Here is an 81303-nt window from a genome sequence, read left to right on the forward strand (position 1 = left end):
AGGACGTCATCGTGACGCCGTGCGCCGCGATGGTCGCGGCGAGATAGGCGCTGTCGCGGTGTCCCTCGTGCGCGGCGACCACCAGGCGCGCGCCGCTCGTCAACGGCGCGAACAGTTCCCAGACCGAGACGTCGAAGGTCGCGGGAGTCTTGAACAGCACGACGTCGGCGGGGCCGACGCCGTATTCGCCGACGATCCAGCGCACCTGGTTCGCCACCGAGTCATGCTGCACCGCAACGCCTTTCGGGCGGCCGGTCGACCCGGAGGTGAAGATCACGTACGCGGTGTTGGCGGCGCGCAGCGGGCGCAGGCGTTCCTCGTCGAGCACTGCGGCGTCCGCGTAGCCCGACAGATCGAGCGCGTCCACCTCGAGGACCGGCGGCGCGCCCTCCGACGTCACCGCCCATCCGTCGGAGGACCGGGTGAGCACGCACACCGCACGGGCGGAGGACAGCACGTGGGCGAGCCGCGACGCGGGCTGATCCGGATCGACGGGAACGTATCCGCCGCCTGCTGTCAGCGCCGCGTAGGCGGCGAGCACGAAGTCGGCGCTGCGCCGCATCCCGAGCACCACCAGCGTCTCCGGGCCGACACCGGCATCGATGAGACGCCGAGCCAGCCGATGCACCCCCGCCGCGAATGCCGCGTAGGTCAGCGTGTGGTCGCCGTCGATCACCGCGACGGCATCGGGGGTGCGGCGGACCTGCGCTTCGAACGCCGCGAGCACGGTGCCCGCCGCGACCGGCTCCCCCGCTGCGGCCGACTCTCCCGCCGAGCCCGGCTCGATCGCCCGGCCCAGCTCCACCGCCCAACCCAGTTCGGCGGTGTCCAGCAGCGGCAGATCGCCGACCGCCGTGTCCGTGTCGCTCGTCAGCGCCTCGAGCACGCGCAGATACCAGCGCGCGAAGTCGGCGACGGTGGCCTCGTCGAAGAGATCTGTGGTGTAGGTGAATTCGGCCGGGACCCCCGCCGGTGCCGAACCTTCCCCGAGTCCGGCACCGGCGAAGCCTGCGGTGACCGTGAGCTGGAGATCGAACTTGGTCACCCCGGTGTCCAGGGTACCGGTGCGAACCGACATACCGGGGAGTTCGAATCGGATGTCGGCGGCGTTGTCGACCGAGAGCAACACCTGGAAGAGCGGATGCCTGGCCTGCGAGCGCGGCGGGTTCAGCGCGTCGACCACCTGCTCGAACGGAACCTGCGCGTGCCCGAAGGCGGCGAGGTCCGTCGCGCGCACCGCGGCGAGCAGTTCCGCGCCGGTCGCCGCGGCGTCGATCCGGGTGCGCAGCACCAGGGTGTTGACGAACATGCCGATCATGTCGTCGAGTTCGCGTTCGCCGCGCCCGGCGACCGGCGTGCCGACCACGATGTCGTCGCCGCCGGTCAGTCGTGCGAGCAGCAGCGCGAGCGCGGCGTGCAGGACCATGAACTCGGAGAGCCCGGTGGCCCGCGCGGTCGCGGTGACGCGCGCGACCACCGCGGTGGGCACCTCGAAGCGGTACGCCGCGCCGCGTCCGGTAGCGATCGCGGGGCGCGGCCGATCGGCGGGCAGCTCCAGCAGATCCGGTGCGCCTGCCAGCGTCTCGGTCCAATAGGCCAGTTGACGGGCCAGCGGCGCGTCCGGGTCGGATGCCGCGCCGAGCGCCTCCCGCTGCCACAGGCCGTAGTCGGCGTACTGCACCGCGAGCGGAGACCAGTCCGGCGTCCCGCCCGCCCGGCGAGCGGCATAGGCCGTCATCACGTCGCGGGCCAACACGCGCAGCGAAAGCCCGTCCGCCGCGATGTGATGCAGCACGAGGGCCAGGGCGTAGCCGTCGGAGTCGACGGCGAACAGCCGCGCGCGCAACGGGATCTCGCACTCCAGGTCGAAGCCGGTGGCGGCGAATCCGGCCAGCGCCGCGTCCAGCTCGGCCGCGCCGATCGGCTCGGTTGCGCCGAGCACCGCGACCTCGTCGGCGGACAACACGATCTGCTGCGCAGGGACATCGTGGTCCGGCTCGTCGAGCACGGCGGGGAACACGGTGCGCAGCACCTCGTGCCGCGCCACCACGTCGCCGATCGCCCGCCGCAGCGCGGTCACGTCCACCTCGCCGCGCAGCCGCGCCACGAACGGCATGTTGTAGTCGGCGGAGCGTTCGAAGCGGTTCAGGAACCAGATCCGCTGCTGCGCGGGAGAAAGCGGAACCAGCGGCGGCCGCGGTACCACCCGCAGCCTGCGGGGCGCGGACGCGCCGCCGGTTCCGCCCGCCCGCTCGATCAGTTCCGCGAGATCGGACACCGTGGTGGCGGTGAACAATTCGCGGACTCCGAGCGGGCAGCCCAGGTCGGCGGCCAGCCGGGCGGTCACCTGCGTGGCCACCAGGCTGTTGCCGCCGAGTGCGAAGAAGTCGTCGTCGCGGCCGACCGACGCGCGGCCGAGCACCTCGCCGAACACGCGGGCGACCGCCTGCTCGACTTCGGTGACCGGCGCGTGGTATTCGGCGCTGCGCCGCGGCGGCGCGGGCAGGGCCGCGCGGTCCAATTTGCCCGACGCGTTGACCGGGAGGGCGTCGAGAACCACGTAGGCCGCGGGCACCATGTAGCCGGGCAGCGATCCCGCCGCCGCGGCCCGCAGCTGTTCGGGCCGCACGGTGCCGGGCTCGGACTCCACCGCGTACGCCACCAGCTGTTCGCCGGCGCCCGCGGCGTCGCGCACCACGACGACGGCGCGCACCACCGAGTCGACCGTGCCTAGCACCGCCTCGATCTCGCCGAGCTCGATGCGCAGGCCGCGCAGCTTCACCTGGAAATCGGTGCGACCCAGGTATTCCAGTTCGCCGTTGGTGGTCCAGCGCACCAGGTCACCGGTGCGATACATCCGGTCGCCCGGCGCCGCGGGCCCGTCCTGGCCCGCGAACGGGTCGGCGAGGAAACGCGCGGCCGTCAGGCCGGGCCTGGCGACATAACCCCGGGCGAGCTGTACCCCCGACAGATACAGCTCACCCGGAGCCCCGACCGGCACCGGCCGCAGCCGGGAATCGAGCACATAGAGCCGAGTGTTGAACACCGGCGCTCCGATCGGCACCGAGAGGGTATCGGTATCGGTCACCTCGTGAAAGGTGACGTCCACCGCAGCCTCGGTGGGACCGTACAGGTTGTGCAGCCGGGCGCCGGTCAGCACCCGCATCCGCTGGGCCAGCGCGGCGGGCAGCGCCTCACCGGAAGCGAAGACCGAGCGAAGCGTGGAATCGCGCGCGATGTCCTGATGCGCCAGAAAGGCTTCCAGCATCGACGGCACGAAATGCGCGGTGGTGACGCCATATTCGGCGATGACTTCGCGCAGGTAGGCCGGGTCGCGATGGCCGTCGGGCTGCGCGAGCACCAATGTGGCACCGATCTGCAAGGGCCAGAAGAACTCCCACACCGACACGTCGAACGTCGCGGGGGTCTTTTGCAGCACCACGTCGGCCGCGGTCAGCCGATAGGTCTCCTGCATCCACACCAATCGGTTCACGATGGCCTCGTGGGTCACCACCACGCCCTTGGGCTTGCCGGTGGAACCGGAGGTGAAGATCACATACGCGGGGTGGTCCTGCCGCAGCGCGGCGGTGCGCTCGCGCTCCCAGACCGGACCGTCCGGATATCCGCGCTGCTCCAGGCGATCCAGCCGCACCACCGGCACGTCGACCGCGAGGTCCTCGGCGGTGAGGACACAGGCGGGCCGGGCGGTGGCCAGGATGTGCGCGGTGCGATCGGCCGGGTGGTCCGGGTCCAGCGGCACGTAGGCCGCGCCCGCCGTGAGTACCGCGTACATGGCGACGACCAGCTCGGGCGACCTGCGCAGGTGCAGGGCGACCAGGGTCTCCGGTCCGACACCGCGCTCGATCAGACACCTGGCCAGCCGGTTCACCTCGGCGGCCAGTTGGCGGTAGGTCAGCGTGGCGTCCGGTGCGTCGGCCCCGCGCAGCGCAACGTCCCCGCGCAGCGCAACGTCCCCGCGCAGCGCAACGTCCCAGCGCAGCGCGACCGCGTCCGGGGTTCGGGCCGTCTGCGCCTCGAACATCGCCACCAGCGTCGCGGCGGAGTGCGCGCCCGGCGCACGGGTGGCGACAAGCGCCTCGACATCGCAGCCGGTGGCGTTCCATATTCGGGTGCTGACCTCGATCTCCAGCTCGGTCGCCACATCGATCGCGGCCATCGGCGCGTCCAGGTCCGCGGCGACCAGCCGCTCCAGGTACTGCACGAAACGGGCGTGATGGCGGGCCAGGTCGTCGGCCGCGTAGAGGTTCGGGTTCGCCTCGAAATCGACGTGCACGCGGTCGCGTTCGCCGTAGTAGACGTTCAGGCTCAGGTCCTCCACCGGTCCGGTGGACAGCACGTGGTACCGGCCCGTCGTGGTGCCGAGCGTCAGGTCGCTGCGGAACAGCATGATGTTGGCCAGCGGGCCGAACAACGCGCGCCGGGCCGGGCGGCCGTCGTGGTCGGCGTCGCGGCGAATGTCCTCGTGCCGGTACCGCTGGTGCCGCAGCGCCCCGGCGACCTCGACGCGGGTGGCGCGCAACAGGTCACCCCAGGTAGCCGCGCCCAGCGACATCCGCAGCGGCACGATGTTGGAGAGCATGCCCGCCGAGCGCCGCATCACGGCGGTGGTGCGCGCGGTGACCGGCAGACTCAGCACCACGTCGTCGCGGTCGGTCAGGCGGCCGAGGTATCCGGCGAAGGCCGCGAGAAGCACCACCGCGATCGTCGAATCCTGGCTCTCGGCAACGGTGTTCATTCGATCGACCAGCTCGTCGGGCAGGCCGCGTCCGACGATCAGGTTGCTCGCCGCGCGCGGGGCGGTGCGCGGGTCCAGGCTGGTCACGCCGTCGAGCCCGGCCACCCGCTCGGCCCAGTGGGCGCGGTCGGTCGCGTAGCGCCCGCTCTCGCGGTAGGCGATCTCGCCCTCGACGAGCGTCTCCAGGCTGCCCGGCCGGATGGCTTCCGGCTCCGCGCCGAGCACCCGCGCGGTGTACCGCTCGGCCACCCGTATGGTGTTGGTCAGCGCGCCGTAGCCGTCGAGCACGATGTGGTGGGCGCGCAGGTACCAGAAGTAGCGTCGATCGGCGATGCGCAGCACCGCGCCCGCGAACAGCCTGTCGCGCACCAGATCCACCGGGGCGCAGGCATCGGCGCGCATCCACTCCGTGGCGGCGGCCACCGGGTCGGCGTGCGAGCGAAAGTCGATCAGTGGGATGTCGATGGACAGTTCGGTGTCGACGCACTGATACGGCGTGCCGCCCTCCTCGCCGAGCCGCACCAGCGTGGACCCGTAGTCGAGCGCCGCCGCGCGCGAAACCTCCTGCAGCAGTGCCGCATCCAGCTCGCCCTGCACGTCGACGTACTGCGCGACATTGATCGGGACCTGGGGCTCGAGCAGCTGCGCGTACCAGAGGCCGAGCTGCGCGGGAGCGAGCGGAAACGATGTGAGGGACGGTGTATGGCTCGCCGCGTTCCCGTTCGGCCGCGCGCTGAACCCACCCAACTCCGTACCGTGCACCAGAGCCTCCTCGTTAAGCGAAAGAACAGCTGGCCGAAGGCTTTTGGGCAGCACGAAGAAACCCCCGGCGGGTGGGTCCTCCGACCCGACGCCTGGCATCGGCGCCACTACAGGCGATTCGGCGAGAGCGCGACGGTGACGACGTCACCCGCGCGAGATCCAACAAATTGGTGAGACGAGATCGGCGGCCGGAGCCGCCGTGCCTAACTCTTGATCGTTCCTCCAACTCCACTGCCGGGGGACTCGGTCCACGCCCCCGGTGGTGTTTCCTACGTCACACGGATGTCACCGCGCATTGCGAACATTAGGCGGTCGGGAAATAAAAAGGAACAAGTTCCGATAAAAAACCTGGACGGTTGTCCATCTCGCTCGCGGACGACAGCTAACTCCGAGCAGAATTGTGCGCGCGACCACAATCCGTGTCGCTTTGTGAGCTACCGCACTTTCAGATGTGCAGACTATGAGCCGGAACGTTGCATCCGCGTTGCATCGGCGCCGAGGCGGCGATCGAGTACCCGAATCTTGGCCTCGATCTGCGCATACAGCGGAGAATCGCGATCTACGGCCGCGCGGTATACGGCCCATGCCGCGGCGTCGTCGCGACCTTCCGCGCCGGCGGTCCAGCGCCGCAACACCGCGGCATCACGCGAACCGAGCACCGCGGTACGCAACCGCACGCGCAGTTCGTCTCGAATATCGATAATTCCCGGTGCGGTGGAACGCGGCAGCACCGGACCGGCATAGAGACGTAATGCGGAATCGACATCACCGGAGTCGAGTGCCGCCCGCAGCGCCTCCACATCGGTTGCGACATGGACGCGCAACTTGTATGGGCGCGAACCGAACACGGTCGGACCGACCACCGACCGCAGCCGGGACATGGCGGCGCGGATCGTGCCGTTGTCCAGATCGGTGTCGTCGAGCAGCAGTGCGAGGTGGTCGGCGCCGAGCCCCTCGGGATGCTCGGCCAGCAGCAGCAGGATCTCGGCGTGCCGCTGCGACAACGGAACCCGATCGCCCGCGATGGTCAGTTGCGGCTGCCCGAGACCGAGCACGTCGAGGCCGAGACCGCGCGACTCGGCGGCCGCCACGGGTTCCGGCCGTTCCCGCCCATGCAGGCCGTGCCGACCCGAGCGCATCGCACTGAGCACCAGATCCATCTCCGCGGCGGTGGCCGTCGCCTTCACCAGCGCGAGGATCTCGGGCTTCGCCACCCGCACACCCCCAGCTATCACCAGGACACCCACCAGCCTGCCGTCCGGGTCGTGCACCGGCGCTGCGGCGCCGGTGATCTGGTGCATGCGGTGCAAAAAGTGCTCTGGCCCATGGATCCAGGCGGCGCGGCCGGTGCGGACGACCAAACCCACCGCATTGGTGCCGACCCGGCGCTCGCTCAGATCATCGCCCGCGCGCAGTCCGATCTCCGCTGCGGCCGCGACTTGTTCGGGTTTGCCGTGCACCGAAAGTACTCGCCCGAATTGATCGGCGATCGCGACTATCAGACCCGTACGAGCCGCGTCTTCGACGAGCAATTTATCGATCAGCGGCATCAGGCCCGCCATCGGATGAGCATCCCGATAACGTTGCAAATCGGCTCCGCGCAAGCCGCGTTCGCTCAGCACGTCCATCGGATCGACGCCGGTACGCAGGCTGCGCAACCAGGATTCCAACACGAGCGGACGCAGCAAACCGGCTAGCTGCGCGAGCTGCTCGCCACCCGCGCTAAGATATCCATGTGCTTGTGCGGCATAGGCTTCCAGTGCGCCGAGTTGCGTGCCAGGTTCGACGCCGTGCCGTGGGGACCGCCCACCTGCAAGATTGCTGACCATTTGCCTTTCTTTCCGCCCCAAACTGTACCGGCGCGTATTCACAAGGAAGGGCGGATGTTCTGGTTTGTCCGCCAGGTCACATCCGGGACGAACCTCCTCATTTTGTGACCCATCCGTCTTTCACTTCACGATGTGAGCCAGCCCGCAGCATGTTCGGCGAGCATCACCGTCGTGGCCTGCGGTCCCCGGCTCAGCGGCACCGGAACGACGGACAGATCCACCACGGACAATCCGCTCACCCCGTGCACCGCGCACCGCGTGTCGACCACCGCATGCTCGGCAGCGCCCATCCGGCAGGTGCCCGAGAGATGTTGCGAGGTGGAAAGATTCGCGCGCAGCCAGGCATCGTGACCGGACGCGGGCGGCGAGTGACACGGGTAGGCGCCCGGTATCCGGTGCAGCACCTCGACCGCCAGCGCGACGGCGTCCCGCAGCCGCGCTCGATCGGCGGCGCCCGCCAGATAGCGGTGCTCGATCCGGGGCGCGGCGAGCGGATCGGCGCCGCGCAGCCGCAGCAAGCCCGCGGACTCGGGACGCATCAGCGCGACGCCGAGCCGGTGCCGATCCAAGGCGAACGGCACTGTGTACGGCCGGATTTCGATGTCGTCCAGGGTCAGCACGTACTCCAGCGGCACCGCCGCGGGAGTCGGCACGTCGAGCAGATATTCGAGGCCGATCTCGGGGTGGTCGTCGAACCCGGCGCCCACGGGCGCGGGACGCACCACCGGTATGCCGAGCGCCGCCAGCTCGTCCGGCGGCCCGATCCCCGAGCGCAGCAGCAGCGCCGCCGACTCCACCGCGCCCGCGCACAGCACGATCCGATCGGCCCGGATCGTGCCGCTCGTCTCGCCGCGCCGGTAGTCGACGCCGATCGCGCGATCACCGTGGAAACGGATGCGCGACACCAGGACTCCGCCTTGCACGGATAAGTTCGGGCGCGCCAGGGCGGGCAGCAGATAGGCCGACGCCGTGCCCACGCGCGCACCGCCGTCGACGTTGCACGGCACCGGTCCCACGCCCTCCGCGGGGCCCGCGTCCGGCAGCGCGTTGAGATCGGGCAGCGTGTTGAGATCTGGCACCTCGGCGAAACCCGCGTCGCGCGCGGCCGTGGCGAACGCGCGGCTCACCGGTGTCGGATCGGTCGTGCGGCGCACCGGGATCGGGCCGCCTCGGCCGTGTCCGGGCCGGTCGCCGTAGTCGCGGTCGTCCTCGAGCCTGCGGTAGGCGGGCAGCACCGACTCGAAGGACCAGTCGCGCGCGCCGCCGAGCGCCGCGCTCCAGGCCGCGAAGTCGGCGGCGGGTGCGCGCACGAAATAGCTGCCGTTGACCGTGCTGGAGCCGCCGATCACCCTGCCGCGTACCAAGTTCCCCTCGACCGCGCGGTCGTCGTCCGAACTCGCCGCGAGCGTCGCGGGATACCGCCACAACCATCGCGCTTCCGGCCCGATCGGCAGCCGCGTGGCATCGCGCAGCGCCGCGGGCATTTCGGCCGCGGTGGACCACACCGTGCCCGCCTCCAGCAGGCGTACGGTGTGATCGGGCGCTTCGCTCAACCTCGCCGCGAGCACGCACCCCGCGGTGCCGCCACCGACGATCAGGGTGTCGACCATAGGAACCAGCTCATCCGACGGGCGGGCCGTCGGCCCGGCAAACAACGATCAGCGCGGTGGCGCGGTGGATTTCACCGCGCTGGCGCCGTGGGTTTGAGCGCCTCGACGCTGCGCGCCCGAAAGGCGCCGAGCCAGAGCCCGGTGCCGTAGGCGATGTCGTCGAGACGCTTGTAGGCCAGGTAGCGGAACGGGTCGAGCCCGCCCGCGTCGCGGTGGGTGAACCAGTCGGCGAGGCCGTCGGCCACCGCCATGGTCACCGCGATCCGCCGGATGCGCCGCGAGGCCAGCATCGCGAGCAGCGTCACCGGCCAGTAGTGCCTGCACATCGCCGACGCCAACCGCCACAGCCCGGAGAAGAAACCGCGGGCGAGGTAGATGGACGCGATGCGCGTGGGGTTGTCCAGTGCGGTGAACACTCGCCGCAGCCGGGCCAGCGCCGTGACGAGGGTGACGATGCCGCCGAGCAGTCCCCACTTCGACATCGTCGCGAACAGCACCGCTGCCACCACCGTCCAGGACGGCACCGACAGCGGCGAGACCATGCCCTTGCCGTGCCGCTCGCCGAGCGGCGCGGCGCCCGTGCCGTAGAACAGCTTTCGCCCGAACCAGGACGGGAACGAGACACGGTGATCGTGCGCCACGTGCGCGGCGGGCTCGTAGCGCAGCCGCCAGCCCGCCTGCTCCAGCCGCCAGCACAGGTCGACGTCCTCGGCGACCCGCATGGATTCGTCGAAGCCGCCCTCGGCGAGCAGCGCCTGCCGCCGCACCAGCAGCGCGGCGCTCGGCACGTACGAGACCAGGCCGCGCGATTGCACGGCCGCCTCCCTCCTACCCAGGTCGAGCGAGGAGCGGGTGTGCTCGTAGCGGGCCAGCGCGTTGGTCTCCGGATCCAGCGCGACGATGCGGGGCGCAACGAGCGCGACCTTCGGATCGCTGAAATGCCCGAGCATGACCTCGAGCCAGCCGCTGCGCGGCACCACGTCGGAATCCAGAAACGCGACGAATTCACTTGTCGCCGCCCGCAGGCCGGCATTGCGGGCAGCCGACGGGCCCTGCCGCTCGTCGTGGCGCAACACGGTGACCCGGCAGCGAGTGCCACGGGACTCCGGGATCCGCACCGGTTGGTCGGAACCGTCGTCGACGACGATCACCGTGTGCCCGCGCAGCGCCGCCAACAGCCGGGCGAGGCCGTCGGCGTTGTTGTGCAGCGGCACGATGACGGTCACGTCGTCGGGCGAGGGCAGCAGTTGCGGCCGCGGATTGGCGACTCCGGAATCGAGCAGCCGTCTGGCAACAACCGCCGACTTGGGGTCGGTGACCTCGAGGTACCCGTCGCCGATCATCTCGGCGGCCTCCGGGGCAAGTCGTAGCAACCTGGCGGGTGAGCCCCCGATCAGGATGCGTCCGCCGGAGTATGCGCGTACCCGTGGATCGATACGTACCCCGAAGCCGTCGGGCAATCGATCATGGCGCATTCCTGGCATGCTAGGCGGATATTCGTGCGCGGGCATCATCGGTCCCGAAAAAAGAACGGAATTCCGCACGAATAGGCCCGTGACCGTGTGCGACTCGAACCACGGCGTGTTGCGGAGGGGTTGCGGACAATTCGATAGCGAGTTCCGGCAACGCAGTAGCTATTCATCGCTGCCCCATCGATAACCTGCGCTCGCCGGCTGGCAGCGCACGGCTGGCAACCGGCGGGTGGTCATGCCAGCGGACTCTCGTCGCAGGCGCGCGATGGCCGTCGCGCCGATAACGTCAGCGGGATCGGCCCGGACTTGCGCGCCGCGCCACTCCGCGGTGCGGCGCGGCGCGAGTGGTCCACCGAAGAGCGCGGTATGGTCCGTCCCGCGTCGGCCAGCGCGGCCTCGCCGTAACCCTGCACGCACTCCGGGTCGGGCCCGTCGGCGGGCAGTCCGGTGAAGAACTTCGCCGCCATGCAACCGCCCCGGCAGGCATCGTAATGCGCGCATCCCGAGCAGGCGCCACCGCCGCTGGGTTCGCGCAGCTCGGAGAACAGCTGCGATGTCTGCCAGACATTGCGAAAACCGTCGTCGGACAACACGTTTCCGGCCAGGAAGCGATCGTGGATGGCGAACGGGCAGGCGTATACATCGCCCACCGGGTCGACCAGGCAGACCACGCGACCCGCGCCGCACATGTTCAGGCCGGGCAGCGCCTGCCCGAAGGCCGAGAGGTGGAAGAACGAGTCGCCGGTCAGCACGCCCTCGCCGTTGCGCAGCAGCCAGTCGTAGAGCACCCGCTGCTGATCAGGGGTGGGATGCAGCTCGTCCCACACGTCCGCACCGCGGCCGGAGGGCCGCAGCCGGGTGAGTCGCAATGTCGCGCCGTACCTTTCGGCGATGGCGCGGAACTCGTCGAGCTGCGCGATGTTGTGCCTGGTCGCCACCACCGAGAGCTTCGCGTCGCGAAAACCGGCGGCCGCCAGGTTCTCCAGCGCGCGGATCGCCATGTCGTAGGAGCCGGGTCCGCGCACCGCGTCGTTGACCGCCGCGTCCGCGCCGTCCAGCGAAACCTGTACGTCCACATAGTCGCTCGCGGCCAGCCGCGCGGCGACGTCCGGGGTGATGCGAACGCCGTTGGTGGAGAACTTGACTCCCACATGGTGCGCGGTCGCGTAATCGACCAGCTCCCAGAAGTCCGGGCGCACAGTGGGTTCGCCGCCGCCGATGTTCACGTAGAACACCTGCATGCGCTCGAACTCGTCGATCAGCGCCTTGCACTGCTCGGTGCTGAGCTCGCGCGGATCGCGGCGGCCCGACGACGAAAGACAGTGCACGCAGGACAGATTGCAGGCGTAGGTGAGTTCCCAGGTGAGACAGATCGGCGCGGCGAGGCCGGACTCGAAACGGTCGACCAGGCGCACCGCGCGATCGGCCTGTGGCGCACCGGATTCCGATACGCCGGCGACGGTGGTGGACGCAGCGGTAGTGACCGCAGCGCCGCCCGACCGCGGGACCACCCCCGCATCCGGCCGGACGGCCTGCGCCAGCGCGGGCTTGGCTCCCGCGGCGCCGGATGCGATATCCGGCGCGCCGATGATCATGTCACCTTCGGCCAGTTGCGCGAGCGCCCGCACGTACGGCGCGGCGCCTTCGTCGGCGACACCGGCCGCGCGCAGCGCCGAGCGCACCGACGCGTGTTCCGGCAGCGATCGCACGATCTCGACGATGCGCCTGCTCTTCAGGAACGAGAGCTTGCGCGTGCCGAAGTGGTAGAGCAACGCGCCGAAGGGCTCGGGGCGCAGCGCCACCCTCGGATGCAGTTGCCATCGGGTATCGAGATCGAGCATGCCGTTCTCGCCCGTCAGTAGACGCCGCACATGCCGTCGATGGACACCTCTTCGATGAGGGTCTCCTCGACGAGCTCGGCTTCGTCGGTGTCGCTCGGCGCGATGAACTTGTGCGGCATGAGAACCTCCGAGTTTGACGACGGGACGCGACCACCTGTGTAGTCCCTGTCACACCTTAGCGACAACCCCCGCAAAAGTGAAACACGTTCCAATCGACGGGACCCCTCCTTCCCTCGCCGCCGGGCTCCACCGCATCACCACGCCGCACCGCCGCGGTACGCGACCACCGCCCGCGCCGCCACCCGCCCCTACCGTGGCGCTCTAGACTTCGGGTGTAGCACAGCTGAACAGAACGTGACGGGCGGCACATGCCCGCGGCAGTAGAGGTGGCATGGGAGTCGGACGAATGCAGGCGAACGGGGGCGGAAACACTCTGTCGGAGTCCGAGATCGTGGAGGCCGCGCTGCGGGTGGTTCGCGCGGATGGCGTGGAAAAGCTGTCCATGCGGCGACTTTCCCGCGAACTCGGCGTCTCCCCCATGGCGCCGTACTACTACGTGGCCGACAAACGCGAGCTGCTCGACCTCGTCGCCAGCGCCGCGCTCGCCGGCGTGCGCAAGCCACCGCCGGAATCCGGGCCGTGGCAGCAGCGCCTGCGCGATCTCATCGATCAGATCGATGAGAAACTGCGCAAGCACCCCGGGCTCGGCGATGTGCTCATCGAGCAGATGCTGGGCAAACAGCTCGACCTGATCGCCGCCATCATGGAGATCCTGTTCGAGGCCGGGTTCTCCGACCGCAATGTGCTCGCCGCCTACGCGACGATCCACACCTACCTGTTCGGCCGCAGCCGGGTGAACCCGCGCGACCGGGCTCCGCTGTCGGAGGTCACGCTGCCCGAGTCGGTGGAGCGGGCCACCAAGTACATCGCAGACCTGCGCGGCAAGTACGCCTACGACTTCGGCATGGAGGTGCTGATCGCCGGTCTCGAGGCCCAGCTTGTCCACCAGCCGGACCGCGACGTACGATGAAACTGAAACACGTTCTAGTTTTGTCGCCGGCCGCTGTTCGCACGGTCGCCGACGATGCCGGATTCGAGAGGACGTCATGACAACCGTCGAAGTTCCCCACGGCTCGCGCTCGGTCGTGCTGCGGGTTGCCGCCGTCATCACCGAGACGGCCGACACCAGCTCGCTGGTCTTCGACGTCCCGGAAGAGCTGCGGGAGAAGTTCGAGTACAAGCCGGGCCAGTTCCTCACGCTGCGTATCCCCAGCGACCGCACCGGCTCGGTGGCTCGCTGCTATTCGCTGGCGAGCTCGCCGCACACCGACGACCAGCCCAAGGTCACCGTGAAGCGCACCGAGGGCGGCTACGGCTCGAACTGGGTGTGCGACAACGTGAAAGCGGGCGATCAGCTCGAGGTGCTGCCGCCCTCCGGCGTCTTCACCCCGAAGAACCTCGACGAGAACCTGCTGCTGTTCGGCGCGGGCAGCGGCATCACACCGGTGATGTCCATCCTCAAATCCGCGCTGGCCCGTGGCAACGGCAAGATCGTGCTCGTCTACGCCAACCGCGACGCGGAGAACGTGATCTTCGCGAGCGAGCTGCGCGAACTCGTGGACAAGCACCAGCAGCGGCTCGTCGTGATCCACTGGCTGGAACCGCTGCTCGGCCTGCCGACCGCCGACACGCTGGCCACTCTGGTCGCGCCCTACACCGGCTACGAGGCATTCATGTGCGGCCCGAAGCCGTTCATGGACCGGGTGCACGACGCGCTCGGCCAGCTCGGCGTCTCGCGTTCGCGCACGCACGCCGAGGTGTTCAATTCCCTTGCCGGCGACCCGTTCGCCGACCAGGCGCCGGTCGAGGTCAGCGACGAGGAGGCCGCCGACGCGGCGACCGTCGAGGTGGAACTCGACGGCGAGGTGCACGAGCTGAGCTGGCCGCGCAAGCAGACGCTGGTCGACATCATGCTCGCCAAGGGACTCGACGTGCCCTACTCCTGCCAGGAGGGCGAGTGCGGCTCCTGCGCCTGCACGGTGCTGGAGGGCAAGGTCGAGATGGAGAACTCCGAGATCCTCGATCCGGAGGACATCGAGAACGGGTACATCCTGGGCTGCCAGGCCCGGCCGGTCACCGATCGGTTGCGCATCCAGTTCTGAGTCGGGCTCAGCACGCGGGCCTGGTCGACGCTCCGAGCGCTGACCGTGCGCGGCCTTTGGCCCGGTCTCAGCGCCGACCGTGCATACCGGGTCCGGCCTGGGCTCAGCGCGCCGATCGCGCATACGGTGTTCGATCTGCGCTCCGCAGCGCTGACCACGGCGGCGTCCGGGTCTGCGGCCTGCGCGCTGATCCGGGTGTGCGCTCAGCACGCCGATCGTCTGTGCGGTGTTCGGCCTGGGCTCAGCGCGCCGATCGTGCGTGCGGTGTCCGATCTGCGCTCCGAGCGCCGACCGTGGCGGCGTCCGGGTCCGCGGCCTGCGCGCTGATCCGGGTGTGCGCTCAGCACGCCGATCGTCTGTGCGGTGTTCGGCCTGGGCTCAGCGCGCCGACCGTGCGTGCGGTGTCCGATCTGCGCTCCGAGCGCCGACCGTGACGGCGTCCGGGTCTTCGGCCTGCGCGCTGAGTGTGCGCTCAGCGCGCCGAACGGTAGGCGCTGCGCTCGGCGGCGTCGAGGTGTTCGGTGGCGTAGCTGAGCGCGGTGCGGCCCATCCGTGCCGCGTGTTCGTCCAGGAAGCCGGTCAGCAGGGCGCGGTCGATTCGCTTGCCGACTTCGCGCAGCATCCAGCCGACCGCCTTCTGGATGAGGTCGCGGCGGTCGGCCAGGAGTTGTTCGCAGAGCTGGAACGTTGTGCTCGCATCACCCGCCTTGATGAACGCGAAGGTGGTCAGCAGGGCGACGCGGCGCTCCCACAGCGAGTCCGCGGCGGCCAGCTCGAAGAGCAGATCACGCGGCCGGTCGAGTAGCCACGGGCCGAGGACGTTCTCGGCGGAGGCGTCGACCAGGTCCCAGTTGTTCACCCGGCCGCGGTGCACGGCGTCCAAGTACAGACGCACCATCTTCTCTTGCTCCGCCACGTCGAGCGTGCGCGGCTTGGCCGCCTTCGCGAAGCGGGCGTTCAGGATGACCAGACCGGCAAGGCGCTCCTCGTGCACGGCGCTGTCGAGCAGGTCGTCGATCTCGGTGAGGTCGAGAGCGGCAAAGCGTTTGGCGATCGTGCGCGTCGTCGGGACACGCACCCCGATGAACACGTCGCCCTCGCCGTACTCCCCGGGCCCGGTCTTGAAGAAGCGCTGAAGATGGATCGCATCCGCGGGGTCGGCCGCCTCCGCGAGTGCCTGCCGGACATCAGCCGCGGTCGGCGCCGTTGCGATCATCGACTGCTCCCATCCCTCGGCACAGCGCCGTCGACCGACGCACGCCCATTCAACACGAGCGACCTACGACCGGACATCTGCCGAGGCCGAGGCTTCGCCACCGCGCTCGCCTCACCATCGGAGCGCTCGCCGTCGCGGGCGCGTGCTCCAGTCCGGCCGGATGCCGCTTCCGGCTCGTGCACGGGCAACCCGATCGGAAGATCACCACAGCCCGTTCAACGAGCGGGCGCTTGCGGCCGGGGAGACGCCGGCGACGATCAGACCTGTGCGCCGAGAATGCGTCCCGACTCGAAAGCCGCGGCGCTGGCGGGCAGTGCACCGGGCCGTCCGCTGTTCAACACCCGCACCACGCCGTTGCCGGTGGTCGGCCTGCCGAGCGCGTCCATCCGCCGAATGGTCTGCGCGGCAACGGCTTGCGCGCTGTCGAAGAGGCGAACACCGATCGGCAGCGCCGCCACGATGGCATCGATGACCAGCGGATAGTGCGTACAGCCGAGCACCACGCCTTCAACGTCGTCGGGCGTCTGCTCGGCGGCGCGGGCGATGGAGTCGCGGGCGGCGACCAGGTCGCCGCGGTCGATCGCGTCGGCGAGTCCGTGGCAGGCCACGCCGACCACCTTCGCGTCGCCCCCGAACGCCGCGATGAGGTCGGCCTGGTACTTGCTCGCGGTCGTCGCCGCCGTGGCCCACACCGCGACCGAGCGGCAGGCCGCGGCCGCGGGCTTGATGGCGGGCACGGTGCCGATCACCGGCACGGTGGGGCCGACGTCCGCGCGCACCTGTTCGAGCGCGGTCACGCTGGCCGTGTTGCAGGGCAGCACGATCACCTCGGCGCCCGACTCGATGGACGTGCGGGCCGCGCCGACCACCCGATCGACGGTCCAGCGCTCGGGTTTGGGGCCCCACGGAGCGCCGTCCGGATCGAGCTGCAGCAGCAGGTCCACGTCCGGCCGCAGCTTGCGCAGCCATGCGGCCGTTGGCAGCAATCCCAGCCCCGAGTCGATGAGCGCGACGATCACATCGACCACCGTATTACAGGAGTACCTCCCGGCCCGAACGGCTCCGCACGGTCTCAGGTGGCGGCGAGCAGGTCGGCGACCGGCGCCGCCGCGGCGATCTTCGCACGGGCCTTCATGACCTGCGCCGTCATTCCCGCGCCGACGACGCCGGTCAGGACGCCGTCCTTGGCGTAGTAGGCGAGGAATTTGCGGCCGTCGTCGGCGACGACGGTGACCTCGTCGGCGGCGCTCGGGGTGCCGAGTGCCTGGATCTTCACGTCGTACTGGTCGCTCCAGAAGTACGGGACCCGCGCCGCGGTCGGCGGTTCCGCGCCGAGCAGCGCGCAGGCCAGCAACTTGGCCTGCTCGCCCGCGTTGGTCCAGTGTTCGACCCGCTTGCGCTCGCCGGTCTCGTGCCGCCACGCGGCCACGTCGCCGACCGCCCACACCCGGTCGGCGGAGGTCCGGCCCACCTCGTCGGCGAGCACGCCGCCGCCATCGGCGGGTTCGGCGAGCGCGATGCCGGAGTCGGTCAGCCATTCGGTGACCGGGCGCGAGCCGATGCCGACCACCACGAGATCGGCGAGCACCTCCGCGCCGTCGGACAGCAGGGCGCCGCGCACCCGGCCCGCCTCGTCACCGAGGAAGGTGTCCAGCCCAGTGTGGCAGCGCAGGTCGACGCCCTCGGCGCGGTGCATGCGGGCGACCAGCGCGCCGACCTGCTCGCCGAGCACCGAGGCCAGCGGAGTCGGCTGCGGTTCGACCAGCACCACCTCGACGCCGCACGCGCGGAAACTGGCCGCGAGCTCACAGCCGATGAAACCCGCGCCGACCACGAGCGCCCTGGTGGCGCCGCGCAATTCGGCGCGCAGCGCGGCGGCGTCCGCGTGCCCGCGCAACACGTGCACGCCCTTCAGTTCGGGTAGGCCGGGCAGCAGGCGCGGACGCAGACCCGTCGCGATGACGAGGTGGTCGTAGTCGAGGGCGCCGCCGTCGGCCAGGGTGATGCGGCGGGCGGCGGTGTCCACCGCTGTCGCCGTGGTGGACAGGCGCAGATCGATCTGCTTCTCGTCGAAGAATTCCGCGGGGCGCAGCGTGGTGTCGTCGGTCTCGCCGCGGACGAATTGCTTGGACAGCGGCGGGCGATCGTACGGCAGGCGCGACTCGTCGCCGATCAGCACCAGACCGCCGGTGTATCCGGCGCGACGCAGTTCCTCGGCGGTGCGCAGCCCGGCGAGTCCGGCCCCGACGATCACGATCGGCGCGGTCATGCGACAACCCCTTCCTCCGTTGACACGACCCTCACCCTAGCGTCTGCTTGGTCAAGTTTTGCTGTGGCGGCAGTCACTTTCGCCAGGTCGATGATTGCCGCGCAATCGTGTCCGTTCAGCTATTGATCGGGCGGTCAATCAGGACTATACCGAGGTCAGGGCATATTTCGAGCCGAGGAGGCACACCATGTTCACCGAGAGTCGCGCGCAGGACCTGCTCGCCGTCATACTCGGAATCTTCACCGCACTGTCCCCCTTGTGGGTGGACACGAACGACAGGGCCATGTGGACGCTGATCGTCCTCGGCGTCCTGATCGCGCTCACCGGCCTGGCCCAGATGGCCCGGCCCGCCATGGCGATGGCCGACTACGCGATGGGCCTGTTCGGTGCGCTGCTGTTCATCTCGCCGTGGGCGATGGACTTCACCGAGTACAGCGGTGCATCCTGGACCGCATGGATCGTCGGCGTGGTCACGGTGGTCGTCGCGGTCGCGGCGCTGCCCGTGGTCACGGCGCGCATGCACCGGACCACCGGAGGAATGGCTCCGCACCACTGATGCATGACGGGCGAATCCCGCACCGCGATCCCGCCCGCGGCCGGACGGCAACGAGGACGCACCCCTGATGCAGATGCCGACACCCGGTCGTCGCGCGGCTCGACGACCGGGCTCGACCAAGACCGGGCGCCGCCGCAGCGCCAAGATCGACGGCGACGCCCGGCAACTCATCCTGGACGCCGCCGAAAGTCTCTTCGCGGCACAAGGATTCGACGCCACTGCGACGGCGGCCATCGCCGCGGACGCGGGCGTGCCGAAAGGTCTGGTCTTCTACTACTTCCCCACCAAGGACTCGATCCTCTCCGCGCTCATGACCGAGCGCATGCCCGCGCATCCGATCGCTGACATCGGCGCCGTGGTCGCCCCCGGCGATCCGGCCGCCAGCCTGGTCAACCTCGACGCCGCGCTGAATCTGCGCGACCACCATTCCTCGGTGCTGCGCGTGATCATGTGGCGCGAGGCCGACACCCATCCCGACGTGCGCCGCCAGCTCCGCCACCTGCGTAGCCAACTCCTCGACGTGACCGTCCGCGTCCTCCAGGCCAGCGCGCCGACTCCGGTCCGCCCCGGCACCCTCCGCGCCTGCGCCGCCGCCTGGGTCTCGGCCATGTTCGCCATCGCCAGCACCGACCGCCTGCACGCCCTCGACGGCATCCCCCTCCCCACCGCCGACGAAATCCTCAACGTCGCCCAGGTCGTCGCCGCGGGCATGACCCACCTCGGTTAGTGAGATCCACTTGCACTCCGGCCGTCCGTGCGCCGCAGTCGACAGCACAACGGCCGGTCGAACGCGGCACCTGCCGGAGCATAGAACCGTGACCGCCGCGCGCGACTACTCCGAGCTTCACGCGCTCATCGACCAGCTGAATCCCAGCCAGGCCGACGAGGTGCGCCGCCACGTGCTACGACTGGTCCACCCCCGCCCCGAGCGGTTCTCGGTGCTACGGACATTCGACGGTCCGTGGACAGACCTCGGCGCACGCGCCAAGGATGCGCTGTGGCGATCGCGGCAGGTGATCTGACGCAGATCGACATCACAGACGCCGATCTGCATCGGATGGCCGAATTGATGACGCAGTACCGGGGATTGCCCCTCGGCGTAGCCGATGCCTCGGTCATCGCCGTGGCCGAGCGCCTCGACACGGTCGAGATCGCATCGCTGGATCACCGTCACTTCCATGCTGTGACGCCCCGGCACACGCCAGGCTTCAAGCTCCTCCCCTGATCGGTGTGCTCCACTTCGAGCCGGCCCCGACGGAGCTATTCGGTCGGGGCCGAGAGGAATTCGAGGAGGTCGGGGGCGAAGCGGGGGTGTTTGACAGTGCCCATGTGGGAGGCGCCGGGGTAGATGATCAGGCGGGAATCGGGGATGCCGTCGGCGGTGCGCCGGAAGGTTGCCGTGGAGTAGAACTCGTCGTGTTCGCCGCCGACGACGAGTGTCGGGGCGGTGATTTCGCTGAGGCGGGCCGAGAGGTCGAAGGCGTCCTCGGCGCGGACGAAGGCGAGGGTGTCGGACGGGTTCTTCGGGCGCGCGAGCGGATCGAACAGCCACATGACGCCTTTGGTGAGGTGAGCGGTGATGGAGGTCGGCGCGGGAATCATGTAGTGCAACGCCCTGCGGCCCTCGGCGGCGGCCTCGGCGTAGTTCAGCTGCGCGACGCGCGCCTTCTCCTCCAGACGAAAGCCCGAGGCCCCCACGACCAGCTTCCGGACGACATCGGGATGGTCGGCGGCCAATTGCAATGCCAGCGATCCGCCGGAGGAAATACCGAGAATGTCCACGGGCGTATCGAATTCGGCGCGCAGTGCGTCGGCGTGCTGGGCCGCGATATCGGCCATCGTGGTGCCTTCGCTCATGCCGGGCGCCCTGTTCACCGCGTACACCCGCGCCTGCCTCGCCAGCGGCATGAGCGTCTTGATCTCGGACTCGCGCATCCACCCCGTCGGATTGGCATGGTCGGGGGTGAACCAGCGCAGGAACACCAGCGGACGGCCGGAACCCAAAGCGATATAGGGCATTCCGTGCTCCAACGCACCCTCGACGATATCGAGATCGATGTGTGCGGACTTGCTCATGCTTCCCTCCATTGGGCTGCGACGGCTCGATGCGGCGACGGCTCGACATGTCGACCGTATCGGTCCGCTCCGACAGAAGCGCGAACATCCAGCTCGCGTCGGCAGGGCCAGGCGTATCCGACGGGCGGTCGTCTCTCCGTTCAGGACGACCGCGGCATATCTCGGCGCGGTCGTCCGAAAAGCAGATACAGCTCGCGCAGCGCCCCTTCCGGATCGATCCACACGTGCGCACAGGACCGGCAGACCCAGTTCGGATCGTCGTCGGTGACGACGCAACCGCCGAGCCGGAGCAGCCCCACGGCCGCCAGGACGCGGGCATGGGGCGAGGGTAGGCCGTAGAGGATAGGGATTCCGTGACGTCCACACTCGGTGCATCGGTCGTTGCTCATCGGTAACCGCATCCTCTCCTCGGCGACTCCGGGTCGATAGTCGATGCATCGCGCGAACCGAATCCATCGTTGCGACACACCCTTACGACACGTGAACGGCGCCGTTCCTCGGAACGGCGCCGTTCACCAGTTACCGGCCTCGGCCCGCGATGACCCCGTTCGCGACCGAAGCGGGCGCCTCGGCGTAGGAATCCAGGACCATGGCGTAGTTCGCCCGGCCCTGCGTCCTCGACCGCAGATCACCGATGTAGCCGAACATCTCCGTCAACGGAGCCAGCGCCCGCACCACCCGCGCGCCGCCGCGCTGCGCCACGTCCTGGATCCGCCCGCGTCGCGCGTTCAGATCACCGATGACCTCGCCGAGGTATTCGTCCGGGGTGACGACCTCGACCGCCATGACCGGCTCGAGCAACGCGGGCCTCGCTCGCACCAGCGCCTCCCGCACCGCCTGTGCGGCGGCGACGCGGAACGCGTGCTCGGACGAATCCTGCACGTGCGCCGCACCATCGAGCAGCACCACGCGCACGCCGAACACCGGGTACCCGGCCAGCACGCCGTTGCGCAGCGCGTCCTGCGCACCGGCGTCCACCGCGGGCAGGTACTCCTTCGGCACCCGCCCGCCGCTCACCCGGCTCTCGAATTCGTAGCTCGCGCCGTCGTCGGCCGTGAACGGCTCCAACGCCAGCACCACCTTGGCGAACTGGCCGCGTCCGCCCACCTGTTTGCGGTGGGTGCACTCGAGCCGGTCCACCGCGGCGGTGACGGTTTCGCGGTAGGCGACTTGTGGCGCACCGATATTCGCCGCGACCCCGAACTCGCGCCGCATCCGGTCGAGCAGAATCTCCAGGTGCAGCTCGCCCATGCCGCCGATGACGGTCTGCCCGGTCTCGGCATCGACCCGCACCGCGAACGTCGGATCCTCCTCCGCCAAACGCTGAATCGCCTCGCTCAGCTTGTCCTGGTCAGCCCTGGTTCGCGGCTCGATCGAGACCTGAAGCACCGGATCGGGAAACGTCATCGACTCCAGCACGATCTGGTCGTGCGGGTCGCACAGGGTGTCGCCGGTCGCGGTGTCCTTCAGTCCGATCACCGCGCAGATGTGACCGGCCGACGCCGCCGCGATCGGGCGCTCGATGTTCGAGTGCATCTGGAAGAGCTTGCCGAGCCGCTCCTTTCCTCCGTTCGTCGAATTCAGCACGACGGCACCGGTTTCGGCGCGTCCCGAGTACACCCGCAGATAGGTGAGCTTGCCGAAGTACGGGTGCGCCGCGACCTTGAACGCCAGCGCCGCGAAGGGCGCGTCTTCGCTTGCCTCGCGGTGCACGACGGCAGCCTCGTCGCCGGGCAGGTGACCGTCGACGCCGCCGCCGTCCAGGGGCGAGGGCAGATAGTCGACGATCGCGTCCAGCATCGGCTGCACGCCCTTGTTCTTGAAGGCCGAACCGCACAGCACCGGATAGAGTTTCGAGCCGACCGTCGACCGCCGGATGGCGGCCTTGATCTCCGCGGCCGTCGGTGAACCGGCGAGATACCGCTCGAGCAGTTCCTCGTCGGTGTCGGCGAGGGCTTCGAGCATTGTCTCGCGGGCGCTTTCGGCTCGCTCGCGCAGCTCGGCCGGGATGTCGGTGACGGTGTAGCGCGCACCGAGATCCGTATCGTCCTGCCACACGATCGCTTGCCACTCGACCAGGTCGACGACGCCCGCGAAGGCGTCCTCCGCGCCGATAGGCAGCTGAACGACGAGCGGCCGCGCACCGAGACGCTCCGCGATGGTCCGCACGGTGAATGCGAAATCCGCACCGAGCTTGTCCATCTTGTTGACGAAGCAGATCCGCGGCACGTCGTACTTGTCGGCCTGACGCCACACCTGCTCGGACTGCGGCTCGACGCCCTCGTTGGCATCGAACACCGCAACGGCGCCGTCGAGCACGCGCAGCGAACGCTCCACCTCGACCGTGAAGTCGACGTGGCCGGGCGTGTCGATGATGTTGATCTGGTGCTGTCGCCAGAAACAGGTCGTCGCCGCCGCGGCGATCGTGATGCCGTGCTCGCGCTCCTGCACCATGCGGTCCATCGCCGCGTTGCCGTCGTGCACCTCGCCGATCTTGCGAGTCACGCCGGTGTAGAACAGGATTCGCTCGGTGGTCGTCGTCTTGCCCGCATCGATGTGCGCCATGATGCCGATATTGCGTACCCGGCCGAGATCGGTCTGTATCCCACGCGTCATGGGAATCCCCCAGTCCATCAACTAGTTTCGTCGAAAGTTCGACGCTCGCCTAGTTGTTGCGCTCCGGTGACGGCACGAGCATCGTGTCGCGCGGCGCCGCCCGGCGCCCAAGACACGCCGCCGACCTACCCCCGCGCTCGCGGACCCGAAGTAACCATGCCCCTTGTCTACCGCCCCACCCACCCCACCGTCCATCGAATTACCCCCGAAACGCCGAACGGCGCCGCTCCTTGCGGAGCGGCGCCGTTGGGAGATCGGTGATTCAGGGAATCACTTGATGATCTTGGTGACGCGGCCGGCGCCGACGGTGCGGCCACCCTCGCGGATCGCGAAGCGCAGGCCCTCTTCCATGGCGACCGGCTGGATGAGCTTGACGCTCATCTCGGTGTTGTCGCCCGGCATGACCATCTCGGTGCCCTCGGGGAGGGTCACGACGCCGGTCACGTCGGTGGTACGGAAGTAGAACTGCGGGCGGTAGTTGTTGAAGAACGGGGTGTGGCGGCCACCCTCGTCCTTCGACAGGATGTACGCCTGGCCCTCGAAATCGGTGTGCGGGGTGGTGGTGCCCGGCTTCACGATGACCTGGCCGCGCTCGACATCCTCGCGCTTGATACCACGAACCAGCAGACCGACGTTGTCGCCCGCCTGGCCCTGGTCGAGCAGCTTGCGGAACATCTCGATACCGGTGACCGTGGTCTTGGTCTTCTCCGGACGGATGCCGACGATCTCGACTTCCTCGTTCACGTTGATCACGCCACGCTCGACGCGACCGGTGACGACGGTGCCACGACCGGTGATGGTGAACACGTCCTCGACCGGCATCAGGAACGGCTTGTCGGTCTCACGGACCGGCTCCGGGATCGACTCGTCGACCGCGTCCATAAGATCCTCGACGGCCTTGACCCACTTCGGGTCACCCTCGAGCGCCTTCAGGCCGGAGACACGCACGACCGGCGCGTCCTCGTCGAACTCCTGGGCGGCCAGCAGCTCGCGGACCTCCATCTCGACGAGCTCGAGGATCTCCTCGTCGTCGACCATGTCCGACTTGTTCAGCGCGACCAGGATGTAGGGCACGCCGACCTGACGGGCGAGCAGCACGTGCTCACGGGTCTGCGGCATCGGGCCGTCGGTGGCGGCGACCACCAGGATGGCGCCGTCCATCTGCGCCGCACCGGTGATCATGTTCTTGATGTAGTCGGCGTGACCCGGGGCGTCGACGTGCGCGTAGTGGCGCTTGTCCGTCTGGTACTCGACGTGGGAGATGTTGATCGTGATACCACGAGCCTTCTCCTCCGGCGCCTTGTCGATCTGGTCGAACGCGAACGCCGCGTTCAGATCCGGGAACTTGTCAGCCAGCACCTTGGTGATCGCCGCGGTCAGCGTGGTCTTGCCGTGGTCGACGTGACCGATGGTGCCGATGTTGACGTGCGGCTTCGTCCGCTCGAACTTCGCCTTCGCCACTGTGGTGTCCTCCTGGACTTGTTGGTGCGTGCAGTTGCAGCAGTGCGGGTTTTTACTTACAGGGTCGTGCTGACGCCCGGTTGACCGGGGCGCGGCTCACACCACGCCCCGATTCGATTACTCGCCGGTCGCCTTGGCGATGATCTCCTTCGACACGTTGGCCGGAACCTCCGCGTACGAATCGAACACCATGGAGTAGTTCGCCCGGCCCTGGGTCTTCGACCGCAGGTCACCGATGTAACCGAACATCTCCGAGAGCGGAACCAGCGCCTTGACGACACGGGCACCACTGCGTTCCTCCATGGCCTGGATCTGGCCACGGCGGGAGTTCAGGTCGCCGATCACGTCGCCCATGTAATCCTCGGGCGTGGTGACCTCGACAGCCATCATCGGCTCGAGGATCACCGGACCGGCCTTACGGGCCGCTTCCTTCAGAGCCTGCGCGCCGGCGATCTTGAATGCCATTTCCGACGAGTCGACGTCGTGGTAGGCACCGTCGAGCAGGGTGACCTTCAGGTTGACCAGCGGGTAGCCAGCGAGCACACCGTACTGCATGGCGTCCTGGGCACCGGCGTCGACCGAAGGGATGTATTCCCTCGGCACGCGGCCACCGGTGACCTTGTTCTCGAACTCGTAGTGCGCACCGTCCTCGCCCACGAACGGCTCGAGGCCGATGATCACCTTCGCGAACTGGCCGGAACCACCGGTCTGCTTCTTGTGCGTGAACTCGAGCTTCTCGACCTTCTTGGTGATGGTCTCGCGGTAGGCCACCTGCGGCTTGCCGACGTTCGCCTCGACCTTGAACTCGCGCTTCATGCGGTCAACGAGGATGTCGAGGTGGAGCTCGCCCATGCCGCCGATGACGGTCTGGCCGGTCTCCTGGTCCAGCTTGACCGAGAAGGTCGGGTCCTCTTCCGAGAGACGCTGGATCGCGGTGCCCAGCTTCTCCTGGTCGGACTTGGTCTTCGGCTCGATGGAGACCTCGATGACCGGGTCCGGGAAGGTCATGGACTCCAGCACGATCTGGTTCTGCGGATCGCACAGGGTGTCACCGGTGGTGGTGTCCTTGAGGCCGATGACCGCGTAGATGTGGCCGGCGGAGGCCGCACCGACCGGGTTCTCCTTGTTGGAGTGCATCTGGAACAGCTTGCCCAGACGCTCCTTCTTGCCCTTGGTCGAGTTGATGACCTGGGCGCCGGAGTCGACCTTGCCGGAGTACACGCGGACGTAGGTCAGCTTGCCGAAGAAGGGGTGCACCGCGATCTTGAACGCCAGCGCCGCGAACGGCTCGTCGGCGCTCGGCTTGCGGGTCAGCAGCTCCTCTTCCTTGCCGGGCACGTGGCCGGTGGTGGCCTCCACGTCCAGCGGCGAGGGCAGGTAGTCGATGACCGCATCGAGCATGGGCTGCACGCCCTTGTTCTTGAACGCGGAACCACAGAGCACCGGGTAGAGCTCGGAGTTCACCGTCATCTTGCGGATGGCGCCCTTGATCTCCTCGATCGTGAGCTCCTCGCCGCCGAAGAACTTCTCCAGCAGCGCCTCGTCCGACTCGGCGACGGTCTCGAGCAGCTCCTGGCGGTACTGCTCGGCCTGCTCCTTCAGGTCGTCCGGGATCTCGGTGACCTCGTACTGCTCGCCGAGCTTGGTCTCACCGCGCCACACTTTGGCGTTGTTCTCGACCAGGTCGACGATGCCCTCGAAGGTGTCCTCCGCGCCGATCGGCAGCTGGATGACCAGGGGCTTGGCGCCGAGGCGCTCCTTGATGGTGCGCACGGTGAAGTAGAAGTCCGCACCGAGCTTGTCCATCTTGTTGACGAAGCAGATCCGCGGCACGTCGTACTTGTCGGCCTGACGCCACACCTGCTCGGACTGCGGCTCGACGCCCTCTTTACCGTCGAACACCGCGACGGCGCCGTCGAGCACGCGCAGCGAACGCTCCACCTCGACGGTGAAGTCGACGTGCCCGGGGGTGTCGATGATGTTGATCTGGTTGTCGTTCCAGAAGCACGTGGTAGCCGCGGAGGTGATGGTGATACCACGCTCCTGCTCCTGCTCCATCCAGTCCATGGTGGCCGCGCCGTCGTGGACCTCACCGATCTTGTAGGTGATACCGGTGTAGAAGAGGATGCGTTCGGTAGTGGTGGTCTTACCGGCATCGATGTGGGCCATGATGCCGATGTTTCGGACCTTGTTCAGGTCGGTGAGCACGTCCTGTGCCACGGAAATCTTCCCCGCTCGTAGCTAGTTGGGATCTTCGGGTTCCAGACCCTGTCGGGTCTCACTATGTCAACGCCGGAAGGGGCACCGAAGTGCCACCCTCGCGACTGTGAGCCTTCCGGCGCCGACACGAGCGACGGGCCGGCCGACAATCACCAGCGGTAGTGCGCGAACGCCCGGTTCGACTCGGCCATCTTGTGGGTGTCCTCGCGACGCTTCACCGAAGCGCCCAGACCATTGCTGGCGTCCAGCAGCTCGTTGGCCAGACGCTCGACCATGGTCTTCTCACGACGCGCGCGGGCGAAGTTGACCAGCCAGCGCAGCGCAAGGGTGTTGGCACGGCCGGGACGAACCTCGACCGGAACCTGGTAGGTGGCGCCACCGACGCGGCGGGGCTTCACCTCGAGCGACGGCTTGACGTTGTCGAGGGCGCGCTTGAGGGTGACGACCGGGTCGGTGCCGGTCTTGTCGCGCGCCTGCTCGAGCGCGCCGTACACGATGCGCTCTGCGGTCGACTTCTTGCCGTCCAGCAGGATCTTGTTGACCAGCTGGGTGACCAGCGGCGACCCGTAGACCGGGTCGTTGATCAACGGACGCTTGGGAGCGGGGCCCTTGCGCGGCATATCAGCTCTTCTCCTTCTTGGCGCCGTAGCGGCTGCGGGCCTGCTTGCGGTTCTTCACACCCTGGGTGTCCAGCGAGCCACGGATGATCTTGTAGCGGACACCGGGGAGGTCCTTCACACGACCGCCACGGACGAGCACCATCGAGTGCTCCTGGAGGTTGTGGCCCTCGCCGGGGATGTAAGCCGTGACCTCGACCGCGCTGGTCAGGCGAACACGCGCGACCTTACGCAGCGCGGAGTTCGGCTTCTTCGGGGTCGTGGTGTACACGCGGGTGCACACGCCACGACGCTGCGGGCTCCCCTTGAGGGCCGCGGTCTTGGTCTTGGCGACCTTGTCACGGCGACCCTTGCGGACCAGCTGGTTGATGGTTGGCATAGACCGGCTTTCCTTGTTGTCTAACGCGGTTGTCTGGACTTCGTGTCTGTGTTCAATTGGCGGGGCGTGCACGTCGGCCCCTACGCGGTCACGCAGGCCTTCGGCCTCCGGTTCCGACGCTCGCACCGCCGTTCATCGAGCATTCACTCGCACGTCCAACCACGTTTCTCGCGTCCCGAGGTCGGGCGTGTCGCGCGCGGGAAAGAACCCATATTCCGGGCATGCCGGGAAGGTCGGCCGCTCTCGCTGGCCTACGTCCTACGCACGAACTTGCCCGCATGCTTCCGGGCACAGCGATCCACGATACTCGTGAGATTCGTGCAGGGTCAAAGTGGGGTCGGTATGGATACCGTTTTACCTGGCCAGATTCAAAGTCAGCTCCAGCAAAGCCTTGGCCGCCGCGCACGGATCCGGATGTGCGGAACCGGGTCGGTAGTTGATCCACCAACCCACCACGCCGCTGTCGGCCGCGCTCGCGCTGACACCGCACGAGTGCGGGTCGTTGGGCCGCCTCGTCTGCAACGCGCGACTGCTCTGCACCATCACGCTCTCCGAGAGATACCCCAGCTTGTCGTTGGTGATCTTCTCGTTGTTCAGCGTGCCGAGCTCGTACCAGTTGAGCGTCACCATGGCCATTCCGCCCGGTGCGTCGTGAATGTCCCACATGCACACTGCGCCGAGGAAGGAGCCTTCGACGATCTGAGCCTTGCCGACGATCTCACCGATCTTGGCGGCGTCGACGACCTCGCACTCGCGCAGCAGTTTGTCGAAATTGGTGTTCGCGGGCTCGCTCGCGCCGACCGGCTCGGGCACGCCGGGGATCGTCTGCCCGCAGCCCGCCGCGGCGACGACCGTCATGGCCAGCGCCGCGGTCACGCCCGCGACGCGGCGGCGCCACCCGGCCATCATCCCAACCTCTGCAGGGTCAGGCCGGCCAGTTGCCGCATCCGGTCGCAGGGGTTGCCGCTCACCTCGGAGAAACTTCCGACGAATGTCGACCACTCGAAGAAATCGTCGTCCAGTTGCACGGCGAGGTCACACACGCGCCCGCTCGGATCCAACGCCTGGAAGCCACGCCTGCCGCCCACTTCGATCACCTCCGGTCCACGCCCCTGCAGCGAAACCCACGCCCGCTCGCGGTCGATGGGACTGCCGCGGTACGACGCGAACGTCACGCTCGGCGAACTGGCCCCGGCGGACTGCCAATTGCAGCCGACCGAGTTACGGAACACTTGCGAGATCCGGCCGAGCCCCCCGAGGTCACGCACCTCGTCGTCGGTGACGTGACCGCACTCGCCGACGAACGGGCCGAGGGCCGCGACCTTGGGCGGCGGGCGCAGCGGCGCGTTGTCCGAATCCCCTCCGTCACCGGCCCCGCACGCGGACAGAAGCATCGAAGCGATCGCCACCGCCGAAACGCGAACCTTCCAGGAAGGGATCACGACACCTCTTTCGACAGCGAAACCCGGAAAACCACCGGCGCCCGGGTGCCCGCGCGATGGCGATCCAGCCGGACCACGCTTCGTGAACACACCATGCTGACGACTCTACCGAGGGGCCGTCGCGAAGGCATGGCCCCGAGGGACCGGCGGCGCATCGTTGCCGCCGACCGCCGTACCCGGGTATGCTCGCGGTCGTCGAAATGCGTCGAATCAGAACGCTTTTCGGCACTACTGATCATGCCGGGGGGCATCCGACGAAGACAGGCCGGTCGCGTGGCCGTCCACTGCCACAGCCGAAAGGCGTCTTCTGCCGAATGAAATCCGCCCGGGAGGGTCGGAGAGACAAGCCGGGTCACGCAGCCGCGAGACCCGGTGCGAACACACATCAACGGGGGGTTCTCACATGAAGTTCATTGCGTACTCGGCGCTCGCACTGCTGACGACGGGCGCTGTCGTCGCCGGGTCGACCGGAACGGCGGCGGCGGTCGGTGGAATTCGTGGCATCTACGACGACGCGAGCACCTGCGTGCGGGAGGGACGGCAGAAGGGATACACCGATTCCCACGGTGATCGCTTCTTCTGCAAGCAGCTTCCGGACGGCAGGTGGGCGCTTCTGTTCCCTGCCGAGCCCTGATCCTCTCGGCTCGCAGGGGCCCTCGGTGCGACTGAGCTCCTCGTGAGCACAGCCCACCAGAGCTCGGCGTGAACACAGCGTGGCCGCGTCCGGCACCAACAGTGCCGACGCGGCCACGAAGTTCGAACGAATTCACCGGCCGTTCGCCGGTCTCGACCGCGCCGTTCGTGTCGCTAGACCTAGAGATTCCCCCGCGCCGCCTGTTCGCGCTCGATCGCCTGGAACAGCGCCTTGAAGTTGCCCTTGCCGAAGCCGAGGGAGCCGTGCCGTTCGATGATTTCGAAGAAGACGGTGGGGCGGTCGGTCAGCGGCCTGGTGAAGATCTGGAGCAAGTAGCCGTCCTCGTCGCGGTCGACGAGGATGCCCCGGCGCTGCAGCTCGGCCACCGGCACCCGCACCCGGCCGATGCGCGCGCGCAACTCCGGGTCCTCGTAGTAGGTGTCGGGGGTTTCCAGGAATTCCACGCCCTCACGGCGCAGGTTGTCGACGCAGGTGAGGATGTCGCTGGTGGCCAGCGCGATGTGCTGGACGCCCGGCCCGCGATAGAAGTCCAGGTACTCGTCGATCTGGGAGCGCTTCTTGCCGACGGCCGGCTCGTTCAGCGGGAACTTCACCCGGTGGTTGCCGTTGGCCACCACCTTGCTCATCAACGCCGAGTACTCGGTGGCGATGTCGTCGCCGACGAATTCGGCCATGTTCGTGAAACCCATGACGCGGCGGTAGAACTCGACCCAGTGGTCCATCATGCCGAGCTCCACGTTGCCGACCACGTGGTCGATGGCCTGGAACAGCCGGGTCGGCGCGCCCGGGCGCGGCTGGTAGCCGGAGCGGCGAGCCACATAACCCGGCCGATACGGACCGTAATAGTTGGAACGGTCGATGAGGGTGTGCCTGGTCTCGCCGTAGGCGGCCAGCGCCGCGGTGCGGATCGTGCCGCAGTCGTCGGTCTCGTCGTGCGGCTCGACCAGGACGGTGGCGCCGTGGGTGCGCGCCCACTCGATGCAGCGGTCCACGTCGGGCACCTCGAGCGCGATGTCGACCACGCCGTCGCCGTGCCGATCGTGGTGGCCGATCAACGGGCTGTCCGGATGCACCGCGCCGGTGACGACGAAGCGGGCGGCGCCACTGCGCAGCACATACGCCTTGTGGTCGCGGTTGCCGGTCTCCGGGCCGCAGTACGCCTCCAGCCGCATCCCGAACGCGGATTGCAGGAAGTGCGCGGTCTGCGTCGCGTTGCCGACTACCCAGACCAGGGCGTCCCAGCCGATCACAGGAAAGGGGTCGATGCTGTCGTCGTGGTCGACCAGTCCGACGAGCCCGCGCAGCTCGCCGTCGGTCGGCAGGTGCTCGATGGTCATGAATCAAGCAAATATCCGCCGCCGACCGGTAGGCAACTGCCCTGATTTTCGGTAGACACAGTGGCGGATTCGGCTAGCGCATCCCGCGGAATGCTGGACAATTTGAATAGTACGAATCGAACGGTCATGCTGCCACGTTCGCGCCCCCACAGGAGGTCGCCATGTCACGCACCCCGGCGAAGCTGGACGAACTCGACCTCGCCATCCTGACCGCGATGCACGAGCACCAGAAGGCGGGAATCCTCGAGCTCTCCCGGCGCACCCGGGTGGCGCGAGCCACCGTGCAGTCGCGCATCGGGCGCATGGAGGAAGCCGGTGTGATCGCCTCCTACGATCCGCAGATCGACGTCACCGCAGCGGGTTTCGACGTCCAGGCCTTCGTCACACTGGAGATCGCGCAAGGCGCGCTGGACACGGTGGCCGCCGAGCTGGCGGCCATCCCCGGCGTGCTGGAGGCGTACGCGACGACCGGTTCGGGCGACGTGCTGTGCCGTATCGGCGCCGACTCGCACGCCGGGCTGCAATCGGTACTGCTCAGCATCGACCGGACCGGTTCGGTAGATCGTTCGCACAGCGTCATCGTGCTGTCCACGGTGGTGCCGCGGCGCACGCTGCCGCTGCTGCGCACGCTGACGCCGACCGGAAGCAGCAAGGCCCCCGCGTACCGGGAATCCCACGAACGCTGAAGCGCCCGTTTCACGGCCGCAGATCTGCGCCTACCTCAAGAATCTCCACGCTCGGCCGCTTGTCGCCCTCCAGGAAGGCAAGCAGCGCAAGGGCTTCGGCCTCCACCTCGGCTCGCTCGGCGGCCGACCACGCGCGGCTCGGGCTGACCCGCAGCCGCGCGACGCCGGACTGCGGAAAGATCTTGTACAACCCCGCGACGAAGCCGTCGAGCAGCACCGGAGACACCGCCGTCGCGAAAGCGCGCAGCGTCGGGGTCGCACCATCCGGGACGATCCGGCTTCGATCCTGGTGCGAGAGAACGGCGTTGTCGTACCAGCCGAGCAGCCGGACCGGTGCGGGCAGCTCCGGGTCGGCCAATTCGGCGTCGGCGAGGTCGTAGAGGGTGCGGCCACGCTCGTCGGTGTGGGTGCGCAGCCGCTCGCCCAGCGCGTCGACGGCCTTCTTCAGCCCGGTCAGCTTGGACCATGCCTGCATGTCCATGGTCGTCGCGGGGCCGAACGCGCGCAGATACCGGACGAGCAACTCCGCGAGCGGGTAGCTCGGATCGAGCGGCGCACCCAGCCACGGCTGGACCCGCGACCACACCGGACGGCTGTTGTCCTTCCACTTCCCGCGCGGCGGCGTCTGCAGGACCGGCAGCTGATACAGCCAGGTCTGCACCACCGCGCCGGGATCCCGGTCCGGCCACAGCGCCGCGGCGCGGGCGCGCAGTTCCGCGGCGGGCATCGGCTCGTCACCGAGCGTCTCCTCACCGCGGGCCCGCACCTCGTCCGGGTCGAGGCCGATCATCGCGCCGTAGTTGAAGCCCTTGCGGAACGGGACCTTCTCCAGCTCCGGCTGGATGTGCGGCGCGATGCCCAGCGCGTCCGGCGGGGTGACCAGGTGAATGGTGCCGCGCATCAACGTGATCCGGACCAGCGAGCGGTCCTCCAGTCCCGCCGACACCACCTCCGGGTCGAAATCCGCCAGGCGGCTCCACAATCCGATGAACGGCGGCGGCACGTCCTGCGCCTGCAGGCCGACCAGGTGATCGCACATCTGCGGCACGGTCAGCGACGAACGCGCCAGCAGGTGCTGGCGCTGCAACAAGGTCCGGTTCAACACCCGGTGAGAAAGCGTCATGGGATGACAGCGACCGCCGCGCTCAGCGCAGGGTGACGACGACCTTTCCGGTTGCGGTGCGGTTGTCCAGCGAGGCGACGGCCTCGGCGGCCCGGTCCAGCGGGTAGAGCACCGGATGCGGCGGCGCGATCTCGCCGGAGGCCAGCAGCGGCTCCACCTCGGCCCACTGTTCGGCCAGGTAGCCCGGGTGGGTCATGACCCACTCGCCCCACGCCGCGCCCGCCACCTCGACGTTCTTGAGCAGCAGGCGGTTCACCTTCACCGTCGGGATCTCACCGGCGGTGAAGCCGACCACCAGCAGCCTGCCTGCCGAGGCCAGCGAGCGAATGCTGTCGGTGAAGCGGTCGCCGCCCACCGGGTCCAGCACGATGTCGACGCCGCGTCCGCCGGTCAGCTCCTTCACCGCGGCCAGCCAGCCGTCGGCGAGCACCACGTCGGTGGCGCCGTTGGCCTTGGCCACCTCGGCCTTCTCCGGCGTGCTCACCACGGCGATCACCCGGCCCGCGCCCAGCGCCGCCGCCATGCGCAGCGTCGAGGTGCCGATGCCGCCCGCGGCGCCGTGCACGAGCACCGTCTCGCCCTTGGCCAGCCTGCCGCGGTTGCGCAGGCAGAAGTGCACCGTCAGGTCGTTGAACAGGATGCCGGCGCCCGCCTCCAGCGAAATGTTGTCCGGCAGCTTGAACACCATCTGCGCGGGGGCCACCGCGACCTCGGCCATGGCGTTGCCGAGCAGCGTCAGCGCGACCACCCGGTCACCGGGCCGCACGTGCGCGTCGGCGGGCGCCTCGCGCACCACGCCCGCGACCTCGCCGCCCACCACGAACGGCAGCTCCGGTTTCATCTGGTACAGCCCGCGGGTCATCAGCACGTCGGGGAAGGCGACGCCCGCCGCGTGCACGTCGATGACCACGCCGCCCGGATACGACGCGGGCTCCGGAATCTCGACGATCTCGACCGCTTCCGGTCCCTCCAGCTTGCTGACCTGGGCTGCGCGCATGTGCCGACCTCTCTGTCCGTTCGACGACATCGGTCGTCATCGATGACACCGTGACCAACATAACGATTTTGCTATGCTGGCCGCGACTTTCAGGTCGGGGAGAAGGGGGTTTTCCATGGTCGACGGACCGCAGTCCGCGCCGCAGCTACAGGTGAATCCGCAAGCGCTGCAAACGTTCGCGAACAACCTCGGCGGCGAGGCAGGCCTGATTCGCGGGCTCAACATCGGCAACGGGTTCAATCCCGCCGTCTCGGCGCTGCAGGGCACGAGCTTCGGCAACTCGGCGGGCCGCGCCACCGACCTGACCAATCAGTGCCTGCACCGCATCGCCGACCGCCTCGACAAGGTCGCGCAGAGCACCCGCACCGCGGCGGGCGCCTACGAGGTCGCCGAGGAGGATTTCGCGACCCGCCTCCGCACGATCGCGCTGCCATGACACTCACGATCGGGAACGTCGCCGCCTGGGAGCCCGCCCAGGTCGGTACCGCGGGCGCGAACGCGCGCACACTCTCCGAAAAGCTCGACGCGGCGGTGCGCAAGGGCTCCGACGACACCGCCCGGCTCGGCACCGACAAGGTGTGGTCCGGCGCCGCCGCCGACGCCGCCAACGAGCGGATGGACACCGAGAAGATCCGCTCGGGTGCGGTGAGCGCGGCGCTGCTCGAGCTCGCCACCGCCTTCGAAGCCGAGGTCGGCAACCTGACCGAAGCCAAATCCAACGTCCTGCGCCTGCGCGATCAGGCCGCCAGCGCCGGTCCCGTCCCCGCCGAGGGCATGGGCCTCATCGCGGGCTTCACGGTGAACGACAACGGCACCGTCGACGCCACCGCGCGCACCGACGAACTGCTCCGCGACCTCACCGGCCAAGCCGCCGACGATCTGCGCCTTCGCATCCGCGCCGACGCCGCGACCTGGGAAACCCAGATCACCACGGCCCTGCAGACCGCCGAGTCCGTGGCCACCGAGGCGCAACGCAAGGTCGACACCGCCGTCACCAAGCTCCGATCGGCCCTCGACGGCCTCGCCGACACCGAACTCGTCCCCGCGCCTGCACCGACCACCCCGGCCGCCACCACCCCGCCCACCACGCAACGCCCGAGCAAGCCGCAGTATGTGATGTCGTCGGGTTCCGGCGGGAACGGCACACCGTCGGGCAGCACGAGTTCAGGCGGCCCGGTCGGGCCCATGCCGACCGGCGACAAAGCCCAGTGGATCCAGGAAGCGCTGAAGATTCTGCGTGAAATGGGCTACGACACCAGCGATCCCAATCTGGTCGCCGATATCTCGGAAATCATTCGACGGGAGTCGGGCGACAATCCACACGCATTCAACGGCTGGGATTCGAATGCGGCGGCGGGAATTCCGTCCAAGGGCGTGATGCAAACAATCGACCCGACTTTCAACTCCTACAAAGCTCCTGGTCACGACGATATCTGGAACCCGGTCGACAATATCGTGGCAGGAGTCCGATATGCGGTCGACCGCTACGGATCCGTGCACAACGTGCCAGGCCTGGTATCACTGCGCGCGGGTGGCGCATACCAGGGTTATTGAGTTCATCGGTTTATCGGCCGCCGGAATTCGCCAGCAAGGCGAACTGCGCGGCGGCCCGTTGCTTGGTTTCCCACAGTCGAGTGCCGAGAAGCAGCGCACCGTAGCGTCCGTAGGCGACAAAACACCGGAATCGTTGCGGGGCAATGGTGAATAGGTCCTCGACGCACGACGCGCCCGGCACATCCTCCGGTGGATCGACGACGCGACGCTCGGCGGGATCGCCCAGTTCGGCGGATTCTCGCACCCACCGCTTCGCCGCGTCGACGTCTCGGGTCCGGAACAAGAAAGTCATGGGAGCGACGGCGACCCGGTCCACTCCGGCATCGCGCAACGCCCTCGACCTGCCCACCTGATCGAGGACGAAATTGAGGTAGCCCCGCGTCGTGTACACCACTTCGCTGTTGCCGTCCGGCCGCCCGACCACGCCACCATCATGCAGTGAGCGTGCAAGCATGCCGTCAGGATCCTGACGCAGTCTGCGCAATTCCGTGATCGGAGTCGGTTCGAAGGTGTCCAGCATCGCGATCTCGGCCTCGAGGTATTTCTCGGTCATCCCGATCAACAAGTTCAGATCCGTGTTGCGGGTCACCGCGTAAACGCTGATCACGAAAGGGCCGTGGGGCGTCGTACTGCCGAGCGTCGGAAAGGTGGGCCGCCAGTGGGCCGCCGCTCGCGGGTACTTCGGGAGTCTCACCGGGACGTTGTTCGGATCGGCCACCGAGTCGACCGCGTCGAGTTCGACCGCCGCCGCCGTGGCCGACCCCTCGTCCGGGAACCGGGTCACGGTCACGGTCAGTCCCTCACGCCGTTGACCGGCTGTATCGTGCAACGCCTTCTCCGGCGGCACTTGGGTATCCGCCGAAGCAGTCGAGAACCCGAGGACCATCCCGTGTTTCCGCAATACCGGAACGGTGGAATCGAACAAGTACCGGACCACCGAATCAGGACGCGTGTGCGCACTCGCGGTGGCGCCGAGCGCGTATTTCGGGTCGACTTCGAAAGGACTGAGCACCGCGTCGGCCATTCGCGCCGCCTCGATTCCGAGGTAATCGGGCTGGACAAGAGCGGCGGAGAGGGTCGGCGTCGTGGTCGGGAAGCGGCCGGTGTCCAAGGTTCGTACGTCGATCTCACCCGGCACTCCCGCGCCCGGCACGGTCGAGGAGCACCCGGTCAGCAGGACGAGCGCCGCTAGCGCGACAAACCAGATCGATCGATGCGCAGATCGGGTCATCGGCTCACCTTCGGGGGCAGGTTGGCGTAGACATGGTCCACAATGTCTACCGCGGCAAGGCATTTACCCTCAGGACGGACATCGGACGGATTGATCATCCGGACCCGAACCACCTCGGCGGTGTCGGCATCCACCACCCGGTATATGGCCCGCCTGGTGCATTCCGTACCGCTCAGCTCGTTCTCGTCGACATAGACGACCCGGCCGCCGCCCGCCTCGACCGCTATCGGTTTCGTGGGGTCCACGAACGGTTCGGTGCGTTCGAGGGTCAACGTCAGCGAATTGACGCCGAACCAGGTGCAGGAATGGGCAGTATCCGGAGTGCCGGGCACCTTTGGGCCGACCGATAGCTTGATCTCGCTCGGTCGCACCAGGGAGCACGGATCGAGTCGAGCAAGGGAGTTTCGGATGTCCGGCAGCAGGGGTAGCCCGTTCTCGGCGCGATCCGCAACCGCCGCGGCTGCCTTCTCCGCGACATCGCAGGGCTTGTCGCCAGGCTGTTCGCCCTGCACCCGCACGGTGATTCCGAATTGCGGCTCCATGGGCGCGGGAACCAAGGCCCTCGCACAACCTTCCTTCTCCGCGGCCACATCCTCGAGAAGTGGAACACCCGAGACTCGGTCACCGTTGTCCCGGTAGCCCTCCAGGCGCGCCACGCGCAGCTCGAATCGTTGTCTACCGGCCGTGCCGGTGCACGAGCCCCACTCCGCCGACTCGGGTTTCGTCGTCCACTCGCCGAGCGACGGGACGAGGGGCTCCTTCATCACCGCGCACCAGTCGGTGGAGCGGAGCTTGGTGAGATCGACCTTCGCGAGTGGATTCACCATGTCCGCCGCCGCGCCATCGCTTTTCGTCAGTACGACACCGACCGCGACGGCGGCGACCAGAGTCGCGCTACCGGCCAGCGCGGCGATCATTGGCCTCCGGCGCCCCCGAGGCGTTGATTCACTGTCCGCCAACCTCCGCAACCGCTCGTCGAAACTGGTCGCCGGGTCGAGGAACGTCGATTCGTCCGCGCCGATGATCCGAGTGCCCTCCGGGTCGGCGAGCAGGGCGGAGAGCTCGGCGGATTGGCGGATGACCTCGTGGACGGCGGTCGGCCAGGGGTAGGGCTGGGATGTGAGGGGGCCTAGGTAGTCGAGAATTTGGGCGGAAGTGGGGCGGGACTGCGGGTCCTTGCGCAGGCAGGGTTCGATGAGCTGGCGGAGTTCGGGTGGCAGGGCGGCCAGGTCGGCATCGGTACCCCAGCGGTTTCAACCGTGCCCCTCCCCTCGGCCCTGCACCGGATAGTACCGATACCCGCGCTGGGCGGCACCGTACTCGGCGATCGACGGCGGCCGCCGCTCTCCGCCTGGGACAATGGCTGGGGCAGGCATGGTTGCGGGGTGTTGCCAGGTATTCGCCTACCAATGAGTACAGGCGGCTCGACGCGAGGGTGTGACGTACGCCCCGTAAAGTCGTCTCACAACAGCACCGCAAGAAGACGCGGCACAACGTGCAGCGCGAGGAGCACCAGTGTCACTCGATCAGCCACTCGCCCCGCTGAGCCAGGAGGGCATGGGCTATGCCTCGGCGTGGCCGGTACGGGCTGGCGATGTGGATCCGTACGACCGATTGAGGTTCGACGCCGTCGCCAGATACCTGCAGGATATCGCTTGGGAACAGCTACATCACACGTTCCTGCACCGGTCTGATCCGAGCTGGATCGTGCGCCGCACCGTCATCGACGTCATCCGGCCGATCGTGTGGCCGGACACGGTGCATCTGCTGCGCTGGTGTTCGAGCATGTCGACCCGGTGGTCGAACATGCGAGTGCGAATCACCAGCGACAACGGCGGGCTCATCGAGACAGAGGGCTTCTGGATCAACATCAACGAATCGACCAACCGGCCGACCCGGATCAGCGACGACGGCCTGTCCTACCTGGCGAAGACCGCGAGCGAGCACCGGCTGCGGTGGCGGCCCTATCTGCTCGACCCGACTCCCCCCGAGTCGGACACCGATCTGCCTTTTCCGGTGCGGGCCACCGATATCGACCAGTACAACCACGTGAACAACGCCTGTTACTGGCAGGCGGTGGAGCAATTCCTGGTGGACTATCCGAAGCTGGTCGCGGGGCCGCACCGCGCGGTGATCGAGTACGTCGCCCCGGTGCTCGCGCGCCAGCACATCAGCGTGCGCAGCCGCTACGAACCCGGTGACCGCACCGGACATCCGGTGCTGCGGCTGTGGTTCGTGGTCGGCGGGACGACCACGACTGTCGTCCGCATCATGCCGCTGCCCGCTTGACCGGCCGGCCGGGACCGCATGGGCCCCGACCGGCTCCGTGACTCAGCCGCGGGCGGCCTTGAGCAGATCCTCCCGGGTGGTGAACTTGACCCGCGGACGTCCGGCGGACTTGCCCGCCGACTTCTCCGCCTGATCGATGGACTTCCAGCCCGAGCGATCGACGAGGTCGGCCTGCCGCTGCGCGACGAGCGCCTTCAGCGCGTCCCGATCGCCCTGCGGCACAGCGAGTTTGCCCGCGATGAAATCGTTGACGAGCTGCTCGACGGTCTCCTCGGAGTCGATGCGGTTCGTGCCGATGACCCCGCGCGGTCCGCGCTTGATCCAGCCGCTGACGTACACGCCGGGCAGCGGGACGCCGTCCTCGCCGAGCACCCGGCCGTGCTCGTTGGGCACCACGGCGCGGCGCTCGTCGAACGGTAGGCCCGCGACCGGCTGGCCGCGGTAACCGATGGAGCGCAGCACCAGCGACGCGTCCAGCCGGTCGGTCCGGTCGGTCGCGCGCGCCACCAGCTGGCCGCCCTCCTCGACCAGTTCGTTGGCCACGAATTCGATGCCCTCGACACGCTCGTCGCCGGTGAGCGCGGTCGGCGAGGCCAGGTAGCGGAAGACGATCCGCTTGTTGGCCGGGTCGCGGCGGCCCGCGGCGTATTCCTCGGCGAGGGTGTACTTCAGCTGCAGCGAGGGCTCCACGTCCGGATCGTCCAGCAGCGCGCGGCTGGCCGGGTCGAGCTCGAGCTCGGCCTGGTCGACGACCACGTCCACGCCCTTCAGGTGGGTGAGCGCGAGGAACTCCGGCGAGGTGTAGGCCGCTTGCAGCGGGCCGCGCCTGCCGAGCACGACGACCTCGCGGATGTTGCTGCGGCGCAAGGCATCCAGCGCGTGGTCGGCGATATCGGTCTTGGCGAGTTCGTCCGGGTCGACGGTGAGCACCCGCGCCACGTCCAGCGCGACGTTGCCGTTGCCGACGATCACCGCGCGCTCACCGGACAGGTCGAAGTGCCGGTCGGCGTAATCGGGGTGGCCGTTGTACCAGGCGACGAACTCGGTGGCCGAGTGGCTGCCCGGCAGATCCTCGCCGGGGATGTTCATGTGACGGTCGCTGGCCGCGCCGACCGCGTAGATCACCGCGTGGTGGTGCTGGAGCAGCTCTTCGTGCGAGATGTGCGTGCCCACCTCGACGTTCAGGTAGTACTGCAGCGCCTCGCGGCGGAACGCGGACTCGAACATGCCCGAGACCGTCTTGGTGACGGGATGGTCGGGGGCGACGCCGGCGCGCACCAGACCCCACGGCGTCGGCAGCCGGTCGAACATCTCGACCTCGACGTCGCAGCGGCGCATGAGCTCGTCGGCGGCGTAGCAGGCCGCGGGCCCGGCGCCGACGATCGCCACGCGCAATCTGCCGAGTTCCTTCGGCGGACGCTGCGGCGCCACGATCGGGTCGAAGTTGGATTCGAGCGGGTGCCGTTCGAAATAGTCGGCATTGATGTCGCGGAACCGTGCGAGCGAGGCCGTCAGGTCGTCCTCGGGGTAGATGGCCTCGACCGGGCACGCGTCCACACAGGCGCCGCAGTCGATGCAGGTGTCCGGGTCGATGTAGAGCATTTCGGTCGTCGCGAACTCCGGCTGGTCCGGCGTGGGACGAATGCAGTCGACCGGGCACTCGGAGACGCAGCTGGCGTCGTTGCAACAACGCTGCGTGATTACGTAGGCCATATTGTGCAGATCCTCGAAGATGTACGTGGGCTGGTGCCACCAACGGGTTGAGGTGGTCCGCGGTGTCACAGGGCGGATAGCGAGATGTGACGCCGCTTTCAGTGTGCCTCGAGAGTGGCGTACGCCTCTCTTCGGACCACCTACGTGCCTATCACACCGAGGTAACGGGCGGAGGCTTACGGTATTGCCATGGTGCGGACCCTGATCCTGATGCGGCACGGCAAGTCCAGCTATCCGGACGGCGTCGGCGATCACGAGCGCCCGCTCGCACCGCGCGGGCAGCGGGAGGCCGGGCTGGCGGGCGAATGGCTGCGCGAAACCCAGCCACCGATCGACGCGGTGCGCTGTTCGACGGCGGTGCGGACCCGCGAAACCCTGGCCGCGACGGGCATCACCGCGCCGGTCGTCTACGAGCGCGGCATCTACGAGGCCTCGCCGCGGACCCTGATCGAACTGATCCAGCTCAGCGACGACGACGTCGAGACCCTGCTGCTGATCGGTCACGCGCCCGGGATGCCGTGGACCGCATGGGAACTGGCAGCCAATCGCACGTCCAACCAGGCCGTCGAGCTGAGCAGGAAGTTCCCCACCTCGGCCATGGCGGTGCTCGAATTCGATCGCCCCTGGTCCGATATCGACCCGGGCACCGGCGAACTCGTGCGCTTCCACATTCCCCGCTGAGGCGAGCTCGCGCTCACCGCAGCAGTTTGCCGCCGACGACGAGGCCGACGCCGAGCAGGATCAGTAGCAGGAACGCGACGAATCCGTTTGTCAGCCACCAGACAACACCGAGCACGACGACGAACGGCGCCACCGCGATCGCGGTGATCACAGGACTCTCTTTGACCGTGGCCCAGGCCGAGCGGGCCCGGATCCGGTCGATTTCCTTTCCAGGCATGCCACCAGGGTAGGCGCGTTTGCGCCCGGCGACCCGTGACCCGCGATATCGGTCCCCGTGTCGGTGAGCGGTGGGATGCTGACGCGATGGATTGGAAAATCGAACTCGTCGCCATCCCGGTCACCGACATCGATCGGGCCAAGGACTTCTACACCAGCATCGGTTTCCACGCCGATCACGACCATTCGCCCAGCGAGGACATTCGCTTCGTGCAGCTGACGCCGCCGGGATCGGGCTGTTCGATCTGTATCGGGCGTGGCATCACCGAGGCGGCGCCCGGCAGCGTCGAGGGCATGCAGATGGTGGTCTCCAGCGCCGAGAAGGCCTACCAGCAGTTGGTCGAGGCGGGTGTGGACGCCACGCCGGTCCAGGACATGGGCTGGGGCCTGTTCACCTTCTTCAGCGACCCCGACGGCAACAAGTGGGCCGTCCAGGAGTTGCCGAAGTACAACTGAGCCCTTCGTAAGCCTGTCGCCACGTGCGGTCGGCGGCGGCTCCGATGCCGACCACTCGCGCGGTTGGCAGAATCGGTCTTGCTTGGAGTGCACTCCAGGTGACTAGCGTCGTCCGTGTTCGACGAGAGGGGCGAGACCGGTGGCCATGACGGCACGTCACGAGGGTGACAACGAACGGGAACGGCCGAAGTACTCGATCGGCGAGGCCGCCGAGCGATCGGGCCTGAGCCGCGACACGCTGCGCTGGTACGAGCGGATCGGGTTGATGGATTACATCGGCCGCGACCACACCGGTAAGCGCCGGTTCAGCGACCGGGATCTGGAATGGCTCGAGCTGATCGGGCGGCTCCGCACCACCGGCATGTCGGTCGCCGACATGCTCCGCTACGCGGAGCTGGTGCGCGCCGGTGACTCCACCTTCCCGGAGCGGCTCGCGATGTTCCGCGATACCCGCGCCGAGGCGCTCGCCAAGATCGCCGAACTGCAGAACACCGTGGCCGTGCTGGATTACAAGATCGCCATCTACGAAGGCAGATCCGCCGCGATCCGGCCGGCCGCGCTCACCACGCACGACAGCGAAGGGATCAAGGCATGACCACGACCGACACGCTCCCCACCGCCGCGCTGGGCGCCGACGGCATCCAAGTCGGGACGCAGGGCCTGGGCTGCATGGGCATGAGCGAGTTCTACGGTCCGTCCGATCTCACCGAGTCGCGAGCGACGTTGGATCGGGCGCTGGAACTCGGCGTCACCCTGTTCGACACGGCCGATGTCTACGGCTCGGGCCACAACGAGGAGTTCCTCGCCGATTTCGTGCGGGCCAACCGCGATCGCGTGGTGCTGGCCACCAAATTCGGCATCGTCCGCAAGGCGGACGACCCCACCTATCGCGGCCTCGACAACTCCCCCGAGTACATCCGCGCCTCGGTGGACGCCAGCCTGCGCAGGCTGGGCATCGACGTCATCGACCTGTACTACATGCACCGTCGCGATGTGCGGGTGCCGATCGAGGACACCGTCGGCGTCATGGCCGAACTCGTCGCGGCGGGCAAGGTGCGTGCGCTCGGGCTCTCCGAGGTGACCGGCGCGGAGCTGCGCGCGGCGCATGCCGTGCATCCGATCGTCGCGGTGCAGTCGGAGTGGTCGCTGTTCTCCAGGGACGTGGAGAACACCGCGGTGCCGGCCGCCGCCGAACTCGGCGTCGCCTTCGTGCCGTATTCGCCGCTCGGCCGCGGCTTCCTGACCGGATCCTTCGCGGCGGCGGGCGAATTGGCCGACGCGAACGACTTCCGCAGGGCGATGCCGCGCTTCACCGGCGACAACGCGCCACGCAACGCCGAACTGCTCGCCCCGGTGCGCGCCATCGCCGAGGCTCGCGGCGTGACGCCCGCGCAGGTCGCGCTGGCCTGGGTGCACAGCAGGGCGGTCGCGCACGGCCTGCCGGTGATCCCGATCCCCGGCACCCGCAGCCGCACGCGGCTGGCAGAGAACGTGGCCGCCGCGACGCTGACGCTGTCCGCCGACGAGCTCGCGACGCTCGAGCCGATCGCGGCGCAGGTGGCCGGAAACCGGTACGCGGACATGACTTTCACGTCCGCGGGCCGGGAGTAGTCCCACCCGCCGCGTCGTTCGAGCCGGGCGGCAGCCTCGGCCGCCCGGCTCGGACGAACAGGTGGGTGGTGCCACCGTCGACCAAGGGTGACACGTCAACCAATCGCGACTATCATCCGTCGTCATGAACCCCGAGAATCGGGTGTGGGTCGACAAACAGACGCCTCGCGCCTACCGCGCCCTGCTCGCCACGGCGAAAGAGGTCAGGGCCGCCGCCGAGGCGGCCGGGCTCGACCGTAGGCTCGTCGAGCTGGTCAATCTCCGGGTTTCCCAGCTCAACGGCTGTTCGCACTGCTTGGACGTCCACTACCGCGCCGCGCTGCGGGCGGGCGCCACCGAGCAGGAGATCGCGGTCCTGCCCGGCTGGCGCCGCGGCGGCCCGTACTCCCCGCGAGATCGGGCCGCGCTCGCCCTCGCCGAGGTCACCGCCCTTTTGCCCGATGAGGCGGCGGTCGAGCGTGAGTACGCTTCAGCACGAGAGCACTTGTCCGATGACCAGATGTCGGCAGTCGTCTGGGTCGCCACCACGATCGGCGCCTTCAACCGTGTGTCGATCATGAGCAAGCACCCGGTCCGGGCGCACAAGGAGGAGGCAACCATGACCGATCTCGCGGAGACCAAGGTCGCGCGCAACGCCGAGCAGAACCGCTACGAGATCTACTACGGCGGCGAACTGGCCGGCTTCACCGAGTACATCGAACGCGACAACGACACCGACTTCGTCCACACCGAGATCGACAAGGCCTTCGGCGGCAAGGGCCTCGGCAGCACGCTCGCCAAGGAAGCCCTCGACGATGTGGTCGCGCGCGGGCGCACCATCACCGCGCACTGCCCGTTCATCAAGGGCTTCGTCGACAAGCACCCGGAGTACGACCCGCACGTGGTCGGCAAGGGCATCCAGCGATGAACGCGCGAGTCGCCGTCCTCTCGAACGCGGGAGAGGCGCAGGCATGAGCGAACGGAGTGAGCGAATCATGTGCCAGCGCGCATCGCGCATGCCGGAGCCGAGCGTCAGCGAGGTGCAGGCATGAGCGAACGTAGTGAGCGAATCGTGTGCCAGCGCGCATCGCGCATGCCGGAGCCGAGCGTCAGCGAGGCGCAGACATGAGCGATCTCGATCCGCATCCCGCGGAATCGGTGTGCCAGCCGACGCCGGGTCCCGGCCCGGTCGCCGAGCTCTACCCGGCGCGCGAGGTGCCGCTGGGCGGCGTGCGCGGGGTGTTCGTGGAACGGGTGCTGCCGCAACGGGATCTGCCGACCGTCGGAGCGTGGTGCTTCCTCGATCATTTCGGCTCCCCCACGGTCACCAAGACCGGCGCGCCGCCGGATATCGATCCGCACCCGCACATCGGTTTGCAGACGGTGACCTGGCCGTTCGAGGGTCGCATCCGGCATCGGGACTCGGTGGGTTCCGATGTGGAGATCAACCCCGGCCAGCTGAACCTGATGACCTCCGGTCGCGGCATCGCGCATTCCGAGTACGGCGATCCCGACGCGCCCGCGGGCCACGGCCTGCAACTGTGGATCGCACTGCCCGGCCACCGCGCCGCGGTCGATCCGCATTTCGAGCAGCATCGCGACCTGCCGGTCTACGAGGCCGACGGCGTGCGCGCCATCGTGCTGATCGGCTCCTTCGCCGGGCTGACCTCGCCCGCCATGGCCTACACCCCGATCGTGGGCGCCGATGTGCGGGTCGATCCCGGCGCCGAGATCATCATTCCGCTCGACCCGGCCTTCGAGCACGCGCTGCTGGTGATCGAGGGCGAGGTGACCGCCGCCGATACCGAGGTGAAGCCGGGCCCGCTGCTCTACCTCGGTTCCGATCGGGCCGAGCTGCGGCTGGCGAGCGGCACCGGGGCGCATCTCGCGCTGATCGGCGGCGAGCCGTTCGGCGAGGAACTCGTGATGTGGTGGAACTTCGTGGGGCGCAGCCACGAAGAGATCGTCGCGGCCCGGGAGGATTGGGAGAACCGCCGGGTCGAGCGCTTCGCCCCGATCGCGGGACATCCGCCCGACCAACGCATTCCGGCCCCGCCGATGCCAGCTCTGCACCTGAAGCCGCGCAAGCGGCGCATCGGCGCGGAGCGCGCCTGAGGGCTCTCGAAATGCGCACCGCGCCGGGGATTTCGTTCTCCGGCCGCCCGGCCCCCGCCCGATCGCGGGGGCCGCAGACGCCTCGGCTCAGGCAGACTCGGCGAGCAGTTCGTCCAGCGCCCGGTAGCTGGCATTGAGCCCTTCGGACATCCCGGACTGCAGCATGCCGTCGCGCTCCTGCGGCGTGTGGAACTGGCTCACGGTGACGACCTTGGTGCGGCCGTCGCCGAGGTCGACGAAGGTGGTGGCGTCGATGGCGACGTGGGCGGGCATGCCGTCCCATTCGAAGGACTGCACGATCCGCTCCTTCGGGGTGATCTCACGGAAGCGCCCCTCGAAGCCGTGCGGGCCGCCCTCGGAGTGGTCGACGAAGCGGTAGTGGCCGCCCTTGCGGAACTCCCAGCGCTCCACGTCGAATCGCTTGCCCTGCGCCCACCACTGGACCAGCTGCTCGATCCGGCTGTAGGCGTCCCACACCCGGTCCAGCGGGGCGTCGAAGATCCGCTCGATGTGGATCTCCCGGTCGACGGGGGTGGTGATGTCGGCATCGCGGGTTGTCGTGCTCATGTGTCTGGCTCCGTTCGTTCGAGGAATTCACCGAGACGGTCCATCCGGGCTTCCACCATCCGCCGATAACCCTGCAGCCACGCCACTTCGCGGTCGAAGACGTTGTCGCCGAGTCGGCAATACCTGACCCGGCCCCGCTTCTCCGTGACGACCATACCCGCGTCCTCCAGCAGCCGGATGTGCTTCTTGATGCCGGTGAGGGTCATCTCGAAACGCTCGGCCAGTTCGCTGACGGTCGCGGGCCCGCTGCCGAGGCGCTCGAGAATCCCACGCCGGGTGGGGTCCGCCAGCGCCCCGAACGAGGCGTCCAGGAAGTCATACTGAACCATCAGGTTCAGTATTGCGAGTGCGCGCCGCCCGAGTCAAGACCCGCGTGGAAATTGTGGACAAGCCGGGTTCGAGGCGATAAAAATAGAACGCGTTTCAGTGACGACGTCTCGGCGGGAGTTCGGATGGACAGCGCGACCATGGGGGATCTGGTGATGGCCGGATTCCAGAAGCTGGGGTTCATTCAGTACGCCGGAATCGAAGGCGTGGAGTTCGATGCCGGACGCAATGTCGTGTCCATCGATCCGCGCCCGGAACACCTCAACCACAACGGCGATCTGCACGCGGCCGTGCTCTTCGGCCTGGCCGAGACCGCCGCGATGGGCGCCGCCGTCTCGGGCATCGTCGATCTGATGGGCGAGACGTTCATCGTCGCCCGCGACGGACGCATCGAATACCTGGCGCGGGCCAAGGGCGTGGCGGGACCCTTCCGCGCGACATCGGAATTCACCGCGGGCACCGTCGAGCGCCTGCGCGCGGATATCGCGGGACGTGTCGCGGTGGAGCTGGAGGTGCCCGTCCAGATCGCGGACGACTCGGGAAAGCCCGTTGCGGCGGCGACGTTCACCGCCGTCATCCGCCCGAGAAGGACTTAGGGCGGCGGGCTACCCTCTTGGCCCACACCGGTCTTCACCGTTCGCTGTCCAGCATCTCCATTTGCGCGGCCGCGTACCTCTCCCCGGCGACCTGGTCCTGGGGCACGGCTGCCTCGATGCTCGCCAATTCGTCGGCGTCGAGCCGGATGTCGAGCGCACCGAGCGCTTCCGCCCAGCGCTGCCTGCGCCGCGCGCCGATGATCGGCACGATGTCCGAGCCCCTGGCGAGGACCCAGGCGATCGCCAGCTGCGCGACCGCGACCTCCTTGGCGGCGGCGATCTTCGCCAACGCGTCGACCAATCGCAGGTTGCGCGTGAGGTTCTCGCCCTGGAAGCGCGGGCTGTGTGCGCGGAAGTCGTCCGCGCCGAAGCTCTCGCGCGTGCGCACGGTATCGCTGAGCAGGCCGCGCGACAGCACACCGTAGGCGGTGATGCCGATGCCGAGTTCCCGTGCGACGGGCAGGGTCTCGGCTTCGATGCCGCGCGAGACGAGCGAGTACTCGATCTGTAGGTCGGCGATCGGATGCACGGCGGCGGCGCGGCGCAGCGTCTCCGCGCCGACCTCGGACAGGCCGATGTGCCGGACGTAGCCCGCCTCTACCAGCTCGGCGAGAGCGCCGACCGTGTCCTCGATCGGGACGGCGGGATCGAGCCGCGCGGGCCGATAAATGTCGACGTAGTCGACCCCGAGGCGCTGCAACGTGTAGGTGAGGTAGTTGCGGAGCGCGACCGGACGGTTGTCGAGGCCGCCCCAAGTTCCACCCGGCCCGCGCAGCACGCCGAACTTCACACTGAGCCGAATGTCCTCGCGGCGGCGGTCCGCGATGGCTTTGCCGATCAGCATCTCGTTGTGGCCCGCGCCGTAGAAGTCGCCGGTGTCGATGAGGTCGGCGCCCGAATCGAGGGCGGCGTGGATGGTGGCGATGGACTCGGCGTCGTCGGCCGCGCCGTACATGCCCGACATACCCATGGCGCCGAGCCCGAGGCGGCCGACCGTGGGTCCGGTGGCGCCGAGCGTGGTCTTCTCGATCGTGGATTTCGTCATGTATCCACTCTGACCTGCGCGTCCGGTATCCGGCAGAGATCGCTTATCGGGGGATCGGCGATCCCTGGCCCGTCCGGCCGAAATCCGCGACAGTGGAGTGATGGACCGTTCCGAACTGGCCGACTTCCTGCGCCGCCGCCGCGAACAGCTCACGCCCGCGGAGGTCGGCCTGCCACCCGGCGTGCGCCGTCGCACTCCCGGGCTGCGCCGCGACGAGGTGGCGTTGCTGGCCGGTATGTCCACCGACTACTACACGCGGCTGGAGCAGGCGCGCGGCCCGCGGCCGTCCACCCAGGTGCTGGCGTCGCTGGCGCGGACGCTGCGATTCAGCAACGACGAGCGCGACCACCTCTACCACCTGTGCGGACACCAGCCGCCTGGCCCCGCGCTCGGCGACAAGCACGTCGGCCCCGGACTGCTGCACATGCTGGCCAAGCTCGACGACACCCCGGCGGCCGTGGTCACCGATCTGGGCGAGGTGCTCGTGCAGAACCGGATGCACACGCTGCTCGTCGGCGATCGCGCGGGCAGCCGGGGTCTGGACCGCTACTACGCCTGGGGCTGGTTCGCCGACTCCGCCTCGCGCGGGCGCTTCCCGGAGGAGGACTGGGATCGCCTGAGTCGACAGCACGTCGCGGATCTGCGCGCCACCGCCGCCCGCCGCGCCGGGGACGCAGACGTCACCGAGTTCATCGGGGCGCTGCGCGCGGCGAGCGCCGAATTCGAGCGGCTGTGGACCGAACACGAGGTCGCGGTCCGGCTCTCGGACACCAAGCGCATCGTGCACCCGGTGGTCGGGTTGATCGACACCGTGTGCGAAACGCTGCTCACCCCGAACGCGGCCCAGCGCCTGCTGGTCTACCTGCCGCGACCGGGGACCGACGCCGCCGAGAAGCTGGAACTGTTGCGGGTGGTCGGGACGCAAGATTTCAGGCCCACGCCCTCGACCGAGCGTCGCTGAATCAGGGCTGACCGGTGAGGTACGCCTGGGCCGCGTCGATCGCGGGCTGGCCGCCTGCCTGGTAGAGCCCGGCGAACGCGCCGATCACGCCGCCGACGACCGTCGTGATCGGGACGGTGATGAAGTCGAGCACGAACAGACCCAGCGGGAATCCGACCAGGAAGCCGATGCCCGCGCCGATCGCCGCGCCCGCCAAGATCTGCGGCATGGCCTTCTCGGCTTCGGCGAAGAAGCGCTCCTGCGAGCTGATCTCACGCACCGGAGCGTCCGACGTCGCGGCGGGCGCGAGGGTCAGCTCGGTGCCCGCTTCGTTCACGAGCGGGGTGAGGTCGATGCGGTGACCCTCGATGTGCAGGGTCATCGGCAGGGCGGCGACGACCTGGCCGGTGCGGTCGGCGATGGTGACGATCCGGTTGTCGCCGACCAGGCCGAAGCGGCCTTCCTCGAGCGTGGTCACGGTGGAGCGCCGATCCTCGGAGACGGCGACGCGGTAGCCGATCTCGTGGAAGACGCCGCCGAGATTCAGCGCCGCCGCGGCCGGTGCGGTCTGCGCGGGCCGGTCCGCGGGTTCGGCGTGCACGACGCCCGCGCTGATTCCGGTGGCCGCCAGTGCCAGCAACGCCGTCGCGGTGATTCTGCCGATCCTCATCCTGTGCTTCCTGTCGCGCCGTCCGGTTCGCAATGTCCGGTTTGTCCGCCGACAACTTACCGGTCGCCGGGCGGCTTCTGAAGGGCGTCAAGGTAATTGGGTGTGATCTAACAGAGTCGGTCAGTCGTGGATGTCGGCGCTCGAGCGCTGAAGACAGACCCTGAAGCGGCGGTCCTCGGTCGGCCGACCGGCGGTGAGCTCGGCGAAGACGGCGCGCTGCCCGTCGCGAGCGTCGCCGAGCAGGCGTGCGATGCGGCGAGGTACGGCGGCGGTCGATCTCGGATTCGGACCGGACGAGAGAGCCCGCCGCGGTGGCCTCGCGGACCGCGCTTCGAGGTCGTTCACCCAGCGGCGCGCAGGCGGACCTCGTTGATCAGGTGGAGCAGGCTGTCCAGGGTCGCGGGTGGGCCGGTCAATCTGGCGAAGGCGAGGGTGTCGACGGGGCCGGCGGTGTCGGCAGCGAAGGCATAGGTCATCGCGACACGCAGCCTGGGCTCGCCGTCGATGTCGGCTGCGGATTCCGTGAAGGCGGTCGTGGGATCGGTTGCGCGCCAGCGTGATTCCGCGCCTATCAGTTCGGCTCGGAAACCGGCCTGCTCGATATCACCACAGGGTGCGAGACAGGAGTGCACGCCGATCCAGCCGCCCGCGCGACTGCCACCGCGCTCGTCGGCGCACGTCCACACCACATCGGCCCGCAGCCGCTTGCTGCCGCCGATGCATCCCCAGGTTTCCGGAACGTCGAAATCGAACGGCATACCGCGCAGACCGCGCATCGGCGTGAGGCGCGTATCCGGGCCGTATGTCCGACCGGCCACCGGCCCCGGCGCGCCATCGCGTACCAACCGCACCGTGGGCCGCCGCGGCACCTCCCTCGGCAACGCGACCGGAATCCCTTGCGGCGGCGGCCCGATCACCGACGTCACCGGCCCCGCGCCAGGCGTGTCCTGTTGCAGCTCCGCCTCCCACAGCGCGGCCGTCCCCAAGCAGAACGCCACCGACACAACCAAACTCACCACCGCCCCCGCCGCCGTCCTCCCGCGCACGGCCCCCCGCCGTCCCCAATTCCATTTCAACGCACTGCCGCCCACGAACGCGCCCCCTTCGCACACTCAGCCGTCCGGGCCGCCCCGACACCGAACCAGCGCCAAGCCGTGCCACATCCTAACTGCGCCAACTTATTTCAGGAGCGACATCAAAAATCTGGGCTGTCCTCGGGTCGCCGGGAAACGCGAACGGCCCCCGCTCCGGAAAGGAGCGGGGGCCGAAGGCTATCGGCGGCTACCGATTACCGGTAGTCGCTGAAACCGTAGTCGTCCAGCGGGACCGCGGCACCGGTGGTGGCGCCGAAGCTGTCCGGGCTGTAGTAGGTGTCGTCGTAGGACGGCACCGCGTACGCCGCGGCACGAGCCTCTTCGGTCGGCTGCACCTGGATGTTCCGGTAGCGGTTGATACCGGTTCCGGCCGGGATCAGCTTGCCGATGATCACGTTCTCCTTGAGACCGATGAGCTTGTCGGAGCGGCAGTTGATCGCCGCGTCCGTCAGGACTCGAGTGGTCTCCTGGAAGGACGCCGCCGACAGCCACGAATCGGTGGCCAGCGACGCCTTGGTGATACCCATCAGCACCGGGCGGCCCGAAGCGGGCTCGCGGCCCTCGGAGACCACGCGGCGGTTGGAGGACTCGAACTCGGAACGCTCGGTGAGCGAGCCGGGCAGGAACTCCGTGGCGCCCGAATCGATGATCGTCACGCGACGCAGCATCTGGCGCACGATGACCTCGATGTGCTTGTCGTGGATCGACACACCCTGCGAGCGGTAGACCTCCTGGACCTCGTGGACCAGGTGGATCTGCACCTGACGGGGGCCCATCACGCGCAGCACCTCGTGCGGATCCGCCGCGCCTTCCAGCAGCTGCTGGCCGACCTCGACGTGGTCACCGTCGGAGAGCAGACGCTCGGTGCCGTCGTCGTGCTTGAACACACGCAGACGCTGACGCTTCGAGAGCTTGTCGTAGACAACCTCTTCACCACCGTCGTCCGGGATGATGGTGATCTTGTAGAAGCGGTCGTCGTCCTCGAGCCGCACGCGACCCGAGACCTCGGCGATCGGCGCCTTGCCCTTGGGCACGCGAGCCTCGAAGAGCTCCTGAACACGCGGCAGACCACCGGTGATGTCGTCACCCGCGACACCACCCTGGTGGAAGGTACGCATGGTCAGCTGGGTACCGGGCTCACCGATGGACTGCGCGGCGACGATACCGACGGCCTCACCGATGTCGACCAGCTTGCCGGTCGCCATGGAGCGGCCGTAGCAGGTCGCGCACACGCCGGTGCCGGTGGTGCAGGTCAGCACGGAGCGGACCTTCACCTCGGTGATACCCGCGTCGAGCAGCGCCTCGATGGCCGGGTCGCCGAGGTCGGCGCCCTTCGTGACCACGACGTTGCCGGACACGTCCAGCGCGTCGGCGGCCAGGGTGCGGGCGTACGCGGAGGTCTCCACGTGCGCGTCGCGGATGATGACGCCGTCGAGCTGCTTCTCGGCGATCGGCACGACGATGCCGCGCTCGGTGCCACAGTCGTGCTCGCGCACGATGACGTCCTGCGAGACGTCCACCAGACGACGGGTCAGGTAACCCGAGTCGGCGGTACGAAGCGCGGTGTCGGCCAGACCCTTACGAGCACCGTGGGTGTTGATGAAGTACTCCAGAACCGTCAGGCCCTCACGGAAGGAGGACTTGATCGGCCGCGGGATGAACTCACCCTTCGGGTTCGTCACCAGGCCCTTCATACCCGCGAGGGTACGAGTCTGGGTGAAGTTACCCGTGGCGCCCGAGTCGACGATCGTGATGATCGGGTTGTCGGCCGGGTAGTGCGCGCGCAGCGCCTTACCGACCTCTTCGGTCGCCTCCTGCCAGATCTTGACCAGGGCGTTGTTGCGCTCCTGGTGATCGAGCGCACCACGCTGGTACTTCTTCTCGATCTGATCCGACTGCGCCTCGTAGCGCTCCATGATCTCGGCCTTCTCCGGCGGAACGAGAACGTCCGACATGGAGACGGTGACACCCGAACGCGTGGCCCAGTAGAAGCCGGCGTCCTTGAGCTTGTCGACGGTCTGCGCAACCACGATCATCGGGTAGCGCTCGGCGAGATCGTTGATGATCGTCGCCTGCCGCTTCTTCGGCATCTGCTCGTTGATGAACGCGTAGTCCGCGGGCAGCAGCTCGTTGAACAGCACCCGGCCCAGCGTGGTCTCGGTGGTCCACGCGTCGCCGCGCTGCCAGCCCTCCGGGAACAGCTCCGCCTCGACTTCCTTCGGCGGACGCTGGGTGGTGAGCCGCACCTTGATCTGGGAGCGCACGGTCAGCTCGCCGCGGTCGACAGCCATCTGCGCCTCGGCGGGCGAGGAGTACACGCCGAACTCAGGCTCGTCCTTCGTCGCGGGCTTGTACTCGCCCTTGGCGCCGTCGACCTGACGGGTCAGGTAGTACAGGCCGGTCACCATGTCGAGACGCGGCATGGCGAGCGGACGACCCGACGCGGGCGACAGGATGTTGTTCGAGGACAGCATCAGGATGCGGGCCTCGGCCTGCGCCTCCGCCGACAGCGGCAGGTGCACGGCCATCTGGTCACCGTCGAAGTCGGCGTTGAACGCCTCACAGACCAGCGGGTGCAGCTGGATGGCCTTGCCTTCGACCAGCTGCGGCTCGAAGGCCTGGATGCCGAGGCGGTGCAGGGTGGGCGCACGGTTCAGCAGCACGGGGTGTTCGGCGATGACCTCTTCGAGGACGTCCCACACCTGCGGCCGCTGCCGCTCGACCATCCGCTTGGCGGACTTGATGTTCTGCGCGTGGTTCAGGTCGACCAGGCGCTTCATCACGAACGGCTTGAACAGCTCCAGCGCCATCAGCTTGGGCAGACCGCACTGGTGCAGCTTCAGCTGCGGACCGACGACGATGACCGAACGGCCCGAGTAGTCGACGCGCTTACCGAGCAGGTTCTGACGGAAGCGGCCCTGCTTGCCCTTGAGCAGGTCGGACAGCGACTTGAGCGGACGGTTGCCCGGCCCGGTGACCGGACGGCCGCGGCGGCCGTTGTCGAACAGGGCGTCGACGGACTCCTGCAGCATCCGCTTCTCGTTGTTGACGATGATCTCGGGCGCGCCGAGGTCGATCAGTCGCTTGAGGCGGTTGTTGCGGTTGATCACGCGACGGTACAGGTCGTTCAGGTCGGAGGTAGCGAAGCGGCCACCGTCGAGCTGAACCATCGGGCGCAGTTCCGGCGGGATCACCGGAACGGCGTCGAGCACCATGCCCATCGGCGAGTTGCCGTTGGTCTGGAAGGCCGCGACGACCTTGAGCCGCTTGAGCGCGCGCAGCTTCTTCTGGCCCTTACCGGTGCGAATGGTCTCGCGCAGGTTCTCGGCCTCGGCCTCGATGTCGAAGTTCTCCATCAGCTTCTGGATGGACTCCGCACCCATGGCGCCGGTGAAGTACTCGCCGTAGCGGTCGGTCAGCTCGCGGTAGAGCACCTCGTCCACGATGAGCTGCTTCGGGGCCAGCTTGGTGAAGGTGTTCCAGATCTCCTCGAGCCGGTCCAGCTCGCGCTGGGACCGATCACGGAGCTGGCGCATCTCGCGCTCGCCGCCGTCCTTGACCTTGCGGCGCACGTCGGACTTGGCGCCCTCCGCCTCCAGCTCGGCCAGGTCGGCTTCCAGCTTCTGCGCGCGGGCCTCGAGGTCGGCGTCACGCTGATCGGCGACGGCCTTCTTCTCGACCTCCATCTCGGCTTCGAGCGTGGAGAGCTCGTTGTGGCGCAGCTCGTCGTCGACGCCGACGATGACGTAGGCGGCGAAGTAGATGATCTTTTCCAGATCCTTCGGCGCCAGGTCGAGCAGGTAGCCCAGGCGCGACGGCACGCCCTTGAAGTACCAGATGTGCGTGACCGGCGCGGCCAGCTCGATGTGGCCCATCCGCTCACGGCGCACCTTGGCGCGGGTGACCTCGACGCCACAGCGCTCACAGATGATGCCCTTGAAGCGGACACGCTTGTACTTACCGCAGTAGCACTCCCAGTCCCGGGTGGGACCGAAGATCTTCTCGCAGAAGAGGCCGTCCTTCTCCGGCTTCAGCGTGCGGTAGTTGATGGTCTCCGGCTTCTTCACCTCGCCATAGGACCACTGGCGGATGTCTTCGGCGGTGGCAAGGCCGATCCGGAGTTCATCGAAGAAGTTGACGTCTAGCACGTAACTTCCTTTCCCCTGTGCGGGTCGAATTCGAGCAAAAGTTCACTAGTTGGTTGTTCGCGATGGGCGCGGATGTCGTCGGTGACCGAGTTCCTCCGCGCCCGACCGCCTAGTTCGCCAAATCGTCGACGGTGGCCGCTTCGTTCCTGGACAGGTTGATGCCCAGGTTCGCCGCGGCGCGCTCCAGGTCCTCGTCCTCGCCTTCGCGCAACTCGATCGCGGCGCCGTCGGAAGACAGCACCTCGACGTTGAGGCACAGCGACTGGAGTTCCTTGAGGAGCACCTTGAACGACTCCGGAATGCCCGGCTCCGGAATGTTCTCGCCCTTCACGATCGCCTCGTAGACCTTCACGCGGCCCACGACGTCGTCGGACTTGATGGTGAGCAGTTCCTGCAGGGTGTAGGCAGCGCCGTAGGCCTGCATCGCCCAGCACTCCATCTCACCGAAGCGCTGACCACCGAACTGCGCCTTACCACCGAGCGGCTGCTGGGTGATCATCGAGTACGGGCCGGTCGAACGCGCGTGGATCTTGTCGTCGACCAGGTGGTGCAGCTTCAGGATGTACATGTAGCCCACGGCCACCGGGTACGGGAACGGCTCGCCGGAGCGGCCGTCGAACAGGGTGGCCTTGCCGTTGTCGTCGACCATGCGTTCGCCGTCGCGGTTCGGCAGGGTCGAGGCGAGCAGACCGGTCAGCTCCTCCTCGCGAGCGCCGTCGAACACCGGGGTGGCGATGTTCGAGTCGGCGGGCGCGCCGAACATCTCCTCCGGCAGGTTCGCCGCCCAGTCCGGGTTGCCGTCGACCTGCCAGCCCGCCTTGCCGATCCAGCCCAGGTGGGTCTCCAGGATCTGGCCGATGTTCATACGACGGGGCACACCGTGGGTGTTCAGGATGATGTCCACCGGGGTGCCGTCCGGCAGGAACGGCATGTCCTCGGTCGGCAGGATCTTGCCGATGACGCCCTTGTTGCCGTGGCGACCGGCGAGCTTGTCGCCGTCCTGGATCTTGCGCTTCTGCGCGACGTACACGCGGACCAGCTCGTTGACGCCCGGAGGCAGATCGTCGTCGTCCTCGCGCGAGAACACGCGGATGCCGATGACCTTGCCGGACTCGCCGTGCGGCACCTTCAGCGAGGTGTCGCGGACCTCGCGCGCCTTCTCACCGAAGATCGCGCGGAGCAGCCGCTCCTCGGGGGTCAGCTCGGTCTCGCCCTTCGGGGTGACCTTGCCGACCAGGATGTCGCCGTCGCGAACCTCGGCGCCGATGCGCACGATGCCGCGCTCGTCCAGGTCGGCGAGCACCTCGTCGGAGACGTTCGGGATGTCCCGGGTGATCTCCTCGGCGCCCAGCTTGGTGTCGCGGGCGTCGATCTCGTGCTCTTCGATGTGGATCGAGGTGAGGACGTCCTCTTCCACGAGGCGCTGCGACAGGATGATCGCGTCCTCGTAGTTGTGGCCTTCCCACGGCATGATCGCCACGAGCAGGTTCTTGCCGAGGGCCATCTCACCGTTCTCGGTGCACGGACCGTCGGCCAGGACCTGGCCCCGCTCCACCCGCTGACCCTCGTCCACGATCGGCCGCTGGTTGGAGCAGGTGCCCTGGTTGGAGCGCGCGAACTTGCGCATCCGGTAGGACTTGCGGGTGCCGTCGTCGGCCATGACGGTGACGTAGTCGGCGGAGACCTCCTCGACCACGCCGGCCTTCTCGTTCACCACGACATCGCCTGCGTCGGTCGCGGCGCGCAGCTCCATGCCGGTACCCACGATCGGGGCCTCGGAACGGATCAGCGGCACGGCCTGACGCTGCATGTTCGCGCCCATGAGGGCACGGTTGGCGTCGTCGTGCTCGAGGAACGGGATCATGGCGGTCGCGACCGACACCATCTGGCGCGGCGATACGTCCATGTAGGTCACCTCGGTCGGGGCGACGAACTCCATCTCCTCGTTGCCGCGGCGCGCGAGCACCCGCTCCTCGAGGAAGTTGCCGTCGGCGTCCACCGGCGAGTTCGCCTGGGCGCGGACCTCGCGGTCCTCCTCGTCGGCGGTGAGGTACTTGACCTCGTCGGTGACCCGGCCCTCGACGACCTTGCGGTACGGCGTCTCGATGAAGCCGAACGGGTTGACCCGCGCGTACACCGACAGCGAGCCGATCAGGCCGATGTTCGGGCCTTCCGGGGTCTCGATCGGGCACATGCGGCCGTAGTGCGACGGGTGGACGTCTCGGACTTCCAGGCCGGCGCGCTCACGGGACAGACCACCCGGGCCCAGCGCCGAGAGGCGGCGCTTGTGGGTCAGACCCGACAGCGGGTTGTTCTGGTCCATGAACTGCGACAGCTGGGAGGTTCCGAAGAACTCCTTGATCGCGGCGACGACCGGGCGGATGTTGATCAGGGTCTGCGGCGTGATGGCCTCGACGTCCTGGGTGGTCATGCGCTCGCGGACGACGCGCTCCATGCGGGAGAGGCCGACCCGGATCTGGTTCTGGATCAGCTCGCCGACGGTGCGCAGGCGACGGTTGCCGAAGTGGTCGATGTCGTCGACCTCGACCGGCACCTCTTCGCCGCCCGGGGCGGTCATGACCTTGTCGCCGGAGTGCAGGCGCACCAGGTACTCGATGGTGCTGACGATGTCTTCCTTCGTCAGCACCGAACCGATGACCGGCTCGTTGAGGTGGATGCCCAGCTTCTTGTTGATCTTGTAGCGACCGACGCGAGCCAGGTCGTAGCGCTTCTCCTTGAAGAACAGGTTCTCCAGCAGGGTCTGCGCGGACTCCTTGGTCGGCGGCTCGCCCGGTCGCAGCTTGCGGTAGATGTCCAACAGCGCCTCGTCCTGACCGGCGGTGTTGTCCTTCTCCAGGGTGGACATCATGATCTCGGAGAAGCCGAAGCGCTCGACGATCTCCTCGGTGGTCCAGCCCAGCGCCTTCAGCAGCACGGTGACCGGCTGACGCCGCTTGCGGTCGATGCGCACACCGACGGTGTCGCGCTTGTCGACATCGAACTCCAGCCACGCGCCGCGCGACGGGATGACGCGCACGCTGTGCAGGTCCTTCTCGGTGCCCTTGTCGATCGTGTGATCGAAGTAGACGCCCGGCGAGCGGACCAGCTGCGAGACGACGACACGCTCGGTGCCGTTGATGATGAACGTGCCCTTGTCGGTCATCATCGGGAAATCACCCATGAAGACCGTCTGGCTCTTGATCTCACCGGTGTTGTTGTTGATGAACTCCGCGGTGACGAACAACGGCGCCGCGTAGGTCATGTCCTTTTCTTTGCACTCGTCGATCGAGGCCTTGACCTCTTCGAAGCGCGGGTCCGAGAAGGACAGGGACATGGAGCCGGAGAAGTCCTCGATCGGCGAAAGCTCCTCGAGCACCTCCTCGAGTCCACCGACTAGGCCGACGTCGCCGCGAGCGGCCGCGCGCTCACGCCATTCCGACGAACCGACCAACCAGGAGAACGATTCCGTTTGTAGATCGAGAAGACCCGGCACTTCCAAGGGTTCACGGATCTTCGCGAAGGAGACCCGCTTAGGGGCTCCAGGGATACCGGCAACTGCCTTGGTCTGGGTGGAGACTGCCAAGATGCGTCCTTCCAGCACCTCACGCGCGTCGCGTGGTGGTCCGCGACCGTCGCTTGCTTCTGCTACGAATTCCGCTGGTCACAACCCGAACGAAACCCGAACAGGCAACAACGGAAGTAACACCGGAAGGCGAAACTTACGTGTGCGAATCGAGGTATGGACAGGAGGCAGCCAGCGCAAAGTCCAAACCTACACTCCTAGACACGGAGGTGTCAAAGTACCACCCGTGTGATCCTCCACGCCGCTGGCGCGCCGTGGGGTCAGCGCACCGGGGCGCCGTGGGCAAGCGGCCCGCTCGCCGACCCCGCTCGGGCGATGCCCGGCACCCGAATCGCTGGCTGCGTCGAGAGCTACGGGGCGGCTGAAACCACTTGTGACAGCTGCCGCTGTTGTGAATAGCGTGACGGGTCGGGCGAAGCTCGTCAAGTGCCAGGACCGACCCGCCCCTGCCGGAATACAGCGGCGCCGACCAAGATCACTGGTCGACGATGCCGCTGGCCAGCCAGCGACCGTCCACCTTCTGCATGCGCAGCACCACCGGACCCGCCACGCTCTGCTGCGCGACGCCGTCCTTGGTGGCGCTCACCACGAGGTTCACCAGCAGCTCCGCCCGATCCTCGGTGAGCATCGTCACCCCGATCGGGTCGGCCTTGGCATCGGCGCTGGTCTGCGCCTGTCGAATGGCGTCGACAGTGGTGCCGGCGAACTTGTCGAGGTCGGTCAGCATGCTGCCGGTGACCACCTGGCGTACCGCGGCCTCGTAGCCATCGATGGTCGCGATGTCGTACCCGTAGATGGTCCGCAGGGCATGGTCGGCGGCGGCGCGCACTTCCTCGGTCGCGCTCGTGTCGACGAAGGCCCGGTTGTCGTCGGGCACGCCGGGCCGCAGCGCGGCGAGGACGGCGAATCCGGCGAGCAGCGCGACCGCGACGAGCGCGGCGGCGACCGGAGCCCAGGAACCGGTGGACGGAACGCGGGGCCGCGACACACGACGCTGGCGGCTCGCGGCGGCGCTCGCCTTTTCGTCGCGGGCCGGGACGTCGCGCGGACGCGCGGAGGCGACCTTGGGCTTGCGAACGGGGCGCGCGGCGGGCTGCGCGGTGCGCCGCTTGGGGGTGACGCGGTTGACGGGGCGGCGGTCGGTCATCGCGGTCCCTCCTGCGCGGGCGCCCCCTGAGTCGGTGCGGGAGCGGCGGGCGACTGCGCACCCGGCTGCCCGAGCCCGGTCGGGCCGGGGCCTTCCAGCAGCACCGGCTGGGTCAGCGAGGCGACCTGCTCGGCCTTCCAGACGTCGCCGTCCTTGGTCATGTCCAGGCTCCACGTGTACCGGTAATCGGAGACCGACTTGTCCGGCTTCGACTCGGACACCTGGAGCACCACCAGCGCCGACGCCTTGTCCCGCTCGCTGTTCAGCGCGGTCAGCGAGGCACCGAGCACCTTGGACTTCATCCCGACGCCCGCCTGCGCGGCCATCTGCTCGGACTGCTGCTGGTTCTTCGTGGCCGACTCCAGGATCGGGCCGGTCATCGACGACCTGGCCAGCGCGAGCGAGCCCGGCACGTCGTCGAGGTTCATCGAGGTCATGTTGATCGCGGCCTGGCGCGCGGCGTCCAGCGCGGAATCGCGGGCGTCGGCGCGCGGACCGTCGGTGAAGAACGCCGCGCGGACCCAGCCGCCGCCGAGCCACAGCGCGGCCACCAGGGCGACGACGAGCGCTCCGAACACGACCGCGGTCACCGCGACCGGCGGACGGCCCGCAGCGGTCTCGGCCGAGGGCTCGGCAGCCGGGGTTTCCGCGGACCCGGTCTCGGCGGACACCGATTCCTTGGACTGATCAGAAGTCACGACTCAGCCTCGCTGGCGCTCGGCTGAGCCGTGCCTAGCACGCTGTGTTGATGGTTCACTCGCTGGCGCTCGCTCACGACTGCCAACCATAACGTCATCCTTCCTGGTCACCGCTTCGGCGTGACCCCCATCAGGGTGGCGAGCTGCACGGCGATCGGGTTCAGGTTCAGCTTCTCCGGGTCGACCTTGGGGTTGTCGTCCCACGGTTGCGAGATACTCGGATCGGCCAGATCGGCCCGCTCGCCGCCCCGGACTGCGGTCGGATTGCCGAACGGCACAAGGCATTTCGCGTCCTTGTTGAACGGGAACTCGTCGCGGGTGTCGTCGAAGTCGGGGTTCTGCGCCTTCATCTGGTCGAGGATGCGCTGGGTGCCCTCGTAGCCGACGGTGCAGGCGGGCGGGTTGTTGGTCTCGAGCACCAGACCGAAGTGGCTGGTGCCGTCGCCGGGCGCGGTCGCCGACGCGCCGAGCGACAACTGCGGCAGCATCTGCAGCAGCGGCCGCAGCGCGTAGAACTTGGGCGAGATGCTCTGCAGCAGCACACGCAGGTTGGCCAGGTCCTCGGTGAGCGCGCCGCCGCTCTCGTCGAGCAGGGCGCCGACCTGTTCGCCCGCGTCGGTGCCGGTGCCGATCAGCCTGCGTATCGCGGGGTCGCTGGCGCGCAGCTGCACGGAGAGCCGGTCCAGGCCGTCGCTGAACCGCCGGATCGCGTCCCCCTGCTCGGCCTGGGTGGCGAACACCACCCTGCCGTCGCGAATCAGCTGGATGGTCTGCGGCAACGTCTCGTGGAACGTGGTGGTGAACTCGTTCAGCGACTGCAAGAAGACCTGCAGGTCGTCGCCCTTGCCGTCGAATGCCTTGCCCAGTTCGGTGACGGTGGTGTTCAACGCCTCCAGATCCACCGTGCTGGTGAAGTGGTCGACGCTGGAGACCAGCTGCTCCACCGAGATCGGCGTCTGCGCCCCTGCGATGACCGAGCCGTCCTTCAGATACGGGCCGATGTCGCTGTCGGGCTGCAGGTCGACGTACTGCTCGCCGATGGCCGACCGGTTGGCCACCACGGCCTTCGCCGAGGCCGGGATGCGCGGCGAGTCGGAGTCGATGACCAGCGTCATGCTCACGCCCTCGTCGGTGAGCTCCACCCCGCCGACCCGGCCGACCGGAACGCCGCGATAGGTCACCTCGGCGCCCTTGTAGATGCCGCCGGTCTGCTTCGCGTCGACCCGCACGTCGTACTCACCGAAGCCGAGCATGTGGTCGAGCCGGATGTACTTGGCGCCGACGAAGATCACGCCGATCACTGCGATCACCAGGAAGACGATCAGCTGGTTGCGAACGAGCCGGGTCATCGCGGCTCACCCCCTCCTTCGGCGCCGCCGGGAGGCGTCACGCCGAACTGGTCCAGCAGCGGCCCGAGCGGGTTCGGCACGGGTGCGCCCGGCACGGGCAGCACCGCCATGGTCGGCGGCAGCGGAATCAACGACACCGTGGGCCAGCCGGGGCGCGGGCCGTTGCCGTTGTAGTACGGGTTGGACGGATCCACGTTCACCGGCGGGCCGTACGGCGGCGGGATGTACACCGGATCCGGTTTGCCGACACCGAGATTGCTCAGCGTGACGCCGATCTGCTGGTCCACCGACAGCCAGGTGTTGACCTGGCCGCCGAAGGTGCCCTCCAGCGAGGAGTCGGGGAACGGGTAGGTCGGGATCAGCGGGAACGCGGTCACCAGGTCCGGCGCGGCGCGGCCGAGCTCTTGCAGCGTCGGCCGCAGCGAGTTCAGGTCGCGGATCAGGTCGTCCTTGGCGGTGTCGATCACGTCGAAACCGGCCTGGCCCACCCGGTCCAGCTGGGTGAGCAGACCGATCAGTTCGGGCCGTTGCTCTTCCAGGATCCTGATGCCCTCGGGGAGCTCGTCGAGAATCCTGGCGATCTGCTCGGTCTGGCTGCTCACCCGGCTGCTGAGCACGGCGAGCCCGTCGATGGCCCGGGTGATGTCGTCGACCTGCTCGTCGAGCCCGCCGATCAGGGTGTTGGCCTGCTCGATCAGCGAGCGCACCCGGTCCTCGCGACCGCCGAGCGTCTTGTTCAGCTCGGTGACGATGGGTTGCAGCTGTGCGACACCGCCGCCGTTGAGCAGCAGCGACATGGCGCCGAGCACCTGCTCGATCTCGGTGGCGTGGCGGGTGTGCTCGACCGGGATCACCGCGCCGTCGGCCAGCTTCGCCGGATCCGGGTCCGCGGCGGGCGCGGAGAGCTCGATGAACTTCTCGCCGAGCAGATTCGATTGCCGCACCTCGGCCCTGGCATTGGCGGGCAGGTCGACGGAGGAGTTGATCAGCGTGCGGACGCTGGCGGTCCAGCCGTTCTGCGCCAGCTCGATGTCCTCGACCCGTCCCACCGGCACGCCCTCGACCTTCACCGCGGACTGCGGCACCAGGTCGAGCACATCGTCGAAGTGGATGTCGACGTGGATCGGATGCGGGCCGACGTCGGCGCCGCCGGGCAGCGGCACGCTGTAGATGCCGTCGGCGGCGCACGAACTGATCAGCGCGGCCGAGACGGCGAGCGCCGCCGCCGACAGCCCGCGGACGAACGGCTTGGTCGTCTTCATCGCTCACCTCCCTGCTCGGACGGCGGCAACTGGTTGGACGGGGTACCGGGCACGGTGCCCGGCACGGGATCGCGCTGCAGGTTCTCGCCGGAGAGGATGCCGAACGGCAGGATCAGCGTCGGGGTCTTCACCCCGGCGGTGATCTGGTCGGTGATCTCCTTGCAGTGGTCCAGGACCGGGCGCATCTGACGGCCGAGCGCCTCGAAGCGAGGATCGCCCGGCATCAGCTTCGACAGGTCGAGCATCTTGCACACCACGCCGAACGGGTCCTGCAGGTCGGTGAAATTGGCCCGCATGTCGAGGGTTCCCGATTCCGCGTTGTGGATGTTGATCAGGTTGCTCAGCGCGAGCGGGATCACCGGCAGCGCGGCGGCGAGATCGTCGCGCTGGTCGGCCAACGTCTTGGTGAGGGTGGTCAGCGCCTCGGCGTTCTCCGCGACCAGCGCGCGGTTGTCGTCGATGAACCGCGCGACGTCGCCGAGCGCCACCGAGAGCAGTTGCAGCGCGTCGCCGAGATTCTGCCGCTCGTCGGCCAGGAATCCGGCCAGATCGGCCAGCTGGCTGTTGAATTCGCGCACCTGCTGATCGTTTCTCGCCAGCATGCTCACGAAGTTCTGCAGGTTCTTGACGGTCTCGAAGATGTCGCCGCGCGCCTCGGACAGGTACCTCGCCGCGGCCGAGAGCTGAGTGATGCTGTTGGCCAGCGCCTCACCGTTGCCGGAAAGGTTGGCCGCCGAGGTGCGCACGAGTTCGTTCACCGCGCCGTCTTTGTTGGCGCCGTCCGGACCGAGCGCGTCGCTGAGCTCGGCGATGCTCTTGTAGAGCTGGTCCACCTCGACCGGGGTGACGGTGCGTTGCCGCGGAATCGTCGCGTTGCGTTCCATTTTCGGGCCACCGCGGTAGACCGGCGTCAGCTGGATGAAGCGATCGGAGACGACCGAAGGGGTGATCTGTGCGGCTTGCGCGTTGGCGGGCACGTCGTATCCGCGGTCGACGCTCATCACGATCTTCACCTGGTCGCCCATCGGCTCCACTGACTCGACCCTGCCCACCGGCACGCCGAGGATGCGCACGTCGGAGCCCTCGTAGATGCCCACCGAGCGATCGAAATAGGCGGTGATCCTGGTGGTGGTCAGCCGATCGAAGCCCCACCACAGCACCCACCCGGCGACCAGCACCAGGACGACGCCGAGCGCGATGCCGATCTTGGTGCCCCGGCCCGACTCGCGGAACGCGGTGAGCGGATCGCTGCGCCAGCTCGCGGCCACGTCAGTTACCTCCCATGTTCCGTACCGGATCCCGGTAGCCGGGGATCTCCGGCAGCGCGGGCGGCAGCAGATTGACGATCACCGCGTCGAACCACCGGCCGGTGCCGAGCACGTTCGCGTACAGGCCGTAGAAGGGGCCCGCCAGCTCCAGCGTCTTGGAGATGTTCTGCTGGTTGTCGTTCAGCAGGTCGATCGCGGCGGCCAGGTTGGTCAGCGCGGGACCGATCTGCTCGGAGTTGTCGGCGACCAGCGCGCTCAGCTCGGCGGACACCGTCTTGGCTCCGGTGAGCAGCTGGCGGATGGCCTGCTGGCGGATGTTCAGCTCGGCGAGCAGCTGACCGCCGGAGGCGAGCAGCCGCTCGAACTCGGCGTTACGGTCGGCGAGCACCTCGGTGGTCTGCCGCGTCGCCTTGAACAGCCGCTTGAGTTCCTCGTCGCGCTTGGCCAGCGTCTCCGAGAGCCGCGCGACGCCGTCGATGGAGCCGCGGATCTCCGGCGGAGTGGTCGCGAACGCCTCGGCGAGCACCCGCATGCTGGTGGCCAGCTGGGCGGTGTCGATGTCCTCGATGTTCGCCGCCGCGTCCGAGAAGGCGTCGATCACGTCGTAGGGAGACACGGTGCGCGACAACGGAATCGGCGTGGCCGGATCGGCGGGGCGGGAGCCGCGCGGGTCGAGGGCCAGGTACTTCTGGCCGAGCAGCGTCTTGATCTGGATGGAGGCGGTGGTCTCGTTGCCGATCCAGGCGTCCTTGGTGCGGAAGTCGACGATCACTCGATCGCCGTCCAGGCGGACGTCGGAGACCGAACCCACCTTCACGCCCGCGATGCGGACCTCGTTGCCCTTCTTCAGGCCCGCGGCCTCGGAGAACTCGGCGCTGTACTTGGTGCCCGCCCCGATGATCGGCAGCCGGTCCAGGGAGAACGCCGACATCGTCACCAGCACCACCATGGCCAAGCCGAGCACGCCGAGGAAGACCGGGCTGCGCTTGCCTAGGAGGATCCGATCGTCCATCAGCGGGCCTTCCCGTGGCAGCGCGGCGCGGCGTTCGTGTACAGCGGCTGGTTGATCGTCGGCAGGCCCGCGGGCAGGTTGAGCTGCGGCGCGTCCACCGCGCCCGGGCCGACCACGATGTCGATGCCGCACAGGTAGAACTGGAACCAGGAGCCGTAACTGCCCACCCGCCCGAGCTTTTCCATCTTCACCGGCAGCGTGGCCAGCGCCAGGTTCACCTCGTCGGAGCGTTCGTTCAGTGTCCCGGTGAGCTGGTTCAGGCCCGCGATCGTGCCCTGCAGCGAGGGCCGGGTGGGGACGAGCAGATCCGAGGTCGCCGTGGCCAGGTTGCCCAGCGAGCTGATCGAGCGGCCGACGGTCTCGCGTTCGGCGGCCAGCCCGGATACCAGCGCCTCGGTGTTGATGATGAGCTGGTCGAACTGGTCGTCGCGCTCGTTGATCGTCTCCAGCACGGCGGTCAGGTTCTTCACCAGCTCGCCGATCACCGCGTCCTTGTCGGCGATCTTGTTGGTCAGGCTCGCGGTGCTGACCACCAGGTCGTGGATGGTGCCCTGCTCGCCCTGGAAGACCTGGATGATCTCGTAGGACAGCTTGTTCACGTCCTCGGCGGTCAGCGTGCGGAACAGCGGACGGAAGCCGTTGAACAGCGTGGTCAGGTTCAGCGCGGGCCGGGTCCGGTCCAGCGGGATGGTGCCGCCCTCGTTGAGCTTGCGCCCCTGCTCACCGGTGCCCTGCTCCAGCGCGATGTAGCGCTGGCCGACCAGGTTGCGGTACCGGATCGTGGCCGTGGTCGAGGCGGGCAGCCAATCGCGGTCGGTGAGTTCGAATTTCACCTCGGCCATCCGCTTGTCGACGATCGAGATGCCGGTGACCTTGCCGACCCGCACACCCGCGATCCGCACCTCGTCACCCGGGTTCAGCGAGGTGACGTCGGTGAACCGCGCCTTGAACAGCGTGCCGCCGCCGGTGTAGTTGGCGATCGACAGACCGAGCAGCGTGGTCACGAACAGCGTCACGACCACGAAGACGATCAGTTTGGTCAGCGGCCCGCCGAGGCCGCGCAGCTTTTCCTTCATCGCACGCTCACCTCGCTGCCTCGGAAGGCGGGCGCCCCGATCCTGGTCACCCAGCTCGGCACCTCTTCGGGCGCAACACCCTGCGCCGCACCGTAGATCGCGCCGAGCGACTGCTGCTCGCGCGGCGAGCCTGCCAGCGTCGGCACCTGCGCGGCCGGGTACACGCCGAACTGCGGCACCGGCAGCTTGCCGCTGTCCTGATCACCGGGGTAGCGGCTCGGCACCGCGTAGGAGCCGTCGTTGTTCGGGCCGCCGGTGTACTGGCCAGGGTCCACGTTCACCGGGTATTCGGGGAGGCACCACGGGCCGCGGGTGTCCAGCCAGCGCGGCTCGTCCTGGTTGGGCAGGTACTTGCCGCGGGTGTTGGTCAGCTCGATCGTCACCCGGGAGCCCGGCCGGTCGGTGCCCATACCGAAGAGCTGGTCGATGCGCGGCTTCATCTGCGCGAAGTTGGCCAGCGCACAGGGATAGCTCGGCGAGTACACGGCCAGTTGCTCCAGCGCGGGCCGCGAATCGGCGGCCACGTCGATGATGTTGTCGCGGTTGGCCAGCAGGAAGTCGGCCAAACTCGACGACGTCGGGGTGAGCGTGGCGTACAGGGTGTCGATGTCCGAACGCCGCTGCACGATGGTGGCATTGGTGGTGCGCAGGTTGTTCAGCGCGTCGATGAGCTGCGGCGCCGCGTCGGAGTACACCGCGGCGGTCTCGGCGAAGCCGCGCAGACCCTCCTGCAGTTCCGGCAGCACGCCGTTGACGTCGCGGAAGATCGTGTCCAGCTTGTCCACGGTCTCGCCGAGTGCGAGGCCCTGACCCGACAGCGCCTGGGAGAGCGCGCCGAGGGTCGCGGCCAAGTCCTGTGGCGGAATGGACTGCAGCAGCGGAAGCAGGTCGTCGAGCAGCTTGCTGATCTCGATGGCGTTGCCGCTGGCGTCCTGGTACAGGGTGACGCCGTCGGTCAGATGCTGCGGACTCCGCTCCTCGGGGATCACCAAGTCCACGTAGCGCTCGCCGAACAGAGTCTTCGGCAGCAGCCGCGCGGTCGCGTTCACCGGGATCTGCTCGGCCTTACCGGGATCGATGGCCAGGTCGAGGGTCACCTTGCCGCCCTCGGTCCGGCTCGACCGCACCTCGCCGACCATCACCCCGCGCACCTTCACGTCCGCGTTCTTGGTCAGCGCGTTGCCGACGGTGTCGGTCACCAGATGCACGTCGACCGTCCGGACGAACTGCTTGTTGTAGATCGCGACGGTCGTCCACAGGAACAGCCCGACGATCACGAAGAACGCGATGCCCAGCAGCCGCACCCGAGTCTTCTCGGTGGACCGCCACGCCTGAGTTCCGCTACTCATGCCTCAGCCCCCGCGGGTCGGCTTGCGTGTTGTCATCGGCGGGACCAGCGCCTGATCCGCACGGCGAAAGCCGAGCGCCGGCGAGGTGTCGCCGTGCGGATCGCTTCATCCGGCGACCCGCACCGTCGTGGTCGTTCCCCAGATCGCGAGGCTGAGGAAGAAGTCGAGCACGTTCACCAGCACGATCGCGGCGCGCACCGCGCGACCCACCGCGACGCCGACGCCCGCGGGCCCGCCGGTGGCGGTGAAGCCGTAGTAGCAGTGCACCAGGATGATCACGAACGCGAATATCAGCACCTTGAGGAACGAATAGAGCACGTCCTCGGGTGGCAGGAACAGGCTGAAGTAGTGGTCGTAGGAACCACTCGACTGGCCGTTGAACCAGATGCTGATCGAGCGCGACGCGAAGTAGGCGCCGAGCAGGCCGACGATGTAGAGCGGGATGACCGCGACGAATCCGGCGATCACCCGGGTGGTCACCAGGAACGGTACGCCGGGCACCGCCATCACCTCGAGCGCGTCGATCTCCTCGGAGATACGCATGGCGCCGAGCTGCGCGGTGAAGCCACAGCCCACCGTCGCGGAGAGCGCCAATGCCGCCACCAACGGGGCGATTTCGCGAGTGTTGATGTAGGCGGTGAGGAAGCCGGTGAGCACGGAACTGCCCAGCGCGTCGAGCGCCTTGAAGCCCTGCAGGCCGACGACGACGCCGACCGAACCGGACATGAAGACGATGACGCCGATGGTCCCGCCGATCACCGCGAGCGCTCCGGAGCCGAAGGTCACCTCGGCGAGCAGCCGCATGACCTCCTTGCGGTAGTGCACTGCGGTGCGCGGAATCCACGCGATGGCGCGCGAGTAGAACGACATCTGCTCGCCCGCGCGGTCGATCACGTTCAGCGGTCCGCGCACGATCTGATTCGCCCGGCGGGCCGATTTGGCGAAGGCCGGGTTGCGGTAGGAGGTGGCCATCGGTCAGGCGCCCTTGGCCGGGACGACTTGCAGATAGACCAGTGTCAGAACGAGGTTGACGAAGAAGAGGACCAGGAATGTGATCACCACGGACTGGTTCACCGCGTCACCGACTCCTTTCGGCCCCCCTTTGGGATGCAGCCCCTTGTACGCGGCGATCACGCCGGCGAGCAGCCCGAAGATCGCCGCCTTGATCTCGCCGATCCACAGGTCGGGCAGCTGCGCCAGCGCCGAGAACGACGAGAGGTACGCGCCGGGCGTTCCACCCTGCAGCAGCACGTTGAAGAAATAGCCGCCCGCGATGCCCACGACCGACACCAACCCGTTGAGCAGCACGGCGACCAGCGTCATGCCGAGCACCCTCGGCACCACCAGCCGCGCCACCGGGTCGACGCCGAGCACCTCCATCGCGTCGATCTCCTCGCGAATGGTGCGGGCGCCGAGGTCGGCGGCCACCGCGGACCCGGCCGCGCCCGCGATGATCAACGCGGTCACCACCGGTGCCGCCTGCTGCACGGTGGCGAGCACGCTGGTGGCGCCCGTGAACGACTCGGCGCCGAGCTGTTTGATCAGCGAACCGGTCTGCAGCGCGACGACCGCGCCGAACGGGATGGCCACCAGCGCGCTCGGCAAGATCGAAACGCTGGCGATGAACCACGATTGCTCGATGAACTCGCGCCACTGGAAGGGTCGGCGAAACATCTTGCGCATCACATCGACGAACAACGCAAAGACGTTGCCCGCCTGGGCAAACGCCGACTCGACTGGGGTACGCACACGCGCCATGGTCGAGTTCACGGGGCGTATGTTACCCGTTAGTTGTGTTGTGGCGCACGGTTGTGTCGAAAGCGCCGCCCTCGTAGGTGCCGACGTTTTGAGCGTTGTACGACATCACTTGTGTGTCGTCGTTCTCGGCCATGGATTCGCGGATCGCGACCTGGGCCGCGTGCGGCAGGGTGTGCATGATCTCGCGCACCCGCGCCCTGCGACGCGCGACCGCCTGACGCACCGGCATGCCCGGCTGCGCCTTCATCTGCGGGATGATGCCCTCGACCTCTTCGGCGCCGCCGTGGTGATGACCCGCGTCGACCATCGCCTGCTCGCGCGCCATCTGCGCCTCGTCCTTCTCCTCGGACATGCCGATCGGACCGATCATGCGACCGTTGAGGAACTGCTTGACCACCGGCTCCTCGGAGGTCAGCAGCACCTCACGCGGACCGAACATCACCAACTGGCGGCGGAACAGCATGCCGATGTTGTCGGGCACGGTGCGCGCCAGGTTGATGTTGTGCGTGACGATCAGGATCGTCGCATCGATCTGGGCGTTGATATCGATCAGCAACTGCGACAGGTAGGACGTACGCACCGGGTCCAGACCCGAGTCGGGCTCGTCGACCAGGATGATCTGCGGATCCAGCACCAGGGCGCGAGCCAGACCGGCGCGCTTGCGCATACCGCCGGAGATCTCGCCGGGCAGCTTGCCCTCCGCACCGAGCAGACCGGTCAGCTCGAGCTTCTCCATGACGATCTTGCGGATCTCGGACTCGCTCTTCTTCGTGTGCTCACGAAGCGGGAACGCGACGTTGTCGAAGAGGTTCATCGACCCGAACAACGCGCCGTCCTGGAACAACACACCGAACAGCTTGCGGATCTCGTAGAGCTCCTTGTTGGAGCAGGTGGTGATATCGGTGCCGTCGATGTAGATCGAACCGCGCTCCGGACGCAGCAGGCCGATCAGCGACTTCAGGAACACCGACTTACCGGTACCCGACGGACCGAGTAGCGCGCTCACCTCGCCGGACGGCAAGGTCAGACTGACATCCTGCCAAATTCGCTGCGAACCGAAGGATTTGGTTACACCCTCGGTCCTGACCTCGACGCCCACGCCAACCTCCACAATTTCTCAGCGAGCAGCCCACCGGCGACCGCGCTCGGTCATCGCGGTGCGTCACGTCACAGTGGGTTCGGTCACTGTAACCCATGAGGGAGACGGGGCACACCCCAACCTGACTCCAGAGTAAGCCGAATGCGCTCGCACTTTTCCACAAATCCGCTCGCATGTCCCCGAAAAATGCGAAAACGGGCGGCCCCCCGAATTTGGGGGCCGCCCGTTCGAGTAATTCGTGGAATTACTTGACCGAAACCTTGGCGCCGGCCTCTTCCAGCTTCGCCTTGGCGGCCTCGGCGGCGTCCTTGGCGACCTTCTCCAGGATCGGCTTCGGGGCACCCTCGACCAGGTCCTTGGCTTCCTTCAGGCCCAGGCCGGAGACGATCTCGCGGACCACCTTGATGACCTGGATCTTCTTGTCGCCCGCACCCTCGAGGATGACGTCGAACTCGTCCTGCTCCTCGGCGGCCTCGGCCGGAGCGGCAGCGCCGACGGCAGCGACGGCGACCGGAGCAGCGGCGGTGACCTCGAACTTCTCCTCGAACTTCTTGACGAAGTCCGACAGCTCGAGCAGGGTCATGTTGCCGAAGGTCTCGAGCAGTTCGTCAACGTTGGCCATTGTTGTTTTCCTTTCGGTAGATGGTGTCCATGGGGGCGTGACTCACGCCGCGCACGGGGTGTTACTCGGCGGCTCCGCCTTCGGCGCGCTTCTTCTCCTCCAGCGCGGCGGCCAGGCGGGCCACCTGCGAAGCGGGAGCGTTGAAGAGGCCGGCAGCCTTGGCCAGGTTGCCCTTGAGGGCGCCGGCCAGCTTGGCCAGCAGGACCTCGCGGGTCTCCAGGTCGGCGATCTGCTCGACCTCGGCGACGGACAGCGCAGCGCCGTCCATGTAGCCGCCCTTGATGATCAGCGCCTTGTTGTCCTTGGCGAAGGTCTTGAGCGCCTTGGCCGCGTTGACCGGCTCACCCTGGATGAAGGTGATGGCGGTCGGTCCGACGAACAGGTCGTCAAGGCCCTCCACGCCCGCCTCGGCGGCGGCGCGCTTGACCAGGGTGTTCTTGGCGACGGAGTACGTGGCCTCGGCGCCGAGCGCGCGCCGCAGTTCGGTGAGCTTGCCGACCGACAGGCCACGGTATTCCGTGACGACGGTGGCGGTCGAGTTCCTGAACTGCTCCGCGATCTCCTCGACCGCGGTGACCTTCTCAGCCTTTGCCATACTTCGCCTCCTCTCTGGATGGTCGGTTCGTGTACGCGAACTACCGATCCGAGGGCCCGGCGACAAAACGAACGCCCCGGACGCAAGGCGTTCCGGGGCGCAATAGGAAAGATCAACACGAGCCGCGTGGCTCGAATCGACTCCCAGCCTCGGTTCTTCCCTGCGTGGGCCGCCGGCAATGTCGCCGGACCTTCGACCGAACCCATGCGGGATCGGCGACCAACGGTCTTCGGTAGAACGGATTGGGTAGCGATCGAACTCGTCGATAACTGACGTCCACAGTAACCGACGCGCCCCTCATCTGCCAAAACGACCCACGCTCCGTGGCGGATCGGAACCCTTCGGCAATCGAATTGTTGTGTCGCACGTCACTTTTCACCCTCGGATGTGGCGGATGTCGCGGCCAACAAGTGTTACCAAGAGTGACAGATATCTGCTTGGCTGCTGAACTATGGCAACTTCCATAGTCGATCCACCGGTGTTGCTGGAACGACGTAACCAGCGCTTCCTCGCCTTGGCCGTGATATGCCTGGCCGAACTGCTGGTCGTCCTCGACAACACCATCGTCAACGTGGCCCTCCCCTCGATCGGTGTCGAGCTGGCCACCGGGGTCAGCGGCCTGCAATGGGTCGTCGACGCGTACACCCTGACCTTCGCCGGTCTGTTGCTGGCCTTCGGCAATCTCGGCGACCGCTACGGCCGACGAAAAGTGATGGCCATCGGCCTGATCGGCGTCGCGGTCATGTCCGTCGGTGGCGCACTGTCGGATTCGATGGGCGCCGTCATCACCGCCCGCGCAGCCATGGGCGTGTTCGCCGCGGCCGTCTTCCCCGCCACCCTCGCCCTGATCATCAACATCTTCACCGACCGAAGGGAGCGGGCGCTGGCCATCGCCGCGTGGACGGCCATGGCGGGCTTCGCGATCGCCATCGGCCCGATCTCCGGCGGCTGGCTGCTCGAACACTTCAGCTGGCATTCGGTGTTCTGGATCAACGTGCCCGTGGCGCTGGCCGCGCTGATCGCCACCATGCTGTGGGTACCGGAATCGCGATCCGCCGAGGTCGGCAGGCTGGATCTGCCCGGTATCGCGTTGTCCATCGCGGGCATCACGCTGCTGGTCTGGTCGATCATCGAGGCGCCGCGCTACGGCTGGCTCTCGGTCACCACCCTGACCGTCGGCGCACTCGGCGTCGCGCTGCTCGCCGGATTCATCGCCTGGGAATTGCGCACCGTCGCACCGATTCTGGATATGCGATTGTTTCGTAATCGGCGATTTTCGATGCCCGCGCTGTCGATAGCGATCGGATATTTCTCGATGTTCGGCTTCCTGTTCCTGATCACCCAGTATTTCCAGGGCGTGCGCGAGTACACGCCGCTCGAATTCGGTATCGCCTCATTGCCGTTCGCGTTCTCGGTGGCGATCGGCGCGCCCGTCGCGACATTGCTCGCGCAACGGTGGGGTACCACGCCGGTGATCGTGTTCGGCCTGCTGCTCACCGGGCTCGGGCTCTACCTGGGCGGGCAGGTGACGGTGAACAGCGGCTACGTCACCGACGTGCTGCCCTCGATGGTGTCGATGGCGCTCGGCCTTGCCATCGTGCAGGGACCCGCCACCGAATCCATCATGTCCTCCTTGCCTTTGAACGAGGCCGGCGCGGGTTCCGCGGTCAACGACACCACCCGCGAGATCGGCGGCACCCTCGGCGTCGCCGTCCTCGGTTCGATCGTGGCCTCCTACTACACGACTCGCGTCGAGCCGCTACTCGATCGCGTGCCGAGCGCCCTGATGAACGAGGACCAGAAGAGCCTGGTCAAGGCCAGCCCGCTCAGCGTGCTGGAAATCCGCAAACGCGAACTCCCCGCGTTCCTCGAATCGCAGCGCGAAAACCTCATCACCGCAATGAAATCCGCCGCCCTCCAAGGCTCCCACGCCGCATCCCTCGTCGCCGCGGGCGCGGTCGTGGTCTGCGCACTCATCGTCGCCCTCGTCCTCCCCTGGGGCGCCCAGAGCGGCGAGTCGATCCTCCTTGGCTGGCGCAAATCCGCCGAATCAACCGACGACCAGCCGGAATAAGCGCGCTCACCGGTCCAGAACGACGGCCGGTTGCAGCCGACACTGCAGCCGGCCGTTACACCGATCCAGCAGGAACAACCCAGGATGTCGGCTGACCCGTATGAGAGGCGATGGTGTCGAAATCGTTGTCGTAGTGCAGCACCGTCAGCCGATGCGTCTCCGCGGTCACCGCCACGACGAGGCCGGCGATCGAGGCGGACCGATGCTGAGCTTTGTCCGTCAGCAGGGACTGCAACTCCGACGCCTGCATCCAGAGATCCTCGGGGGTGTCCACCCATTCGAGTGATTCGTGCAGGACGCCTCGGATGCGGGCTCGGTCATCGGCATTGCGCGCCGAGTACAGCATCTCCAACTCGGTGACGCCGCAGATATGAACCAGGGCGCGATCCATCAACGGAACCAACACATCTCGGACTGGGGCCAGGTGCAATCGCGCCAGCGCGCTCTTGTCTGCAAGGTACCGCGTCACCCCCACAGGCGATCCTCGACGTCTGGCTCCAGCAGCGCCGCGAAAGCACCATCCTCGGCGAGACTCACCAACTTGCGGACCGAGTCGATCCGAATTACCTCACGAAATGCGGCATCAATGGTGTCGCGGAGCGTCTCGGTACCGAGGATCTCCTTCGCACGATCCAACTTCGCCATATCTACGTCTACGCTGGTCTTCGCCACGGCTGACCCTCCTTATATCTGATACAAGGGTAGCTCGATATCCATCCGATGACCAGGAAGATGTCCGCGCGACGCTATCGGTATCGCGAGTAGCCAGGGTGTCAGCGGGCAACGTGGGTATGGCGGGCGAGCGCATCGAGGGCCGTTAGGGCGCCGTCTCGAAAGGCTTGGCCGGTGACGAGGCCGTCGGAGTCGATGTCCGCCGACAAGACCGGGTGCCGGACGCAGGCAGCGGTGACTACGTCGGCGCCGACGTAGCCGAGGACGCTCGACAACGTTGCGGTGGCGCCGTCGCCGCGGCCCGGTGCCGCGACGGTGAGCCAGGCGGTGGGCTTTTCGTGGAGGTCGGCGGTGCCGACGGTCCAGTCGAGCAGGTTCTTCAGGCTGCCGGGGAGGGTGCCCGCGTATTCGGGGGTCGAGATCAAGACCGCGTCGGCCCAGGCCAGGTCGTTTCGCAGGTCGACGACCTGTGGATAAGCTGCGGGGTCCGCGCCTGGCACGAAGGCTGGCAGTTCCAGTAAGCCTGTGTAGCAGCGAGTTTCGACGCTGTCCGGTGCAAGGGCGTGGACGGTACGCAGCGCCGCGGTGTTGGTGGAGCCGTCGCGGGTGCTTCCGGAGATCAACAGAATCCTGGTCACGTCGGATGCAACCAGCAAAGCCGGTGGCTTACTCCGCGCGGGTTCGCTCGACTTGCTCACCGCGACGGGTTCCGCCGCTACTCGCGAACAGGCCGGAAATGCGCCGAGGGCGGGAACGCGGATGCGTTCCCGCCCTCGGCGGTGACGAGGCGTGAGACCTCGGTGCTGCTTACGCGTCCTCTTCGAGGAGGTTGCGGGTGCGGTTCGGGTCCACCGGGATGCCCGGTCCGGTGTTCGTCGAGACCGTCACCTTCTTGACGTAGCGGCCCTTGGCGGTCGACGGCTTGGCACGCAGGATCTCGTCCAGCGCGGCGCCGTAGTTCTCCACCAGCTTGGCCTCTTCGAAGGAGGCCTTGCCGATCACGAAGTGCAGGTTGGCCTGCTTGTCGACGCGGAAGTTGATCTTGCCGCCCTTGATGTCGTTGACGGCCTTGGTCACATCGGGGGTGACCGTGCCCGTCTTCGGGTTCGGCATCAGACCGCGCGGGCCGAGGACACGCGCGATGCGGCCGACCTTGGCCATCTGGTCCGGGGTGGCGATCGCGGCGTCGAAGTCCAGCCAGCCGCCCTGGATCCGCTCGATCAGGTCCTCGGCGCCGACGGCGTCCGCACCGGCGGCCTCGGCCTCGGCGGCCTTGTCGCCCACCGCGAACACGATGACGCGGGCGGTCTTACCGGTGCCGTGCGGCAGGTTGACGGTGCCACGGACCATCTGGTCGGCCTTGCGGGGGTCCACACCGAGACGAACGGCGACCTCGACGGTCGCGTCGGTCTTGGTGGTGGCGGTCTCCTTCGCCAGGCGCGCGGCGGCCAGCGGCGAGTACAGCTTGGTGCGATCGACCTTCTCGGCCGCGGCGAGATACGCCTTGCTTCGCTTTGCCATGTTTCTCTGTCCTTAAAGTTTCTTGGTTCAGAAGTGGTTTCCGGGTCTGGCCGACCCTCCCACCGAGTTCAGCGGCCCTGCGTCCGACTGAGGTTCGCTTCGCTCAGGCCTCGACGGTGATACCCATCGAGCGCGCGGTGCCCGCGATGATCTTCGCCGCCGCGTCCAGGTCGTTGGCGTTGAGATCTTCCATCTTGGTCTTGGCGATCTCGCGAACCTGGTCCATGGTCACCTTGGCGACCTTGGTGCGGTGCGGCTCGGCCGAGCCCTTCTGCACACCGGCGGCCTTGAGCAGCAGCCTGGCGGCGGGCGGGGTCTTCAGCTTGAAGTCGAAGGTGCGGTCTTCGTATACGGAGATCTCGACCGGGATGACGTTGCCACGCTGCGACTCGGTCGCCGCGTTGTACGCCTTGCAGAACTCCATGATGTTGACGCCGTGCTGACCGAGGGCGGGACCAACGGGCGGAGCCGGGTTCGCCGCGCCGGCCTGGATCTGCAGCTTGATGATCCCGGCGAGCTTCTTCTTCTTGGGGGGCATCTTTCTTCCTTGGTTTCGGGTCCTTACGGTTGCCGTAAGCCTGTCGCGGGCTTGGCCCGCAGCCGGGCACGCGGCCCGGCGCTCGCGAACGAATCCGGCTGACGCTGTTCGGATCCGCACACGAACCCATACACCTTACCGGGGGGCGTGCCCTCGTCCTTCGAGTGGGGCCGGTTGCCCGCGCCGAACCGGTCGGACGCGCTCCGCCCTCGGTCCCCGGAGGCCGGGGCGAGGGCGGAGATGGAACTAAATCTTGGCGACCTGGGTGAACGCCAGCTCGACTGGCGTCTCGCGACCGAAGATCGAGACGAGCACCTTGAGCTTCTGCTGCTCGGCGTTGACCTCGGAGATGCTGGCGGGCAGCGTCGCGAACGGGCCGTCCATGACGGTGACCGACTCGCCGACCTCGAAGTCGACCTCGATGACCGGCTTCGGAGCCACCTCGGCGGCGCTCTCGGCGGTCGCGGCGGCAGCGGCGGCCGGGGCCTTCTTCTGCTGAGACGCCGGGACCAGGAACTTCACTACATCGTCGATGGACAGCGGCGACGGCCGCGAGGTGGCACCGACGAACCCGGTGACACCGGGGGTGTTGCGCACCGCACCCCACGACTCGTCGTTCAGCTCCATGCGGACCAGGATGTAGCCGGGCAGCACCTTGCGGTTGACGTGCTTGCGCTGGCCGTTCTTGATCTCGGTGACCTCTTCGGTCGGCACCTCGACCTGGAAGATGTACTCCTCGAGGTCCAGGTTCTGAACGCGGGTCTCGAGGTTGGCCTTCACCTTGTTCTCGTAACCGGCGTAGGAGTGGATGACGTACCAGTCACCGGGGGCACGCCGCAGCGCGGCCTTCATCTCGGCGACCGGATCGGCCGGTTCGGCATCGATCGGGGTAGCGGGTGCGGATTCCTCGACCACAGACTCTTCGACGGCCGCGGCGTCTTCCGCCTCGTTCTCGGCGGGCTCCACCACCGCGTCGTCGACCGGGAACTCGTCGTTAATGTCGTTCTCCGGGGTGCTCACTGGGGCACTCGCTTCCTGTGTCGTCACGTACATCCTCTGCGTGCCGGGCCGGGCGCGGCGGAATACTCCCGCCGGTCCGCCCCCGGGATCGGCAACCGGCGTCGGCGTCGTAATAACTAGCCGAACAGCCAGTCGACACCCTTGACGAACGCCAGATCCATCCCGCTGATGAACGCGACCATGAAGACCACGAACACCAGAACAACGCTCGTATAGGTGACCATCTGCTTCCGGTTGGGCCAGATCACCTTGCGCAGTTCCGCGATGACCTCTCGCAGGAACTTGATCAAACGCTTGAGCGGATTGCCCGCTCCTTCGCGCTTGGCCTTTCCGGCAGTCTTGTCCTTCTTCGGCGACGTCCGGTCGATCGTGGCGATCGAGCCGGTGTCGACCGACGACGAGCCCGAGCGGGTACGCCGCGCGGACCGCTTACCGCTCGGCCTGCTCACCGCGGCGGTGTCGTCGCCGTCGTCGGCCGCATGCGCGCCGCCGTGGCGAGTATCCCGCTCGTCGCTCACGCCATCTCCTCGCTTCGCTCGGATCCGGCGTGCACGATGCGCGCTGTGCAAATAACTCGCTCGCTACGCTCGCTCACGTCGATCCTCTCTCGTCGCTGGCTTCAAGGGCAGGGGCGACAGGACTTGAACCTGCAACCTGCGGTTTTGGAGACCGCTGCTCTGCCAATTGAGCTACGCCCCTTCGGTTGGACGGTGGAACTCGTTGTCCAACCACTGTGCTTTATTCAGTTGTCGCGCTGGTTTCACACAACACGCGCGCTGCTTCGGCGGTTGCCGGCTCCCTGGGCAGTCCTTCGGAGATCATCCTCCGGACCGCCTGGAACCAGCCCCACAGAGCAGCGCGCAGCGGCTGGTGAACCCCAGAGACCTGAGTGTACGTTACCGCCTAGGCCAATAGCCAATCAGGGTCGATCGACCAGGTCAGGCCAGCTGCACGGTGGCCGTCGCGCGGCCGAAGATCTTCTTGCCCGCCGACTTCGCCACGATGGCGACGACCGCGGTCCGAGTCTCCGGATCCATGGACTTCACCTTACCCGTGTACTCGATTTCGGCCGCCTCGTCGGAACCGACGTAGACCGGGCTGGTGAAGCGGACGTTGTACTCCTTGACCGCGCCGGGATCGCCCAGCCACGAGGTGACGAAACCGCCGCCGAGGCCCATCGTGAGCATGCCGTGCGCGACCACGTTGTCCAGGCCGACGAGCTTGACGACGTCGTCGCTCCAGTGGATGGGGTTGGCGTCGCCCGAGACGCCCGCGTAGTTGACCAGGTCGCCGCGGGTGAGGCGGACGATGCGCGTGGGCAGTTCGTCGCCGACGGCGACGTCTTCGAAATCGACCGCGTGCTTGCTCGGCGCGATCTCCGGGATGACGGTGATCGGGGCAGGCGGCTCGGTCTGCGCCGCGGTGCGCGGGTGGTGGTCCGGCACCTCCTCGCCGATGCCGTGCATGAGGACGTTGCGGACGGCGTCGGTGAGGTTGGGATCGATGTCGGCGCCGCTGCGGCCGACGAGCGTGGTGTAGGTGGTGAGCACCAGCTCGTCGTCCTGCGCGGTGACGATGTTCTTGGTGACGATGATGTCGCCGCCGAAGGCCTGCCGGAAGGAGTGCAGGTAGACGTCGCAGGTCAGCTGGTCGCCGACCCGGATGGGCCGGTGGAATTCCAGGATCTGATCGGTCTGCATGATCTGGCTGAGGTCGTAGCCGGTGACGATCTGCTCGAAGAGCTTGCGCTGGGCGAGAATACCGACCAGGGAGATGAAAGTGAGGGGCGCGAGCAGCCCGTCGTAGCCGTATTCGGCGGCGACGTCCTCGTCCCAGTGCACCGGGTGGTAGTCCTGCACGGCGCGGGCATATTCGCGGACCTTCTCGCGGCCGACTTCGTAGTAGTCGTCGACGCGGTAGTGGTGACCGACCATGGCCGCGGCATGGGCGGCGGGATCGAGATCCGCCTCGCTCGCCTGGACCGCTTCTTCTGTACCGGTGTTGATTGTCACGGGAGGACTGTACCTATCTGACCCCGCAGGGGTCGGCGGAGCGTTCACCACCGCAACCGACCCGTAGAAAGCGCTCAGGGCCGGACATGAGTCCGGCCCTGCACAGCTTCACGGTTCCGAGATCCCGGGATCAATGTCCCGGTTGCCCTTCACGCGGCAGTTTCACGCGTGGGTGAGATCAGCGGGATTCTTTGTGCGCCCGGTGCGTGCCGCAGTTCGGGCAGAACTTCTTCAGCTCCAGCCGGTCCGGGTCGTTGCGCCGGTTCTTCTTGGTGATGTAGTTGCGGTGCTTGCACTGCTCGCAGGCCAAGGTGATCTTTGGCCGGACATCGGTGGACTTCGCGGCCACGACTTTCCTTCTTTCCGGTACCTGATGGGCGTAATCGGTTTTGGTAGCGATGGCCGGACTTGAACCGGCGACACAACGATTATGAGTCGTTTGCTCTACCGACTGAGCTACACCGCCACGGCGTCGCATTGCAGTGGTGTGCGCGCCCAGCCCCACAACCGTGGGTGCAATGCCGAGTCGGTCACCACCGGCAATCCGGCGAGCCCCCTAACGGAATCGAACCGTTGACCTTTTCCTTACCATGGAAACGCTCTGCCGACTGAGCTAAGGGGGCATGACTACTTTCGCACCGTGGTCCAGCTTCTCGACCCCGGAGCGGCGAAGTCTTGAACGAGATTACACACCCAACGCTCACAGTTCCAAACCGTGAGGTCAGAGCGTTTTTTTCGGCGCGCACAACAGCGCGGAAAACACGCTCCGCGACCACGCCTCACGCAGGAGGCCAACATCGAGCAAAAGCCGACTCGCCCCCCCAGTCGTCCCGAGCCCGCGCCAGCACCTTCCCGCCGACGACCAGCGATCAGCGCCTCCGCTGAAATCCGCAACGCACGGCTCCACGTACCTGCCTTCGAGCCGGTTGCCAGTCAAGCCCCCACGACCGCCAGAAGCACGGCACAGATTCGAAAAGCATCGAAGATCACACCCGAACCGCAGGGCCCGACCATCCGAGAGCCGACACCTCGACCGATCTCCACCTGGATCACCCCCGGGCATAGGCCAGATCAGACAGCGCAATTGTCGGTCACCACGACGCGAGCGCACCGGCACCCGAAGGCTGGAGGCTGGCGATCCAAGTCATCGACCCGCGCCGCCCCACCGACCAACCCTGAAGAGATACGTCCCTCCAGATCGAACAGACCTCAAAACAAGACCAAATCCCCAACCGCAACATCCCCACGAAACGCAACCACTGCAAGGGGGGTCCGGGGGGCGAAGCCCCGCCGGGCGGGGCGTGGGGGGGGGGGGGCCCACAAAAAAAAAAAAA

At 67.8% G+C, this 81303-nt stretch carries 73 protein-coding genes, 3 tRNA genes and 3 pseudogenes (1 of these 79 running past the window's edge); 21 read left to right on the top strand and 58 right to left on the bottom strand.

Features of this window, described 5'->3' with window-relative positions; translation table 11 throughout:
- From AC3ERS_RS08525 to mftA, 7 genes and pseudogenes are all read right to left on the bottom strand, one after another.
- Nucleotides 1-5518, bottom strand: partial view of a non-ribosomal peptide synthase/polyketide synthase gene (locus tag AC3ERS_RS08525; protein WP_431965237.1) — the 5' end (the start) only. It extends 12389 nt beyond the left edge of the window; 5518 of the gene's 17907 nt are visible here — the first part of the coding sequence; the start codon lies at nucleotides 5516-5518; the stop codon falls past the left edge of the window.
- A 458-nt stretch (nucleotides 5519-5976) separates the two neighbouring features.
- Nucleotides 5977-7347, bottom strand: coding sequence for a GAF domain-containing protein (locus tag AC3ERS_RS08530; RefSeq protein WP_431965239.1), 1371 nt, complete (start codon nucleotides 7345-7347; stop codon nucleotides 5977-5979).
- A 125-nt stretch (nucleotides 7348-7472) separates the two neighbouring features.
- Nucleotides 7473-8957: a mycofactocin dehydrogenase MftG gene (gene mftG / locus AC3ERS_RS08535; protein WP_431965241.1), complete on the bottom strand. Its 1485-nt coding sequence runs from the start codon at nucleotides 8955-8957 to the stop codon at nucleotides 7473-7475.
- 71 nt (nucleotides 8958-9028) lie between these two features.
- Entirely contained in the window at nucleotides 9029-10432 is a 1404-nt protein-coding gene (gene mftF / locus AC3ERS_RS08540) for a mycofactocin biosynthesis glycosyltransferase MftF (RefSeq protein ID WP_431965243.1), read from the bottom strand.
- A gap of 230 nt (nucleotides 10433-10662) precedes the next feature.
- Nucleotides 10663-11844, bottom strand: a complete 1182-nt coding sequence (mftC, locus tag AC3ERS_RS08545; RefSeq protein WP_431965407.1) for a mycofactocin radical SAM maturase — start codon at nucleotides 11842-11844, stop codon at nucleotides 10663-10665.
- Between the two features lie 234 nt (nucleotides 11845-12078).
- Nucleotides 12079-12270: pseudogene (mftB, locus tag AC3ERS_RS08550) on the bottom strand (mycofactocin biosynthesis chaperone MftB); the annotation flags it as partial.
- A gap of 14 nt (nucleotides 12271-12284) precedes the next feature.
- Nucleotides 12285-12389 carry a mycofactocin precursor MftA gene (gene mftA / locus AC3ERS_RS08555; protein WP_431965245.1) on the bottom strand — a complete coding sequence of 35 codons (105 nt, stop codon included), beginning with the start codon at nucleotides 12387-12389 and terminating at the stop codon, nucleotides 12285-12287.
- Nucleotides 12390-12661: 272 nt separating this feature from the next.
- Between mftA and mftR2 the strand changes: the two genes are divergently transcribed.
- Both mftR2 and AC3ERS_RS08565 read left to right on the top strand, forming a co-directional pair.
- Nucleotides 12662-13300 (top strand): mycofactocin system transcriptional regulator MftR2, encoded by a 639-nt coding sequence (gene mftR2, locus AC3ERS_RS08560; RefSeq protein WP_431965247.1) that lies wholly within the window; start codon nucleotides 12662-12664, stop codon nucleotides 13298-13300.
- 76 nt (nucleotides 13301-13376) lie between these two features.
- Nucleotides 13377-14432: a 2Fe-2S iron-sulfur cluster-binding protein gene (locus AC3ERS_RS08565; protein WP_431965249.1), complete on the top strand. Its 1056-nt coding sequence runs from the start codon at nucleotides 13377-13379 to the stop codon at nucleotides 14430-14432.
- 472 nt (nucleotides 14433-14904) lie between these two features.
- Here AC3ERS_RS08565 and AC3ERS_RS08570 read toward each other — a convergent pair whose 3' ends face one another.
- The 3 genes from AC3ERS_RS08570 to AC3ERS_RS08580 form a co-directional block, all read right to left on the bottom strand.
- Nucleotides 14905-15648, bottom strand: a complete 744-nt coding sequence (locus AC3ERS_RS08570; RefSeq protein WP_431965251.1) for a DNA alkylation repair protein — start codon at nucleotides 15646-15648, stop codon at nucleotides 14905-14907.
- Between the two features lie 257 nt (nucleotides 15649-15905).
- Nucleotides 15906-16667 (bottom strand): glutamate racemase, encoded by a 762-nt coding sequence (locus tag AC3ERS_RS08575; protein ID WP_431965409.1) that lies wholly within the window; start codon nucleotides 16665-16667, stop codon nucleotides 15906-15908.
- 53 nt (nucleotides 16668-16720) lie between these two features.
- The gene (locus tag AC3ERS_RS08580; protein WP_431965253.1) at nucleotides 16721-17917 is read right to left on the bottom strand and encodes an NAD(P)/FAD-dependent oxidoreductase; all 1197 of its coding nucleotides are present in this window, start codon (nucleotides 17915-17917) and stop codon (nucleotides 16721-16723) included.
- 187 nt (nucleotides 17918-18104) lie between these two features.
- Here AC3ERS_RS08580 and AC3ERS_RS08585 point away from each other — a divergent pair, with 187 nt between their 5' ends.
- The 4 genes from AC3ERS_RS08585 to AC3ERS_RS08600 all read left to right on the top strand — a co-directional run bounded on the left by AC3ERS_RS08585 (nucleotide 18105) and on the right by AC3ERS_RS08600 (nucleotide 19698).
- Complete coding sequence (locus AC3ERS_RS08585; RefSeq protein ID WP_431965255.1) at nucleotides 18105-18473, top strand: SPW repeat domain-containing protein; 369 nt, start codon at nucleotides 18105-18107, stop codon at nucleotides 18471-18473.
- 73 nt (nucleotides 18474-18546) lie between these two features.
- Nucleotides 18547-19200: a TetR/AcrR family transcriptional regulator gene (locus AC3ERS_RS08590; protein WP_431965411.1), complete on the top strand. Its 654-nt coding sequence runs from the start codon at nucleotides 18547-18549 to the stop codon at nucleotides 19198-19200.
- Nucleotides 19201-19288: 88 nt separating this feature from the next.
- Nucleotides 19289-19495 carry a hypothetical protein gene (locus AC3ERS_RS08595; protein ID WP_431965257.1) on the top strand — a complete coding sequence of 69 codons (207 nt, stop codon included), beginning with the start codon at nucleotides 19289-19291 and terminating at the stop codon, nucleotides 19493-19495.
- Nucleotides 19471-19698 carry a hypothetical protein gene (locus AC3ERS_RS08600; RefSeq protein ID WP_431965259.1) on the top strand — a complete coding sequence of 76 codons (228 nt, stop codon included), beginning with the start codon at nucleotides 19471-19473 and terminating at the stop codon, nucleotides 19696-19698. The genes AC3ERS_RS08595 and AC3ERS_RS08600 overlap by 25 nt, the downstream gene beginning before the upstream one ends.
- Nucleotides 19699-19733: 35 nt before the next feature.
- Here the strand turns inward: AC3ERS_RS08600 and AC3ERS_RS08605 are convergent, their stop codons facing one another.
- The 9 genes from AC3ERS_RS08605 to AC3ERS_RS08645 all read right to left on the bottom strand — a co-directional run bounded on the left by AC3ERS_RS08605 (nucleotide 19734) and on the right by AC3ERS_RS08645 (nucleotide 29236).
- Nucleotides 19734-20549 (bottom strand): alpha/beta fold hydrolase, encoded by an 816-nt coding sequence (locus tag AC3ERS_RS08605; protein WP_431965261.1) that lies wholly within the window; start codon nucleotides 20547-20549, stop codon nucleotides 19734-19736.
- A gap of 140 nt (nucleotides 20550-20689) precedes the next feature.
- A complete protein-coding gene (locus AC3ERS_RS08610; RefSeq protein WP_431965262.1) occupies nucleotides 20690-20938 on the bottom strand; it encodes a hypothetical protein in 249 nt (82 codons plus the stop codon).
- A gap of 130 nt (nucleotides 20939-21068) precedes the next feature.
- Complete coding sequence (gene fusA / locus AC3ERS_RS08615; protein ID WP_431965264.1) at nucleotides 21069-23165, bottom strand: elongation factor G; 2097 nt, start codon at nucleotides 23163-23165, stop codon at nucleotides 21069-21071.
- A gap of 270 nt (nucleotides 23166-23435) precedes the next feature.
- Nucleotides 23436-24626, bottom strand: coding sequence for an elongation factor Tu (gene tuf / locus AC3ERS_RS08620; RefSeq protein WP_431965266.1), 1191 nt, complete (start codon nucleotides 24624-24626; stop codon nucleotides 23436-23438).
- 117 nt (nucleotides 24627-24743) lie between these two features.
- Nucleotides 24744-26846 carry an elongation factor G gene (fusA, locus tag AC3ERS_RS08625; RefSeq protein WP_431965268.1) on the bottom strand — a complete coding sequence of 701 codons (2103 nt, stop codon included), beginning with the start codon at nucleotides 26844-26846 and terminating at the stop codon, nucleotides 24744-24746.
- Nucleotides 26847-26995: 149 nt separating this feature from the next.
- Nucleotides 26996-27466 (bottom strand): 30S ribosomal protein S7, encoded by a 471-nt coding sequence (gene rpsG / locus AC3ERS_RS08630; RefSeq protein WP_067838240.1) that lies wholly within the window; start codon nucleotides 27464-27466, stop codon nucleotides 26996-26998.
- Nucleotide 27467: 1 nt separating this feature from the next.
- A complete protein-coding gene (rpsL, locus tag AC3ERS_RS08635; RefSeq protein WP_014353064.1) occupies nucleotides 27468-27842 on the bottom strand; it encodes a 30S ribosomal protein S12 in 375 nt (124 codons plus the stop codon).
- A gap of 354 nt (nucleotides 27843-28196) precedes the next feature.
- Nucleotides 28197-28748: a DUF3558 domain-containing protein gene (locus AC3ERS_RS08640; RefSeq protein WP_431965270.1), complete on the bottom strand. Its 552-nt coding sequence runs from the start codon at nucleotides 28746-28748 to the stop codon at nucleotides 28197-28199.
- Nucleotides 28748-29236 (bottom strand): DUF3558 domain-containing protein, encoded by a 489-nt coding sequence (locus AC3ERS_RS08645; protein ID WP_431965272.1) that lies wholly within the window; start codon nucleotides 29234-29236, stop codon nucleotides 28748-28750. The genes AC3ERS_RS08640 and AC3ERS_RS08645 overlap by 1 nt, the downstream gene beginning before the upstream one ends.
- 451 nt (nucleotides 29237-29687) lie before the next feature.
- On the opposite strand from AC3ERS_RS08645, the gene AC3ERS_RS08650 reads away from it, so the two are divergent.
- Entirely contained in the window at nucleotides 29688-29918 is a 231-nt protein-coding gene (locus tag AC3ERS_RS08650) for a hypothetical protein (RefSeq protein ID WP_431965274.1), read from the top strand.
- Nucleotides 29919-30097: 179 nt separating this feature from the next.
- Here AC3ERS_RS08650 and hppD read toward each other — a convergent pair whose 3' ends face one another.
- A complete protein-coding gene (gene hppD, locus AC3ERS_RS08655) occupies nucleotides 30098-31276 on the bottom strand; it encodes a 4-hydroxyphenylpyruvate dioxygenase (RefSeq protein ID WP_431965276.1) in 1179 nt (392 codons plus the stop codon).
- A 161-nt stretch (nucleotides 31277-31437) separates the two neighbouring features.
- Between hppD and AC3ERS_RS08660 the strand changes: the two genes are divergently transcribed.
- The gene (locus AC3ERS_RS08660; RefSeq protein WP_431965278.1) at nucleotides 31438-31962 is read left to right on the top strand and encodes an Lrp/AsnC family transcriptional regulator; all 525 of its coding nucleotides are present in this window, start codon (nucleotides 31438-31440) and stop codon (nucleotides 31960-31962) included.
- A 10-nt stretch (nucleotides 31963-31972) separates the two neighbouring features.
- Here the strand turns inward: AC3ERS_RS08660 and AC3ERS_RS08665 are convergent, their stop codons facing one another.
- Nucleotides 31973-33085 (bottom strand): winged helix DNA-binding domain-containing protein, encoded by a 1113-nt coding sequence (locus AC3ERS_RS08665; protein WP_431965280.1) that lies wholly within the window; start codon nucleotides 33083-33085, stop codon nucleotides 31973-31975.
- A gap of 22 nt (nucleotides 33086-33107) precedes the next feature.
- Nucleotides 33108-34082, bottom strand: coding sequence for an NADPH:quinone oxidoreductase family protein (locus AC3ERS_RS08670; protein ID WP_431965282.1), 975 nt, complete (start codon nucleotides 34080-34082; stop codon nucleotides 33108-33110).
- A 115-nt stretch (nucleotides 34083-34197) separates the two neighbouring features.
- Between AC3ERS_RS08670 and AC3ERS_RS08675 the strand changes: the two genes are divergently transcribed.
- Both AC3ERS_RS08675 and AC3ERS_RS08680 read left to right on the top strand, forming a co-directional pair.
- Complete coding sequence (locus AC3ERS_RS08675) at nucleotides 34198-34518, top strand: WXG100 family type VII secretion target (RefSeq protein ID WP_431965284.1); 321 nt, start codon at nucleotides 34198-34200, stop codon at nucleotides 34516-34518.
- Nucleotides 34515-35636: a transglycosylase SLT domain-containing protein gene (locus tag AC3ERS_RS08680; RefSeq protein WP_431965286.1), complete on the top strand. Its 1122-nt coding sequence runs from the start codon at nucleotides 34515-34517 to the stop codon at nucleotides 35634-35636. The genes AC3ERS_RS08675 and AC3ERS_RS08680 overlap by 4 nt, the downstream gene beginning before the upstream one ends.
- Nucleotides 35637-35646: 10 nt before the next feature.
- Here the strand turns inward: AC3ERS_RS08680 and AC3ERS_RS08685 are convergent, their stop codons facing one another.
- Together AC3ERS_RS08685 and AC3ERS_RS08690 are read right to left on the bottom strand one after the other, a co-directional pair.
- On the bottom strand, nucleotides 35647-36867 hold the full coding sequence (locus AC3ERS_RS08685; protein WP_431965288.1) for a DUF7373 family lipoprotein: 1221 nt from the start codon (nucleotides 36865-36867) through the stop codon (nucleotides 35647-35649).
- A complete protein-coding gene (locus tag AC3ERS_RS08690) occupies nucleotides 36864-37784 on the bottom strand; it encodes a hypothetical protein (RefSeq protein WP_431965290.1) in 921 nt (306 codons plus the stop codon). Before AC3ERS_RS08690 ends, AC3ERS_RS08685 begins: the two co-directional genes overlap by 4 nt.
- Before the next feature lie 598 nt (nucleotides 37785-38382).
- Between AC3ERS_RS08690 and AC3ERS_RS08695 the strand changes: the two genes are divergently transcribed.
- A complete protein-coding gene (locus tag AC3ERS_RS08695; protein ID WP_431965292.1) occupies nucleotides 38383-39156 on the top strand; it encodes an acyl-[acyl-carrier-protein] thioesterase in 774 nt (257 codons plus the stop codon).
- Between the two features lie 42 nt (nucleotides 39157-39198).
- Here AC3ERS_RS08695 and AC3ERS_RS08700 read toward each other — a convergent pair whose 3' ends face one another.
- The gene (locus AC3ERS_RS08700; protein ID WP_431965294.1) at nucleotides 39199-40869 is read right to left on the bottom strand and encodes an FAD-dependent oxidoreductase; all 1671 of its coding nucleotides are present in this window, start codon (nucleotides 40867-40869) and stop codon (nucleotides 39199-39201) included.
- A gap of 189 nt (nucleotides 40870-41058) precedes the next feature.
- On the opposite strand from AC3ERS_RS08700, the gene AC3ERS_RS08705 reads away from it, so the two are divergent.
- Nucleotides 41059-41550, top strand: coding sequence for a SixA phosphatase family protein (locus tag AC3ERS_RS08705; protein ID WP_431965296.1), 492 nt, complete (start codon nucleotides 41059-41061; stop codon nucleotides 41548-41550).
- Between the two features lie 13 nt (nucleotides 41551-41563).
- Here AC3ERS_RS08705 and AC3ERS_RS08710 read toward each other — a convergent pair whose 3' ends face one another.
- Nucleotides 41564-41767, bottom strand: a complete 204-nt coding sequence (locus AC3ERS_RS08710) for a hypothetical protein (protein ID WP_431965298.1) — start codon at nucleotides 41765-41767, stop codon at nucleotides 41564-41566.
- A gap of 86 nt (nucleotides 41768-41853) precedes the next feature.
- Between AC3ERS_RS08710 and AC3ERS_RS08715 the strand changes: the two genes are divergently transcribed.
- From AC3ERS_RS08715 to AC3ERS_RS08740, 6 genes and pseudogenes are all read left to right on the top strand, one after another.
- Entirely contained in the window at nucleotides 41854-42222 is a 369-nt protein-coding gene (locus AC3ERS_RS08715) for a VOC family protein (RefSeq protein ID WP_431965300.1), read from the top strand.
- 145 nt (nucleotides 42223-42367) lie between these two features.
- Nucleotides 42368-42817 (top strand): MerR family transcriptional regulator, encoded by a 450-nt coding sequence (locus tag AC3ERS_RS08720; protein ID WP_431965302.1) that lies wholly within the window; start codon nucleotides 42368-42370, stop codon nucleotides 42815-42817.
- Complete coding sequence (locus AC3ERS_RS08725) at nucleotides 42814-43833, top strand: aldo/keto reductase (protein ID WP_431965304.1); 1020 nt, start codon at nucleotides 42814-42816, stop codon at nucleotides 43831-43833. The genes AC3ERS_RS08720 and AC3ERS_RS08725 overlap by 4 nt, the downstream gene beginning before the upstream one ends.
- A gap of 124 nt (nucleotides 43834-43957) precedes the next feature.
- Nucleotides 43958-44410 (top strand): annotated as a pseudogene (locus AC3ERS_RS08730) (carboxymuconolactone decarboxylase family protein); the annotation flags it as partial.
- Between the two features lie 60 nt (nucleotides 44411-44470).
- Nucleotides 44471-44740 (top strand): annotated as a pseudogene (locus AC3ERS_RS08735) (GNAT family N-acetyltransferase); the annotation flags it as partial.
- 197 nt (nucleotides 44741-44937) lie between these two features.
- Nucleotides 44938-45927, top strand: a complete 990-nt coding sequence (locus tag AC3ERS_RS08740; RefSeq protein WP_431965306.1) for a pirin family protein — start codon at nucleotides 44938-44940, stop codon at nucleotides 45925-45927.
- A gap of 87 nt (nucleotides 45928-46014) precedes the next feature.
- Here the strand turns inward: AC3ERS_RS08740 and AC3ERS_RS08745 are convergent, their stop codons facing one another.
- A complete protein-coding gene (locus tag AC3ERS_RS08745; protein ID WP_431965308.1) occupies nucleotides 46015-46494 on the bottom strand; it encodes an SRPBCC family protein in 480 nt (159 codons plus the stop codon).
- Nucleotides 46491-46823 carry an ArsR/SmtB family transcription factor gene (locus tag AC3ERS_RS08750; protein WP_357458616.1) on the bottom strand — a complete coding sequence of 111 codons (333 nt, stop codon included), beginning with the start codon at nucleotides 46821-46823 and terminating at the stop codon, nucleotides 46491-46493. Before AC3ERS_RS08750 ends, AC3ERS_RS08745 begins: the two co-directional genes overlap by 4 nt.
- A 123-nt stretch (nucleotides 46824-46946) precedes the next feature.
- Here AC3ERS_RS08750 and AC3ERS_RS08755 point away from each other — a divergent pair, with 123 nt between their 5' ends.
- Entirely contained in the window at nucleotides 46947-47417 is a 471-nt protein-coding gene (locus tag AC3ERS_RS08755) for a PaaI family thioesterase (protein ID WP_431965310.1), read from the top strand.
- A 34-nt stretch (nucleotides 47418-47451) separates the two neighbouring features.
- Here the strand turns inward: AC3ERS_RS08755 and AC3ERS_RS08760 are convergent, their stop codons facing one another.
- The gene (locus AC3ERS_RS08760) at nucleotides 47452-48462 is read right to left on the bottom strand and encodes an aldo/keto reductase (protein WP_431965312.1); all 1011 of its coding nucleotides are present in this window, start codon (nucleotides 48460-48462) and stop codon (nucleotides 47452-47454) included.
- A 100-nt stretch (nucleotides 48463-48562) separates the two neighbouring features.
- Between AC3ERS_RS08760 and AC3ERS_RS08765 the strand changes: the two genes are divergently transcribed.
- A complete protein-coding gene (locus AC3ERS_RS08765) occupies nucleotides 48563-49423 on the top strand; it encodes a helix-turn-helix transcriptional regulator (protein WP_431965314.1) in 861 nt (286 codons plus the stop codon).
- Nucleotide 49424: 1 nt separating this feature from the next.
- Here the strand turns inward: AC3ERS_RS08765 and AC3ERS_RS08770 are convergent, their stop codons facing one another.
- The 17 genes from AC3ERS_RS08770 to rplJ all read right to left on the bottom strand — a co-directional run bounded on the left by AC3ERS_RS08770 (nucleotide 49425) and on the right by rplJ (nucleotide 72132).
- A complete protein-coding gene (locus tag AC3ERS_RS08770; RefSeq protein ID WP_431965316.1) occupies nucleotides 49425-50072 on the bottom strand; it encodes a DUF8020 domain-containing protein in 648 nt (215 codons plus the stop codon).
- A 341-nt stretch (nucleotides 50073-50413) separates the two neighbouring features.
- Nucleotides 50414-51088 (bottom strand): hypothetical protein, encoded by a 675-nt coding sequence (locus AC3ERS_RS08775; protein ID WP_431965318.1) that lies wholly within the window; start codon nucleotides 51086-51088, stop codon nucleotides 50414-50416.
- Nucleotides 51089-51360: 272 nt separating this feature from the next.
- Nucleotides 51361-55314: a DNA-directed RNA polymerase subunit beta' gene (locus tag AC3ERS_RS08780; RefSeq protein ID WP_431965320.1), complete on the bottom strand. Its 3954-nt coding sequence runs from the start codon at nucleotides 55312-55314 to the stop codon at nucleotides 51361-51363.
- Between the two features lie 109 nt (nucleotides 55315-55423).
- On the bottom strand, nucleotides 55424-58915 hold the full coding sequence (gene rpoB / locus AC3ERS_RS08785; protein WP_431965322.1) for a DNA-directed RNA polymerase subunit beta: 3492 nt from the start codon (nucleotides 58913-58915) through the stop codon (nucleotides 55424-55426).
- A 457-nt stretch (nucleotides 58916-59372) separates the two neighbouring features.
- Nucleotides 59373-60044: a hypothetical protein gene (locus AC3ERS_RS08790; RefSeq protein WP_431965324.1), complete on the bottom strand. Its 672-nt coding sequence runs from the start codon at nucleotides 60042-60044 to the stop codon at nucleotides 59373-59375.
- Nucleotides 60041-60742: a hypothetical protein gene (locus AC3ERS_RS08795; RefSeq protein ID WP_431965326.1), complete on the bottom strand. Its 702-nt coding sequence runs from the start codon at nucleotides 60740-60742 to the stop codon at nucleotides 60041-60043. The genes AC3ERS_RS08790 and AC3ERS_RS08795 overlap by 4 nt, the downstream gene beginning before the upstream one ends.
- Nucleotides 60743-60849: 107 nt before the next feature.
- Complete coding sequence (locus tag AC3ERS_RS08800; RefSeq protein ID WP_431965328.1) at nucleotides 60850-62091, bottom strand: MCE family protein; 1242 nt, start codon at nucleotides 62089-62091, stop codon at nucleotides 60850-60852.
- Nucleotides 62088-63353: an MCE family protein gene (locus tag AC3ERS_RS08805; RefSeq protein WP_431965330.1), complete on the bottom strand. Its 1266-nt coding sequence runs from the start codon at nucleotides 63351-63353 to the stop codon at nucleotides 62088-62090. The genes AC3ERS_RS08800 and AC3ERS_RS08805 overlap by 4 nt, the downstream gene beginning before the upstream one ends.
- Nucleotides 63350-64621 carry an MCE family protein gene (locus AC3ERS_RS08810; protein WP_431965332.1) on the bottom strand — a complete coding sequence of 424 codons (1272 nt, stop codon included), beginning with the start codon at nucleotides 64619-64621 and terminating at the stop codon, nucleotides 63350-63352. The genes AC3ERS_RS08805 and AC3ERS_RS08810 overlap by 4 nt, the downstream gene beginning before the upstream one ends.
- 1 nt (nucleotide 64622) lies before the next feature.
- A complete protein-coding gene (locus tag AC3ERS_RS08815) occupies nucleotides 64623-65633 on the bottom strand; it encodes an MCE family protein (protein ID WP_431965334.1) in 1011 nt (336 codons plus the stop codon).
- Nucleotides 65633-66709 carry an MCE family protein gene (locus AC3ERS_RS08820; RefSeq protein ID WP_431965336.1) on the bottom strand — a complete coding sequence of 359 codons (1077 nt, stop codon included), beginning with the start codon at nucleotides 66707-66709 and terminating at the stop codon, nucleotides 65633-65635. The genes AC3ERS_RS08815 and AC3ERS_RS08820 overlap by 1 nt, the downstream gene beginning before the upstream one ends.
- Nucleotides 66706-68058 carry an MCE family protein gene (locus tag AC3ERS_RS08825; protein ID WP_431965338.1) on the bottom strand — a complete coding sequence of 451 codons (1353 nt, stop codon included), beginning with the start codon at nucleotides 68056-68058 and terminating at the stop codon, nucleotides 66706-66708. Before AC3ERS_RS08825 ends, AC3ERS_RS08820 begins: the two co-directional genes overlap by 4 nt.
- Nucleotides 68059-68163: 105 nt before the next feature.
- A complete protein-coding gene (locus AC3ERS_RS08830; protein ID WP_431965413.1) occupies nucleotides 68164-68928 on the bottom strand; it encodes an MlaE family ABC transporter permease in 765 nt (254 codons plus the stop codon).
- Nucleotides 68929-69033: 105 nt separating this feature from the next.
- A complete protein-coding gene (locus AC3ERS_RS08835) occupies nucleotides 69034-69816 on the bottom strand; it encodes an MlaE family ABC transporter permease (protein ID WP_431965415.1) in 783 nt (260 codons plus the stop codon).
- Nucleotides 69817-69838: 22 nt separating this feature from the next.
- Entirely contained in the window at nucleotides 69839-70915 is a 1077-nt protein-coding gene (locus tag AC3ERS_RS08840; RefSeq protein ID WP_431965340.1) for an ABC transporter ATP-binding protein, read from the bottom strand.
- A 244-nt stretch (nucleotides 70916-71159) separates the two neighbouring features.
- Nucleotides 71160-71537 carry a 50S ribosomal protein L7/L12 gene (gene rplL, locus AC3ERS_RS08845; RefSeq protein WP_067838329.1) on the bottom strand — a complete coding sequence of 126 codons (378 nt, stop codon included), beginning with the start codon at nucleotides 71535-71537 and terminating at the stop codon, nucleotides 71160-71162.
- Nucleotides 71538-71598: 61 nt separating this feature from the next.
- Nucleotides 71599-72132 carry a 50S ribosomal protein L10 gene (gene rplJ, locus AC3ERS_RS08850; RefSeq protein WP_357401080.1) on the bottom strand — a complete coding sequence of 178 codons (534 nt, stop codon included), beginning with the start codon at nucleotides 72130-72132 and terminating at the stop codon, nucleotides 71599-71601.
- Between the two features lie 451 nt (nucleotides 72133-72583).
- Here rplJ and AC3ERS_RS08855 point away from each other — a divergent pair, with 451 nt between their 5' ends.
- Nucleotides 72584-74206, top strand: a complete 1623-nt coding sequence (locus tag AC3ERS_RS08855) for an MFS transporter (RefSeq protein ID WP_431965343.1) — start codon at nucleotides 72584-72586, stop codon at nucleotides 74204-74206.
- 55 nt (nucleotides 74207-74261) lie between these two features.
- On the opposite strand, the gene AC3ERS_RS08860 is transcribed toward AC3ERS_RS08855, so the two are convergent.
- The 12 genes from AC3ERS_RS08860 to AC3ERS_RS08915 all read right to left on the bottom strand — a co-directional run bounded on the left by AC3ERS_RS08860 (nucleotide 74262) and on the right by AC3ERS_RS08915 (nucleotide 80592).
- Entirely contained in the window at nucleotides 74262-74681 is a 420-nt protein-coding gene (locus AC3ERS_RS08860; RefSeq protein ID WP_431965345.1) for a PIN domain nuclease, read from the bottom strand.
- On the bottom strand, nucleotides 74672-74878 hold the full coding sequence (locus AC3ERS_RS08865) for a hypothetical protein (protein WP_431965347.1): 207 nt from the start codon (nucleotides 74876-74878) through the stop codon (nucleotides 74672-74674). Before AC3ERS_RS08865 ends, AC3ERS_RS08860 begins: the two co-directional genes overlap by 10 nt.
- Nucleotides 74879-74979: 101 nt before the next feature.
- Nucleotides 74980-75534, bottom strand: a complete 555-nt coding sequence (locus AC3ERS_RS08870) for an NADPH-dependent FMN reductase (RefSeq protein ID WP_431965349.1) — start codon at nucleotides 75532-75534, stop codon at nucleotides 74980-74982.
- 151 nt (nucleotides 75535-75685) lie between these two features.
- Entirely contained in the window at nucleotides 75686-76399 is a 714-nt protein-coding gene (rplA, locus tag AC3ERS_RS08875) for a 50S ribosomal protein L1 (protein ID WP_354998921.1), read from the bottom strand.
- Between the two features lie 103 nt (nucleotides 76400-76502).
- Nucleotides 76503-76937 carry a 50S ribosomal protein L11 gene (gene rplK / locus AC3ERS_RS08880; RefSeq protein WP_431965351.1) on the bottom strand — a complete coding sequence of 145 codons (435 nt, stop codon included), beginning with the start codon at nucleotides 76935-76937 and terminating at the stop codon, nucleotides 76503-76505.
- A 246-nt stretch (nucleotides 76938-77183) separates the two neighbouring features.
- Nucleotides 77184-77957, bottom strand: a complete 774-nt coding sequence (gene nusG, locus AC3ERS_RS08885) for a transcription termination/antitermination protein NusG (protein WP_431965417.1) — start codon at nucleotides 77955-77957, stop codon at nucleotides 77184-77186.
- 116 nt (nucleotides 77958-78073) lie between these two features.
- On the bottom strand, nucleotides 78074-78475 hold the full coding sequence (gene secE, locus AC3ERS_RS08890; protein WP_431965353.1) for a preprotein translocase subunit SecE: 402 nt from the start codon (nucleotides 78473-78475) through the stop codon (nucleotides 78074-78076).
- A gap of 108 nt (nucleotides 78476-78583) precedes the next feature.
- Nucleotides 78584-78656, bottom strand: a tRNA-Trp gene (locus AC3ERS_RS08895).
- 239 nt (nucleotides 78657-78895) lie between these two features.
- Complete coding sequence (locus AC3ERS_RS08900) at nucleotides 78896-79963, bottom strand: fused (3R)-hydroxyacyl-ACP dehydratase subunits HadA/HadB (RefSeq protein WP_431965419.1); 1068 nt, start codon at nucleotides 79961-79963, stop codon at nucleotides 78896-78898.
- A gap of 184 nt (nucleotides 79964-80147) precedes the next feature.
- Nucleotides 80148-80318, bottom strand: coding sequence for a 50S ribosomal protein L33 (gene rpmG / locus AC3ERS_RS08905; RefSeq protein ID WP_378686333.1), 171 nt, complete (start codon nucleotides 80316-80318; stop codon nucleotides 80148-80150).
- Between the two features lie 41 nt (nucleotides 80319-80359).
- Nucleotides 80360-80435 (bottom strand) — tRNA-Met (locus AC3ERS_RS08910).
- An 84-nt stretch (nucleotides 80436-80519) separates the two neighbouring features.
- Nucleotides 80520-80592: transfer RNA gene (locus AC3ERS_RS08915), tRNA-Thr, on the bottom strand.
- Nucleotides 80593-81303: the final 711 nt, after the last annotated feature.

The organism is Nocardia sp. bgisy134 (assembly GCF_057708325.1).

Excerpts from the sequence above, each read along its gene's own strand:
- AC3ERS_RS08530 (WP_431965239.1), bottom strand. The coding sequence starts at position 7,347 with ATGGTCAGCAATCTTGCAGGTGGGCGGTCCCCACGGCACGGCGTCGAA.
- mftG (WP_431965241.1), bottom strand. The coding sequence starts at position 8,957 with ATGGTCGACACCCTGATCGTCGGTGGCGGCACCGCGGGGTGCGTGCTC.
- mftF (WP_431965243.1), bottom strand. The coding sequence starts at position 10,432 with ATGCGCCATGATCGATTGCCCGACGGCTTCGGGGTACGTATCGATCCA.
- mftA (WP_431965245.1), bottom strand. The coding sequence starts at position 12,389 with ATGCCGCACAAGTTCATCGCGCCGAGCGACACCGACGAAGCCGAGCTC.
- mftR2 (WP_431965247.1), top strand. The coding sequence starts at position 12,662 with ATGGGAGTCGGACGAATGCAGGCGAACGGGGGCGGAAACACTCTGTCG.
- AC3ERS_RS08565 (WP_431965249.1), top strand. The coding sequence starts at position 13,377 with ATGACAACCGTCGAAGTTCCCCACGGCTCGCGCTCGGTCGTGCTGCGG.
- AC3ERS_RS08570 (WP_431965251.1), bottom strand. The coding sequence starts at position 15,648 with ATGATCGCAACGGCGCCGACCGCGGCTGATGTCCGGCAGGCACTCGCG.
- AC3ERS_RS08580 (WP_431965253.1), bottom strand. The coding sequence starts at position 17,917 with ATGACCGCGCCGATCGTGATCGTCGGGGCCGGACTCGCCGGGCTGCGC.
- AC3ERS_RS08585 (WP_431965255.1), top strand. The coding sequence starts at position 18,105 with ATGTTCACCGAGAGTCGCGCGCAGGACCTGCTCGCCGTCATACTCGGA.
- AC3ERS_RS08590 (WP_431965411.1), top strand. The coding sequence starts at position 18,547 with ATGCCGACACCCGGTCGTCGCGCGGCTCGACGACCGGGCTCGACCAAG.
- AC3ERS_RS08605 (WP_431965261.1), bottom strand. The coding sequence starts at position 20,549 with ATGAGCAAGTCCGCACACATCGATCTCGATATCGTCGAGGGTGCGTTG.
- AC3ERS_RS08610 (WP_431965262.1), bottom strand. The coding sequence starts at position 20,938 with ATGAGCAACGACCGATGCACCGAGTGTGGACGTCACGGAATCCCTATC.
- fusA (WP_431965264.1), bottom strand. The coding sequence starts at position 23,165 with ATGACGCGTGGGATACAGACCGATCTCGGCCGGGTACGCAATATCGGC.
- rpsG (WP_067838240.1), bottom strand. The coding sequence starts at position 27,466 with ATGCCGCGCAAGGGCCCCGCTCCCAAGCGTCCGTTGATCAACGACCCG.
- rpsL (WP_014353064.1), bottom strand. The coding sequence starts at position 27,842 with ATGCCAACCATCAACCAGCTGGTCCGCAAGGGTCGCCGTGACAAGGTC.
- AC3ERS_RS08640 (WP_431965270.1), bottom strand. The coding sequence starts at position 28,748 with ATGGCCGGGTGGCGCCGCCGCGTCGCGGGCGTGACCGCGGCGCTGGCC.
- AC3ERS_RS08645 (WP_431965272.1), bottom strand. The coding sequence starts at position 29,236 with ATGCTTCTGTCCGCGTGCGGGGCCGGTGACGGAGGGGATTCGGACAAC.
- AC3ERS_RS08650 (WP_431965274.1), top strand. The coding sequence starts at position 29,688 with ATGAAGTTCATTGCGTACTCGGCGCTCGCACTGCTGACGACGGGCGCT.
- hppD (WP_431965276.1), bottom strand. The coding sequence starts at position 31,276 with ATGACCATCGAGCACCTGCCGACCGACGGCGAGCTGCGCGGGCTCGTC.
- AC3ERS_RS08660 (WP_431965278.1), top strand. The coding sequence starts at position 31,438 with ATGTCACGCACCCCGGCGAAGCTGGACGAACTCGACCTCGCCATCCTG.
- AC3ERS_RS08665 (WP_431965280.1), bottom strand. The coding sequence starts at position 33,085 with ATGACGCTTTCTCACCGGGTGTTGAACCGGACCTTGTTGCAGCGCCAG.
- AC3ERS_RS08670 (WP_431965282.1), bottom strand. The coding sequence starts at position 34,082 with ATGCGCGCAGCCCAGGTCAGCAAGCTGGAGGGACCGGAAGCGGTCGAG.
- AC3ERS_RS08675 (WP_431965284.1), top strand. The coding sequence starts at position 34,198 with ATGGTCGACGGACCGCAGTCCGCGCCGCAGCTACAGGTGAATCCGCAA.
- AC3ERS_RS08680 (WP_431965286.1), top strand. The coding sequence starts at position 34,515 with ATGACACTCACGATCGGGAACGTCGCCGCCTGGGAGCCCGCCCAGGTC.
- AC3ERS_RS08685 (WP_431965288.1), bottom strand. The coding sequence starts at position 36,867 with ATGACCCGATCTGCGCATCGATCGATCTGGTTTGTCGCGCTAGCGGCG.
- AC3ERS_RS08690 (WP_431965290.1), bottom strand. The coding sequence starts at position 37,784 with ATGATCGCCGCGCTGGCCGGTAGCGCGACTCTGGTCGCCGCCGTCGCG.
- AC3ERS_RS08700 (WP_431965294.1), bottom strand. The coding sequence starts at position 40,869 with ATGGCCTACGTAATCACGCAGCGTTGTTGCAACGACGCCAGCTGCGTC.
- AC3ERS_RS08705 (WP_431965296.1), top strand. The coding sequence starts at position 41,059 with ATGGTGCGGACCCTGATCCTGATGCGGCACGGCAAGTCCAGCTATCCG.
- AC3ERS_RS08710 (WP_431965298.1), bottom strand. The coding sequence starts at position 41,767 with ATGCCTGGAAAGGAAATCGACCGGATCCGGGCCCGCTCGGCCTGGGCC.
- AC3ERS_RS08715 (WP_431965300.1), top strand. The coding sequence starts at position 41,854 with ATGGATTGGAAAATCGAACTCGTCGCCATCCCGGTCACCGACATCGAT.
- AC3ERS_RS08720 (WP_431965302.1), top strand. The coding sequence starts at position 42,368 with ATGACGGCACGTCACGAGGGTGACAACGAACGGGAACGGCCGAAGTAC.
- AC3ERS_RS08725 (WP_431965304.1), top strand. The coding sequence starts at position 42,814 with ATGACCACGACCGACACGCTCCCCACCGCCGCGCTGGGCGCCGACGGC.
- AC3ERS_RS08740 (WP_431965306.1), top strand. The coding sequence starts at position 44,938 with ATGAGCGATCTCGATCCGCATCCCGCGGAATCGGTGTGCCAGCCGACG.
- AC3ERS_RS08745 (WP_431965308.1), bottom strand. The coding sequence starts at position 46,494 with ATGAGCACGACAACCCGCGATGCCGACATCACCACCCCCGTCGACCGG.
- AC3ERS_RS08750 (WP_357458616.1), bottom strand. The coding sequence starts at position 46,823 with ATGGTTCAGTATGACTTCCTGGACGCCTCGTTCGGGGCGCTGGCGGAC.
- AC3ERS_RS08755 (WP_431965310.1), top strand. The coding sequence starts at position 46,947 with ATGGACAGCGCGACCATGGGGGATCTGGTGATGGCCGGATTCCAGAAG.
- AC3ERS_RS08760 (WP_431965312.1), bottom strand. The coding sequence starts at position 48,462 with ATGACGAAATCCACGATCGAGAAGACCACGCTCGGCGCCACCGGACCC.
- AC3ERS_RS08765 (WP_431965314.1), top strand. The coding sequence starts at position 48,563 with ATGGACCGTTCCGAACTGGCCGACTTCCTGCGCCGCCGCCGCGAACAG.
- AC3ERS_RS08770 (WP_431965316.1), bottom strand. The coding sequence starts at position 50,072 with ATGAGGATCGGCAGAATCACCGCGACGGCGTTGCTGGCACTGGCGGCC.
- AC3ERS_RS08790 (WP_431965324.1), bottom strand. The coding sequence starts at position 60,044 with ATGACCGACCGCCGCCCCGTCAACCGCGTCACCCCCAAGCGGCGCACC.
- AC3ERS_RS08800 (WP_431965328.1), bottom strand. The coding sequence starts at position 62,091 with ATGACCCGGCTCGTTCGCAACCAGCTGATCGTCTTCCTGGTGATCGCA.
- AC3ERS_RS08805 (WP_431965330.1), bottom strand. The coding sequence starts at position 63,353 with ATGAAGACGACCAAGCCGTTCGTCCGCGGGCTGTCGGCGGCGGCGCTC.
- AC3ERS_RS08815 (WP_431965334.1), bottom strand. The coding sequence starts at position 65,633 with ATGGACGATCGGATCCTCCTAGGCAAGCGCAGCCCGGTCTTCCTCGGC.
- AC3ERS_RS08820 (WP_431965336.1), bottom strand. The coding sequence starts at position 66,709 with ATGAAGGAAAAGCTGCGCGGCCTCGGCGGGCCGCTGACCAAACTGATC.
- AC3ERS_RS08825 (WP_431965338.1), bottom strand. The coding sequence starts at position 68,058 with ATGAGTAGCGGAACTCAGGCGTGGCGGTCCACCGAGAAGACTCGGGTG.
- AC3ERS_RS08830 (WP_431965413.1), bottom strand. The coding sequence starts at position 68,928 with ATGTCGTTCTACTCGCGCGCCATCGCGTGGATTCCGCGCACCGCAGTG.
- AC3ERS_RS08835 (WP_431965415.1), bottom strand. The coding sequence starts at position 69,816 with ATGGCGCGTGTGCGTACCCCAGTCGAGTCGGCGTTTGCCCAGGCGGGC.
- rplL (WP_067838329.1), bottom strand. The coding sequence starts at position 71,537 with ATGGCCAACGTTGACGAACTGCTCGAGACCTTCGGCAACATGACCCTG.
- rplJ (WP_357401080.1), bottom strand. The coding sequence starts at position 72,132 with ATGGCAAAGGCTGAGAAGGTCACCGCGGTCGAGGAGATCGCGGAGCAG.
- AC3ERS_RS08855 (WP_431965343.1), top strand. The coding sequence starts at position 72,584 with ATGGCAACTTCCATAGTCGATCCACCGGTGTTGCTGGAACGACGTAAC.
- rplA (WP_354998921.1), bottom strand. The coding sequence starts at position 76,399 with ATGGCAAAGCGAAGCAAGGCGTATCTCGCCGCGGCCGAGAAGGTCGAT.
- rplK (WP_431965351.1), bottom strand. The coding sequence starts at position 76,937 with ATGCCCCCCAAGAAGAAGAAGCTCGCCGGGATCATCAAGCTGCAGATC.